The following is an 82,023-nucleotide window of genomic DNA, read 5'->3' as shown; positions in this document are numbered from 1 at the left end:
TGGCTAACACTTCCCCTTGCCGGGTGTGTAGAGGACTTTCACCTCCCAGTCACCAGCGTGGCCACCACAGCCAAGCTGGTTGCGCTTGCGCGCAACGCGCCATGCCTGGCGCACCAAAAAAAGGGCGCCTGGGGCGCCCTTTATAGAGGTAATGAAAAACTTAAAAACATGAACTCAATGTTGCAGGACCGGTTTCTGCGCCCCATTGATCGGAATGCGCTTGGCCTTTGCCTCTTCCGGCACAACCCGCAACAGGTCGATACTCAGCAAGCCATTACTCAGGTCGGCAGCCTTGATTTCAATATGGTCCGCCAAGCGGAACGACAATTTGAAGGCGCGCTGGGCAATGCCCTGGTGCAGATACGTGACGCTTTCAGCCTGGGTGTCGCGCTTGCCGCCACTGACGGTCAAGACGCCTTTCTCCACCTGCAACTCCAGATCGTCTTCGTGGAAACCGGCGGCCGCGATGACAATGCGGTATTGGTCTTCGCCATGTTTCTCGACGTTGTAGGGTGGGTAGCTGCTGCCCGGCTCATTGCGCAATGCGGTTTCAAACAGGTCGTTGAAACGATCGAAACCCACGGAAGAGCGGAACAGCGGCGCCAGGGAAAATGCGGTACTCATGGTCAAATCTCCTGAAATATCAGCAAGGTTCTTTATCTCCACGACCCGAATTCGGCATCGTGTAATCCCTAGATAAGGACCGCCACTTACATTTCAAGAGAGGCCGTAAGAAAATTTTCAAGCCCCTTGGGGGTGGGGCATACCGAGTAAACGGCTGACCTGCTGAAGGTCGGTTTCCCGGCGCAATGCGGTAAACAACTCCACCGCTTGCGGATAATTTCGCGTCAGCATGGCCAGCCACTGCTTCAGGCGGCCCGGTGCCTGGCGCTCAGTCAATTGCGCTACAGACTGCGTCCAGAACGCCTGGAGCATGGGCTGCATAGCCTCCCAGGTCATCTCTACCACGTCTTCGCCAACCCGCGCAGCAGCAATTTGCCGAGCCAGGTCGGGACGTGCGACCAGTCCGCGACCGAGCATGATGTCTTCGACACCGCTGATCTCCCGGCAACGGCGCCAGTCTTCGACGCTCCAGATATCGCCATTGGCAAATACCGGCACCTTGACCACGTCCTGCACACGCGGGATCCACTCCCAGTGCGCCGGCGGCTTGTAGCCATCAGCCTTGGTCCGCGCATGCACCACAATGTGCGCCGCACCGCCTTCGGCCAGGGCCGTGGCGCACACTAGCGCGCCGTCCGGGCTGTCGAAGCCCAGGCGCATCTTGGCGGTCACCGGGATATGCGCCGGCACGGCACGGCGTACGTGCTCGACGATCTGGTTGAGCAGTTCCGGCTCCTTGAGCAGCACCGCGCCCCCACGGGACTTGTTGACGGTCTTGGCCGGGCAGCCGAAGTTCAGGTCGATCACTTCAGAACCCAGTTCACAGGCCAGCGCGGCGTTTTCCGCCAGGCACACGGGGTCGGAACCCAGCAACTGCACGCGCAACGGCACGCCCGCAGCGGTCTTGGCGCCGTGCAGCAGTTCAGGGGCAAGCTTGTGGAAATAGGCCGGGGTCAGCAGGCGGTCGTTGACCCGGATAAATTCGGTCACGCACCAATCGATACCGCCGACCTGGGTCAGCACGTCCCGCAGGATGTTGTCGACCAACCCCTCCATGGGCGCCAAAGCAATTTGCATGGAAAACACTCAACAAAAATCGTGGCGCAGTTTACTGGGTTTCCCACAGTAACCGTTAACTCCCTTGTCAGATGTGCAGCGCCACGCCATAGCCCTCGATAAACTCCGCCGGCATGCGCTTGGGCTTGCCGCTGGAGAGTTCGATACAGACAAAGGTGGTTTGCGCACGCAACAAGGTGGTGCCATCACTGGGGCGCATCAGTTGGAAGCGCCGGGTCATTTTCAGGCGCTGGTCCCAATCGACAATCCAGGTCGCCAGTTGCAGCTCATCGCCTTCGTAGCCGGCGGCCAGGTAATCGATTTCATGACGCACCACCGCCATCGCCCGATCCAGGCGGCGGTATTCGGTGAGGTCCAGGCCCAGGCGCTGGGAGTGGCGCCAGGCGCAGCGCTCCAGCCAGGATACGTAGACGGCATTATTGGCATGCCCCAGGCCGTCGATGTCCTCAGGGGCCACCTGCAGATCGATGATAAACGGCTTTGCCAAGTCCCAGCCCATGCCCAGCTCCCGGTCGATGAATGTCGGCGGGGAGCAGTGTAACCCATCGTTGGGCTCAAGCGGTTTGCCGCGCCGGCTCACGACAGCCGGCCAGCAGCGCCAGCACGCCTTCGACCACTCGCGGGTCCGCCAGGACCCTCTGGTGCCCGCCCTGCTCCAGGCGCAACAGGCGGCTGTCGAACCAGGCCTCGTGGATCATCTGCGAGGCTTTGACCGGGACGAAGGTGTCGTCTTCGGCATGCACGATCAGCCCCGGGATATTCATTTGATAACGGGCCACATCCAGGTGCTTGAGCGGAATGCCGAGGGAGTACTCGACCTCCCGGATAAACGCCGCCCGCGCCCGCTCCGGCATGCCGACCACCCCGGCAAAGCCGCGCAATACATCGAGCAAGCGTGAAGGAGCAGCAATGCTCACCAACGCCTTGGTACGCAGGCCCAACTGGATAGCCAGCATCGCACTGGCGCCTCCCATGGAGTGGCCGACCACCGCGTGCAGCGGCGGCAACTCAGCGGCAGCCTCCAGCATCGCCCGGGCAAACAGCACCACATGGGCTTCACGGCCCGGCGAGCGACCATGGGCCGGGCCGTCGAGGGCAATCACCGAATAGCCGGCGCCCACCAAGGCGTCGATCAAGCTGGCGAACTGGGTCGGGCGCCCTTCCCAGCCGTGCATCATCAACACCGCCGGGCCCTGGCCCCAGCGCAGGGCCGAGAGGCCAAAACGCAAGGTGATGCGCTCGGCCTGCGCCAGCAGCGGCAACTCCCAATCACGGGGCGGCAGGTCCCGTGGCGTCATGAAGGCGCGACGCATCTGGTTGGCGATGGTCTGCGGCGCCAGCCTGCCCACGGTGCCGTTGACACGGCGAATCCAGCTCAAGGTGCTCATCCACTCACTCCCCAGGCTCACAAGCCTTGTTCAACGCACCGCCGACTTGGAGGCGCGCAATACACGGTCCGACAATTCTCCCGGCCCCAAGGCCCGGGCCAATGCCAGGCCGCCAATCATCAAGGCCATGTCGGCCAGGGCCTTGTCGGTGTCTTCCGGGCTGGCGGCCAGTTGTGCGGCCATCAGCTCGACATGCTGGTTCAGTACATTGCGAAACTCATCCGGCAGGCGGTTCATCTCGCCGACCGTGGCCGGGATCGGGCAGGCCTGGGCAGTAGAATCGCGGTGCTTGCGCGACAGGTAGAACGCCGCCGCCAGGGTTCGACGCTCTTCGCCTGTCAGGCTGGAGTCCATGTCGTCGATAGACGCCCGGCGCCGCGCCAATAGCCGCTCGAACGCCTCCAGCATCAAGGCGTCCTTGCTTTCAAAGTGGGCGTAGAACCCCCCCACGGTCAGCCCCGCCGCCCCCATGACGTCACCCACGCTCGGCTCGACCGGGCCATGCTGGATCAGCGCGGAGCTGGCGGCCTGCAGAATACGTTCACGGGTTTGCGCTTTTTTATCGCTCATGATGGCCTCCAAATATTACACTCGAAATATTATACGCATAATAATTTTTGGCAAGCGCTGAATTCGACCGCTGGTCAGAAGAAGTTTTTGGAAGAGGGAGGGAGAAAACCCAAACGCCAGACAAACAAAAGGGCCATTCAATAATTGAATGACCCTTAAAAATCCCGCAGAGCGGGTAATCGTGGCGTCCCCTAGGGGACTCGAACCCCTGTTACCGCCGTGAAAGGGCGGTGTCCTAGGCCACTAGACGAAGGGGACACAAACCTTCTATACACATGACCAGGCTGAGACTGATCGATTCAAGGACGGTGTGGCCAGAACCTTGAACCTGTAAATTGGTGGAGCTAAACGGGATCGAACCGTTGACCTCTTGCATGCCATGCAAGCGCTCTCCCAGCTGAGCTATAGCCCCGGATTTTTCGCCTCGCGGCGCAGCAGACCTTGCGAGCTGCTTGTTGAAACTGGCGTCCCCTAGGGGACTCGAACCCCTGTTACCGCCGTGAAAGGGCGGTGTCCTAGGCCACTAGACGAAGGGGACAAAACCTTCTGTACAACATGATCAAGCTGGGCCTGATCGATTCAAGGACGGTGTGGCCAGAACCTTGAACCTGTAAATTGGTGGAGCTAAACGGGATCGAACCGTTGACCTCTTGCATGCCATGCAAGCGCTCTCCCAGCTGAGCTATAGCCCCTCATCGGTGAGGACGGGGCGAATCTTAATGGCGCTTTGAAGGGCTGTCAAATTTATTTTCAACAATTTTCAAAATTTTTTGCCGGGATAACAATCACTTACCATCAAAACCCCGGAAAACCGGGGTTTTGACCTTGGCAACGCTTAACTAGGCGATAGCACCCAGCAGCTTTTCCCATTCCTTGTTTTCTTTCTTCGACACACCGCCCAGCAAATCAAGGGCTTGGCGCAGACGGAAACGGGTCAGGTCAGGGCCGAGGATTTCCATCGCATCGAGTACCGACACCGAACTGGCTTGCCCGGTAATGGCGGCAAACATCAGCGGCATCGCATCGCGCAGTTTCAACTCCAGGGACTCAACCACCGCCTGGATCGTCGCAGTGATGGCATCCTTCTCCCACTGGCGCAGGCTTTCGAGCTTCCACAGGATCAGCTGCATCAACTGGCGAACCTGATCGCCCGAGAGCTTCTTGGACTCGAACAGCTTAGGATCCGGGCTCACCCCACCGGCAAAGAAGAAGCTGGCCAGCGGCGCGACCTGGCTGAAGGTTTCCACCCTGCCCTGCACCAACGGGGCGATCTTCATCATGTACTCGGGGTTCAACGCCCACTGCTGCACGCGGCTGGCGAATTCTTCCACCGGCAGGTCCCGCAGCCATTGGCCATTGAGCCACGACAACTTCTCGATATCGAAGATCGGCCCGCCCAGGGAGACGCGGGACAAATCGAAGTGATCGACCATTTCCTGCAGCGAGAACTTCTCGCGCTCGTCCGGCATCGACCAGCCCATGCGGCCCAGGTAGTTGAGCATCGCCTCGGGCATAAAGCCCATGCGCTCGTAGAAGGTCACCGAGGTCGGGTTCTTGCGCTTGGACAGCTTGCTCTTGTCCGGGTTACGCAGCAGCGGCATGTAACACAGCTGCGGCTGTTCCCAGCCGAAGTATTCATAGAGCAGGATCAATTTAGGGGCCGACGGCAGCCATTCTTCGCCACGCAGCACATGGGTGATGCCCATCAGGTGGTCATCGACCACGTTGGCCAGGAAGTACGTCGGCAGGCCATCGGTCTTCATCAGCACTTGCATGTCCATGCGATCCCAGGGGATCTCCACGTCGCCACGCAGCATGTCGGGCACCACGCACACGCCTTCGCTCGGCACCTTCATGCGGATCACATGCGGCTCGCCGGCGGCCAGGCGCTGGGCCACTTCTTCTTTCGACAGCAGCAGCGCACGGCCATCGTAGCGCGGGGTTTCGCCACGGGCCTGTTGCTCGGCGCGCATCTGGTCCAGTTCCTCGCTGGTGCAGAAGCACGGGAAGGCGTGGCCCATATCGACCAGTTGCTGGGTGTACTGCTTGTAGATGTCGCTGCGCTCGCTCTGGCGATACGGGCCGTGCGGGCCACCGACATCCGGGCCTTCGGCCCAGGTAATGCCCAGCCAGCGCAGGGCATCGAAAATCTGCTGTTCCGACTCACGGGTCGAACGCACCTGGTCTGTGTCTTCGATCCGCAGGATGAATTCACCGCCGTGCTGCTTGGCAAAGCAGTAGTTGAACAAGGCGATGTAGGCAGTACCGACGTGGGGATCCCCAGTAGGCGATGGCGCGATGCGCGTGCGGACGGTGGTCATGGCGAGTCTCGAATGGGCAATAAAGCTGAAAATAAAACAAGGGGCGAATGGTAACAGCCCCAAGCCCCCCGGCTCCAGCATGGGCCGATCAATACCTGCGGCGCTCGCTCTTTGGACGCAGAGCGTCCTGGGCGGCGTTACCACGCAGAGCGTGGGAACGATCGCCCGGCCCGTAAAAATTCAGACCGTCAGCAACCGCTCACGCAACTTGCCAATCTCATCGCGCATCTGCGCCGCCGCTTCAAACTCCAGGTCCCGCGCCAGTTGGTACATCTTCTCTTCCAGTTGGCGGATACGCTTGGTGATTTCGCTGGGCGAGCGCAGTTCGTTTTCGTACTTGGCATTTTCCTCGGCGGCCTTGGCCATGCCTTTGCGCTTCTTACTGCGCGAACCGGGCACGGTGGCGCCTTCCATAATGTCGGCCACGTCCTTGAACACGCCCTTGGGGGTGATGCCATTGGCCAGGTTGAAGGCAATCTGCTTGTCGCGGCGGCGCTCGGTCTCGCCGATGGCCCGTTCCATGGAACCGGTGATGCGGTCGGCATACAGGATCGCGCGGCCATTGAGGTTACGTGCCGCCCGGCCGATGGTCTGGATCAAGGAGCGCTCGGAGCGCAGGAAACCTTCCTTGTCCGCGTCCAGGATCGCCACCAGCGACACCTCGGGCATGTCCAGGCCTTCGCGCAGCAGGTTGATGCCCACCAGCACATCGAACGTGCCCAAGCGCAGGTCGCGGATGATCTCCACGCGCTCCACGGTGTCGATGTCCGAGTGCAGGTAACGCACGCGCACGCCGTGGTCGGCCAGGTAGTCGGTGAGGTCTTCGGACATGCGCTTGGTCAGCGTGGTAACCAGCACCCGCTCTTCCAGGGCCACGCGCTTGGTGATTTCCGACAGCAGGTCATCGACCTGGGTCAGGGCCGGGCGGATCTCGATTTGCGGGTCGACCAGGCCGGTGGGGCGCACCAATTGCTCGATCACCCGGCCAGCATGCTCGGCCTCATAGTTGCCCGGCGTGGCGGACACAAAGATGGTCTGCGGGCTGATGCTTTCCCACTCGTCAAAACGCATCGGCCGGTTATCCAGCGCCGAGGGCAGGCGGAAGCCGTACTCCACCAGGGTTTCCTTGCGCGAGCGGTCGCCTTTATACATGGCGCCGACTTGCGGCACGCTGACGTGGGATTCGTCGATCACCAGCAATGCATCTGCCGGCAGGTAGTCGTAGAGGGTCGGCGGCGGCGCACCGGACTCACGGCCCGACAGGTAGCGCGAGTAGTTTTCGATGCCGTTGCAGTAGCCCAGCTCCAGGATCATCTCCAGGTCAAAACGCGTGCGCTGCTCCAGGCGCTGGGCTTCCACCAGCTTATTGTTGGCGCGCAGGTATTCGAGGCGCTCGGCCAGCTCGGCCTTGATCCCTTCCATGGCATCCAAAAGGGTTTCACGGGGCGTCACATAGTGGCTTTTGGGGTAGAAGGTAAAACGTGGCAGTTTGCGGATCACCTCGCCGGTCAACGGGTCGAAGGCCGACAGGCTCTCGACCTCATCGTCGAACAACTCGATACGGATCGCTTCCAGGTCCGACTCGGCCGGGTAGATATCAATCACATCGCCACGCACCCGGAAGGTGGCGCGGGCAAAGTCCATGTCATTGCGGGTGTATTGCAGGTCCGCCAGGCGCCGCAGCAAGGCGCGCTGGTCGAGTTTGTCGCCGCGATCGACGTGCAGCACCATCTTCAAATAGGTTTCCGGGCTGCCCAGGCCGTAGATGCACGAGACCGTGGTGACGATGATTGCGTCCTTGCGCTCCAGCAGCGCCTTGGTCGCCGACAGACGCATCTGCTCGATATGGTCGTTGATCGACGCATCCTTCTCGATAAAGGTATCGGAGGACGGCACATAAGCTTCCGGCTGGTAGTAGTCGTAGTAGGAAACGAAGTACTCCACCGCGTTGTTCGGGAAAAACGCCTTGAACTCACCGTACAACTGCGCAGCCAGGGTCTTGTTCGGCGCCAGCACCAGGGTCGGGCGATTCACCTGGGCGATGACGTTGGCAATGCTGAAGGTCTTGCCAGAGCCGGTCACCCCGAGCAATGTCTGGTGGGCCAGGCCGGCTTCGATGCCTTCGACCATCAGGCGGATGGCCTCGGGCTGGTCGCCGGCCGGTTCAAAGCGGGTGACTAGTTGGAAATCCGACATAACGTACCTCTTGAAGTCACCCCAGACTGTAAACCCGTCGGGGACGAAAAAGACCACGGCCCGCTCAATTCCAGAGCAGGCCGTAGGAAAAAACCATGATAACTGTAGAAGTGGAGACGAATGTGACGGGTTTCAAGGTAATCGCCCTACATGCCGCTGGCCGTCAATATTGCAATAAGACTAACGGTCGATAAATAAACCGAAAAACTTGGCCGAAAAGCCGTTTCGGCTGTCGCCGCGAGCGGTGTTGGCCTCTATACTAGCTCCCCGTTTGTGCACCGCTCTAGTGCATTCGGCTGGAGCGCGACACGTCCCTCCATTCCCCCATAGAGCTGCCGCAAAAATGAGCCTGTTCTCCGCTGTCGAAATGGCACCACGCGATCCTATCCTGGGCCTCAACGAAGCATTCAACGCCGATACCCGTACCACCAAGGTCAACCTTGGCGTAGGCGTTTACTGCAACGAGGAGGGGAAGATTCCACTCCTGCGTGCCGTTGCCGAAGCGGAAGCCATTCGCGTGGCGCAACACGCCGCCCGTGGCTACCTGCCGATCGATGGCATTGCCGCCTACGACCTGGCCGTACAGAAGCTGCTGTTTGGCGCCGAGTCGCCATTGCTGAGCGCTGGCCGCGTGATCACCGCCCAGGCTGTTGGCGGCACCGGCGCGCTGAAAATCGGTGCCGACTTCCTCAAGCAGTTGCTGCCCAATGCCGTGGTCGCCATCAGCGACCCGAGCTGGGAAAACCACCAGGCGCTGTTTGAAAAAGCCGGCTTCCCGGTGCAGACCTATCGTTACTACGATGCCGCCACCCACGATGTAAACCGCGCCGGCCTGCTGGAAGACCTCAACGCCCTGCCCGCCCAGTCCATCGTGGTGCTGCACGCCTGCTGCCACAACCCGACCGGCGTCGACCTGAGCCCGGCCGACTGGAAAGACGTACTGGAGGTGGTCAAGGCCAAGAACCTGGTGCCGTTCCTCGACATGGCCTACCAGGGCTTTGGCGACGGTATCGACGAAGATGCCGCCGCCGTGCGCCTGTTCGCCGAGTCGGGCCTGACCTTCTTTGTGTCCAGCTCGTTCTCCAAATCGTTCTCGCTGTACGGCGAGCGTGTGGGCGCCCTGTCGATCGTCAGCGAATCGAAAGAAGAAAGCGCGCGCATCCTGTCCCAGGTCAAGCGCGTGATCCGCACCAACTACTCCAACCCGCCGACCCATGGCGCAGCGATTGTCGCGGCGGTGCTCAACAGCCCGCAACTGCGCGCCCAGTGGGAAGCCGAACTGGCCGAAATGCGCCTGCGCATCCGCGGCATGCGCGAGCAGATGGTCAGCGAACTGGCCAAGGCCGCGCCAGGCCACGACTTCAGCTTCGTCGGTCGCCAGCGTGGGATGTTCTCCTACTCCGGCCTGACCGTAGAGCAGGTCACCCGCCTGCGCAACGAGTTCGGTATCTACGCCCTCGACACCGGCCGCATCTGCGTGGCGGCGTTGAACCAGGCGAACATCGGTGCCGTGACCAAGGCGATTGTGCAGGTGCTGTAAGCCTGAGCGCGGGGTACGAAGGGGGAAGCCAATGGCTTCCCCTTTCTATTTGCGGCGCCCACCCCCTAGACTGGACACCGATTGCCCCTTTGCTGTGAGAGCCCTATGAGAAACGACGACCTGGACCTGCGTGCCGACCGCGACGAACTGGACCACTTCACCCCGCGCACGCCCCCAGCCAAACGGCAAAAAAGCCTGGTGCTGCAAGTCGCCCTGGGCGTCTTCCTCGGTGGCCTGGCCCTGTGGCTGGTGCAGCTGGGCGCCACGGCGCTGATGGCGAAACTGGCGATGGGCACCCTGCAGTTTGGTGGCTAGCTTGCCGGCTCCTGCAGGGGAATGCGTTCCTCCAGCAGTTGCACAAAGCTGTCCAGACTCTGCGACACCGTACCCCGGCGCCAGATCAGCCAGGTGTTCAGCAAACGGAACTCATCTGCCAACGGCCACACACTCACCGTGGTAAACCCCGGCATGCTCTCCAGCATACTGCGTGGCATCAGCGCCAACCCTGCGCCGGCACTGACGCAGGCGAGCATGCCGTGGTACGACTCCATCTCGAAAATCTTCCCCGGCACCGCGTCGTCCTGGGAAAACCAGCGCTCAAAGTGGTGCCGATATGAGCAATTGGAACGAAAGGTATAGATGCTCGCCCCGTTCACATCCTGGCCACGGGTGATCGGCGCATGGTGCAGCGGTGCAATCACCACCATCTCTTCTTCAAACACCGCCACGCCTTCCAGGGTCGGATGCAAGACCGGGCCATCGACAAACGCCGCTGCCAGCCGGCCCGATAGCACGCCTTCGATCATGGTCCCCGAGGGCCCGGTGGTCAGGTCCAGTTCGACCTTGGCGTGTTTCTGGTTGTAGGCCGCCAGCAATGCCGGGATACGCACGGCGGCAGTGCTTTCCAGCGAGCCCAGGGCAAAAGGCCCCTGGGGCTCCTCCCCCGCCACGGTGGCGCGGGCCTCTTGCACCAGGTCGAGAATGCGCCGCGCATAGCCGAGGAAATTCCAGCCAGCAGGCGACAGGCGCAGTCGACTTTTCTCACGGATAAACAGTTCGACGCCCAAGTCCTGCTCCAACTGCTTGATGCGCGTGGTCAAGTTCGACGGCACCCGATGAATCAACTGCGCGGCGGCGCTGATGCTGCCTTGCTCGGCCACGGCCTTGAAAATTTCCAGTTGCACCAGATCCAAGTCATTCTCCAATCGTGAACGTATTACTTAATATTATTCAGTTCCCGGAAAAGGTACAGCGTCGTACGCTGGTATCCTTCCCAAATACTGCGCAGGACGGTGCCATGAACGCCATTACTCACCAGACCCATGCCTTGTCGATCAACCCCGCCACTGGCGAAACCGTCGGCCGCTACCCGTACCAATCCGCCGCGCAACTGGACGCCGCCCTCACCCGCGCCAGCACCGCCTTCCGCCACGGCCGCAACACGCCTGTGGCACAACGCGCGGCATTACTCCTGGCCCTGGCCGGCGCCCTGCGTGAACAGGCCGAAGCGATGGCGCAAATGATCACCCTGGAAATCGGCAAACCCATCGCCCAGGCCCGTGGCGAAATCGAGAAATGCGCCCTGCTGGCCGAATGGTACGCCGCCCACGGCCCGGCCATGCTCGCCCCGGAGCCGACCCTGGTGGACAACGGCAGCGCCCGGATCGAATACCGCCCACTGGGCCCGATCCTCGCCGTCATGCCGTGGAACTTCCCCGTATGGCAAGTGCTGCGCGGCGCCATACCGACCCTGCTCAGTGGCAACACCTACGTGCTCAAGCACGCACCCAACGTGATGGGCAGCGCCTACCTGATGCAACAGGCTTTCCACAAAGCCGGCTTTGCCGAAGGCCTGTTTGAAGTGATCAACGTCACCCCGGACGGCGTGTCCAAGGCCATCGCCGACCCACGCATCGCCGCCGTGACCCTGACCGGCAGCGTGCGCGCCGGCATCGCCATCGGCGCGCAAGCCGGCGCCGCGCTGAAAAAGTGTGTGTTGGAACTGGGCGGCTCCGACCCCTTTATTGTGCTCAACGACGCCGACCTCGACGCCGCCGTACAAGCCGCGGTGATCGGCCGCTTCCAGAACTGCGGCCAGGTCTGCGCCGCCGCCAAGCGCCTGATCATCGAGCAAGGCGTGGTCGAAGCCTTCACCGCCAAGTTCCTTGAAGCCAGCCGCCAACTGGTGATGGGCGACCCGACATCAAGCGACACCTATATCGGCCCCATGGCCCGCTTCGACCTGCGCGACGAGCTGCACGCACAAGTCCAGGCGACCCTGGCCGAAGGCGCCACCCTACTGCTGGGCGGCCATCCCGTCGAAGGACAGGGCAACTATTACGCGCCCACCGTCCTGGCCAATGTCACCGACCAGATGACCGCGTTCAAACAGGAACTGTTCGGCCCCGTGGCCTCGATCATCAGCGCCCGCGACGCCGAGCATGCCGTGGCCCTGGCCAACGACAGCGAGTTCGGCCTCACCGCCAGCATTTTCACCACTGACGCAGCCAAGGCACGGGAGATCGCCAACCAACTGGAAACCGGCGGGATCTTTATCAACGCCTATAGCGTGTCCGACCCTCGGGTAGCGTTTGGCGGGGTGAAAAAGAGTGGGTTTGGCCGCGAATTGTCACATTTCGGCGTGCGGGAATTCTGCAATGCGCAGACGGTATGGGTAGATCGGCGGTAGGCCGATCGTCAAGATTCCTCGTGGCCCGCTTGCGGGTTCGGGATATGATCAGGCCGTTATATGAACCGGACTCCCCTGAACCATGCCCGTTGACCTGCAAGCGCTTTATCCCAAACTGATCCACCTGATGCTGGATACGGTTTTCGTGGTCGACAGGGACAACCAGATTGCATTTGTCAGCGACGCCTGCGAGGCGCTGCTCGGCTACCGTGCCGACGAACTGACCGGGAACCTGATCACCGACTATATGCACCCCGAAGACCTGGCGGCCACCCGGGCCTCGATTATCCGGGTGATGAACGGCCAGCCCCACGTGGATTTTCGCAACCGCTATTTGCGCAAGGATGGCAGCGTCGTGCATATCCTGTGGGCGGCGTTCTGGTCTGCGGATGTGGGCGCCAGGATCGGCGTGGCGCGGGACATCACGGCCCTCACCCAGGCCGAGGAAGAACTGCGCTTCCTCGCCCATCACGACCCACTGACGGCCCTGACCAACCGCTCGCTGTTCAATGATCGCCTGGACTCGGCCTTGCGCAACGCACGCCGGCAAAAGAGCACGCTGGCCTTGCTGTTCCTGGATATCAATGACTTCAAGGGCATCAACGATGTGCACGGGCATGTCGCGGGCGACCGCGTGCTGTGCACCATTGCCCGACGCCTGGAAGCCTGCGTGCGCGGAACCGACACCGTGGCGCGGATGGGCGGGGATGAATTCACCGTGCTGTTGACGGACCTCCAGTCAGACGACACGGTGAGCGAAAAGGTGCAGCAGATTCTCGCCATCATGGCCGAGCCCCTGGGCCCCGAGTTTGGCCCGGTGAAAATGCCGTCGTGCAGTATCGGCGTGGCCCGGTACCCGGCCGACGGGGAAGATGCCGATACCCTGCTCAGCCATGCCGATGACGATATGTACCGGGTGAAGAAACTCCAGCGCGCGGCAGGGTGAAGAGGCCGCTACACCCCTCCCTCAAACAGCCACACAACCTTGCTCCGTTGCCTACGGTCACGTCAGAATCCGCCGGCTTGTGTGCTTGGGTAGACGTGCTTAAGGTTGCGCGGTCATCGACATTTAGGTGATCGGGTTTAGTAGCCTGAGGGGCGCCGGCCTTGGTTTGGATTCCCCCGGTCGACCAACCTGCGCGCAGCTGCACCCTTTTGTTTAGTAGCTCAAGGATGGCGGCCACCCTCAGGAATTCAAACATGTACAAGGTCAAACCAGGCTCAACCCTGTTCAGCGTCGCTCCCGACGCCAGCAACGAAACCCTGATCACCAACAGCTACGAGACCTTCACCTCAGTCAGCACCTTGCTGCTCGTCCTGTCCGACGACCTGAACGGCAAACACCGGGACATCGCCCTGGCTATCTACCAACTGAGCGAACTGGGCGTCCTGCTCACGGCCAAGCTCCTCGACCGCGAAACGCCCTGCCTCGGCTAGCCCTGCAACTCACCTGCCCGATGACTCGCCGCGTCGTCATACGCGACATACAACGACTCGGCGACCTGGCTTTTGATGGCTTTGCTGGCCTCCAGCCCCAACACAAACCCTTCGGCCTTGCCGCCAGCGCGGTTCAGGTCTTCAAGGGTGCTGGCGCCGGTGATCGCGTCCAGCAACTTGGCCGCGTGCGGGCCAACCCCCTTGGGCAGGCTGATCTGGTCGATGCTCATTGCGACACCTCGGACGAGGCTGGGGATGGGGTATTGCGGGTTAACAAGGTCATGTGCGGTACCTAAGAGAGCTTGGGGCCGATAGCGCGTGTAACCACTGCCGGGATGGCATGGTAGACCGGGATGGGTGAAAAGGGTTGATTTCGCCCCATAAACGATCAGGATCCCCTGCCATAGGATTGCTCACCTTGCATAGCATCGTCAGGTCAATGGAGCCTCGGTCGACATGGAAAACACGCTAAACAAACGAATCGTTGTCATTGGTGCCGGCATCGTGGGAGCGTCCCTGGCCTATCACCTGGCGGAGAAAGGCGCGAAGGTCAGCCTGGTCGAGGCTCAAGAGATAGCCTCTGGAGTGACCGCCACTTCATTCGCCTGGATCAACGCCAACCACCCAGGCCCCGACCCCATTGCACCATTACGCAGTGCGGCGATAACCGAATACCACCGACTCGAAACCCAGTTGCCTGGGCTGCAGATACGCTGGACGGGCGCCTTGTCTTACAGTGGGTTGTTACCGGCCCCGACAGGCCGGGTGTCACGCTCACAGATTCTTGACCTAGAACCCAACCTCAAGCACCCCCCTCAATATGCAACGTACGTGGCCGAAGAAGGCGCGCTGGACGCGGTGGCCGCCACCCATGTGTTGATCGCCGGCGCCCGGGCGCATGGGGCCACGGTGCTCACTCAGACCCCCGTACTCGGTTTTACAACCGAGGTTGGGCAGGTGACGGGAGTCAAGACCCCCAAGGGCATCATCAAGGCCGATCTCGTTGTACTGGCCGCCGGGACAGGCACCGTGAAACTGGCAGACATGCTGCAACTCTCCCTGCCCATAACCGCCTCTCCCTCCATCTTCATCCGCTACAAGCCACAACCCCAGCTTGTGCATACCCTTATCTCCAGCCCTGACATGGAAGTGCGCCAAAGCGCGGATGGCACGCTACTGGCGGCAGAGGATTACCTGGACGACGCCCTGGAAAACCAGCCAGGAGCGATAGCGCTGCGAACGGCCAAGGCCATCCACAATGAACTCAAGGGGGTGGTTGCGCTTGAGCCGCAATTGGCCTGTGTCGGGCTCAGGCCAATACCTGCCGATGGCATCCCCATCATTGGTTACCTGCCCAAGGTGCGGGGCGTTTATGTTTGCGCGATGCACCCCGGGGTCGCACTGGCTGCGGTCGTGGGCCGGCTGGCCAGTGAGGAGATGATTGACGGGAAGGAATCAGATGCGCTTGGGGCCTGTCGTCCAGATCGTTTTTTCCAAGAGTAGGAAATTCTGCGCCATCACCTAGGGCAAGGCAGCCCGCTTGAAAACCGGTTCGCTGTACAGGACTCGAACCCCATCCGGGCCGCTTTCAAGCAACCGGCGCTCGCTGTCGGCGACCAGGAGTTCAACGCTGTAACCGGCACCCGCCAGGCAGCGCGCAATTTCCTGCACGGCCTCATGCGCCCACGGGGTGGCGGATTCAAAATGCCCTAACAGCCTGTCGCTGCTATTAATCATGAGTCGGTATCTATTCATTGTGTTCTCTCAACATTATTCGGCGCGAAGGCGCATAGGGTGATACACGCTATACCGGACGGCAAGCCTCCAACCAGCGCGTGATTACCCGGCAAGCCGCGCTGGCCAGGTCGGGCTGCGTCGCATGCGCCTGGGCGCGCAGGGTGCGCGGATCGATGCCGGCTTGTTGCAGCTCGCTGGCGTGGCCCACCAGCCAGCTTTCTATCCGTGAAGGATCGGCCTCCAGATGAAACTGCAAGCCCAGCACGTGCTGGCCAAGGGCGAAGGCCTGGTTTTTACCGATGGCCGTGGAGGCCAGGTGGTCGGCACCACGGGGTATATCGAACTGATCGCCATGCCAGTGCAAGACAGCCACACGGTCCAGCGCAGCCAGGGGCGAGGCGTGTCCGGCGGCGGTCAGGGCAAGGGGGGCAAAACCGATTTCCTTTTGGCCCAGGGGGTAGACACTGGCACCCAGGACGCGGGCGATCAATTGGGCTCCCAGGCAGATGCCCAGTAGCGGTCGGTTGCTGGCCAGGCGTCGGCGCAGCAGCTCCTGTTCAATGGTTAAAAAGGGGTACAGCGCGTCATCGTAAGCGCCGATGGGGCCACCCAGAACCACCAGCAGCTCCGGGCTTTCCACATCCAGTTCAGCGAGGTTATCCAGGGTGGCATCGACATACTGCACCTGATAATCCAGTTCGTGCAGCAGCGGTTCCAGCGTCCCCAGGTCCTCAAAGTGCAGATGGCGAATGGCAAGGGCGGTTTTCATGGTGGGCCTCTCGATCAATCCAGTGATATGTAAAACACGGTTCAGACCGCGCAGTGACTTCCCGCCAGCTCGATACGGCCAAAACTGGCATGGGGCTCAAGCGCCGTGATCGCCAGCAGTTGGTCGAGACGTAGTTCGACCGGCTCGTCATCGCGGTGCAGCACCAAAAATTCTTCCTTGCTCGCCGCAGTCCGCGTCGTCAGCGCCCTGGCTGCGAAGGTACGCCCATCGACGGTTTCGATCAGCAGGCGGTAACGATACAGGCAAGCGATCTCCAGGTAGTCGTGCAAATCGCAGTGCAGGGGCTGATACGCGTTCATGGCGTGTCTCCTAGCAACCTTCCAGGGGAATGATGTAGTAGCCCTGCCCTGTGACGGCTGCAGCGATTTCGGGGTGGGCCGGCTCACTGTGGCAGAACTGGCACCGGCTCTGTTCGATATCGGCATCTTGCACGCCGCGCGTGGCCATCCAGTCGCGGGCGTACTGGGTCGCGCGGGCCTGATCGGTGCCTTCAATCAGCACATCGAAATGCAGGTAACGGCCCTCGCGGGTACGCACATGGGTGTCGAATACATTGACTCTCATCACTTTTCCTCCTTCAGGTAGCCCGCTACGCCTTACTTCAGGTCGTCGATGGACGCACCGAAATTCAGATGCAGCACTTGGTCATCGTGAACAAACGCGGGGACCGACTTGACCCCGGCCAGTTCGGCTTCAGCAATGCGCTGGGGTTGTTCGCCAAGGTGGACAACCTCGACCTTGAGAGCCGGATCCAGCAGGTTGAGCAGGGTCTGCTCGGCGGAAATACACACGGAGCAGCCGGCGTGGTAGAAGCGTGCGGTGGACATGTTGAGTCTCCTTCGTTGATTTGGTGTCGGATCGACACCTAGCGCCAGATTACCCTCGCCTCGCCATTTGTCAATATAGTATTTAATCGATACTATGTATCGACAGGAGTGACTTATGTCCGACACAACCCTTTTCGATCTGCTTGAAAGACTCGCCAGCCTCAGCCGCATCTGGTTCCGCCAGCATCCGCTGCTGGCCGAGTTGCAACCCATCCAGTTGAGTGCACTGATGTACCTGGCGCGCTGCAACCGCTACTCCAATACGCCGTTGGGCGTGACCGACTACCTGGGCCTGACCAAGGGCACGGTGTCGCAGTCGCTCAAGGCGCTGGAGGCCAAGGGGCTGATCGTCAAAACCCAGGATGCGCGCGACAAGCGCAGCGTGCATCTGCAGTTGACCGACACGGCGCGCAGCCTGCTGGACGCTTTGTTGCCGCCGGACTTCCTCGCCGCCGGTGAAGCGCGCATGGGCGCACGCGGCGCGCAACTGGAGGCGCTGTTGGGCGAGTTACTGCGTGAAGTGCAGCGCAGCGCGGATGTGCCCAGTTTCGGCCTGTGCCGCACCTGTCGCTTCCACCAGCAGGCCGGGGACCTGCCGTTCTGCGGCCTGACCCAGGAGCCTCTGGCGCCAAGCGACGCCGCGCTGATCTGTCGTGAACATCAAACCCCGGAGGTCCCTGCATGAGCTTGCCCACTATTCGCCTCGACACCCTGCTTACCGGTCCCGCACAGCCATTCACCCGCCCGGGCTCGCAGAGCGCCATCGACAAACAGCCGCGACACGGCCAACTCAAGCTCTCCACCCTCGGCCTCAGCGGCGACGAACAGGGTGACCTGCGTATCCATGGCGGGGTGGAAAAAGCCATTCACCACTACCCACTCGAACACTACGCCCTTTGGGTCGACGAGTTGGGCGCCCATCCATTGCTCGCGCAGCCAGGGGCGTTTGGCGAGAACTTCAGCACCACCGGCTGGAGCGAGCATGATGTCTGCCTGGGCGATCGTATCCAGGTCGGGACAGCACTGCTTGAGGTGTCCCAGGGGCGTATGCCGTGCTGGAAGCTCAGTGACCGCTTCGCCGTCCCCCAACTGGCCCTGCGCGTGCAGCAGTCGGGCCGCACGGGCTGGTACTACCGGGTGCTGGAGGAAGGCCTGGTGAGTGCGGGCGACAACCTGCAAATGGTCGAGCGGCCATTTGCCGACTGGTCACTGGCACGTTTGTCCGCCGTGCTGTTCGACAAACGGGTGGAGCCCGAACTGCTGCGCGAATGCCTGGCCCTGCCGTTGGTGCCCTCGTGGCGGCGTACGCTGGAGCGGCGGCTGGAGAAAGGCCTGATCGAGGACTGGGCGCCCCGCCTGCAGGGCTGAACCGCATAGGGCTCTGCTATAACTGGGGCTTGGAGGTTGACGACGTCGCGTCGCCGGGTGCTTCGCCAGCCAGCCGGCGCCTACAGAAGCATTCGACCAGGGTGTTGAACTGATATCATCCAGGCATTAACGCGCTGAGTAGAAAGCATGAACCGTCGTAAGAAACTCAATCAGATATTGAAAGCCAACGCCAAAAAGGCCAATGCCAAACTGGCCCCCAAAAGCAAAGACAAGTACATCAGCAAGGCCGACCGCTTGAAGCTGGAGAGCGACCCCGCCCAGGACACGCCGATTGCCCCTGACACGCCAAGCTGAATCAGGGCACTCTACGCCGGCGCAGCAGTCTGTTCCCAGACACCCCACTCTCGCCTGGCGGAACTTCCCATGATGATTGTTCACCCCCTCAACAACTCACGCTCGCAGCGCATTCTCTGGCTGCTCGAAGAACTCGGCCCGCCCCAGGCGCATGATTTTCAGTCCAGACGAAACCTGGCCGTGTTTCCGCTCAGTGCCCGGCTGCCTTCGCTCAACATGTCTGCGGCTTGATTCACCGCGCGGGCCCCGTCCAGCAGCCGCCCAGCCGCCTGGTCCACCTGCTGGATATTGCCGCTCACCTCATCCGCCGTCGCCGCCTGTTCCTCCACCGCCGCCGCGATTTGCGCCAGGGTATCCGTCACGTGCTGCACCGCGCTGGCAATTTCTCCCAGGCGGCTGCCCAGCCCCGTCACGGACTCTGCATCGCTCAGCGCCTGTTCACAGGCGGCGCCCATCAGGCTGACGGCCTGGCTCACGGTGCTGCGCAAGCTCTCCACGGTGCCGGCGATTTGTGCGGTGGACGCCTGGGTCCGTTGCGACAGGCTGCGCACTTCATCGGCGACAACGGCAAACCCTCGGCCTTGTTCGCCGGCACGGGCCGCTTCAATGGCGGCATTGAGCGCCAACAGGTTGGTCTGTTCGGCAATGTCGCGGATGGTGTCAACCACCGACTGGATTTGCTGGCCCTGCTCGCTGACCTGGCCCAAGGCATTGGCGGTCTCGGTCAGGCGCTGGTTGAGCTGTTGGATGCTGGCGGTCGTGCGCAGACTGTCGCGGCTGCTGTCCTCGGCGATAGAACGGGTCTGCTGAGCGCTGTCTGATGCTTGTTCGCAGCTTTTGGCCACGCCCAGGGAAGTGGCGGCCAGTTGGGTGGCCGCTGCGGCGATCTGGCTGATTTGGTGTTGCTGGTCTTCCACTTCGGTAAGGGTGCTGCCCGATTGTGTGTTAAGGGTTTGCACGGCAGCCCCCAGTTGCTGGGTTTCGTGGTTGACGCCCAGCAGGCTGGTGCGTAGCTGCCTTACCGCAACATTGAGCGCGGTGCTGATCGCCGCCAGTTCGTCGCGCCCGTGCACCGCCACCTCGACGCACAGGTTGCCATCGCGCAAGGACTCGGCCAGGGTGGTGATGCCACTGGCGCTACGGCGGATAGAAGCCTGCAGGCAGATAAACAGGTACAACGCCGCCAGGACCAGCAGGCTGAAGGTCACCCCCACAGGGATCACTTGCGCCAGTGCGCTGTCGCGGTAATCACTCAGGCGCGCATGCAGGGCGTTGAGCGACTGCTTGCGCAATGCGCTCAAGCTGCCCAGCATGTCGTCGACACTGCTGTCAAAAGCGCCGGTGTCGAGTGTGATCGTGTCCCCAGACACGCCGTCGTCCAGGGACTTGAGCTGGTTATCCAAGCGCTGCACGCTCTCGTCATATTGCGTGCTCCAGCTGGCCAGCCCAGGGTACGGGCGGGTTTTGAGCGAGGTCGCAGCCTTGATCAACGAGTCTCGCGCATCGCCTACACGCCCGCGCAGATCGCGCATCTGCAAGCGACCTTGCAAGGTGAACTGCCCGGCGGCGATGGACGACTGACCGATACTGGCCATGCGGCCGATACGCTCAATCAATTCGGGCAACTGCTGGGTGGAGATCTGCATCAGCAGGTAGGTTTCCAGCCAGGGGTCGAGGATCAGGCCGGTGTCCAGGGTGATCTGCTCGCGCAAGGCCTGCATCGCCGTCAACGCAGCGGTGAAGCGATCGTAACCGTCCGGCCACCAGCCCACAGTGCGCAGGGATGAGGTGTCCAGGCCCTTGACTGAGGCCTGCAATGTGTCGAAGCGCGCCTGGGTGTCGGCGCTGGCGTTGTGCTCCTTGAGCGTTGCGCCCAGGGTTTGCAGGTTTTGCACCATACCCGGGGTCAAGGCATCGACTGCGGCCATCGCCGCCTGCGCGGCGGGCGTGGGTTGCGGCTGGGTATCCAGCGCCTTCCAGCGTGCCGCCAGATTGCGCTGCGCGATCAGTTGAGCATCCAGGGCATCGAGCACCAGCAGTTGGTGCACACCGGATTGCTCACTGGCGATCACATCAAGCTGAGCACTGTAGTCCTGCTCGACCATCCACAGGCTGCCGGCCAAGGGCAGCATGATCAGGATCAGCAAGATCTGGAACTTGCGCGCAAAACCGAAACGCCCAAGCAGGCGGATACCTGGCGACAAAACACTGTGCATGTCCGATGACCCCTTCCTTGTGAATAACCGATGCTTTCAAGCCTTGAAATGGCATTGCAACACACATTATCGGCTGGCATGGCCCGGGCACATTCAGCCAGGCAACATGACTCTCTCCAAGGGTATACCAGATGGCACAAAACGCACGCCCAGTGAAGATCAAAGATCTACGCCAGTAACTCAGTGATCCAGTGCACCTCCTGCGCCAGCTCCTGCACCTTCTGTTCGGGCAGAGCTTGTCGCGCCCGGGCCAATTGATCCAGGGTGCGTTGCTTGTAGCGCAGCAGGCGTTGCCACTTGGCCAGGAACGCCGGGCTGCGGGCCTGCATCTGTAACGGGCCGAAATACAGTTGCTCGGCGCTGTAGCTCACCGGCCCGCTGCGCTCGGCAACGATAATTTCGTAATCGAAACGGTTTTCCCGCAGCAGTTCCTCGCAGAGGATGCGATAGCCGTTGTCCATCAGCCACAGGCGCAGCGGTTGTTCGCCGCCGTTGGGTTGCAGGATCAGGCGCTCCCGGCCGCTGAGGTACGCCTTGCCGCGTTCGAGGATGTCACGCAAGGTCTCGCCGCCCATGCCGCAGATGCTCACCGCGTCGATCCGGTCGGCCGGCTCGATGGCCGCCAGGCCGTTGGCCAGGCGCACCTGGATGTGCAATTGCTGGCCGTTGTCGCACACGGTGCGCTGGGCGGCTCGGAATGGCGTCAACGCCACCTCGCCGGCCACCGCCGCGACAATCGCGCCACGGTTCATCAGCGCCACCGGCAGGTAAGCGTGATCCGAGCCGATATCGGCCAGGCGCGCGCCGGCCGGCACCTGCGCTGCCACGCGTTCCAGGCGCACGGACAAGGTGTTTTGGTTCAACGGTTGTTCCTTTTCACGGCACTTTTGCCCTCAGTGCGGGCGCGCATGATGCGCGGTACGCCCGACAGGGTAAAGCGCCGCCGCTAAACCCAGCGCAGGTTAAGCACCACAAACCCCAGCAGCATCCAGACCACCAGCAGCAGATGGGTCAACTGCAGGCCCTCCTGGCGTATCCAGTAGCCAAACCACAGCCCTGCCAGCAGCATCAGCATGACGAACCCCAGGGCGGCACTCAAGGCGAGGTTCAACCAGGGCCGGGCCGCCTCCAGGCCAGTGCCCCATAGCAAGGCGTAGCAGCCAATCCACACCGTCAGCACCGCCCCCGCCTGCAGCAGGATAATCAGGGCCAACGCCAGGCGATGGAGGGTGGCCGACTGGACAGCGCGCACCAGCAACGGCGTGCCGATCGGCGGATGCTCACGCAGCGGCGCCATTGACATCGTGGCCCCCACCGCGCCTGCCGAGCCGGCAAACGCGTGCAGGTTGTTGATCAGGGCAAGGCTCAGCCACAGGCCGAAGCCCAGGATGAGCACCGTTTGGAAAATCAGCAGCGAGGTAGGGAGATCCATGGTTCAGTCCTTATTGAGTGGGCAAGTGCTTGGCGCTGAGCGCCACAGCCGTCGGCGCCCGCCAGGCGAGCGCCTTGTACAGGTCCACGGCATTGCCATAGGACGCGGCCTGCGCCTGGGCAATGGCCTGGCGCAGGCTGAGCAGCTCGCGCAGGTTTTGTTGCACCGATAAATAGCTGCCAGAGCCCGCGCCATAACGGCGCTGGGCGATATCCAGCGCCGCCTCGGCATGCCGCGCCGATTGCACCAGGCCGAGCAGATAGCGCTGATGCTCGGCCAGCTGGGTGATGGCGCCCTCCACTTCTTCCACAGCCACCAGCAGCACCTGTTCAAAATGCGCGGTCTCCCGCTGCGACAGCGCCTGGGCACCCCGCAGCCGCGCCCGCACCGTGCCCAGGTTGAGTGCCGGCCAGGTCAGGCCCGGAGTCAGCTCGAATGCCCGGGACGCACTGCCCAGGTCATCGTCGCGCAAGGCAAAGAAGCCGATAAACCCGCCCAGGTTGAAGCGTGGGTACAGGTCGGCGGTGGCCGCGCCCACATCCTCCACGCGCGCCGCCAGCCGCCGCTCGGCCTGCACCACATCCGGTCGATTGCGGATCAACTGGTCGACATCCCCCAACGGCAATTGCCGCGCCAGTGGCCCCGGCGCCAGGGCGTCGAGTTCGACGCCAACACTGCCCGGCCGCTGCCCCGACAACACCTGCAACCGGTACAGGCTGCGTTGCAGCTGGCTCTGCAGCGGCGCAATCGCCGCCTGGGCACGCAACGTATTGCCCCGGGCACTCTCCAGCTCTTCAGGCAAGCCGCTGCCGGCCTGGTATTGCGCGTCGGTCAGGCCCACGGTCTCTTGCCAACTGCGCACCGCGTCTTGCGCCAGCCGCAGTTGCTCGCGCTGCCCCTGCGCCGCGAAATAGGCGTGGGCCACTTGCGCGGCAATGCTCAGTTGCACCTGTTCGAGGTCGGCCTGGGAAGCCTCGGCACGGGATTGCGCGGCACGGTTCAAGTGGTCGAGACGGCCAAACAAGTCCAGCTCCCATTGCAAGTCCAGGCCGGCACGCCAGGACTCGGACAAGCTGCGGCTGGGCCGCGCGCCCGTCACCGCCTGTTGTTCCAGGCTGCGTTGGTACGCCACCGTACTGGTAACTATCGGCAAGCGCTGCAACGCTTGCTCGTCGACCGACGCACGGGCCAGCAGCAGGCTCGCACGCGCCTGGCGCACATCGTGGTTATGGGCCACGGCGGCGTCGATCAAGCGCGCCAACTGGGCGTCGTCGAAAAAGCTCCACCAGGCGGCTACCGGCTGCACGGCACGCCCGGCAAAAGCCTCGGCCTGCGGGCTGGCCAACTGAATCGGCGCGATCTCGGGCGCGTGGTAGTGCGGCCCCACTGAGCAGGCGCCCAGGCTCGCCAGCACGCCCATCAACAGCGGGTAAGGGATAAACGTCTTCATGGGCGCACCTCGACATGCCCTGGCACCAGGTTCTGCTCGGCCTCGGCCAATTGCTGCTGGCGCAGGCCCTGCACCCGATGGTCACGGGCCAGCCAGGCATAGACAGTGGGAAGGACAAACAGCGTAAACAGCGTGCCGACCAGCATCCCGCAGACGATTACCACGCCCAGGCCAAAGCGGCTCTTGGCCCCGGCACCGTCGGCGAACAGCAGCGGCAGCACGCCAAAGGTCATCGCCGCCGTGGTCATCAGCACCGGCCGCAGACGGATCTGCGCGGCGCGGATAATGGCGCTGACGCGATCAAGGTTCTCGCGCACCTGGATCTCATTGGCGAACTCCACCATCAAGATCCCGTGTTTGCTGATCAAGCCAATCAAGGTCACGAGCCCGATCTGCGTGTAGATATTCAGCGTGGCCCAGCCCAGCGCCAGGGGGATCAGCGCCCCGCAAATGGACAAGGGCACGGTGACCAGGATGATCAACGGATCGACCAGGCTCTCGTACTGCGCCGCGAGCACCAGATAGATCACCACCAGGGCGGCGAGAAACGCCAACACCAGGGCACTGCCCTCCTGCACGTATTGGCGTGACTCGGACTGCCAGTCATGGCTGAATCCCGGCGGCAGTTCGCCGGCCAGTTGCGCCAGCAGGGCCACCGCCTGCCCCTGGGACACACCCGGCGCCGGAATGGCCTGCAAGGTACTGGCGTTCTGCTGGTCGAACTGCAACAAGCGGTTCGGCGCCACCGTGATATCCAGGCGCACCAGCGCCGACAGCGGGATCAACTGGCCGCCCTCGGTACGCACATACTGGCGGGCCAGGGCCTGTGGGGTCAGGCGCTGTTCCTCGGTGCCTTGTGCAATCACATCATAAGAGCGCCCATACAGCGCAAAACGGTTGATGTACTGCTCGCCCACCAGCACCGCCAGGGAATCGCCGATATCGCGCATGCCAATCCCCAGGCTCGCCGCCTTGGCCCGATCGACGGTGACTTTGACCACCGGGTTGTTGTAGTCCAGGTCGCTGTCGACCACGGCAAACAGGCCGCTGTCACGGGCACGCTGCTTGAGGGTTTCCATGGTCTGGTACAGCACCGGGTAGTCCTGGGCGCTGCGCAACACCATCTGCACCGGTAGGCCACCGCTGGAGCCGGGCAACGCCGCCACCTGGAAGGCAAAAATGCTGCTGCCCTCGACCTCGCCCACGGCCTGCTGCAACTGCGCCTGGACCTGCTCGGCCGAGCGCTCACGGGCCTGCCAGGCGCTGAGGTTGATCCCGCCAAAGCTGGCCGCCGGCCCGTCGGTGCCATTGATGATCCAGGTGTCGGTGGTTTCCGGCAGGCTCTCCATGACCCGGTTGAGCTTGCCCGCAAAGCGTTCCGCGTAATCGAGGTTGGCGTATTGCGGTGACTTGATGGCGGTGAGTATCGCCGCCTGGTCCTCGGGCGGCGCCAGTTCGCGCTGCGGCAGGCTGTACAGCCACGGCAGGCTCAGGCACACCAGCACGGCAATACCGCCGCTGATCCAGCGCCGCGCCAGGGAGTGGCCCAACACCCGGCCATAAGCGGCGGCCAACCCGCCAAACACCTGTTCGGCCAACTTGGCCATGCGCCCTTCTTGTTGCCCCGGCTTGAGCAGCAGCGAGCTCATCACCGGCGACAGGGTCAAGGCGACTACGCCCGAGACAATCACCGCTCCCGCCAGGGTCAGGGCAAATTCGCGGAACAGCGTGCCGGTCAGCCCGCCGATCAGGCCGATGGGCGCATACACCGCCGCCAGCGTCAGGGTCATGGCAATCACCGGCCCGGCGATCTCGCGGGCGCCGACCAACGCGGCGGCCACCGGCGTCAGGCCTTCTTCGATATGCCGGTGGACGTTTTCCACCACCACAATCGCGTCGTCCACCACCAGGCCGATAGCCAACACCATCGCCAGCAGGGTCAGCAGGTTGAGGCTGAAACCAAAAAGCAGCATCAAGGCCGCCGCGCCGAGCATCGATAGCGGAATCGCCAGCACCGGAATCGCCACGCTGCGCAGCGAGCCCAGGCACAGCCAGATCACCAGCACCACAATCAGCATGGCCTCCAGCAAGGTGTGCATCACCTCTTCGATGGAGGCCTCGATAAACCGCGCCGTCTCATAGGCCAGGGCCACGTTGACCCCAGGCGGCAGGGTTTGCTGGATCTGCGGCAGCAGTTGGCGAATGCCATCGACGATCACCAGGGGATTGCCCGACGGCGTGGGGAACAGCCCCAGGTGCACAGCCGGGCGGCCATTCATGGTGGCGCTGGTCTGGGTCGCCGCCGCGCCCAGCTCCACGGTGCCCACATCGCGCAGGCGCACCAGGGCCGTGCCGTCGTTGCGGATCACCAGGTCACGGAAGGCCTCGACGCTGGTCAGGTCGGTGTCGATATGGATATCGGCCAGCACGAATTGGCCACGGATCTGCCCCGGCGTGGCCTGGTAGTTATTGCTGCGCACCGCTTGCGCCACGTCGGCGGCGGTCACCCCGCGCCCGGCCATGCGATCACTGTCCAGCCACAGGCGCATCGCCAGGTGCTGCCCGCCGAAGGTCTGCACCTTGGCCACCCCGTCGATCCCGGAAAACTGCGGCTCGACCACCCGCGACAGGTAGTCGCTGAGCTCGGGGATCGACAGCGTGTCACTGGCAAACCCCACGTAGGCCACGGCGGTGGAGTCGCCGGCCGACAGCTCGACCACCGGGTCGTAGGCATCATCGGGCAAGCGGTAACGCACCTGGTTGACCTTGGCCATGGTCTCGGCCAGCGCCTGGGTCGAGTCACGGTTGAGGGTCATGCGCAGGGTGATCACACTACGCCCCTGCACCGACGACGACGCCAGGTAGTCGATGCCCTCCACCGACGACACGGCCTGGGTGATCGGTTGGGTGACGAAGCCTTGCATCAATTCGGCCGAGGCGCCGGGGTACTCGGTGCTGACGGTGATGGTCGAGCTTTCCAGCAGCGGGTACTGGCGCACCGGCAACTGGCCGAGGGCAAACAGGCCGGCGAGGACGATCAGGCTGCTGACCACCAGGGCCAGCACCGGGCGCCGTACAAAACGGTCGGTGAAGCTCATGAGGCGGGTTTCCCTTCAACGTCCAGGGTGTTTTGCCCGGCGGCTTCGACGGGCATGCCGTCGCTGAGCTTGAGCTGCCCGGAGACCACCACCTGCTCGCCCAGCGCCAGGCCCGAGGTGATTTCCACCTGGCCCTGCCAGCGCTCCCCGGTCGTCACCTGGGCGCGGCGCACACTCAAGGCGCCGGCCGGATCGGCGCTGGCGATAAACACGGTCTGCCCGTAGGCGGTATAGGTGATGGCGGTTTCCGGCACCACCAGCACCGTGGGCGATTGCACCGCCGACAGGCGCACGCTGGCATACATGCCGGCCTGCAACTGCCCGCCCGGGTTGGCCAGGGTGGCTTGCACCCGCACCGAGCGCGACGGGCCGATCAGCGGGTCGATGGCGTTGATCTGCGCCGAGAACTGCCGGCCGGGCAAGGCATCCACCGTGAGCGCGGCAGCCTGGCCGATGCTCAAGCCTGGGGCCGACTGTTCACTCAAGGCGAAATTCACGTGCAGGCGCTGGGCATCCACCAGGCTGGCGATGGCTTCGCCGGTCTGCAGGTACTGGCCTTGATGCACACGACGGATACCCATCTGCCCGGCGAACGGTGCGCGGATGGCTTTTTGTGCAATCCGCGCATCAACCTGTTGCAGCTCGCCCTTGGCCATGTCCAGGGCGGCGGTGGCGTTGTCCAGTTGCTCCTGGGTCGCGACATTCACGGCCTCAAGCTTTTGAATACGCAGGAACAAGGTCTGCGCATTGCGCAGTTGGGCGTGCAGGCGCAAACGGTCGGCCTGTTCTGGGGCGTCATTGAGCTGCACCAGCAACTGCCCGGCCTTGACCGCCTGGCCGGACTCGAAGGCGATCCGCGTGATACGCCCTGCGGTTTCCGCCGCCACCTGCACCTGGTTGGCCGCCTCCAGCTCCCCTGCGGCAAAGGCCTGGCGGGGCGCCTCGCCCTGCCCGACCCTGGCCAGCGCCACCTTGGCCACTGGCCACGCCGCCGCTGCCTGGGTTGAGGGTTGATTGCCCAACCACATGATGACCAGGGCCAGCACACTGACCCCTGCCACGCCCCCGCCCACTCGCATCCTTCTGCCCATGCCCTGCTCCGCTCATCCGTAGTGTGTGCGCTGCCCCCCGATGGAAAGCGGTTGCAGCCAAGATCGGGCAGGACTATAAAACCTCAACTTAACTTGAGGGCAACACCCATGGCAGCAGAAAAGAACCCGGACGGTGTGCGCTCCCTCACCATCGGCGAGGTGGCCAGGCGCAGCGGCGTACCGATCTCCACCCTGCACTTCTATGAGTCCAAGGGCTTGATCGCCAGCACGCGCAACGCCGGCAACCAACGGCGCTTCCCGTCGCTGGTGCTGCGCAGCATCGCGATTATCAAGGTGGCGCAACGCACCGGCATCCCCCTGGAAGAGATCAAGCGCGCCATGGGCCGCTATCCGCCGAACAGCAAACTGACAGCCGCGCAATGGGGCGAGATGTCTTCGGCCTGGCGCGACAACCTCAACGAACGCATCCGCACCCTGGAAGCCCTGCGCGACAGCCTGGACAACTGCATTGGCTGCGGCTGCCTGTCGCTCAACGACTGCCCCTTGCGCAACCCGGGCGACAGCCTGGGCCAGGAAGGCCCGGGGCCGAGGATCCTCGAACGCGCCGCCAACGGATCGGAAATGCAAGCCTCCAAACCCTGAAAATCAAGGTGGGAGCTGTCGAGCCCCGGCGAGGCTGCGATGGCGGCGGCCTTGCTGGGAGGGATGTTGGCTGACCCGCCGCTATCGCAGGCAAGCCAGCTCCCACATTGGTTCTTCAGGGCATTGGGCAGCGTATGCATCCTGCGGTGGCGGCTGAAATGCAAGCCTCCAAACCCTGAAAATCAAGGTGGGAGCTGTCGAGCCCCGGCGAGGCTGCGATGGCGGCGGCCTTGCTGGGAGGGATGCTGGCTGACCCGCCGCTATCGCAGGCAAGCCAGCTCCCACATTGGTTCTTCAGGGCATTGGGCAGCGCATGCATCCTGCGGTGGCGGCTGAAATGCAATCCTCCAACCCCCGAAAATCAAGGTGGGAGCTGTCTCGCCCGGCGAGGCTGCGATGGCGGCGGCCTTGCTGGGAGGGATGTTGGCTGACCCGCCGCTATCGCAGGCAAGCCAGCTCCCACATTGGTTCTTCAGTGCATTGGGCACCGCATGCATCCTGCGGTGGCGGCTGAAATGCAATCCTCCAACCCCCGAAAATCAAGGTGGGAGCTGTCGAGCCCCGGCGAGGCTGCGATGGCGGCGGCATGGCTGGGAGGGATGCTGGCTGACCCGCCGCTATCGCAGGCAAGCCACACACATTTGATCTTCATTGCCTTGGCAGGTCGGTGTTGACTACGCCGATGACACTTTTGAAGTAAGCCCCCCCGGGCGCTTTCCCGATAATCGAGGGCTTACTGACGAAATGCCGAGGCCCCGCCATGACGCGCGCATCCACCGAACAGGTCCCGCCGCAAACCCTGAGAAAAGTCATTGTCGCCGCCGGTATCGGCAATTTTGTCGAGTGGTTCGACTTCGCTGTGTATGGCTTTCTCGCCACCACCATCGCCCAGCAGTTTTTCCCCAGTGGCGATGCCAGTGCGGCGTTGCTCAAGACCTTCGCGGTGTTTGCCGTGGCCTTTGCCTTTCGGCCCCTGGGCGGGATTTTCTTTGGCATGCTGGGCGATCGCATCGGCCGCAAACGCACCCTGGCGATGACGATTTTGCTGATGGCCGGGGCCACGACCCTGATCGGCCTGCTACCCACGTATGCGGCAATTGGCGTCACGGCGCCGATCCTGCTGTCGCTGATCCGCTGCGCCCAGGGCTTTTCCGCCGGCGGTGAATACGCCGGGGCCTGTGCCTACCTGATGGAGCACGCGCCCAGTGATAAACGGGCGTGGTACGGCAGCTTTATCCCGGTGTCGACCTTTGCTGCCTTCGCCTCGGCGGCGGTGGTGGCCTATGCGCTGGAGGCCTCGCTGTCGGCCGAGGCCATGGGCAGTTGGGGCTGGCGCCTGCCGTTCCTGATCGCCGCACCGCTGGGCCTGGTGGGCCTGTACCTGCGCTGGCGGCTGGATGAAACCCCGGCGTTCCAGGCGGTGAAACAGGAACACGCGGTGTCCCACTCGCCACTCAAGGAAACCCTGCGCAACCATGGCGCGGCGATCTGCTGCCTGGGCGCCTTTGTGTCGCTGACGGCGCTGTCGTTTTATATGTTCACCACCTACTTTGCCACGTACCTGCAAGTGGCCGGTGGCCTGAGCCGGGCGACGGCGTTGCTGGTGTCGCTGATTGCGCTGATCTTCGCCGCGGCGATCTGTCCGCTGGCCGGCTGGTATAGCGACCGCGTCGGGCGGCGTGTCACGGTGATGAGCGCTTGCGGGCTGTTGATGGCCGTGGTGTACCCGTCGTTCCTGATGGCCAGTTCCGGCTCGTTCGCGGCCTCCGTGGTCGGCGTGATGCTGCTGGCGGTGGGGGCGGTGTTGTGCGGCGTGGTCACGGCGGCGCTGCTCTCGGAAACCTTCCCGACCCGCACGCGCTATACCGCCTCGGCGATCACCTACAACATGGCCTACACGATCTTCGGCGGCACCGCGCCGCTGGTGGCGACGTGGTTGATCAGCACCACCGCCAGCAACCTGTCACCGGCGTTTTACCTGATGGCCGTAGCCCTGCTCGCACTGGCCGGTGGCCTGGCCTTGCCGGAGACCTCGCGCATTTCCCTGCACGACGCCTGACACCCGGCGAACCTTTCTTGCACAAACACCGTCCGAGCTAGGGCACTGATGTTTTTCGCCCGCTCGGAGGTTTGTGTTTGAAAGCTGCCATCGTCAAAAAATACCGCCTGATTATCAAGACCATGGGTTATGTCGGCTGGGCGCTGTTCTGGCTGTTGCTCTGGGATATTGCGGTCACCGTGGACTTCATGCTGTTCCTCAACGCCAAGATCAACCTGCCACTGATGCCCCTGACGCTGCTCGGTTCGGCACTGGTGGTGCTGATCAGTTTTCGTAACACCAGTGCCTACAACCGCTGGTGGGAAGCGCGCACGCTATGGGGCGCGATGGTCAATAATTCGCGCAGCTTTGCACGGCAGGTGCTGACATTGCTCGATGACCCCGACAGCGAAATCAACCCCATCAAATCCACCCTGCTGCGCCGCCACGTGGCCTATGTGAATTGCCTGGCGGCGCACCTGCGGGGTGAGCCGTGCCCGGAGGAAGTGCGGGCGTTCATTCCTGGGGATGAGTTTGCGCGCAACGGCGCCACCAACAATTTTGCCAACGACATCCTCACCGGCTCCGCCGCCCTGCTGGCCCGCGAGTACAAGGCCGGGCGCCTGGACAGCATTCGCCTGGCGCGCCTGGAATCAACCATGGTCGACCTGTCCAACAGCCAGGGCGGCATGGAACGCATCGCCAATACGCCACTGCCCTACCCGTATGTGTATTTTCCACGACTGTTTATTTCGCTGTTCTGCCTGATTGTACCAGTGGGGCTGGTGGAGTCCCTGGGCTGGTTCACCCCGCTGGCCTCGACGGTGGTGGGGTTTATGCTGCTGGCCATCGAACGCATCGGCACCGACCTGCAAAGCCCGTTCCGCTCCAGCGAACACCAGATCCAGACCGAAGCCATCTGCGAAACCATCGAGAAAAACCTGCAGTCGATGCAGCGTGATTCGTTGGGGGATGTTTGCAGGAGCCATTAAAAAGCCTGCATTCTTCCAGCGCCTCTATAATAAAGCGTCGCGTTAAACATTTTGTTTGGCGTGATGTTGCGCAACCACGCAGTATCAGGCCCGGGGGCTGCCTGGCGCCTGAGCTTTGAATAACCCATCGCAAGACTTAAAAAAATGATCAGACCCCTTGACCCCACAGACCTCGATTGCGTCCTGCAGATCTGGCTGGATGCCTCGCTCATCGCCCACGACTTTATCGACGCCGCCTTCTGGCAGTCGCAGGTCGAGAACATGCGCAACCTGTACATTCCTGCATCCCAGACCTTTGTTATCGAGCGTCAATCGAGGGTGGTGGGGTTTTACTCGCTGCTCGACCAGCAGATGGCCGCGCTGTTTGTTGCCCCCGACTGCCAGGGCCAGGGCCTCGGTAAACAGCTGCTGGCCCACGCCAGGAGGCAACGGCCCGTACTGACCCTGGCGGTTTATAAAAACAATAGCGCCAGTTACCAGTTCTACCTGTCACAAGGGTTTGTGGTCACCCATGAGGAGATCGATGAACACAGCGGCCAGGCGCAATACTCGATGAGCAGCGTCGCCAGCGCGCCTCAGTAATCCATCCTCACCTCAGCGGGCGCCTTGCCGGGGCCACACGCTAAACCCAAGGCTGATATTGCGCGGCGTTCCCCGCTAGTCGCGCGGCTTGCGCCCGTTCGGACAGCGGTATGCCAGGTGGCAGCAACGACAGCACATAAGCCATCCGCGACGCACTCCCCAGGTTCACGATCAATGTGAACGGCGAATCGGCAAATTCAAACACCAGGTTGAAGGTGCCATAAGCACTGCGCATATCCACTCGCGACACATCGCCCAACGGTCGTTGCTTCTGACGTAAAACCCGGTAAATCACCTGCTGCCCCTCAAGACGGAACACCGGGTTGAGGCTGTTGCTGGCCAAGGCCACCCAAGGCAGCCTGCGCAACCCGATAAAGGTGGCCAATACCGCAATCGCCTTGCCATCAAGGCCCGTGCCAGGGGCATAGGCGGGAGCGACCGACTTGGGTTTGCGCAGCTTCTTGAACAACCAGTACATGAACCAAAACGACAGGCCCTGGGCAATGACCACCATCGCGCCGAAGGCTAACTCCATCCAACTGATATCCATGTGCTTTCCTTGGCGGGTTGCCGGTGAGCGATCCAGCTTGGCAGGTAGCATCAGGCACTAAATTGCGCGCAAAAAAAAGCCTGCATCGCTGCAGGCTTTTTTCTATCTGGCTCCACGACCTGGACTCGAACCAGGGACCCAATGATTAACAGTCATTTGCTCTACCAACTGAGCTATCGCGGAATGCGGCGTATCTTACTGATTGAAAAGGACAAGTCAAATATTTAATGGGTTTTTACCTGCGACTTTTCAGGAGCCCTGAAAAATCCGGGGCGATTCAACTCTCAGCAGCCTTACTCAACCTACAAAAATGCAGGAACCGTCCGACTGGAACCTCAATGCGCTTAAGCCGACTATTCCACCGATAGCGCTCTCGCCGATCGAGTGCCCCCTCACAGTGACGGAGCCTACTGCCCGGTGGGGTTCTACGTCGCTTGCCTGCTGCTGGAGACACGATGAAAATATCGCTTGCCCTATATGACGCACTGACCTCCATCAGCGTGCCAAATAAAACAGCCAAAGCCGCCGTAAATGCTTGGGAGGACGATGTGAAACATTTCGCGTCAAAAGCCGACTTAGAACGCACCGAATCCCACCTCAAGGATTCGATCGCGGCATTACGCACCGACCTGAGCGCCCTGATCAAAGACCAAGGCGTTGCAATCAGAGAACAAGGTGTAGAATTCCGCGCGCTGATGGAAAGTCAGGCGAGCCAGTTTCAAGGGGCCATTTCAAAGCTGGAATCGGGCATGACCCTGCTGCGCTGGCAATTCTGGCTGTTGGTTATCTGCTTCGGGTTTCCTATCATCAAAAACCTTTACGAGATTTACGGGAGTGTCATTTCCTCCTGACTCATGGCTTTACCTTTCCAGCACTCGACACGGACTTTCTCGTGCAGCCTTATCGACAGGGAGTCGACCCGTGAAAAAACTGCATGACCATCCCTTTTTCAAGCCACGTCGCCCCACTGCACCGCTGACACCGGAAAAACCCAAGCTCTCCTCCGGCACTGTCCTCTCCCTGGCAGCCATGGTGATCTCCATCGCCGCCGCGTCGATTTCCTTCTGGCAACTGGACCTGATGCGCGAGCACAACCGGCTGTCCGTCAGGCCCTACCTGATGATCACACCGTATCTGGCGGGCGGAAAAAGCGGCCTGTACCTGTCCAATGAAGGGATTGGCCCGGGCATCATCACCGCGTTCAACATTCGCGTCGGCGACGAACAGTTCGATGGGCTGGGGGACAGTCGCTGGCCCGCCGTGCTGGAAAAGGCACGGTTGAATCCAGAATGCTTCGCCAAAGGTTGGCCCACCCAGGGCGCGGCCGTCAGCCCGGGTAATGACATCGTGATTCTGGAACCGACTAAAAGCACACAGTTCGGCCCCTTGTGCCTGCTGCAAATGAGTCTGTTCCTGCAAAGGAATGACGTCTTTGTAGAGATGCACTATGAATCACTCTACAAAGAGCCCTTCATCCTTTCCGCCCCCTTGGGCATCAATGAAGCCATGGATATGGGCGCGCTGGGCAAAATACTTCAGTAGTCAGCCAACGCGCGTCCATCACGGCAACTGCTCAATCACCCCACGACTCTTCAATTGCCCCAACTGCTCACCACTCAACCCCAACCGCCCCACCAACACTTCATCCGTATGCTGCCCCAACATCGGCGCCGGCCGTACGTACTCCACCGGAGTGCCAGACATCTTGATCGGGCTACCGACCATGGCGAAGTCGGGGTTTTGCGGATGGGGGATCTTCACCATCAGTCCACGGGCAATCACCTGCGGCTCTTCCAAAGATTGCGCGATATTGTTGATCGCGCCCACCGGGACTTTCGCGGCATGGATGCAACTGACCCACTCATCTGCCGTGCGGCCAAGGAAGTGCGCCGACAGCAACTCGACGATTTCGGCCCGATGGGCCACGCGGTCGGCATTGCGCCGAAAGCGTGGGTCATCCGGCAGGTGCGGCAGGCCAATGCTCTGGCATAAGGCGATGAATTGGCTGTCGTTGCCGCAGGCGATGATGAAGTCGCGGTCGGCGGCGCGAAACACCTGGTACGGCACGATATTGGCATGGGCATTGCCAAAGCGCTGGGGCACGTTGCCGGAGGCCAGGTAGTTCATGCTCTGGTTGGCCAGGGTCGCGACTTGCACATCCAGCAGGGCCATATCGATATGCTGGCCAACGCCGGTGCGTTCGCGGCTGAGCAGCGCGGCCTGGATCGCCACCGTGGAATACAGCCCGGTCATCAGGTCGGAAAAGGCCACGCCGACTTTTTGTGGACCGCCGCCCGGTAAGTCATCGCGTTCGCCGGTGATGCTCATCAGGCCGCCAATGCCCTGGATGATGAAGTCATAGCCAGGCTCTTCGGCACGCGGGCCGGTCTGACCAAAGCCGGTGATGGAGCAATACACCAGGCGCGGGTTGAGCGCGGCCAGGGTCGTGTAGTCCAGGCCGTAGCGCGCCAGGGAGCCGGCCTTGTAGTTCTCGATCAACACGTCGGAGCTGGCCGCCAGCGCCCGCACCAGTTCCTGGCCTTCGGCACTGGCCAGGTCGATGGCCACCGACAGCTTGCCACGGTTGGTGGACTGGTAATACGACGCCTGCCCGGACGCCTCGCCGGTGCCGGTCTTCATCCACGGCGGCCCCCAGCCACGGGTGTCGTCGCCACTGTGCGGGCGCTCGATCTTGATCACTTCCGCGCCCAGGTCGGCCAACACCTGGCCACACCAGGGACCGGCCAAGACCCGGCTCAAATCCAGTACACGCAAACCTGTTAATGCACCCATTGTTTTTATTCCTGAAGGTCTGTATCGCCGACTGTGGGCTATAGATAACCCTGCTACTTATTTTGCAGTGCGAAATTATATTCCGTATTTTCAAAAAATAATAAGTATCTACATTAAGAATGTAAACGCAAGAACGTATAGATCCAACAGAAATAAACATAAGCAATTGTTTATAAACGAATAAATATAAAGACACAGTAAAAATCCAAAAAATTCAATTGTTTCGCACAGCGGAATATGGTTTTGTTTTGTTGATTTTACAAAAGAAGGATGTCTACCATGCGCCGTCGAAGCCTGGACCCGAACACACCAGAGACACCAGCAGGCAGCACTGCCTTTGAACACCTGCTGGTAGATCCGATGAACACCGAAGAGGAGGAAGACAAGGACCGCCAGTTCATCACGTCACTGGCCCGTGGCCTGGAACTGCTGCGCTGCTTCACCCCCAGCGAAAGCGTGTTGAGTAACCAGGAACTGGCGCGCAAGACCGGCCTGCCCAAGCCGACGATTACCCGCATGACCCACACCCTGACCCGCTTGGGTTACCTCAAGCACATGCCGCAGTCGGGCCGATACCAGTTGGATGTGGGGGTGATGGCATTTGGTTACGCAATGCTTTCCAACCTGTCGGTGCGGGCCGTGGCCCACCCGCTGATGGAGACCATGGCCAAGTACGCCCAGGCCGCCGTCGCGATGGCCACCCGGGACCGCCTGGACATGGTGTACCTGGACGTGATCCAGGGCGAAGCGAACATGACCATGCGCCGCCAGGTCGGTACGCGCCTGCCGCTGCACTTGAGTTCGGCAGGCCGTGCCTGCCTGGCGGCGATGCCGGAGAACGAGCGCGAATTCATGCTTGAGCATATCCGCCAGCGGCATCTGGAGGATTGGCCGACGATTCGCAAAGGGCTGGAGCGTGCGTTCAGGGATTACACCGATTTCGGCTATTGCATGTCGATCGGTGAGTGGCACCGCGATGTCAACGCCATCGCCGTGCCCATGCTGCACACACAACATGGGCTGTTGACGTTCAACTGTGGCGGGCCGAGCTTTCACCTTTCCCGGGAAAAACTCGAAGACGACATAGGGCCGCGTCTCAAGCACATGGTCAACAACATCGAGGCCGCCGCCCGCTAGACAGATCGGTGCACGGCCCCGGCAGATCCAATACAACAGGCCCGCCGAACGGGCCGCCGAGGAATGTACATGATCCGAGACCCGCAAACGCTGCATCTGCTACTGGACTCCATCCACCAGTTCGTCAACGAAGTGCTGATCCCACGGGAAAACGAAGTCGCCGAGACCGATGAGATCCCTGCGGACATCGTCCGGCAATTCCAGGACATGGGCCTGTTCGGCCTGACCCTGCCCGAAGCCTATGGCGGCCTGGGCGTGACCATGGAAGAAGAAGTCAGCATTGCTTTCGAGCTGGGGCGCACCTCGCCGGCCTTCCGCTCCTACTTCGGCACCAACAATGGCATCGGTTCCATCGGCATCCTGCTGGACGGCACCGAGGCACAGAAACAGCATTACCTGCCCAAGCTGGCCAGCGGCGAGTTGCTCAGCTCGTTCTGCCTGACCGAACCGGACGCCGGCTCCGACGCTGCCTCGCTGAAGACCACCGCCCTGCGCGATGGCGAGCATTACCTGATCAATGGCACCAAGCGCTTTATCACCAATGCGCCCCATGCCGGGATTTTCACGGTGATGGCCCGTACCAACCCGGAGATCAAGGGCTCGGGCGGGATCAGCGCGTTTATCGTCGAGCGCAATACCCCGGGGGTGTCCCTGGGCAAGCGCGACCACAAGATGGGCCAGAAAGGCGCCCATACCAGCGATGTGATTTTCGACAATGTGCGGGTGCCCGCCGGGCAACTGATCGGCGGCGTCGAAGGCGTGGGGTTCAAGACCGCGATGAAGGTGCTCGACAAGGGCCGCCTGCATATCGCTGCGGTCAGCGTCGGCGCCGCCGAGCGCATGCTCGACGATGCCCTGCACTACGCCATCGACCGCAAGCAATTCGGCCAGCCGATTGCCGAGTTCCAACTGATCCAGGCCATGCTTGCCGACAGCAAGGCAGAGATCTATGCGGCCCGCTGCATGGTGCTGGACGCCGCGCGCAAGCGTGACGAGGGCCTGGACATCAGCACCGAAGCCTCCTGCGCGAAGATGTTCGCCACGGAGATGTGCGGCCGCGTGGCTGACCGTTGCGTACAGATTCATGGTGGCGCGGGGTATGTGAGCGAGTATGCGATCGAGCGGTTTTACCGCGATGTGCGGCTGTTCCGGCTGTATGAGGGCACGACCCAGATCCAGCAGTTGGTGATTGCGCGCAACATGATTCGCGAGGCCAGGCACTAAAACCCACACAACCCTATGTGGGAACCGGGCTTGTGTGGGCTTGCTCGCGCAGGCGGTGGGTCAGTTAATAAATAGTTGACTGACACTGCGCTATCGCGAGCAAGCCCGCTCCCACAAGTAGATCGGCTTTGTTCATACAACATCTGCAACACCCATAACCCATGCCCTACAACTACAACAAGGTATCGCTATGGAAGTCGCCACATCGGCGGGTGCGTTGTCGCCCGCAAAAAACAACCTGTGGATCATTGTCTTCATCTTCTGCTTCCTCGGTCTTTTGATCGACGGCGCCGACTTGATGCTCCTGTCCTACAGCCTCAGCAGCCTGAAAGCCGAGTTCGGCCTGACCAGTGTCGAAGCCGGCAGCCTGGGCAGTTTCACCCTGGCCGGGATGGCGGTCGGCGGGATTTACGGGGGCTGGGCCTGTGATCGCTTCGGCCGGGTCAAGACCGTGGTGTGGAGCATCGTGCTGTTCTCGGTGGGTACCGCGATCCTCGGCCTGACCCACAGCTACTGGCAGTTCGCAGCCACCCGCTTCTTCGCCTCCCTCGGGTTGGGCGCATTGTATGTTGCCTGCAACACCCTGATGGCCGAATACGTACCGACCCGCTACCGCACCACCGTGCTCGGCACCCTGCAGGCCGGCTGGTCGGTGGGGTATATCGTCGCCACCTTGCTGGCCGGCTGGATCCTGCCGGACCACGGCTGGCGCTGGCTGTTCTATGTGGCGATCATCCCGGTGATCCTCGCCGTGCTGATGCAGCGCCTGGTGCCGGAACCCCAGGCCTGGCTCAACGCCCAGGCCGAGCGTGCGCGGGAAAAGGCCGCAGGCATCCAGCGCGTCTCGGCAAAAAAACCCGATGGCATGTTCAAGCTGATTTTCAGCGACCCCAAGGCCAGCCGCATGTTCCTGTTCTGGGCACTGACTGCAGGCTTCCTGCAGTTTGGCTACTACGGGGTGAATAACTGGATGCCGTCCTACCTGGAAGGCGAACTGGGGATGAACTTCAAGTCGATGACCAGCTACATGGTCGGCACCTACGCGGCGATGATTTTCGGCAAGATCCTCGCCGGCCTGGCGGCCGATCGCCTGGGCCGGCGCGTGGTGTTTGCCTTCGGCGCCCTGGGCACGGCGGTGTTCCTGCCGGTGATCGTGCTGTACCAGAGCCCGGAGAATATCCTCTGGCTGCTGATTGCCTTCGGTTTTCTGTACGGCATTCCCTACGGCGTGAATGCGACCTACATGACCGAGAGTTTCGAGGCCAAATTCCGCGGTTCGGCAGTGGGCGGTGCCTACAACATCGGGCGTATTGGCGCGGCGGTCGCGCCGGCGGCCATTGGCTTCCTGGCGTCCCATGGTTCGATTGGCGTGGGCTTTATGGTGATGGGCGCGGCGTACTTTATCTGCGGGGTGATCCCGGCGCTGTTTATCCGCGACAAGCAGTTTGACCCGCAGAAACAATAAGCCAGGCCCGAGTGGCCCCGGATTGCCGGCGCCACTTGGGGCATTGCCGCTTCGTCAGGAAAACCTAGCCGTTTTGCCAGTTACTTAAACGTTTTGTTCAAACTATCGTGTACCCGACCAATTTTTGATGGCAGGGCCGGAAATGGAATTCATCGAACAAAGCCACCAGGGCTACGCAACCTTTCGCGACTACCAGACCTGGTATCGCGTGACCGGCAACCTCGACAGCGGCAAGACCCCATTGGTCATCCTCCATGGCGGCCCCGGCGCTACCCACGACTACCTGGACGCCTTCAAGGACGTGGCTGCCAGTGGGCATGCGGTGATTCACTACGATCAACTGGGCAATGGCCAGTCCACCCACCTGCCCCACCAGCCCGCCGATTTCTGGACGGTTGAGCTGTTTCTCGCAGAGCTGGACAACCTGCTCGACCATCTGCACATCAGCGGGCATTACGCGCTCCTCGGGCATGCCTGGGGCGGCAGGCTCGGCAGTGAACACGCGATTCGCCAGCCCCAGGGCCTGCGCGCATTGATCGCCGCCAACCTGGCGGCCGGCTTCGATGACCAACCCTTGTGCCGGATCAACCCGTGGCCCGAAGAAGTGGCACGTACCTTCGCCCAGATGGCGGCCGACCCTACGGTTTACAACGCCCTGCACGGCCCGATCAGCATTGGCCGGCTGACGCAGATCCAAGTGCCAACCCTGATAATTTCCGGGCGGCATGACCAGGCCACACCGCTGGAATTCAAGGCATTCCTCGATGAAATCGCCGATGTACGCGCAGCGCTGTTTGAAGACTCCAGCCATATGCCCCATGTGGAGGAGCGCCAGCCGTGCATGGGCACGGTGGTGAAGTTTTTGGATGAGGTGTGCTCACCAACGGTCTTCTAAACACCACCAATCAAATGTAGGAGCGGGCAAGCCCGCTCCTACATTCAGTTTTTTGTGGTGTTTTGGCTACACCTCACTGGTTTCAGCCCGCCCCGCCACCGCCGCTTTCGGCAGTGTTGCATCCACCAGCGGAATCTCCTTGCCCTCGGCATCAAACAATTTGCCCTTGCTGAAGTAATCCCCGTCCCGCAGTGCCGCCACATCCTGGAAGCACAGGCTGCGCTCGGTACCGGCGACGAACACCGACTGCTGGTCCGAGTTGCCGGCGGTGAAGTGGTTGAACGCCAGGTTCAGCAGGATCGCCATGATCGCCGAGGAGCTGATCCCCGAGTGGAAGATGGTGGCGAACCAGCTAGGGAACTGATCGTAGAAGCTCGGCGCGGCGATGGGGATCATGCCGAAGCCAATGGAGGTGGCGACAATGATCAGGTTCATGTTGTTGCGGTAATCGACCTTGGACAGCGTACGGATGCCACTGGCCGCCACGGTGCCGAACAACACGATCCCGGCGCCGCCCAGCACCGAGGTCGGTACAGCGGCAATCACCCGGCCCATAAAGGGCAACAGGCCAAGGATCACCAGGAACAGGCCGCCCGTGGCCACCACATAACGACTCTTGACCCCGGTCACCGCCACCAGGCCGACGTTCTGGGCGAAGGCGCTTTGGGTGAACGAGCCAAAGATCGGCGCGAACATGCTCGACAGCATGTCGGCACGCAGGCCATTGCCCAGACGCTTGGAGTCAACCTTGGTGTCGATGATCTCGCCCACCGCGAGGATATCCGCCGAGGTTTCCACCAGGGTCACCATGACCACGATGCACATGGACAGGATCGCCGCCACATGGAACGTCGGCATGCCGAAGTGGAACGGCGCGGGGAAGCCGATCATCGGGCCCTGGGTCACGGTGGAGAAGTCCGCCATGCCCAAAAACACGGCGATCAGCGTGCCAAACACCATGGCCAGCAGGATCGACAGGCGCGAGATAGTGGCGCTGCCCACCTTGCTCAGCAACAGCACCAACACCAGGGTGATGGCCGCCAGGCCGATGTTGGGCATGCTGCCAAAATCGGCAGCGCGGCTGTTACCGCCCATGGCCCAACGGGCCGCGACCGGCATCAGCGTCAGGCCGATGGTGGTAATCACGATCCCGGTCACCAGGGGCGGGAAGAACTTGGTAATTCGCGAGAAGATCGGGGTGATCAGCAACCCGATCAGCGACGCGGCCATCACCGCGCCCAGGATCGCCGGCACACCGCCTGCGCCATCGCTGCCGACAATCGCCACCATGGTCGCCACACCGGCAAACGACACGCCCTGCACCAAGGGCAACTGACAGCCAAAAAACGGCAGGCCCAGGGTTTGCAACAGCGTGGCCAGGCCACCGGCAAACAACGACGCGGCGATCAACAGGCCAATATCCGCGGGGGATAACCCGGCCGCCTGGCCGACAATCAACGGCACGGCCACGATGCCGCCGTACATGGTCAGTACATGCTGCAGGCCGTAAGCCATGTTGGCAGCGACGCCAAGATTCTCATCTTCTGGCCGTTGCGGTGACGCCTTCGGGATAGTCATGGTGAGAGGTGCTCTGTTTTTGTTGTGCGCTCACTGTATGCAATAGAAAGATTGGATGTCCATAGAGTTGTATACAATCATTTGCACAAGATACCCGGCATCGACGTTACAAAAATCCATTCAGCCGCCCAGCCCCGAGGCTTGAAGGCGTGCCCACAAGGATCTGAAAAAAATGCTCAACCGCACGCTGCGCATCCACTCTGCGGCCATTTGCTACTTCGATATGGTCCGGCGCTGCCATTCGATCCGCGAAGCTGCGCGCCGGCTGAACGTGGCGTCGTCGGCGGTGAACCGGCAGATTCTCAAACTCGAAGATGAAGTCGGCGCGGCCCTGTTCGAGCGCTTGCCCGGCGGGCTGCGCCTGACCGCTGCCGGGGAAATCCTCACCCGCCATGTAACCCTGGTGCTACAGGATGTGGAACGGGTACGCGGCGAACTGGAAGGCCTAAACCAGGTACAGACCGGGCATGTGGAAATTGCCACGGTGGAAGGCGCGACGGTGGAGTTGCTGCCCGCCGTGCTCAAGCGCATGCGCCAGCGCTATCCGGCGGTGACGATCGGGGTGACCGTGCAGGGTTCACAATCGATTCCAGCCGCGGTGATCAACGGCCAGGCGGACCTGGGGCTGGCCTTTGCCCTGCCGCGCAGTGCGGAAACCACACAATTGTGTGTCGGGCATTTCCGTCTGGGTGCGTTAGTGGCACCGGGGCATCCCCTGGCCTCCCATGCCAGCGTCAGCTACACCCTGTGCGCTGAACACGGGGTGATCCAGGCCAACAGCGAGCTGTCGATCCATCACCTGATCGCCCCACTGCACAAGCGCTCGCCGGCTGCGCACAAGCCGTTGCTGCAAAGCAACTCCATGGAACTGGCGCGGCAGTTGGCGCGCCAGCAGTTGGGGGTGGCGTTCCAGACGCGCATCGGCATCGAGGCCGACTTGGCCAGGGGTGAGTTGCTGCATATCCCCTTGAGTGACCAGGGCGGGATGTTCAGCGACCTGGGGCTGTATGCGCGCAAGGGTCGGGATTTGCCTACGGCGGTGGAGTCGATGGCCCACCTGATCAGCGAAGAAATCGCTTTGCGCGAGCGCGAAGAATCCCCCTGTACCCCACGTATTTCCTGACCTTCAGGCCAACTTCCGTGCTGCCGATTCGGCAGCAGCCCAGTCGATATTCTGTTCTTTGAGCAGCGCGGCGGTTGTGTCGATACTGCGCCCGGCGGCCCCTGCATGGCTGCCATGAGCCAAACGCCAAAGGAACTAAAACAATGAAAAAGGCACTGCACGGCGCAACCGTTTTACTCACACTCCTCGGCGGCGGGGAGGCTGTCGCGGTGGAATGGATGAACAACAGCGTAGGGTTTCGCTACGGGCAACAGTTCACCAATCCGAACAACCCCGACGACTTCAGCAAGCGCATCTACAGCTTCACCCACGCCAGCGGCTACCGGTACGGCAGCAACTTCCTCAACCTCGACGTCTTCCTGTCCGACAGCCACGACCCGCGCAAGGGCACCGATCACGGCGGCAGCGAGGTGTATGCGGTGTACCGGCACCAGCTGTATGCCTCACGGGTATTCGACAGGCCGCTGGGCACCGGGCTGATCAAGGATTACGCGCTGACCCTGGGCTTCGATGCCAACCGCAACAACAACCTGGCGTCGGCAAAAAAGCGCGCCCTGGTGCTCGGGCCGACCCTCAAGTTCAATACGGTCGGGGTGCTGGACCTGAGCCTGATGTACTACAAGGAAAACAACCATTCCGGCATCCCCGGCGCGAAGGATCCGAACCACACCTTCGACGACACCTACATGCTCAACCTGACCTGGATGCGCCCGTTCGAGCTCGGCAACCATGGCGCCAAGTTCCAGGGTTTTATCAACCATGTCGGTGACAAGGGCCATGACTACAACAGCCGCGACACCGCCGCAGAAACCCTGATGCGCACTGCGCTGATGGTTGCGGTACGGCCGGGCAAAAGCGTCAAGCCCAACCTGTACCTGGGGGTGGGCTACGAATACTGGCATAACAAGTTCGGTGTGGATGGCGGCCGTGGCAGCCGCACCTCGACGCCAACCGTGAATATGGAAGTGACGTTTTAAGCGGCCGCCAATTCCGACTCATCCGGCTTGGGCCGCGCCAGCCAATAGCCCAACATTGCCAGCGGCGCGGTCACCAGCATCACAATCACCGTGACCAGCAACGGCTGCTCCAGCAGCGACGACACCAACAGGCTGGCGACAAAGCACAAGCCCAGTTGCAGGGTGTTTTGCAGGGCGGCGGCCTTGCCGGAGTTTTCCGAAAACGGCATCAGCGCATTCGCCACCACAATCGGGTAGCTGGCGCCGTTGACCAGGGCCATCAGGCAGAACGGAATCAGCAAGGTGGTCAGCGTCGGCACCGTCAGGGTCGCCACCAGGTACAGCGCCACCATGCTGATGCAGTACGCCACCAGCAGCCAGGGCAACAGGAGTTTGCCCTGGAACCGTTGCAGCGCACTGCGGCAACTGTAGCCCCCCACCAGAAACGCCAGGGTCGGCAGCACATAACTCAGGCCAATATCATTGGGGCTGTAGCCCATGCCACCGAGAATAAACGGCGAGGCCGTGAGCCAGGCGAAGAAACTGGCGGAGCACGCAGCGAAGATCAGCACATTGCCGGTGAACACCCGCGACTTGAACAATTGCCCGTAGCCCAGCCGGGCCTTTTCACCGTCGGCGGCCAGGCGCTTGGGCATGGGTTTGAGAAACAGGGTCGGTAATAGCAGCAACAGCGAGACACCTAGCAATACGGCGAAGATCGCCTGCCAGCCCCAGTGATTCAGCACCACCGCGCCCAGCAGCGGCGCCAGCGCCGGTGACAGGGACATCAGCGGCATGATGCTGGCAAACACCCGGTGCGCCTTGTCCGCCGGGTACCGGTCAATCACCAGCGCCTGCCAACTGACAGCGGCACTGCACACCCCGATAGACTGTACAAAACGCAACGCCAGCAGTTGCGGCGCGGTCTCGACCCAGAACATTCCCAGGCAGCCGAGCACAAACAGGCTCAGGCCCGCCAGCAGGATCGGCTTGCGCCCCAGGCGGTCCGACAGCGGGCCCCAGAGCAGTTGCCCCACGGCAAACCCGGCGAGGAAGATGCTCAAACTGGCCCCCACCGCACCGGGGGAAATCTGCAGGTGTTCGCCCATGGCGCCGAACGCAGGCAGGTACATATCCATGGCCAGGTAGCCGAGCATGCTCAGCCCCGCCAGGTACCAGGTAAAACCAAAAGAGTTTTTCATTGAAGCCTTGTAAGTCCTGCCATCAAACAATTTGCTGACTGGCGCCTATTATGAAGCTGACAGTTACCCTGTGAAGCGATAATAATTGGAGACTATTATCAATATTTTTGAAGGCAACACCCATGTGGTCCGAATACTCCCTGGATGTGGTGGATGCCGTGGCCCGTCACGGCAGTTTCAGTGCAGCCGCCCAGGAACTGCACCGCGTGCCCTCGGCCATCAGCTACACCGTCCGGCAAATCGAAGAATGGTTGGCGGTGCCGTTGTTTGTCCGCCGCCACCGCGATGTGGAACTGACGCCTGCCGGGCGCCTGTTTATCGATGAAGCCCGGGGCGTGATGAAAACCATGCTCGGCACCCGCCGGCTGTGCCAGCAGGTAGCCAATGGCTGGAGCGGCCAGTTGAAAGTGGCGGTGGACTCCATCGTCAAGCAGCAGCGCTGCCGGCAACTGGTGCTGGACTTCTATCGCCACTTCCCCGACGTGGAGTTGTTGCTGGAGTACGAGGTGTACAACGGGGTGTGGGATGCCCTGGCGGACGAACGTACCGATATCGTGATCGGCGCCACCAGCGCGGTGCCGGTGGCCAGCCATTTCACGTTTCGCGACATGGGGCTGTTGAACTGGTCGGGCGTGGTCAGTGCCCGGCATCCCCTGGCGCAGGTAGCGGGCTTGATCAGTGACGAGCAACTGCGCCCGTTCGCGTCATTGTGCCTGACCGACACCTCGCGCAGCCTGCCCAAGCGCGACACCTGGACCCTGAATAACCAACGGCGGCTGGTCGTACCGAACTGGACCTCCGCCATTGACTGCCTGCGGGACGGCCTGTGTGTCGGCATGGTGCCTTCGCACCTGGCACAGCCGCTGATCGACAGCGGTGAGTTGGTGGTACTGCAACTGTCTCGCCCCTTCCCGGCCAGCCCATCCTGCATGGCCTGGGCGCAGAGCAAACTGTCGCCGGCCATGGCCTGGCTCCTGGACTACCTGGGGGACAGCCAGACGATGAACCAGGAATGGCTGAACGGGCCGGGGTCACAGTAGCCGAACGATGCCCCGCACAATCATCTCCACTTCCTTGCTGTCCAGGGTCAGGGGCGGCAGCAGGCGAATGACCTTGCCCCGCGTAACATTGAGCAACAAACCCTGCTCCCGTGCGGCCCGTTCCGCCAGGTCGCGCTGCGGCGTGGCCAGCTCAATGCCAATCATCAGGCCACGCCCGCGGATCGCCAGCACCTGCGGGTGCTCGCTCAACTCCACCCGCAGCCGCGCCAGCAGGCGCTCGCCCTGGCGTGCGGCGTTCTCCAGCAGGCCTTGTTCTTCAATGATGTCCAGCACCGTACAGCCCACACGGCACGCCAGCGGGTTACCGCCAAAGGTGCTGCCGTGGCTGCCGGGGGTGAACAGCTTGCCCACCGAGGCGCGGGCCAGGCAGGCGCCAATCGGAATACCGTTGCCCAGGCCCTTGGCCAGGGTCATGACGTCCGGGACGATTCCCTCCTGCTGGAAGGCAAACCAGGTGCCGGTCCGCCCGATGCCGGTCTGGATCTCATCGAGCATCAATAACCAACCGTGTTGGCTGCAGTGGGCACGCAAGGCTTTCAGATAACCCGGCGGCGCCAGTTGCACACCACTTTCGCCCTGGATCGGTTCCAGCAATATGGCCACGATCCGGGGCCCGAACTCACGGGTCACCGCGTCCAGTGCCGCCAGGTCGCCAAAGCCGACCTTGATGAAGTCCCCCGGCAAACGCTGGAACCCCAGGCGCACCGATGGCCCGTCACTGGCAGCCAGGGTGCCCAGGGTGCGGCCATGGAAGGCATTCTCCATGACCACCACCAGCGGCTGCTCGATGCCTTTTTTCCAGCCATGCAGGCGCGCCAGTTTCAACGCGGTTTCGTTGGCTTCGGCGCCGGAGTTGTTGAAGAACGCCTGGTCCAGGCCGCAGAGCTGGCTCAAGCGTTGGGCCAGGCGCTGCTGCCAGTCGATGCCGTACAAGTTGGAGGTATGCAACAGCAACCCGGCCTGCTCGCTGATCGCCGTCACCAGCCGTGGGTGGGAGTGACCGACATTGGTCACGGCAACCCCGGCCACGGCGTCGAGGTATTCACGGCCCTGCTGGTCCCACAGGCGGGTGCCAAGGCCACGGGTAAAGCTCAGGGCCAGGGGTTGATAGGTGGTCATCAGGCAAGCGGCGGTCATGGCATCGGGCTCCATCGGGGTCAGGGCCCTAGTATCGTTAGCCACTCAAGCTGGATAAACTGCGCAGATCTGCAATGACTTTTAATCAGGGCTTGATAATGGACCTGTTCCAGGCAATGACCGTCTACGTCAAGGTGGTGGAGACCGGCAGCATGACCGCAGCAGCCCAGGCCTGCGGCCTGTCGACCACCATGGTCGGCAACCACCTGCGGGCCCTGGAGCGGCGCCTCGGCGTCAGCTTGCTCAAGCGCACCACCCGCAAGCAAAGCCTGACCGAGTTCGGCGGCCTCTATTACCAGCGCTGCCTGGAAGTACTGGGCTTGGTGGCCAACTCCGAGCAACTGGCTGAACAGATCCACCGCGAGGCGCCACAAGGGCTACTGCGCATCACGGCCCCGCCCGCGTTCGGCGCCGAGCGCCTGGCACCGGCGCTCAGCGAATTCTCCCGGCGCTACCCGCAGATCCAGCTGTACGTGGTGCTGAGCAATCAAGCGATGGACCTGATCGACAGCGGCTTCGACGTGGCGCTCCGCCTCGGTGAGCTGCAACCTTCGAGCTTGATCGCCCGGCCCTTGCAGGACTACACCATGACCCTGTGCGCATCGCCGGATTACCTGGCCCGCCGGGGTACACCCCTGCACCCCATGGATTTGCAGAACCACGACTGCCTGGCATTCGCCTACCCCTCGACCGATGACTGGCGCAACGCCGACAAACTCTGGCGCCTGCAGGATGCCGAGGGTGAAATCGAAGTCGCCGTGTCCGGGCCCATGACCATCAACAGCTCCCAGGCCCTGCACCGTGCCGCCGTCGAAGGCATGGGCATCGTGATGCTGCCCGACGCCCTGGTCGGCACCGATCTGTTGGCGGGGCGCCTGGTGGCGCTCCTGCCAGGCTACCAGTCACCTTCGCGCCCGATGCACCTGCTATATGCGCAGGACCGCTATCGCCTGCCCAAGCTGCGGGCCTTCGTCGACTTCGCGCTCGAACAATGGGCGCGCTAGACACTCACCCCCAGGGCCTGGAGTTCACGGCGGGTCTGCTCGGGTGAGACGTGATGAATACCACGCCAGCCCAGGGCCGTGGCGGCCTTGGCGTTTTCGGCCACATCGTCGATAAACACCACTTCTTCGGGCTGGATATCCGGCAGCTGGGCGCGCACCTGGTCGAGGCTGGCGCGGTAGATCGCCGGGTCGGGCTTGATCAGCTTCACCTCGCCAGACACCACGATATTGCGAAAGTATTGGAGGAAGGGGTAGTTGGCACGGGCATAGGGGAAGGTTTCTGCGGACCAGTTGGTCAGGCCGAACAGCGGCACGTTGGCCTCATGCAAGTCTTCAAGAATCGCCACGCCGCCTGCGAGCGGGCCGCGCAGCATTTCATGCCAGCGCTCGTAGTAGGCCCGGATCAGGGCTTCATGTTGCGGGTGTGCGGCGATCAGGCTGTGGGTGGCTTCAGCCAGGGTGCGCCCAGCGTCCTGTTCGGTGTTCCAGGCCTGGGTGCAGATGTTGTCGAGGAACCACTGGCGTTCCTGGTCACCGGGAATCAGTTGGCGGTACAGATGGTGCGGGCTCCAATCAAACAGGACACCGCCGAAATCAAAAACTACTGCACGAATCGTCATGAAGATCCTCCGTTAGCCGAGTGTGGTCACTGGAACACCCAGCATGAAGCAAATGTGGGAGCTGTCGAGCCCCGGCGAGGCTGCGATAGCGACGGCACTGCAACATTATGTTGCCTGAACCACCACTATCGCAGCCTCGCCGGGGCTCGACAGCTCCCACAAGGGTTTCGTTTCGTTTGTTAGCGCTTAAGCCTGGACCAGGCCTTCGACCTTCACGGTCGGATTGACGTCAGCCTCGTAATCCACGCCAGCAATCTCGAAACCGAACAGGCGCAGGAACTCCGCCTTGTAGCCGGCAAAGTCGCTGATCTCGTTGACGTTGTCATCGGTGACCTGGTTCCACAATGCCGCCACGGCGTCCTGGACTTTTGGCTCCAGCTCAGCCAGGTCGGCGCGCAGGCGGCCATCGGCGTCGAGCTTCGGTTCGCTGCCGTACAGGCTGTCCTTGAACAGGCCGTAGACCTGCTCGATGCAACCTTCGTGGGTGCCCTGCTCTTTCATCACCTTGAACAGCAGCGACAGGTACAGCGGCATGATCGGGATTGCCGAGCTGGCCTGAGTGACCACGGCCTTGAGCACCGAGACCCGGGCATCGCCCTTGAGTGCCGCGAGGTTGTCGCGCAGGGTCAGGACTTTCTTGTCGAGGTCTTTCTTGGCCTCGCCGATGGAGCCGTTCCAGTAGATATCCTGGGTCAGTTTTTCGCCCAGGTAGGTGAAGGCGGTGGTCTTGGCGCCTTCGGCCAGCACGTCGGCATCACGCAGGGCGTCGATCCACAGCTGCCAGTCTTCGCCGCCCATCACTTTGACGGTGCCGTCGATTTCTTCCTGGGTGGCCGGTTCCAGGGTGGTATCCACGACCACACCCTTGTCGGTGTTGATCCCACGCAGGGTCACGGCCTTGCCGATCGGCTTGAGGGTGGAGTTGTGCACCACGCCCTGGGGGTCGGTACGGCGTGGCGCAGCCAGGCTGTAGACCACCAGGTCGATCTTGCCCAGGTCTTTCTTGATGGTTTCGATGGTCAGGCGCTTGATCTCGTCAGAGAACGCATCGCCATTGATGCTCTTGGCGTACAGGCCTTTTTGGGCGGCGAACTTGTGGAAGGCGGCGCTGTTGTACCAGCCGGCAGAGCTGAGCTTGCCTTCTTCGCCTTCTTTTTCAAAAAACACGCCAAGGGTGCCGGCGCCGCAACCAAAAGCGGCACTGATACGTGCAGCCAGGCCGTAACCGGTGGACGCACCGAGCACCAGGACTTTCTTCGGGCCGCCTTCGATGGCACCGTGTTCGGTCACGTAGTCGATCTGCTCTTTGACGTTTGCTTCGCAGCCAACAGGGTGGGCGGTCACACAGATAAAGCCACGAACCCGCGGTTTGATGATCATAAAATTTCTGCCTCTTCCAAGGTGCCGATGGCCAATGGTGGCCATTACGGCGTCAATCGTACTGGTCTATGACGTCCGAAAAACCGAAGCGTCACGATAGTCGCAATTCTTCTGTTCGCAAAATCCAATCCACACTGGCCAAAGGCGCTATATTTTTCCAACAAGGGCGCGAATTCAGCAAATTCTGCGGCATGATGAGCCAGGGCGGCGTTTGCGTCCTGCCTGTAGGGCGGGGAGAATGCCTGTCCTGTGCGACCGTATTCGGCGCTCGTCATCCTCATGCCACGGGCTGTTCATCGCCGGTGGCTGCGCTTTCAGGGAATAAGAATGCCTCAACGCCAAGTCATCAATGCCTCCGTCAGCCCCAAGGGCAGTCTCGAAACGCTGTCGCAACGTGAAGTCCAGCAACTGAGCGAAGCCGGTTCCGGCAGCATCTATACGCTGTTTCGCCAGTGCGCCCTGGCTATCCTCAACACCGGCGCCCATATCGATAACGCCAAGACCATCCTCGACGCCTACAAGGACTTCGAGGTGCGCATCCATCAACAGGATCGTGGCGTACGCCTGGAGCTGCTGAACGCGCCGGCTGATGCGTTCGTGGATGGCGAAATGATCGCCAGCACCCGGGAAATGCTGTTCAGCGCCCTGCGCGACATCGTCTACACCGAAAACGAGCTCGACAGCCAACGCATTGACCTGAGCACCTCCCAGGGCATCACCGACTACGTATTCCACCTGCTGCGCAACGCGCGTACGCTGCGCCCCGGTGTCGAGCCGAAGATCGTGGTGTGCTGGGGTGGACACTCGATCAATACCGAAGAATACAAATACACCAAGAAAGTCGGGCACGAACTGGGCCTGCGCAGCCTCGACGTGTGCACCGGTTGCGGCCCAGGCGTGATGAAAGGCCCGATGAAGGGCGCGACCATTTCCCACGCCAAGCAACGCATCACCGGCGGGCGCTACCTGGGCCTCACCGAGCCTGGCATCATCGCCGCCGAGGCGCCGAACCCGATTGTCAACGAACTGGTGATCCTGCCGGATATCGAAAAACGCCTGGAAGCCTTTGTGCGTGTCGGCCACGGCATCATCATCTTCCCCGGCGGCGCCGGTACGGCCGAAGAGTTCCTGTACCTGCTGGGTATCCTGATGCACCCGGACAACCGTGATGTGCCCTTCCCGGTCATCCTCACCGGGCCAAAACAGGCGGCACCGTACCTGCAACAGCTGCATGCGTTTGTCGGCGCGACCCTGGGTGAGGCGGCCCAGGCCCACTACCAGATCATCATCGACGACCCTGCCGAAGTTGCCCGGCAGATGACTGCGGGCCTGAAGGCCGTCAAACAGTTCCGCCGCGAGCGCAACGACGCCTTCCACTTCAACTGGCTGCTGAAGATCGACGAAGGCTTCCAGCGCCCATTCGACCCGACCCACGCCAACATGGCCAGCCTGCAACTAAGCCACAGCCTGCCGCCCCATGAACTGGCGGCCAACCTGCGCCGGGCGTTCTCGGGGATTGTGGCGGGTAACGTCAAGGACAAGGGCATCCGCCTGATCGAACAGAACGGCCCATACGAAATCCACGGCGACCCGACCATCATGAAGCCGCTGGATGAGCTGTTGAAGGCGTTTGTGGAGCAACACCGGATGAAACTGCCCGGTGGCGCGGCGTATGTGCCGTGCTATCGCGTGGTGCAATAAGGCAAATGGCCAGGTCATAGGTTGTATTGCTTTAGGGCTGTCTGAGGGGTGTCGAAGGCATAAAAGCGGACTAGGGTTTTATCTATTCCGACCACCGACACCTGCAGAAGAGCGACCTATGGACCAACGGATCTTGTCCTCCATTATTCCTTACCCTAAGGTAAGGAATATCCCGCTGGAGATCTTCATTATGGCCACCGCCACACTCACCTCAAAAGGGCAAATCACCATCCCCGTTCAAGTCCGGGCCGCATTGGGCCTGGACACCGGAGACCGGGTGGAATTTGTCGAAATGGACGATGGCAAGTTCGCCATCATCGCCGCCAACCACAGCGTCCAGGACCTCAAGGGGCTGATCCGCAAGCCCGCCACGGCCGTCAGCATTGAACAGATGAACCAGGCAATCGCCGTGCAAGGAGCCAAAGCGGGATGATTGGCCTGGATACCAATGTGCTGGTGCGCTATGTCACTCAGGACGACCCGGTTCAATCGGCCAAGGCCACGCACCTGATCGAATCCCTGACCGTTACTGCGCCGGGTTTCGTCAGCCTGGTCTCGGTGGTGGAGTTGGTCTGGGTGTTGCAGAGCTGCTACCCATGCACCAAGACGCAAGTGGTGGCGGTTCTGGAAACCCTGCTGCGCACCCGTGAACTGATCATCGAACAGGCCGAACTTATCTGGCAGGCCGTGCGCCGATTCACCACGACCAAGGCGGACTTTGCCGACTGCCTGATCGAGCGCTGTGCCCACGCTGCCGGGTGCGAATACACGGCCACCTTTGATAACGACGCCGCGAAAGCCACCGGCATGCGCCGCCTGGGCTGAACCCTGGCGTTGCTGCAATGGACCGGCTTTGATAAAACCTGTGTTCCACCGCCCCTTGAGAGACCGCCCAACGTGCGCACGCTTCTGCTCGCTGCCCTGCTCCTGACCCCCACCCTCGCCCTGGCAGAAACCATTGCCTGGCCGGACCTCCCCGAGACCTGCTTCGTCAGTGGACGGTCTGCGACCAACGACGATGTCGACAATGGCTGTGCGGCGTTTCTGATCAATGTGAAAGGCAAGGCGGCAGGTACGCCGATCAAGATGGATATTCCCCAATACGCCCTGCATGTCGAAGCAGGTACCGGCAAGGAGACGCCGGTGATCATCATCCAGGCGGAACAGAACGGTGATATCAAGGCTGTGGGGTACAAAGAACTGGGTACGGAGCAATTGGGCGCGGCGTTGCTCAAGGAAGTGCGGCTTTTGGGAACGAAAAAGCCGAGCTGAACACCACCCTCCAAGCAAGCGGCGTGGGCATAATGCTCACGACGCACACGCCATCGCCTGTCTTTTCAAACGGACTAGAATCAACCCGGCCACCACCACGGCAATGCCCACATACGTCGAGGTGTAAATCACATCGCCAAACATGATTGCCGCCCAGACCAACGTCACAGGGGGCTCCAGGTAAACCAGTGCCGCGACATGGGTCGCAGTCATGACCCGTAACAACATCCAGAGGCTCAAATACGCGATAAACGTAGAAAACACCGTCAGCCAAACGATCGAGACCAGTACGGCGCAGTCCTGGGGAACGCTTAACGTATCGGTGTAGAGCACCGCCGCAGTGAAGCCCATCAAGGTCATCAGCGACTGGATAAACAGCGACAGGCTCAAGCTACTGCGCTGGGTCTGCTTAAGTGCTGAGCGGCGCTCATACAATGTCGCCATCGTCAGCCCCAAGGCCGAGACAAGCGGCAGTAAATACATGACCAGCCCGACCTCGGCACCACTATTGCGGTACTGCCCCGCGATCACAATCGACACCCCGCAAAAGCCCACCAGCAAACCCAGCCATTGCCACGCTCCGCTGCGCTCTGTGGTACTGCCCGACGACAGTGCGGCCGTCATCAGTGGCTGAAGCGCCGCAATGATTGCCGCAATCCCCGGCGGCAACCCATTTTGGATGGCCACGTAGACACAACTCAAATAAAGAAACTGCGACAAAAAACCGATCACCGCGTGGTGGCGAATTTGCGCCCAGGAAACCTTCAGCAGCGCACTATTCAAAAACAGCCCCAGGCACACCGAGACCAGCAAAAAACGCCAGAACAGTAAGTTGAACGCGCCTGCATCCTGAGCCCCCATCTTCGCCCCAATAAAACCGGAGCTCCAAGACAAGACAAACACCATCTGCAAGAGCAGTAACTTCAGCGTTCCCAGGGTCGCGCGCTTGGGCAGCCTCATTATTGCCCCCTGGGCATCGCCAGTTCGGCAAAGGTAATAGGCGCAATGCCCAGTCGACGGTATTGCTCCTCGGCAGGCAATGCCAGGTTTCGCCTCAGCTGGAACCATGGCCTGATCGTCCTCAACACACCGTCATCGGATGCCAGGTGCCAGAACTTGTTCACATCGACCGAACTGTAGGGACAATGAAATGAAAGTACCAACGACATGCGCCGACCGGCCGTGACAGGGCGCACGCCATGAAACACACGGCTGCCGTAAAGGTAGACCGCATCGCCACTGGCCCGGACAACGCTGGTACATAGGTGCCCGTCCAGGTTATTCAGATCAAAGCGCTCGTTCTGCCCTTCAAAAAACACAAACTCTCCACCTTCATACTCACCAGGGTCCGATAGCAAGATATTCAATACGAAACTGGTACCGTCGGTATGCCACATGCCAATCTGGGCTTTATCTTCAGGCGTCTGGCGCGGGTAGAAATAGTTGACCTGTGAACGCGCCCGTAAAAATGGATGGGGCACCAAAGGCACGCCTGCAATATGCGACACCGCCAACAAAAAGGCGCGACTGCCCATCATTTCCCGAATAAGGGTCGAGGACTCAGTGGCAGCACGGGTGCGATTGGAAATAATCCAGTCGCTGGTGGTAGAGCCCGCCTCCAACTGATAACAGGCACGACGCAATTGCGTGACGCCCTCTTCGGTAAATAACCCCGCCACCTGTGCCACGGCGGTGAGTTGCTCAACCGAGGCGACGGCCAACGGCGAGTTCACATAACCCAGTTCGGCAAGGCTTCGGTGATAGCCAAGTGCCGGAACACTGTTGTGTAAGTAGCTATCACTCCAATGCTTCAAGGTATCGAGCAATGCCCCAGGATGTTTGCATCGCCCCGATGCCGGAGACAGCGATGCCTGCAACGCCAGTTTCAGCCGTCCTGCTCCCTGCGCAAATACCGGAAGGTCACCGTCTCGTCTCATGGCTATCCACCTCTGTTATCGGTCAGTGCAATCGTGGTCCGGGCAATATTCGGACAGTTGATACATGACACTGCCATCTCCGCTGCAATACTCACCAATCACTCGGCAACTGCCGTACTCCTGGCGTACCCGGATAAATTGCTCGCGGGTGTATTTCAGGCAGACATTCGTCAAGAGATAGCCATCATCATGACCGTCGTGGACAGGCAGCAACGTTGCGGCGACACGGTAGCGATCATCGTGGTGCTCGATCTCGGAGATGACGACCCGATGGTTATCCGTTTTCTCCAACCCCAGTTTCAAACCGATCAGGTCGGAGAACCGAATCATGCACTCGTGGCTATAAAACCGATGGATGTGGGCATCATCCTCAACCGTGGACAATTGCATTTCTGACAAGACATACGTTCGCCTGCCACCCACCCGGCGGATGATCTGGCCAACGGTATCGGGCAACTCATTGCCCTCCTGGAAGCCCAGCATTGTAATCAGCGTTATATCCTGGCCGCGTTCAAGCTGGTGCCGGCGCAAGTCCCGGAAATCGGTGGCCAGATAGGAGAACCCCTGGGGCGTGGCCAGCATCGGCTCAACCGCGCGGCGCATGATGCCCTGGGAAGCACAGTTGATATCAACCGCGGTGTAATACTCAGGTTCAGCGCCACACTCCAGCAAATACCCCATCAGGGCGGATGTTTTCACCGGCTCCGGACCCAACTCGACGTAATGCAAGCTGCCCTGCCCCAGCAGGTCAACCAGATCATTGGCGACCGATTGCAGCAGTTCGCCCAGGGAACCCGACCCACAAGGCGCAGCGCATATGCCTTCGGCGCTTATCCCCTGGTTATTCAGGGCGGTCATCAGCGCTAATATTTCTTCGCTGACCTGCTGCGAAAGCGCCGTCCGATGCTCAGACAGGGTCGAGTATTTCTCAGCGTTTTCAATGGTCCAGATTCGCCCTCCGAGGTCATGATTATTCTGCAAAGACGCTACAACCAGCGTGTTGATATCCATATACGCTCCAACTCTTTTTATTCGATAGACAGGCACGCTCCTGTTTGACCAAAAGACTAAAGTGAGGTCATGATTTTGTATATTTGAATAATCTGCACCACTAATCCTCAAAAGAGGAATCATGAACAAGCAATTGAACATCGACCTCCTACGCACCTTTCATGCGGTTGCCCGCTTTCGACGGTTCAACGAAGCAGCCAACCATGTGCATCGCAGTGCGTCGACCGTCACCACGCAAATCCACAAGCTGGAAAACCTGGTGGGCCAAAGGTTATTCAGCCGCAACAACCAGGGCGTCGAACTGACGATGTATGGCAAGAAATTGCTGAGTGAAACCACGGAGTTTCTGAAAAGTCATGACCGCTTGCTCGCCTCACTCAGCCCACAACGCATGCAGGGCAAAATTCGCCTGGGCTTGCCTGACTCATACGCCCCAGCATTTATGCGCGACTTCCTACCGCTGCTGATTGCAGACAATCCACTGCTTGAGTTGGAGGTGGAGGCCAGGTCCAGTGGTGAGCTGTTCACGATGTTCAGTCGCGAACAAATTGACCTGGCGCTGGTTGTCAGCTCGCAGCCGCTGGAACAGGGCGAGCGTCTCGGCACGATCCAGCCTGTCTGGGTCGTTGCCGAGAACTTCCAGAGACCCGAGCAGGCGCCACTGCCCATCGCCGTGCAACTGACCGGCTGCCCATACCGGGCATCGGCCTTGCGGGCCCTGAAAGAACATGGGGTTTATTACCGAGTCCTGCTGGAGAGTGCCAGCTCGACGGCGGTGGAGGCGGCCATCATGTGTGGATTGGCGGTCGGGATGATCGAGGAAGAGCGCATGGGCGCCGGGCTGACCAGGCTCATCCCCGGCATACAGTTACCTGGGCTGCCGCCGCATCAGCTTTATCTACTGTCTGATAGCGCTAATCACCTGGCACTTCACTTACATGAGCAGATCAAAAAAGGTTTCAGCATTTGACTCCTATGAGCAGATCGAAAAGCCATAAACCAAAAACCCGCTGACCGTTACCGGTTCAGCGGGTTTTATGGGGCAACTCAATCCTGTCTCAGGACCTTGCCAACCGCTTACAGCGCAATGTCAGCCGCCGGCTTGCTCGGCTCAGCCGCAGGCTTGGCAGCCTCGGTCGCTGCTGGTGCAGCCATTGGTGGAATGGCTGGCGGAGGCGTCAGTTGCAGAACCTTGGCGGTGTAGGCCCACTCTTGCGCAACCCGCTCAGGGTTGCCGTTCAGCTTGGTGCCATAGCTCGGCACGATCTGCTTGAGCTTTTCCTGCCAGGCCGGGGTAGCGACCTTGTCCTTGAACACTTTTTCCAGCACGGTCAGCATGATCGGCGCTGCGGTGGACGCACCTGGCGATGCACCCAACAGGCCGGCGATGGTGTTATCGGCGGAGCTGACCACTTCGGTGCCGAGCTTCAGGACGCCGCCCAGCTCTTCGTCACGCTTGATGATCTGCACACGCTGGCCGGCCTGCCACAGGCGCCAGTCTTCTTTCTTGGCGTTCGGGAAGTACTCTTGCAGCGCCTTGAAGCGGTCGTCATCCGACTGCATCAGTTGGCCGGCCAGGTACTCGACCAGTGGGTATTCACGAATACCGACTTTGGTCATTGGCCAGATGTTGTGGGTGGTGGTGCTGGTCAGCAGGTCCAGGTACGAGCCTTCTTTGAGGAACTTGGTGGAGAAGGTCGCGAATGGGCCAAACAGGATCACGCGCTTGCCATCCAGCACGCGGGTGTCCAGGTGCGGCACCGACATCGGTGGCGCGCCAACCGACGCCTTGCCGTAAGCCTTGGCCAGGTGTTGCTCGGCAATCGTTGGGTTCTCGGTCACCAAAAACGAACCACCCACCGGGAAGCCTGCGTATTCCTTGGCTTCAGGAATACCCGATTTTTGCAGCAGATGCAGAGCACCGCCGCCCGCGCCGATGAACACGAACTTGGCGTCGGTCTCGGTCTTGGTGCCGTCTTTCAGGTTTTTGTAGCTCACACGCCACGAACCGTCGGCGTTCTTGGTGATGTCCTGCACTTCGCTCGACAGTTTCAGGTCGAACTTGGGGGTGGTCTGCAGGTGAGCGACGAACTGGCGGGTAATCTCGCCGAAGTTCACGTCAGTGCCGAGCGGCGACCAGGTGGCGGCGATTTTCTGGTTCGGGTCACGCCCTTCCATCATCAGCGGCACCCACTTCTTGATCTGTACCGGATCTTCGGAGTATTCCATGCCAGCAAACAACGGGCTCGCCTGTAGTGCGTCGTAACGCTTCTTCAGGAACTTGATGTTGTCATCGCCCCACACAAAGCTCATGTGCGGAGTGGAGTTGATGAACGAGCGCGGGTTCTTCAGAACGCCTTGCTGAACCTGCCACGACCAGAACTGGCGGGAAATCTGGAACGCTTCGTTGATCTCGACCGCTTTCGGGATCTCAACGGTGCCTTCCTTGTTTTCCGGGGTGTAGTTCAGCTCAGCCAGGGCCGAGTGACCGGTACCGGCATTATTCCAACCGTTGGAGCTTTCTTCGGCGACGCCGTCCAGGCGCTCGACCATCTCCATCGACCAATCCGGCTGCAGCTCGTTGAGCCATACACCCAGGGTCGCACTCATGATGCCGCCGCCGATCAATAGCACATCGACTTTCTTTGCCTCTTCCGCCTGGACGGAAGTGATCCCTATGGACAAAGCCAGCCCCAACAGAGCAGTGTTCACTTTTTTAAACATCGTAGCACCTATGATAAAACGCCTTCCGCCCTACCATCCTCGACCTTCCGGCAACCGTGGTACGCCAAACATCAGGCAATGTCCGGCTGGTTCCCGTACTCGCAAGCACTGCAGGGTGGGCACACAAGGCCGACGTATCGACCTCACTTTTATGTCCCTTCTGCGCTGACTTTTTATCATTATTGGCTTCAGCTACCTCGGCGACAGCTCTCTGCCGGTACGCATTCGGGAGTGCGTACCAGAGAAAGGATAGACCAAGATGGCGCGCAGAATATCATGCTCCGGCGGGATCGGGCGTCTGTTCTGGACTTGACGGTCGTCTTCGCGGCAGGTTCAGCGCCACCTGAGGAATAGGGCATCCTGTGACCCGGCGTTTGTAGTCCCGGCAGGATGGAGAAAAATGCTGAAAATCAGAAAAGTCGATGGGAATCATCGAGTTTTTACGGTTTTCCGCCCTGCCCAATTGTCGATAATCGCGCCTACCCAAAAGACAGGCGCACATCCAGATGACAGAGACAAAAAGCTATACGGCCACAGCAAAATGGCTGCACTGGGGCATGGCACTCATCTGGATTGCCGCCTGGCTGGTGGGGCTCGTGGCCGTTCATTGGCGCGACGAATTCAACCCGCAGCATCAACTCACCTTTTTACACAAGGCGATGGCGAGCACGCTGATATTCCTCATCGTCCTGCGCATCGCCTGGCGCCTGACCCATGCGGCACCGGCGATGCCAGACACCATGACACCGCTGGTCAAGCGTGCAGCCTTCATTGGCCACCTGTTGCTATACATCGTGGCGCTGGTCGGGCTGCCGATATCCGGCTGGTACTGGAGCTCGGTGGCTGACAAGCCCATCCTGGTGGCCGGCTTATTCCTACTGCCGCCGCTGGTGGAACCAGATAAAAGCCTCTATGACCTGGCAAAGGCGATTCATACCTACAGCGCGTGGCTATGCGGAGCTCTTGTGGGCGGGCATATGGTGGTAGCGCTGAAACATCACTTTATTGATAAGGATAAGGTCCTGGCGGGGATGCTGCCGGGGCGAGTCGACTGATGTGGGAAGGCTCTCGGTACCTGGCCTCAACGAGGCCACTCCGTTCCTGATAAACTGACTGCCCTTCGCCTTCCCCATCCAGATACTTCAATGTCCCTACAAATTGCATCAATGCCACTCTCCCGTCGGTTTTCGGTTGCGCCGATGATGGATTGGACCGACCATCATTGCAGATACTTCCTACGCCTCCTCTCCAAACACGCCCTGCTCTACACCGAAATGGTCACCACCGGCGCCATCCTCCACGGTGACCATGACCGCTTTCTGCGCCACAACGAAGCCGAGCACCCACTGGCGCTGCAACTGGGCGGCAGTGTTCCCGCCGATTTGGCCGCTTGTGCCCGCATGGCTCAGGATGCAGGCTACGACGAAGTAAACCTGAACGTCGGCTGCCCCAGCGACCGGGTGCAGAACAATATGATCGGCGCGTGCCTGATGGGCCACCCCGCTCTGGTGGCGGACTGTGTGAAGGCGATGCGTGATGCGGTGTCGATTCCGGTGACGGTGAAGCACCGTATCGGGATCAATGGCCGGGACAGTTATGCCCAGCTGTGTGATTTTGTCGGGCAGGTGAAGGACGCGGGTTGCACCAGTTTTACCGTGCATGCGCGGATTGCGATTCTGGAAGGGTTGTCGCCCAAGGAGAATCGGGACATTCCGCCGTTGCGTTATGACGTGGCGGCGCAGTTGAAGCGGGATTTTGCCGAGCTGGAGATTATTCTCAATGGCGGGATCAAGACGCTGGAGCAATGCGACGAGCATTTGCAGGTGTTTGATGGGGTGATGCTGGGGCGTGAGGCTTATCACAATCCGTATTTGCTGGCAGCCGTGGATCAGCGGCTGTTTGGCAGTACGGCGCCGGTGATCAGTCGGGCCGAAGCGTTGGCGCAGCTGCGGCCGTATATCGCCGAGCATCTGGCCACGGGCGGGGCGATGCATCACATTACCCGGCATGTGCTGGGGTTGGGCACCGGGTTTCCAGGGGCGCGCAGGTTTCGGCAGTTGTTGTCGGTGGATATTCACAAGGCCAGCGATCCGTTGGCTTTGCTGGATCAGGCCGGGGCGTTGCTGGAGGGCCGTTGACGGAGCAGGCCAGTCGATTTATTGGGCGACGGGTCCATCGCTATCGCGGGCAAGCCCACCTTTTGATCGCGGCGCAGGTGGAACCTGATGGCGATTTTGCCCTCCTATCTAGCAGCACGGCCGATCATTCAAACGGCTGTTTTCAGGTTGTTGCCCTCGCAAACGATCGAACGCATTTGCGCCCTTGAGCGGCTAGCAACCCTCGGGTAATGTCATCAGACCCATAGGACAGAGCACGCCCATGACTTCCAAGTTGGAACAACTCAAGCAATTCACCACTGTAGTTGCCGACACCGGCGATTTTGAAGCTATCGCCCGCGTCAAGCCGCAGGATGCCACCACTAACCCTTCCCTTTTGCTCAAGGCTGCGTCCATTCCGGGCTATGCCAAGCTGCTGGATGCCTGCGTGCAGGATTGCAACGGTGATGTAGGCCTGGCCAGTGACCGTTTTGCGGTGGCTGTGGGCCAGGAGATCCTGAAAGTGGTGCCAGGGCGTATCTCCACCGAGGTGGATGCGCGCCTGTCGTTCGACACTGACGCGGTACTCAAGCGTGCGCATCGCCTGATCGACCTGTACGAAAAAGCAGGTATTGGCCGCGACCGCGTGCTGATCAAGATCGCGTCCACTTGGGAAGGCATTCGTGCCGCCGAGCAGCTGGAAAAGGAAGGCATCCAGACCAACCTGACCCTGCTGTTCTCCTTCGCCCAAGCCGTGGCCTGTGCGGAAGCCGGGGTGTTCCTGATTTCACCGTTTGTCGGTCGTATCTACGACTGGTACAAAAAGGCCAATGGCAACGATTACACCGGTGCCGATGATCCTGGCGTGCAGTCGGTGACGCGCATCTACAACTACTACAAGGCCAATGGCTACAAGACCGTGGTGATGGGCGCAAGCTTCCGTAACCTGAGCCAGATCGAGGAACTGGCCGGTTGCGACCGCCTGACCATCAGCCCGGACTTGTTGGAGAAGCTGGCGGCCGACAATGGCAAGCTGGAGCGCAAGCTGGCGCCAGGCCAGGCCGGTGAGGCCCGTGTACACATGACAGAAGCGCAGTTCCGCTGGGAGTCCAACGAGGACGCGATGGCCACTGAGAAGCTGGCGGAAGGCATTCGTCAGTTTGCCCGGGACCAGGAGAAGCTGGAGGCGTTGTTGAGCGCCAAGCTGTAAAAAGCGGGCGCGGTAAAAAGGGCGGTATCCGTTAGGATGCCGCCCTTTTTTGTACCCGTTCAATATGCGGTGGTTGAGCTGGCGCTATCGCAGGCAAGCCAGCTCCCACATTTTGACCCTGCTCCAACAGTGAAGTCAGTGCCGCTCGAGGGCGTTGACCAGATCGTGGAAGGCTTCGCGGTTAGATTCGTTCAACCCCATCAGGATCTTGTGCGCCTCCAGCACCTTGAGCCGCACCACTTCCTCGGATTGGTCCTGGGAAGGCAAGTCGGTCAGGCATTCCGGGCAGGGGATCGGGCGGTCAACAATGTTGAACACTTGATCGAACCCCATCGACTGTAGGAGCCGGGTGATGTCTTCGTGGGTGGTGACGACGGTCGGCAGCAGTCCGACCTTCTGCCGAGACAGAATGGACAACTTGGCCAACAGCCCAAGGGTGGTGCTATCGATGCTGCGGGTTTCGGTCAGATCGATCACGATCGCCGAGAAGTTCAAGGCTGTGAAAATCCGCTCAATCGTTGCATCCAGCGCCGAACACAAGGTCAGGCGCACTTCACCGACAAACTTCAGGACAAAGGTCCCTTCTTGCTCGGCGAATTGGATTCTTCCGGTACTCATCAAAGATTCCTGCTCAACACCAATAGGGCGATATCATCCGGCATCTCCCCTAGCGTGGCCAATCCAAAAACCTGCCGCAAGCCATCCAGGCTGCCGCCCGCCGACCTGACCCGTTGGGGCAAGGCGGCTTCTTTCTCTTTGAGTGTAGGCTCTGGAAGAAGGTCCAGGATGCCATCGGACATCAGCGTCAGGCTGAAGGCCGGCGGCAGCTCCAGAATGTGGTCTTCATAGGTGGCTTCATTGAACAAGCCAACCGGCAAACCACGCCCTTCCAGATAACGCACACTGTCTGGAGTGTATAAAACCGGCAATGGCAGGTGACCGCCAATGCTGTAAGTCAAAAGACCGGTTTCTTCATCAATCACGCCGCCCACCATCGTTACGTGCTTGCCCAGCTTGCAGCTGATCAGGCCCCGGTTGATGTGGCCCAGCACTTGCGAGGGAGTGAACTCCGGCAAGGTGCCATTGCGCTTGGATTCAAACAACAGCCGTGTGGTCATGAACTTCAACAACACGGTCACGAAGGCAGAGGATGCGCCATGTCCCGAGACATCGGCCAGGTAGAACGCGACGCGGCGCTCATCCACGCGGAAATAATCGACAAAATCACCCGACAGGTACAGCGACGGGATGATCTGGTGGGCGAACTGGAACTCGTCGATGCTCCAGGGGCTGACCGGCAGCATGTTCATCTGCACCTGGCGACCGGCGTTCTGGTCTTCCTGGAGCAGGTTGAGGCTGGCTTCGAGCTCCCGGTTGGCGGTTTCGAGCTTTTCGCGGTAGCGCTGGTTTTCCAGGAGCAGGCGGGCACGATCCAGCGCTCGGCGCACCGAGTGCTCCAGGACGGCCAGGTCTTCCAGGGGCTTGATCAGGTAGTCGGCGGCGCCCAGGCGCAAGGCTTCCACAGCGTCGTTCATCACCCCGGCACCAGACACGACAATGACCGGCGTCTGCGGGGCAAGCTCGGTCACCTGGCGGATCAGCTCAAGGCCGCCCATCTGGGGCATGCGCAGGTCGCAGATCACCAGGTCGGGCTGGTCGCGCTCGAACACCTGGAGACCCTGAAGACCATTGCCGGCCTGCAGGACGCTGAAGCCACTGTCTTCCAAATAGGCCGCGAGGCTCGCGCGCACTACTTCGTCGTCATCGATTATCAGCAGCGTGGCACTGGTTTTTTGCATGTGGGCAAACGGCGCCAGAATTAGGTTGGCGTAGGCAGTCAGGCAATGGCCCGGCTCGCACTACTGGATTCGCTTTCTAGCCTCTCTGTCCTACAAAACATAAGCGCTTGGCTCACGCACAAAGGTAAAGCAGAGGTGCCCTTCTAAGGCGCAGACGGTACTCCCATCCGCCAGGGGTTTCAAGCTCATGCCGATGGTCGCCGAGCGTCTTTACATCGCAAATCACCGGGAGTTATAAGAACAGGCAAAACCACAACGCAATGGAAGGATGAAACCTATGAGCGCAAACGAACGTGACTATGCGGAAAAGCGCGATTTCATCCGCATGCGGGTGGATGCCGACGTGTCATTGATCCATGCCGGGCAAGAGATTGCCGGGGTCTGCGTGGACCTCTCCAGCTCTGGAATGCAGGTTCAGGCGAAGCAGTCGTTCAATGTGGGCGACCAACTGAAGGTGCGTATCGACTCAGAGCACGCCGCGCTCAAAGGTCTGGAGGCGGATACTGAGGTGGTATGGGCCCGCAAGGAAGGCGACGACCAACACCTGGGCCTGAAAATCCTCAAGATGTACTGAAATCAATGCACACAAAAAAGGCGGCCCCGAAGGCCGCCTTTTTCATTCAAGGCTTAACCTTAAAAGTCATCCACGACATTGCCGTCCTTGACCTTGAACTCACGGTTCTGCAGGTAGGCATTGCGGATAAAGGTGTACTTGTCGCCGTTGATCAGCTTTTCAGCCGACAGCAGGCTGGCGCGGGTATCGACAATATCGAGACCAAAAGCGCTGTTGCGCGTAGGAATGTCGTTCATGTAGCGGTACGGTTCGGTGTAGCTGTCGACATACTTGGACGGCGCATCACGCAGGGTGCTTGGGCCCAGCAGTGGCAGCATCACGTAAGGACCGCTGCCCACGCCCCAGTAGCCGAGGGTCTGGCCGAAGTCTTCATCACTGCGTTGCAGCCCCATTTTGGTGCCGACGTCGATAAAGCCGAGCACGCCAAACGTGGTATTGACCAGTAAGCGCGCAGTATCGACACCGGCCTGGTGGGGCTTGAGTTGCAGCACGTTGTTGGCCAGGTTGCCCACATCGCCGATGTTGCGGAAGAAGTTGTGGATACCGTCTTCGACAAATTGCGGGGTGATGAACTGGTAGCCCTGGGCCAATGGCTTGAGTGCGTAGGTATCAACGGTGTCGTTGAAGGTGAAGATCGGGCGGTTGATGCTTTCCCATGGGTCTTCTTCCGCCGCCTGGGCAACGAAAGGCACCAGCAAGACACTGGCACACATGGATAGTTGAGCAAGACACTGGCTCCAGCGCATAGCTTGAACTCCTTGAATGGTCTGTCATGGGCGCTATGCCCTGAATAAGGCCGTATTATATGACGGAAGTGTAAGATTAGGCAGCTTGATGGAATTGTCATTCAAAAAATGCACAAAATTCCTACAGTCACAACCCGATGTCATCTGCTTGTCATGGGCGTCCGATAGCGTCACAGCTATTTTCAGGGACGTCCCATGCCCCATCCCCAGATCGTTGCAGATAACGCCCCGCCCTTGACCGCCGTACTCTTTGGCCTCAGTGGTTGCCTGGTGGACTTTGGTTCCATGGCCCACGCCAGCACCGTCCCCGCAGGCGAAACCCTGGCCACCCCCGGCGCCCTGCAAATTCTGCAATGGCTCCACGATCAAGGCACCCCCAGCGCCTGGCTGGATGAGTTGCCCACCCGCGTCACCACGCCGCTGGCCGCCGCCCTGCCGGAGTGGGTTCAAGGCACCCGCCCGGCCACCCTGCCCTGGCCCGCCCCCCATGCCTGCTGGCAAGCCTTGATGGACCTGAATATCCAGCGCCTGGATGGCTGCGTGCTGGTCAGTGGTGAACCCCGATTACTGCAATCCGGGCTCAACGCCGGGCTCTGGACGATTGGCCTGGCGTCCTGTGGCTCACTGTGCGGGCTCTCCCCTGCCCAATGGCAAGCGCTGAGCGAACAAGCGCGCGAACACAAGCGCGCCAAGGCCACCGTCACGCTATATGGGCTTGGCGTGCACTCGGTGATCGATCACCTGGGCGAACTGGGCACCTGCCTGGCGGACATCCGCCTGCGCCGGCTCAAAGGCGAAAAGCCCTGATCAAGATCATGCACAGTCGCTGCCAGTGGATTAATCTACAGGTCATCCCGTAGACCTTTCTCGGCGTGCCGTGGTCTATGCCAGTGCCTATCGATAAAAGGAAGAACGCCATGCCTGCCCGCGAAAAACTGCAAGAACAGGTTTCCATCCTGCGCGAGCAATTGAATCAGGACCCGCCTCTGTCGCTGGAAAAACGCGAAGCGCTGGAAGCGTTGATTGCCAAGTTTGAAGTGCAACTGGAACTGGAACCTGCCACTCAGAACCCCAGCCTTGCCGACGGTGTAAACCTGGCTGTAGAACGCTTCGAGCTGGAGCATCCGGGCATAGCCGGGACATTGCGCAATATTGTGGTGACTCTGGGCAATATCGGGATCTAATCCGAATCCAGGACCCAAAAATGTGGGAGCGGGCTTGCTCGCGATAGCGCAGTGTCAGTCACCGAAGATATTGACTGAACCACCGCCATCGCGAGCAAGCCCGCTCCCACATTTGTATCGTATGAAGGCTACTGGCGAGCCAGGCGCAGGTTCTGGAACTGCACAGCCTCAGTGCTGCGATACGGGTTGATATCCAACCCACCCCGTCGCACATACCGCGCATAAACCGTCAACTTCTCAGGCTTGAGCAACCGCTGCAGGTCGAGAAAGATCCGCTCCACGCACTGTTCATGAAAGTCCGAGTGCTGACGAAAGCTCACCAGGTAGGCCAACAGGCTCGCATGATCCAGGGCCGCGCCGCGGTACTCTACCGCCACGCTGCCCCAATCCGGCTGGCTGGTCACCGGGCAGTTGGATTTGAGCAGATGGCTGTGCACGCTCTCTTCCACCACGCGGGAATCATCGCAGCGCAGCAGTTCCGGGCGCGGGTGCTCGTAGTTGCTGACACTGATCTGCAGGTCATCAATGCACACGCCCGGCAGGCTGACCACACCTTCACCTTCCACCTCGGCCAGGCTGCGGATACGCACGCCCACTGGCTTGCCGGCCGCTGCGCTCAAGTCGGCACGCAAGGTGGCCTCAAGGCTTGGCCCATCGGCAAACGGCGTCTGGTTCAACGAATTGAGGTAGAGCTTGAAGGATTTCGACTCGATGATGTTCGGCGAGTCGGCCGGGATGCTGAACTCACCGATGGCCACCACCGGCTTGCCGGACGGCAGCAGCCAGGACAGTTCAAAGCAGTTCCAGAAATCCACGCCCTTGTAAGGCAGCGTCTCGGCGCTCAGGCCCAGTTCGGCCCATTTGGCGGCGCGAGGGATGGGGAACAGCAATGAAGGGGTGTAGGTGGATATGTATTCACTGGACTTGCCCAGCGGCGAATGTTCGGCTGCGGGATGCATGGCGGAAACCTGGCTAAATAAACCCCGTCAGTCTACCAGCCTTTGCTCCCGCCTTTGAGCCTGAGGTTTACGGGTTGACGTTCAGCTTGCCAACCATCCCCGCCTGGTAATGCCCGGGGAGGTTGCAAGCGAACTCCAGGGCTCCGGTCTTACTGAAGGTCCAGGTCAATTCGGCGGTCTTGCCCGGCTCCACCAGCATGCTGTTGGGATCGTCATGTTTCATGCCGCCCATGTCACCATGGCCCATCGCCGCGTGATCCATCTGGCCCATGCCGGTGGTGGTCAACATGCCGCTGGCCTGCATCTTGAGCATTTCCTTCTGGTGATCGGCATGCATGGCCGCGTCACCCAGGTTGAATTCATGCAGCAACTGGCCCTTGTTGACCAGTACAAAGCGCACCGTCTCACCGGCTTTTACATCCAGCGATGTAGGGGCAAAGGAAATATCCTGCAGCAGCACTTCTACAGTACGCGTGGCCTTGCTCGCCGGCGCAGCCTCGCCAAAGGCAAAAGTGTGCGCGCCGTCGGCCAGCGCCGGGGCGCTCAGCGCCATCAGGCAACCCACCCACCACCAGGTTTTACGCAATAACATGTTCATTCTCCAAAGGTACGGGATCCGCTTGTGGGACACTCTAATAATGTGCCGCTGCCAGCCAGCTGACTGCTAGATTACAACTTTGTCAGATTGTCCCGGCCCTCCAAGGCACACGGTATAAAGCCAACCGTCACCCGCTGCCATGAGCTTGCCTATGAAACTGCTGATCGTCGAAGACCAACCCAAAACCGGCCAATACCTGCGCCAGGGCCTGGCCGAAGCCGGCTTCAACACCGAACTGGTGGCCGACGGCACCACCGGTCAGCACCTGGCGCTGACGGGCGACTATGACCTGCTGATCCTGGATGTGATGCTCCCGGGCCGCACCGGCTGGCAGATCCTGCAGGCAGTGCGCAGTGCCGGCCTGGAAATCCCGGTGCTGTTCCTGACCGCGCGGGATGCGGTCGAGGATCGGGTCCACGGCCTGGAGCTGGGGGCCGACGACTACCTGGTCAAGCCCTTCGCGTTCTCCGAGCTGCTGGCCCGGGTGCGCAGCCTGCTGCGCCGGGGCAGCAGCATCCCCCAGGACACCAGCCTACACCTGGCCGACCTGCGCCTGGACCTGATCCGTCGCCGTGTCGAGCGCGGCAATCAACGTATCGACCTCACCGCCAAGGAGTTCGCCCTGCTGGAAATGCTCCTGCGCCGCCAGGGCGAAGTGCTGCCCAAGTCGCTGATTGCCTCCCAGGTCTGGGATATGAACTTCGACAGCGACACCAATATCATCGAAGTGGCCATTCGCCGCCTGCGCTTGAAGATCGATGATAGCTTTCCCAACAAGCTGATCCACACCGTGCGCGGCATGGGCTATGTGCTGGAGGAGCGGTTCAGTTGATCAAGCGCCTCTCCCTGGCCAGCCGCCTGGCCCTGTTGTTTGCCGGCTGCACCGCCGTGGTCTCGCTGCTGGCGGGTGTGTTGTTCAGCCAGGCCAGCGAGAAGCACTTCATCGAGCTGGACCAGCAATTGCTCGACAGCAAGCTGATGGCCCTGCGCAGTGCCCTGCAAGGCGCCGACACCCCCGCGTTGTTTGCCCAACGCCAAGCCGCGCTGGTGGGCGAACTGAGCCATCAACCCGACCTGTCGGTGCGCATCAACGCCGCCGACGGCCAGCGCTGGTTTGACAGCTCCCCGCGCATCCCCGCCAACCTGCCCACCGCGCCCGGCCTACATAGCCTGCAAAGCGACGGCACCCGCTATCGGACGTACAACGCACCATTGAACCCCACCCAGAGCGGCTCGGCGCAGTTGATCCTGATACTGGACATCACCCATCACCAACACTTCCTGCAAAGCATGCAACACCTGATCTGGCTGACGGTCGGCCTGTCCGCCCTGGCCACTGCGCTCCTGGGCGCCTGGGCCGCGCGCAGTGCCCTGCGCCCTCTCAGGCGGATGACCGAAGTGGCTGCCGGCATCCGTGCCCACTCCCTGACCCAGCGCCTGCCCCAGGAACAGATGCCCGCCGAACTGGAGGAACTGACCCTGGCCTTCAACGCCATGTTCAGCCGCCTGGACGATGCATTCCAACGGCTTTCGGCGTTCTCCGCCGATATTGCCCACGAACTGCGCACACCGTTATCCAACCTCCTGACCCAGACCCAGGTGATCCTCACCCAGCCCCGGCCGCTGGAGGATTACCGCGAAGCGCTGCACAGCAACCTGGAAGAGCTGCAATGGATGGCCCAACTGGTCAATGACATGCTGTACCTGGCCAAGGCCGACCACGGGCTGCTCAACCCCAGGCGCGAACCCCTGGCCCTGGCCGACGAGGTGGATGCCTTGCTGGAGTTCTTCGCGCCGTTGGCCGAGGACGCCCAGGTCAACCTGCTGCGCGACGGCCGCGCCAGGACCGCCGGCGACCGCAGCATGCTGCGCCGGGCGTTTTCCAACCTGCTGGACAATGCCGTGCGCTTTACGCCGCCTGGCGGTGAAGTGCGGGTGAGGATCAGCGAAAACGCCCAGGGCGTGAAACTGAGCGTGGAAAATACCGGGACCGGGATTCCCCAGGGGTTGCTGCCCAAGCTGTTTGACCGGTTCTACCGCGCGGACCCGGCACGCCATGAAGGCAGCAGTGAGCATGCAGGGCTGGGGCTGGCGATTACCCAGTCGATTGTGCAGGCGCACGGGGGGAGGATTTTCTGTGAGTCACAGCCGGGGTGGACGCGGTTTGTGATTGAGTTGCCAAAAGGGGTTTGAGGCACGCTGGGCGGGCCTCATCGCGGGCAAGCCCGCTCCCACAGGTTGATTTGCGAACACAGTCAAATGTGGGAGCTGGCTTGCCTGCGATAGCGATCTGAAGACCTACGAATATCTCAGGGCATGCGCCGGCTCGATCTTCGCCGCCCGATACGCCGGGTAGATCGTCGCCAAAAAGCTCAACACAAACCCTGCACTGCAAATCAGCAACACATCGCCACCTTGCAGCTCCGACGGCAGATTGCTGACAAAATACACGTCCGAACTGAAGATATGCTGCCCGGTCACCCGCTCCATCCAGCCCACCAGCGCGCTGACGTTCAGCGCGGCAATCACCCCCAGCACGCCGCCAATCAGGGTGCCGACGATACCGATCACCGTGCCCTGGACCATGAAGATCGCCATGATCTGCCGTGGCGTGGCGCCGATGGTGCGCAGGATCGCGATGTCCGCGCCCTTGTCGTTCACCACCATGATCAGCGTGGCGATGATATTGAAGGCCGCGACGGCGACAATCATCAGCAGCAACAGGCCGATCATGGTCTTTTCCATCTTCATCGCGCTGAACAGGCTGCCCTGGGTGTGAGTCCAGTCATCGGCCTTGTAGGCCGCGCCCAGGCTGGCGGCAATGTCCGCCGAAACCTTGGGCGCCGCATACAGGTCCTTGACCGCCAGGCGCACGCTTTGCACCTGGTTGGGCTGCCAACGCAGCATTTGCGCGGCATCGGCAACATGGATCAAGGCCATCGAGCCATCCAGCTCGGCACCGACCTTGAACACCCCCACCACGTTCAAACGCTGCATACGCGGGGTAATGCCGCCGGGAGCCGTGCTGATTTCCGGGACGATCAAGGTCAGCTTATCCCCCACATTCAGGCGGAAACGGCGCGCGGTGATTTCCCCGATCACCACGCCGAACTCACCCGGCTGCAGGTCTGCCAGGTTCCCCTGGACGATATGCTGGGTGACGATGGACACCTTGCCTTCCTGGGCCGGGTCGATCCCGCTGATCTGGATCGGCTGCATCGAGCCCTTATAGGACAGCATGCCCTCCATCTCGGTGAACGGCACGGCGGCGGTCACTTCGGGATTTTTCAGGGCGGCGGCGGCCACGGGCTGCCAGTCGCTGATCGGGTTGACGCCGACGATGGTGGCGTGCGGCACCATGCCCAGAATGCGTGAACTCATTTCCCGCTGGAAACCGTTCATCACCGACAACACCACGATCATCGCCAGCACGCCCAGGGCGAGGCCGATCATCGAGGTCATCGAGATAAACGAGACAAAACGGTTACGGCGCTTGGCGCGGGTATAGCGCGTGCCGATAAAAATCGATAACGGTCTGAACATTCGCTTGCACCGCCTGAAAAAATAGAAAACCCAGGCACAGGCGCCCGGGCTTGAAACAGGTCAGATGGCGACCAAATGACCTTCCTGCAGGTGCAACACGCGGTCCATTTGCCGGGCCATGCTCATGTCATGGGTCACCACCAGGAACGCAGTGCGCATCTGGGTGCTCAGCTCCAGCATCAAGTCCTTGATACCCTGGGCGGTATGGGAGTCGAGGTTGCCGGTCGGCTCGTCGAGCATCACCAGGCCCGGGTTGTTGACCAGGGCACGGGCAATCGCCACACGCTGGCGCTCGCCGCCGGACAGCTCTGCCGGCTTGTGCTCCAGGCGATGGCCAAGGCCGACACGCTCCAGCAGGGCAGTGGCACGCTGGCGCGCCTCTGGGATCGCGGTCTTGCCGATCAAGAGCGGCATACATACGTTTTCCAGGGCGGTGAACTCTGGCAGCAAGTGGTGGAACTGGTACACAAAGCCCAGGGAGCGATTACGCAACTGGCCACGAGCCTTCTCGTTCAAGGCCGAGAGTTCTTCACCGGCCAGCCACACGCTGCCGTGGGACGGCGTATCAAGGCCGCCCAACAGGTTGAGCAAGGTACTTTTGCCGGAGCCGGAACTGCCGACGATCGCCACGCGCTCGCCGGGATGCAGTTCCAGTTGCAGGTTGGACAGCACCACCACCGATTCCGGGCCTTCCTCGTAGGATTTGCCCAGGTTGCGGCAGCTCAGGATTGCTTTTTCACTCATGCCCGATTCACTCATAACGTAAAGCCTGCGCCGGCTGGGTACGTGCCGCGCGCCAGGCTGGATACAGGGTGGCAAGGAAACTCAGGACCAACGCGGCGCCGCCGACCATCAGCACATCCTGGCTCTGCACCTGGGATGGCAAATAGTCGATGAAGTAGACGTCGGCGTTGAGAAACTTGTGGCCGATCAGGGTTTCGACGCCGGCGATGGCAGCACTGACGTTCAGCGCGGCAAAAATCCCCACCGCCGTACCGATCAAGGTGCCGACCACGCCAATCACCGTGCCCTGGACCATGAAGATCGCCATGATCTGCCCCGGCGTGGCGCCCAGGGTGCGCAGAATGGCGATATCGCCCTTCTTGTCGTTCACCACCATCACCAGGGTGGAGATGATGTTGAACGCGGCCACCGCGACAATCAGCAGCAGCAGCAGGCCGATCATGGCCTTTTCCATGCGGATCGCCTGGTACAGGTTGCCGTGGGTCCGGGTCCAGTCGCGGGCGTAATACTCGCTTTCCCCCAACTGCTGGGCAATTTCCCAGGCGCCGCGCGGTGCGTCGAACAAGTCGTTGAACTTCAGGCGCAGGCCCTGTACCTGGTCCGGCTTCCAGCGATGCAGGCGGGCCAGGTCGGTGAGGTTGGTCAGGCCGAGGAAGCCGTCGATCTCGCCGGCGCCGACATGAAAGATGCCGACCACGGTAAAGCGCTTCATGCGCGGGAACATGCCGGCCGGGGTCACCGTGACCTCCGGGGCGACGAAGGTCAGCTTGTCGCCAATACCCACGCCCAGCTTGGCCGCCGCGCGGTCGCCGATCACGATGCCGAAGCTGCCAGGCGAAAGGGCATCGAGCTGGCCCTGCTGCATGAACTGATCAATGATCGAGACTTTGCGCTCCTGCGCCGGGTCGATGGCGTTGAGCAGGACTTTCTGCACCTTGCCATCATTGGTCAGCAGGCCCTGCATCTGGGTAAACGGCGCGACGGCCAGCACCTTGGGGTTCTGCTTGACCTTGTCGGCCAGGCTTTGCCAGTCACCCAGGGGCTCGCCGGACTCGATGGTCGCATGGGGCACCATGCCCAGCACGCGGGTGCGCATCTCATGATCGAAGCCATTCATCACCGATAGCACCACGATCATCACGACAACGCCCAGGGCGAGTCCGATCATGGAGGTCAGGGAAATGAACGACACAAAATGATTGCGACGCTTTGCACGGGTATAACGCGTGCCGATAAATACGAAGAGAGGTCTGAACATGTCGGGGCTTGTTCGGAGGAAAAGAAGACGTCCCGGTGGCGGGGTCTGGTAAGCAGCTTTACACTCAGACCATTACCGTTACCTGGGGTTCGCCATGACGACATTAGATGAAGAAGATCGCCGCGAATACTACCGTATCGACGACATGATCGCACTCCAAATCAAAAGCCTGTCTGCCCCGCAAGCGGCGAGCAAGGAAGTGTTGCTGGATGATTCCCCACTGTTCAACCTGCTCAGTGAACTGCACCTGAGTGAATTCGAGTCCCAGCACCTGCTGCGCCAGCTCGGCGAGCGCGACCGCACCCTCGTCGCCTTCCTCAAGGTGCAGAACAAACGCATGGATCTGCTCAGCCAGGTCATGGCGCAAAGCCTGCTGGGCGAGATCGGCGCGCCGCAGCCAGTGATCATCTCCGAAGGCGGTATCGACTTCCAGCACCCCACGGCGCTCACGCCCGGCAGCCACCTGGCGGTCAAGCTGGTGCTGCTGCCCCAGGCGCTGGGCCTGTTGCTGCGGGCCAAGGTCACCCATTGCGATCCGAAGGGCGATGGGTTTGACGTGGGCACCGAATTTGAATCCATGACTGACGCCCAGCGCCAGCTGCTAGCGCGCTATATTTTGCAAAAACAGGCCCAGGAACGGCGCCTGGCCCGGGAACAAAGCGACGGCCAAGACACCTGATTTGATATTTATCCCGCCATACACCTGGCGCAAAGGAGCATCTGTGACCCTGATTTATGGCCATCGCGGCGCTAAAGGCGAAGCACCGGAAAACACCCTGACCAGCTTCCAGCAATGCCTCAAGCACGGCGTGCGCCGTTGCGAGCTGGACTTGCACCTGTCCATGGACGGCGAGCTGATGGTGATCCACGACCCGACCTTGAAGCGCACCGCCGACCGGCGCGGCAAGGTGGTGGAATACGTCGCCGCCGACCTGGTGAAAATGGACGCGCGCAAGGGCGGCCCGGGCTGGGTCAGCCCCTGCCCGATCCCGCGCCTGGAAGAACTGTTTGAACACTGCGACTTTGACCACTGGCAACTGGAAGTCAAGAGCGCCTCGCGCACCCGCGCCGCGACCACCGTGCTGGCGATCCGCGAAATGGCCCAGCGCTTTGGCCTGCTGGACAAGGTCACCGTGACCTCAAGCTCGCGGGAAGTGTTGAAAGCCGCCCTGGAGCTGACGCCGGACCTGTCCCGTGGACTGGTGGCCGAATACGCCTGGCTCGACCCACTGAAGGTCGCGCAGAACTATGGCTGTGGGTATTTGGCGTTGAACTGGACGCTGTGCACCCCCGAGCGACTGGAAAAAGCCCAGCGCCAGGGCTTGCACGTGTCCGTGTGGACCGTCAACGAACCTGCGCTGATGCGCAGGCTCGCCGACTTCGGCGTAGATAGCCTGATTACAGACTTTCCCGGTTTGGCCACTGCCACTCTCGGGAATTACTGAAATCGGTCTCCCCGGCCGGCTCAGGCCACCGGCCGGAGCCGCTCAAAAAAGCCGGTTGAGGCCGTCGTAGGCCGCTACCCGATAGGCTTCGGCCATGGTCGGGTAGTTGAACGTGGTGTTCACAAAGTACTTGAGGGTATTTTGCTCACCCGGCTGGCTCATGATCGCCTGGCCGATATGCACGATCTCCGAGGCTTGGTAGCCGAAGCAATGCACGCCGAGCACTTCCAGGGTCTCGCGGTGGAACAGGATCTTCAGCATGCCTTGCGGCTCGCCGGCGATCTGCGCACGCGCCATGCTCTTGAAAAACGCCTTGCCCACTTCGTAAGGCACCTTGGCCTTGGTCAGCTCGTGCTCGTTCTTGCCGATGGAGCTGATCTCGGGAATGGTGTAGATCCCGGTCGGCACATCGTTGACGTAGCGCCAGCTGCCGTTGTCGACAATGCTGCCGGCGGCCGAACGGCCCTGGTCGTGGGCGGCACTGGCCAGGCTCGGCCAACCGATCACATCGCCAGCGCCATAGATATTGGTGACGCAGGTGCGGTAGTTTTCATCCACCTCGATCTGGCCACGGCTGTTGACCTTGACCCCAATGTTTTCCATGCCCAGCTTGTCGGTGTTGCCGGTACGGCCGTTGCACCAGAGCAAGGCGTCGGCCTTGATCTTCTTGCCGGACTTGAGATGCAGGATCACACCGTTGTCCAGGCCTTCAACGCGGTCGTACTCCTCGTTGTGGCGCACGGTGATGTTGTTGTTGCTGAAGTGGTAGCTCAACGCCTGGGAGATTTCCGAGTCGAGAAAGCTCAACAACTGGTCGCGGTTGTCCACCAGCTCCACCAACACGCCCAGGCCGCTGAAGATCGAGGCGTATTCACAGCCGATCACGCCGGCGCCATAGATGATCAGTTTGCGCGGGGTGTGGCCCAGGCTGAGGATGGTGTCGCTATCGTAGATACGCGGGTGGTGGAAATCGATATCGGCCGGGCGATACGGGCGCGAGCCGGTGGCAATGATGATGTGCTTGGCCACCAGTTTCTCGACCACGCCATTGGCGCAGACCACTTCGACGGTTTGCTCGTCGGCGAAGCTGCCGGTGCCAAAGAACAGGTCGACACGGTTACGGGCGTAGTAGCCGGTACGCGAGGCGACCTGCTTGGAAATGACTTTCTCGGCGCTTTTCAGCACATCCGGGAACGAGAACCAGCGCGGCTCACCAATGGCCCGGAACATCGGGTTGGTGTTGAACTGCATGATCTGGCGCACCGAGTGACGCAAGGCCTTGGACGGGATGGTGCCCAGGTGGGTGCAGTTACCGCCGACCTGACGACGGCTATCGACCATCGCCACCTTGCGTCCTGCTTTGGCGGCATTCATCGCCGCACCTTCTCCAGCTGGGCCAGAACCCAGTACCACCACGTCGTAGTTGTAGACAGCCATGCGTACTCCTCAGAACAGGCCAGGGCGCACGGTTGGGCGCCTGGCTAAATCATGCCGCGGCCAGCGGTCATGAAGGATCAAATAGGCTCAGGTGTGTGAGCCGGGGCACAGTCTATATAAGGCTCAACGCCGCGCACATTAACCCTTGGTCGCGTCGTAGGCCAGTTTTGCCTTTACTACACAGTATTGATCACGGCTTGAGCGCCGTCAGTTGTTCGAACGCTTTGTTGCTGCGTGTGACGAAAGCATCCCCCTCACGCATCACAAAAAATGCCGCGATCTGGTGTTTTTCTGCATAGTCCCAGCCCTCGTCGGGCCCCAGCACCAAGAGCAACGTCGACAAGCCATCGGCCATCAGCGCCGAAGGCTCCAGCACCGTGACCGATGCCAGGTGATGGGTAATCGGTGCGCCGGTCCGGGCATCGAGGGTGTGGGAATAGCGGCGACCATCCTGCTGGAAATAATTGCGATAGTCACCTGAAGTAGACACGCCAAAGCCGTCCACCGCGATAATCCGCTCGGCTACCTGCTGGTCATCCCGCGGTTCTTCCAGGGCCACACGCCAGGGCGTACCGTCAGGTTTGCGCCCGGCAGCCTTGAGCTCGCCGGTCACTTCGACCAGGTAGCGGTGGATGCCCGACTGCCCAAGCCGCTCGGCAATCCGGTCCACCGTGTAGCCGGCGGCAATACTGTTGAAGTCCACTTGCACCGCCGCATCCTTGCACAACTGGTGACCGTCGATACGCAAGTGCTGATGGCCGACGTGCTGGCGCGCCAGGGCCAGCGTCATGGGATCCGGGACTTTTACCTGCCGCGCCTGGGGGCCGAAGCCCCACAGGTTGAGCAGTGGCTCGACGGTCAGGTCAAAAGCCCCGCCACTGGCCTGGGACAATTGTTCGCCGGTGCGCACCAACTGCAGGATCGACTCGGGCATCGGCTGGCAGCTGTTGGCCGGCAAGTCATTGAAGCGCTCGATATCGGAATCGCTGCGATAGGTCGACATCTGCCGGTCGACCTCGGCAAGCAGGCTCTCGACCTGCGGCTGCACCTCACTGGCTGCCGGCGTGCCGGGGGTGCGGACATATTTGATTGAATAAGTGCTGCCCATGGTCGGGCCGCCAAAAGCCTCCAGGGGCTCATCGCCGCCGCAGCCCGTCAAGATCGCCAACACAACGCCCACCATCGCGCATCGCAAACCACCCATAAGCCACACCAACCTTATCAATGCTGAAAACTTAATGAAGCCGCACTCAAGCATATTTCCGGGGCAGGCCATTATGCGGCATGTCGTCGCCTGACGCGGGTTGGCTCATGACAAATAGCCAGCTTACTAACGGTTTTTGTTGCTCACCCACACGGATACACATATGGTTACAAAACTCTTCGGCGCCCGCTCGCGCCCAGACCTTGCAGCAAGGATGAACGACGACCAGGGATTTCCAACAAGATAGCCAGTTGAGTAAATGACATGGCCAGCACCACGGGCAAAGGCAAGGCGATCTTTCGCGTTGTCAGCGGTAACTTCCTCGAAATGTTCGACTTCATGGTCTACGGCTTCTACGCCACGGCCATTGCCAAGACCTTCTTCCCTGCCGACAGCGCCTTTGCGTCCCTGATGTTGTCCCTGGCCACCTTCGGTGCCGGGTTCCTGATGCGCCCGCTGGGGGCGATCTTCCTCGGCGCCTACATCGACCGCCATGGCCGTAAAAAAGGCCTGGTGATCACCCTGGCCATGATGGCCGCCGGGACCGTGCTGATCGCCTGCGTGCCCGGCTATGCCACCCTCGGGGTGGCCGCACCGCTGATCGTGCTGTTTGGCCGGTTGCTGCAAGGCTTCTCGGCGGGTGTCGAACTGGGCGGGGTCTCGGTATACCTGGCGGAAATCGCCACGCCGGGGCGCAAGGGCTTTTTCGTCAGCTGGCAGTCCGCCAGCCAACAAGCTGCGGTGGTGTTCGCCGGCCTGCTGGGTGTGGGCTTGAACCACTGGCTGAGCCCCGAGGAAATGGGCGAATGGGGCTGGCGCGTGCCGTTCCTGATCGGCTGCCTGATCGTGCCGGTGATCTTCGTGATTCGCCGCTCCCTGGAGGAAACCCCGGAATTCCAGGCGCGCAAGCATCGCCCTACCCTGCAGGAAATCATCCGCTCCATTGGCCAGAACTTTGGCATCGTCCTGGCGGGCATGGCGCTGGTGGTGATGACCACCGTGTCGTTCTACCTGATCACCGCCTATACCCCGACCTTCGGCAAAGCCGAGTTGCACCTGTCGGACCTGGATGCGCTGTTGGTCACCGTGTGCGTAGGTATTTCCAATTTTATCTGGCTGCCGGTGATGGGCGCGGTGTCCGACAAGATCGGCCGTAAACCCTTGCTGCTCGGTGCGACGATCCTGGCGATTCTCACGGCATACCCGGCGTTGTCGTGGCTGGTGGTCAATCCGAGTTTCAGCCACCTGCTGATCGTGCTGTTGTGGCTGTCCTTCCTGTATGGCTCGTATAACGGCGCCATGGTGGTAGCCCTGACCGAAATCATGCCGGTGGAAGTCCGCACCACCGGTTTCTCCCTGGCCTACAGCCTGGCGACCGCAACCTTTGGCGGCTTTACCCCGGCGGCCTGCACCTACCTGATCCATGTGCTGGATAACAAGGCCGCGCCGGGGATCTGGCTCAGTGGGGCGGCGGTGCTGGGGTTGATTGCGACCTTGGTGCTGTTCAAGGGTAATCGGCATGAACTGCGCACTGCACAGGCTTCGGTAGTCGGTGGAGCCTGATAGATCGCTATCGCGGCGATGCGGCAGCCCGACAAGCCCACTCCCACATTTGAATGTATTCGCAAATCAAACTGTGGGAGCGGGCTTGCCCGCGATGAGGCCTTCAAACCCAACACAAAATCCCCAGACACAAAAAAGCCCCGAACCAGTCGGGGCTTTTTCATCTACCGCTAATGCTTAGCGCGGAAACGCAGGCGGGTTGACCCCAGCCATGTCTTCCATCACGCGCACTACCTGGCAGCTGTAACCGAACTCGTTGTCGTACCAGACGTACAGTACAACGCGGTTATCCTGGGTGATGGTCGCTTCAGCATCGACCACACCGGCGTGGCGCGAGCCAACGAAGTCGGTGGACACCACTTCCTGGGAGTTGACGAAGTCGATTTGCTTATGCAGATCGGAGTGCAGCGCCATGTAGCGCAGGTACTCGTTCATCTCTTCACGGGTAGCGGCTTTCTCAAGGTTGAGGTTGAGAATGGCCATCGACACGTTCGGCGTGGGTACACGGATCGCGTTACCGGTCAGCTTGCCGGCCAGCTCAGGCAGGGCCTTGGCAGCAGCGGTGGCCGCACCGGTCTCGGTGATCACCATGTTCAGCGCGGCGCTACGGCCACGGCGATCGCCCTTGTGGAAGTTGTCGATCAGGTTCTGGTCGTTGGTGTACGAGTGAACGGTTTCGACGTGGCCGTTGATGATGCCGAACTTGTCATTCACCGCCTTGAGCACCGGCACGATAGCGTTGGTGGTGCAGGAAGCGGCAGACACGATCTTGTCGTCAGCGGTGATTTCGTTGTGGTTGATGCCGTGAACGATGTTCTTCAGCTTGCCTTTACCAGGCGCAGTCAACACCACGCGGTCGATCCCCGGGCAGGCCAGGTGCTGGCCCAGACCGTCGGCATCGCGCCAGACGCCGGTGTTGTCCACCAGCAAGGCGTTCTGGATGCCGTACTGGGTGTAATCCACCTCGGTCGGGTTCTTCGCGTAGATCACCTGGATCAGGTTACCGTTGGCGGTGATGGTGTTGTTTTCTTCGTCGATGGTGATGGTGCCATTGAACGAACCGTGTACCGAGTCGCGGCGCAAGAGGCTGGCGCGCTTGGTCAGGTCATTCTCGGCGCCTTTGCGCACGACAATAGCCCGCAGGCGCAGGCCGTCGCCACCGCCGGTCTTTTCGATCAGGATGCGTGCCAGCAGGCGGCCGATACGACCGAAGCCGTACAGCACCACGTCGGTGCCTTTGCGGGATGCGGCGTTTTGCTGGCCAACCACGTCGGCCAGTTCTTCACGCACGAACTGCTCGGCGCTGCGGCCATTGCCTTGGGCGCGGAACTTGAACGCCAACTTGCCCAGGTCTACCGAGGCCGCGCCGAGCTTGAGCTCGCTCATGGCTTTAAGCAGAGGGAATGTTTCGTGGACGGAGAGTTCGCTATCGTCGGCAGAACGATGGCGAGCAAAGCGATGAGCCTTGAGAATCGCGATGACTGATTGGTTGATCAGGCTGCGGCCATAGATCGAGCTCACCACATTGTTATTGCGGTACAGCTGACCGATAAGCGGGATCATCGCTTCTGCGAGTGCTTCACGGTCGATCCATTCACCAAGACACTGGTCGGGCTTCTGAGTCACGGGAACCTTCCACATGTAGGGGCTGAAAAAAGGGGCTACATTATGCCGCCCGGCCGCCCCCTGAGCAATGCGCGTCACGCAACAAAAGCCCTTGCACATAATTTTTGCCGCGGCGCAGCCCAGTAAATACGCGGCTTCCAGCGCACCCCTTGGGGAAAGGCCCTGGCGACTTATCCGTAACCCTCCGAAACATATGTACATTTTTGCACTACATACCGAGTCAAAACCGCGCATTGTTTGTCTTAGCCACTACATTTCCTACAAACCGTATTAGGCACAGTCAGCAACTGACAGGCGGCACTCCAGGCCGTTACAATTACCGACTTTGTCGCAACGCTGGAGCTCAACCTTCCGTGCCCGTCCTGCGTCTACCGCTACTCCCTGCCGAGGCAGGTAAACAGCATTGGGGCAACCTGCCCGGTGCCGCCCTGAGCCTGGCCATTGCCGAGGCTGCCAGTGCAGCCAAGCGCTTTACCCTGCTATTGACCGCCGACAGCCAAAGCGCCGAGCGGCTGGAGCAGGAGCTGAGCTTCTTCGCCCCCGATTTGCCGGTGCTGCATTTCCCGGACTGGGAAACCCTGCCCTACGACTTGTTCTCGCCGCACCAGGACATCATCTCCCAGCGCATCGCCAGCCTGTACCGCTTGCCGGAACTGGCCCACGGCGTGCTGGTGGTGCCGATCACCACGGCCCTGCACCGCCTGGCGCCGACCAAGTTCCTGCTGGGCAGCAGCCTGGTGCTGGATATCGGCCAGAAGCTCGACGTGGAGCAAATGCGCACGCGCCTGGAAGCCAGCGGCTACCGCTGCGTTGATACGGTGTACGAGCATGGTGAGTTCGCCGTGCGCGGCGCGCTGATCGACCTGTTCCCGATGGGCAGCAAACT

General features: G+C 61.1%; 82 protein-coding genes, 5 tRNA genes and 1 pseudogene (1 of these 88 only partly in view). 41 read left to right on the top strand and 47 right to left on the bottom strand.

Annotated features, from left to right (window positions below; translation table 11 throughout):
• Positions 1-174: 174 nt before the first annotated feature.
• From BLL38_RS03400 to uvrB, 11 genes are all read right to left on the bottom strand, one after another.
• On the bottom strand, positions 175-624 hold the full coding sequence (locus BLL38_RS03400) for an Hsp20 family protein (protein WP_076961349.1): 450 nt from the start codon (positions 622-624) through the stop codon (positions 175-177).
• A 117-nt stretch (positions 625-741) separates the two neighbouring features.
• Complete coding sequence (locus BLL38_RS03395; RefSeq protein WP_076961348.1) at positions 742-1,701, bottom strand: tRNA dihydrouridine synthase; 960 nt, start codon at positions 1,699-1,701, stop codon at positions 742-744.
• 67 nt (positions 1,702-1,768) lie between these two features.
• The gene (locus BLL38_RS03390) at positions 1,769-2,200 is read right to left on the bottom strand and encodes an acyl-CoA thioesterase (RefSeq protein WP_076961347.1); all 432 of its coding nucleotides are present in this window, start codon (positions 2,198-2,200) and stop codon (positions 1,769-1,771) included.
• Positions 2,201-2,255: 55 nt separating this feature from the next.
• The gene (locus BLL38_RS03385; RefSeq protein ID WP_076961346.1) at positions 2,256-3,089 is read right to left on the bottom strand and encodes an alpha/beta hydrolase; all 834 of its coding nucleotides are present in this window, start codon (positions 3,087-3,089) and stop codon (positions 2,256-2,258) included.
• A gap of 30 nt (positions 3,090-3,119) precedes the next feature.
• Complete coding sequence (locus BLL38_RS03380) at positions 3,120-3,659, bottom strand: TetR/AcrR family transcriptional regulator (RefSeq protein ID WP_076961345.1); 540 nt, start codon at positions 3,657-3,659, stop codon at positions 3,120-3,122.
• Positions 3,660-3,841: 182 nt separating this feature from the next.
• Positions 3,842-3,917: transfer RNA gene (locus BLL38_RS03375), tRNA-Glu, on the bottom strand.
• 78 nt (positions 3,918-3,995) lie between these two features.
• Positions 3,996-4,071, bottom strand: a tRNA-Ala gene (locus BLL38_RS03370).
• Between the two features lie 50 nt (positions 4,072-4,121).
• Positions 4,122-4,197, bottom strand: a tRNA-Glu gene (locus BLL38_RS03365).
• Positions 4,198-4,275: 78 nt separating this feature from the next.
• Positions 4,276-4,351 (bottom strand) — tRNA-Ala (locus tag BLL38_RS03360).
• A gap of 147 nt (positions 4,352-4,498) precedes the next feature.
• Positions 4,499-5,980, bottom strand: a complete 1,482-nt coding sequence (gltX, locus tag BLL38_RS03355) for a glutamate--tRNA ligase (RefSeq protein ID WP_076961357.1) — start codon at positions 5,978-5,980, stop codon at positions 4,499-4,501.
• Positions 5,981-6,160: 180 nt separating this feature from the next.
• Complete coding sequence (gene uvrB / locus BLL38_RS03350) at positions 6,161-8,176, bottom strand: excinuclease ABC subunit UvrB (protein ID WP_076961344.1); 2,016 nt, start codon at positions 8,174-8,176, stop codon at positions 6,161-6,163.
• A gap of 343 nt (positions 8,177-8,519) precedes the next feature.
• Here uvrB and BLL38_RS03345 point away from each other — a divergent pair, with 343 nt between their 5' ends.
• Both BLL38_RS03345 and BLL38_RS03340 read left to right on the top strand, forming a co-directional pair.
• The gene (locus BLL38_RS03345) at positions 8,520-9,716 is read left to right on the top strand and encodes an amino acid aminotransferase (protein WP_076961343.1); all 1,197 of its coding nucleotides are present in this window, start codon (positions 8,520-8,522) and stop codon (positions 9,714-9,716) included.
• 105 nt (positions 9,717-9,821) lie between these two features.
• Complete coding sequence (locus BLL38_RS03340) at positions 9,822-10,031, top strand: hypothetical protein (RefSeq protein WP_057438594.1); 210 nt, start codon at positions 9,822-9,824, stop codon at positions 10,029-10,031.
• Here BLL38_RS03340 and ptrR read toward each other — a convergent pair.
• Positions 10,028-10,909: a putrescine utilization regulator PtrR gene (ptrR, locus tag BLL38_RS03335; protein ID WP_076961342.1), complete on the bottom strand. Its 882-nt coding sequence runs from the start codon at positions 10,907-10,909 to the stop codon at positions 10,028-10,030. The genes BLL38_RS03340 and ptrR overlap by 4 nt on opposite strands.
• A 104-nt stretch (positions 10,910-11,013) precedes the next feature.
• Here ptrR and BLL38_RS03330 point away from each other — a divergent pair, with 104 nt between their 5' ends.
• From BLL38_RS03330 to BLL38_RS03320, 3 genes are all read left to right on the top strand, one after another.
• Complete coding sequence (locus tag BLL38_RS03330) at positions 11,014-12,405, top strand: aldehyde dehydrogenase family protein (RefSeq protein WP_076961341.1); 1,392 nt, start codon at positions 11,014-11,016, stop codon at positions 12,403-12,405.
• Positions 12,406-12,487: 82 nt separating this feature from the next.
• On the top strand, positions 12,488-13,351 hold the full coding sequence (locus tag BLL38_RS03325) for a sensor domain-containing diguanylate cyclase (protein ID WP_076961340.1): 864 nt from the start codon (positions 12,488-12,490) through the stop codon (positions 13,349-13,351).
• A 254-nt stretch (positions 13,352-13,605) separates the two neighbouring features.
• Positions 13,606-13,842, top strand: coding sequence for a DUF6124 family protein (locus BLL38_RS03320; RefSeq protein ID WP_076961339.1), 237 nt, complete (start codon positions 13,606-13,608; stop codon positions 13,840-13,842).
• Here BLL38_RS03320 and BLL38_RS03315 read toward each other — a convergent pair.
• On the bottom strand, positions 13,839-14,072 hold the full coding sequence (locus tag BLL38_RS03315; RefSeq protein WP_076961338.1) for a hypothetical protein: 234 nt from the start codon (positions 14,070-14,072) through the stop codon (positions 13,839-13,841). The genes BLL38_RS03320 and BLL38_RS03315 overlap by 4 nt on opposite strands.
• A 226-nt stretch (positions 14,073-14,298) precedes the next feature.
• On the opposite strand from BLL38_RS03315, the gene BLL38_RS03310 reads away from it, so the two are divergent.
• A complete protein-coding gene (locus BLL38_RS03310; RefSeq protein WP_076961337.1) occupies positions 14,299-15,345 on the top strand; it encodes an NAD(P)/FAD-dependent oxidoreductase in 1,047 nt (348 codons plus the stop codon).
• 18 nt (positions 15,346-15,363) lie between these two features.
• Here the strand turns inward: BLL38_RS03310 and BLL38_RS03305 are convergent, their stop codons facing one another.
• The 5 genes from BLL38_RS03305 to BLL38_RS03285 all read right to left on the bottom strand — a co-directional run bounded on the left by BLL38_RS03305 (position 15,364) and on the right by BLL38_RS03285 (position 17,196).
• Positions 15,364-15,579 carry a cytoplasmic protein gene (locus BLL38_RS03305; protein WP_232243855.1) on the bottom strand — a complete coding sequence of 72 codons (216 nt, stop codon included), beginning with the start codon at positions 15,577-15,579 and terminating at the stop codon, positions 15,364-15,366.
• 67 nt (positions 15,580-15,646) lie between these two features.
• The gene (locus BLL38_RS03300) at positions 15,647-16,348 is read right to left on the bottom strand and encodes a glutamine amidotransferase (RefSeq protein ID WP_076961335.1); all 702 of its coding nucleotides are present in this window, start codon (positions 16,346-16,348) and stop codon (positions 15,647-15,649) included.
• Positions 16,349-16,389: 41 nt separating this feature from the next.
• Positions 16,390-16,668: a Rho-binding antiterminator gene (locus BLL38_RS03295; RefSeq protein WP_076961334.1), complete on the bottom strand. Its 279-nt coding sequence runs from the start codon at positions 16,666-16,668 to the stop codon at positions 16,390-16,392.
• Positions 16,669-16,678: 10 nt separating this feature from the next.
• Positions 16,679-16,933, bottom strand: coding sequence for a DUF2024 family protein (locus BLL38_RS03290; protein WP_076961333.1), 255 nt, complete (start codon positions 16,931-16,933; stop codon positions 16,679-16,681).
• A 32-nt stretch (positions 16,934-16,965) separates the two neighbouring features.
• On the bottom strand, positions 16,966-17,196 hold the full coding sequence (locus BLL38_RS03285; protein WP_076961332.1) for a thioredoxin family protein: 231 nt from the start codon (positions 17,194-17,196) through the stop codon (positions 16,966-16,968).
• A 115-nt stretch (positions 17,197-17,311) separates the two neighbouring features.
• Between BLL38_RS03285 and BLL38_RS03280 the strand changes: the two genes are divergently transcribed.
• The 4 genes and pseudogenes from BLL38_RS03280 to BLL38_RS30285 all read left to right on the top strand — a co-directional run.
• On the top strand, positions 17,312-17,881 hold the full coding sequence (locus BLL38_RS03280) for a MarR family winged helix-turn-helix transcriptional regulator (RefSeq protein WP_076961331.1): 570 nt from the start codon (positions 17,312-17,314) through the stop codon (positions 17,879-17,881).
• Complete coding sequence (locus BLL38_RS03275) at positions 17,878-18,564, top strand: MOSC domain-containing protein (RefSeq protein WP_076961330.1); 687 nt, start codon at positions 17,878-17,880, stop codon at positions 18,562-18,564. The genes BLL38_RS03280 and BLL38_RS03275 overlap by 4 nt, the downstream gene beginning before the upstream one ends.
• A gap of 147 nt (positions 18,565-18,711) precedes the next feature.
• Positions 18,712-18,879 (top strand): DUF2986 domain-containing protein, encoded by a 168-nt coding sequence (locus BLL38_RS03270; RefSeq protein ID WP_076961329.1) that lies wholly within the window; start codon positions 18,712-18,714, stop codon positions 18,877-18,879.
• Between the two features lie 69 nt (positions 18,880-18,948).
• Positions 18,949-19,023: pseudogene (locus BLL38_RS30285) on the top strand (glutathione S-transferase); the annotation flags it as partial.
• 14 nt (positions 19,024-19,037) lie between these two features.
• On the opposite strand, the gene BLL38_RS03265 reads toward BLL38_RS30285, so the two are convergent.
• The 6 genes from BLL38_RS03265 to BLL38_RS03240 form a co-directional block, all read right to left on the bottom strand.
• Positions 19,038-21,095 carry a methyl-accepting chemotaxis protein gene (locus tag BLL38_RS03265; RefSeq protein WP_076961328.1) on the bottom strand — a complete coding sequence of 686 codons (2,058 nt, stop codon included), beginning with the start codon at positions 21,093-21,095 and terminating at the stop codon, positions 19,038-19,040.
• 167 nt (positions 21,096-21,262) lie between these two features.
• On the bottom strand, positions 21,263-21,958 hold the full coding sequence (locus BLL38_RS03260; RefSeq protein ID WP_076961327.1) for a tRNA (adenine(22)-N(1))-methyltransferase: 696 nt from the start codon (positions 21,956-21,958) through the stop codon (positions 21,263-21,265).
• Between the two features lie 83 nt (positions 21,959-22,041).
• Complete coding sequence (locus tag BLL38_RS03255; protein WP_076961326.1) at positions 22,042-22,527, bottom strand: DUF2165 family protein; 486 nt, start codon at positions 22,525-22,527, stop codon at positions 22,042-22,044.
• Between the two features lie 10 nt (positions 22,528-22,537).
• Positions 22,538-23,977: an efflux transporter outer membrane subunit gene (locus tag BLL38_RS03250; protein ID WP_076961325.1), complete on the bottom strand. Its 1,440-nt coding sequence runs from the start codon at positions 23,975-23,977 to the stop codon at positions 22,538-22,540.
• Complete coding sequence (locus BLL38_RS03245) at positions 23,974-27,075, bottom strand: MexW/MexI family multidrug efflux RND transporter permease subunit (protein ID WP_076961324.1); 3,102 nt, start codon at positions 27,073-27,075, stop codon at positions 23,974-23,976. The genes BLL38_RS03250 and BLL38_RS03245 overlap by 4 nt, the downstream gene beginning before the upstream one ends.
• Entirely contained in the window at positions 27,072-28,166 is a 1,095-nt protein-coding gene (locus BLL38_RS03240) for an efflux RND transporter periplasmic adaptor subunit (protein ID WP_076961323.1), read from the bottom strand. Before BLL38_RS03240 ends, BLL38_RS03245 begins: the two co-directional genes overlap by 4 nt.
• 108 nt (positions 28,167-28,274) lie before the next feature.
• Between BLL38_RS03240 and soxR the strand changes: the two genes are divergently transcribed.
• The 4 genes from soxR to BLL38_RS03220 all read left to right on the top strand — a co-directional run bounded on the left by soxR (position 28,275) and on the right by BLL38_RS03220 (position 32,381).
• Positions 28,275-28,769, top strand: a complete 495-nt coding sequence (gene soxR / locus BLL38_RS03235; RefSeq protein ID WP_076961322.1) for a redox-sensitive transcriptional activator SoxR — start codon at positions 28,275-28,277, stop codon at positions 28,767-28,769.
• 760 nt (positions 28,770-29,529) lie between these two features.
• Complete coding sequence (locus tag BLL38_RS03230) at positions 29,530-30,828, top strand: MFS transporter (protein WP_076961321.1); 1,299 nt, start codon at positions 29,530-29,532, stop codon at positions 30,826-30,828.
• A gap of 77 nt (positions 30,829-30,905) precedes the next feature.
• Entirely contained in the window at positions 30,906-31,799 is an 894-nt protein-coding gene (locus tag BLL38_RS03225; RefSeq protein ID WP_076961320.1) for a bestrophin family protein, read from the top strand.
• A 144-nt stretch (positions 31,800-31,943) separates the two neighbouring features.
• Positions 31,944-32,381, top strand: a complete 438-nt coding sequence (locus tag BLL38_RS03220) for an N-acetyltransferase (RefSeq protein WP_076961319.1) — start codon at positions 31,944-31,946, stop codon at positions 32,379-32,381.
• Between the two features lie 40 nt (positions 32,382-32,421).
• On the opposite strand, the gene BLL38_RS03215 is transcribed toward BLL38_RS03220, so the two are convergent.
• Positions 32,422-32,931 carry a hypothetical protein gene (locus tag BLL38_RS03215; protein WP_083743028.1) on the bottom strand — a complete coding sequence of 170 codons (510 nt, stop codon included), beginning with the start codon at positions 32,929-32,931 and terminating at the stop codon, positions 32,422-32,424.
• A 107-nt stretch (positions 32,932-33,038) separates the two neighbouring features.
• Positions 33,039-33,114, bottom strand: a tRNA-Asn gene (locus BLL38_RS03210).
• Between the two features lie 272 nt (positions 33,115-33,386).
• On the opposite strand from BLL38_RS03210, the gene BLL38_RS03205 reads away from it, so the two are divergent.
• Both BLL38_RS03205 and BLL38_RS03200 read left to right on the top strand, forming a co-directional pair.
• On the top strand, positions 33,387-33,782 hold the full coding sequence (locus BLL38_RS03205; protein WP_076961318.1) for a hypothetical protein: 396 nt from the start codon (positions 33,387-33,389) through the stop codon (positions 33,780-33,782).
• A 70-nt stretch (positions 33,783-33,852) separates the two neighbouring features.
• Positions 33,853-34,473 carry a hypothetical protein gene (locus BLL38_RS03200; RefSeq protein ID WP_076961317.1) on the top strand — a complete coding sequence of 207 codons (621 nt, stop codon included), beginning with the start codon at positions 33,853-33,855 and terminating at the stop codon, positions 34,471-34,473.
• 18 nt (positions 34,474-34,491) lie between these two features.
• Here the strand turns inward: BLL38_RS03200 and BLL38_RS03195 are convergent, their stop codons facing one another.
• Positions 34,492-35,724, bottom strand: coding sequence for a CaiB/BaiF CoA transferase family protein (locus BLL38_RS03195; RefSeq protein WP_076961316.1), 1,233 nt, complete (start codon positions 35,722-35,724; stop codon positions 34,492-34,494).
• A 279-nt stretch (positions 35,725-36,003) separates the two neighbouring features.
• On the opposite strand from BLL38_RS03195, the gene BLL38_RS03190 reads away from it, so the two are divergent.
• The 4 genes from BLL38_RS03190 to BLL38_RS03175 all read left to right on the top strand — a co-directional run bounded on the left by BLL38_RS03190 (position 36,004) and on the right by BLL38_RS03175 (position 40,445).
• On the top strand, positions 36,004-36,861 hold the full coding sequence (locus BLL38_RS03190; RefSeq protein ID WP_076961315.1) for an IclR family transcriptional regulator: 858 nt from the start codon (positions 36,004-36,006) through the stop codon (positions 36,859-36,861).
• A 69-nt stretch (positions 36,862-36,930) separates the two neighbouring features.
• On the top strand, positions 36,931-38,085 hold the full coding sequence (locus BLL38_RS03185; protein ID WP_076961314.1) for an acyl-CoA dehydrogenase family protein: 1,155 nt from the start codon (positions 36,931-36,933) through the stop codon (positions 38,083-38,085).
• Between the two features lie 190 nt (positions 38,086-38,275).
• A complete protein-coding gene (locus BLL38_RS03180) occupies positions 38,276-39,550 on the top strand; it encodes an MFS transporter (protein ID WP_076961313.1) in 1,275 nt (424 codons plus the stop codon).
• 142 nt (positions 39,551-39,692) lie between these two features.
• Positions 39,693-40,445: an alpha/beta fold hydrolase gene (locus BLL38_RS03175; RefSeq protein WP_076961312.1), complete on the top strand. Its 753-nt coding sequence runs from the start codon at positions 39,693-39,695 to the stop codon at positions 40,443-40,445.
• A gap of 66 nt (positions 40,446-40,511) precedes the next feature.
• Here the strand turns inward: BLL38_RS03175 and BLL38_RS03170 are convergent, their stop codons facing one another.
• Positions 40,512-42,023, bottom strand: coding sequence for a nucleobase:cation symporter-2 family protein (locus tag BLL38_RS03170; RefSeq protein ID WP_076961311.1), 1,512 nt, complete (start codon positions 42,021-42,023; stop codon positions 40,512-40,514).
• Between the two features lie 172 nt (positions 42,024-42,195).
• Between BLL38_RS03170 and BLL38_RS03165 the strand changes: the two genes are divergently transcribed.
• A complete protein-coding gene (locus BLL38_RS03165) occupies positions 42,196-43,146 on the top strand; it encodes a LysR family transcriptional regulator (protein ID WP_076961310.1) in 951 nt (316 codons plus the stop codon).
• 143 nt (positions 43,147-43,289) lie between these two features.
• Positions 43,290-44,123 carry a nucleoside-binding protein gene (locus BLL38_RS03160; protein ID WP_076961309.1) on the top strand — a complete coding sequence of 278 codons (834 nt, stop codon included), beginning with the start codon at positions 43,290-43,292 and terminating at the stop codon, positions 44,121-44,123.
• On the opposite strand, the gene punC is transcribed toward BLL38_RS03160, so the two are convergent.
• On the bottom strand, positions 44,120-45,304 hold the full coding sequence (gene punC / locus BLL38_RS03155; protein ID WP_076961308.1) for a purine nucleoside transporter PunC: 1,185 nt from the start codon (positions 45,302-45,304) through the stop codon (positions 44,120-44,122). The two genes, BLL38_RS03160 and punC, sit on opposite strands and share 4 nt — an antisense overlap.
• A 122-nt stretch (positions 45,305-45,426) precedes the next feature.
• Between punC and punR the strand changes: the two genes are divergently transcribed.
• Positions 45,427-46,344 carry a DNA-binding transcriptional activator PunR gene (gene punR / locus BLL38_RS03150; RefSeq protein WP_076961307.1) on the top strand — a complete coding sequence of 306 codons (918 nt, stop codon included), beginning with the start codon at positions 45,427-45,429 and terminating at the stop codon, positions 46,342-46,344.
• On the opposite strand, the gene BLL38_RS03145 is transcribed toward punR, so the two are convergent.
• Positions 46,336-47,502 carry an aspartate aminotransferase family protein gene (locus BLL38_RS03145; protein WP_076961306.1) on the bottom strand — a complete coding sequence of 389 codons (1,167 nt, stop codon included), beginning with the start codon at positions 47,500-47,502 and terminating at the stop codon, positions 46,336-46,338. The genes punR and BLL38_RS03145 overlap by 9 nt on opposite strands.
• Before the next feature lie 98 nt (positions 47,503-47,600).
• Here BLL38_RS03145 and BLL38_RS03140 point away from each other — a divergent pair, with 98 nt between their 5' ends.
• The gene (locus tag BLL38_RS03140) at positions 47,601-48,506 is read left to right on the top strand and encodes a LysR family transcriptional regulator (protein WP_076961305.1); all 906 of its coding nucleotides are present in this window, start codon (positions 47,601-47,603) and stop codon (positions 48,504-48,506) included.
• Here BLL38_RS03140 and BLL38_RS03135 read toward each other — a convergent pair.
• Both BLL38_RS03135 and fabV read right to left on the bottom strand, forming a co-directional pair.
• On the bottom strand, positions 48,503-49,126 hold the full coding sequence (locus BLL38_RS03135; protein WP_076961304.1) for an HAD family hydrolase: 624 nt from the start codon (positions 49,124-49,126) through the stop codon (positions 48,503-48,505). The two genes, BLL38_RS03140 and BLL38_RS03135, sit on opposite strands and share 4 nt — an antisense overlap.
• 186 nt (positions 49,127-49,312) lie before the next feature.
• Positions 49,313-50,506, bottom strand: a complete 1,194-nt coding sequence (gene fabV, locus BLL38_RS03130; RefSeq protein WP_076961303.1) for an enoyl-ACP reductase FabV — start codon at positions 50,504-50,506, stop codon at positions 49,313-49,315.
• A gap of 327 nt (positions 50,507-50,833) precedes the next feature.
• On the opposite strand from fabV, the gene ppnN reads away from it, so the two are divergent.
• The 4 genes from ppnN (at position 50,834) to BLL38_RS03110 (ending at position 53,479) form a co-directional block, all read left to right on the top strand.
• Positions 50,834-52,207 (top strand): nucleotide 5'-monophosphate nucleosidase PpnN, encoded by a 1,374-nt coding sequence (ppnN, locus tag BLL38_RS03125; protein WP_076961302.1) that lies wholly within the window; start codon positions 50,834-50,836, stop codon positions 52,205-52,207.
• Between the two features lie 118 nt (positions 52,208-52,325).
• Entirely contained in the window at positions 52,326-52,640 is a 315-nt protein-coding gene (locus tag BLL38_RS03120; RefSeq protein ID WP_167376348.1) for an AbrB/MazE/SpoVT family DNA-binding domain-containing protein, read from the top strand.
• Positions 52,637-53,032, top strand: a complete 396-nt coding sequence (locus tag BLL38_RS03115; protein WP_076961301.1) for a type II toxin-antitoxin system VapC family toxin — start codon at positions 52,637-52,639, stop codon at positions 53,030-53,032. The genes BLL38_RS03120 and BLL38_RS03115 overlap by 4 nt, the downstream gene beginning before the upstream one ends.
• 72 nt (positions 53,033-53,104) lie before the next feature.
• Positions 53,105-53,479 (top strand): hypothetical protein, encoded by a 375-nt coding sequence (locus BLL38_RS03110; protein WP_076961300.1) that lies wholly within the window; start codon positions 53,105-53,107, stop codon positions 53,477-53,479.
• Positions 53,480-53,515: 36 nt separating this feature from the next.
• Here the strand turns inward: BLL38_RS03110 and BLL38_RS03105 are convergent, their stop codons facing one another.
• Genes BLL38_RS03105 through BLL38_RS03095 form a run of 3 tightly spaced genes read right to left on the bottom strand, consistent with a single transcriptional unit; the run spans position 53,516 to position 56,427 of the window.
• Positions 53,516-54,439, bottom strand: a complete 924-nt coding sequence (locus BLL38_RS03105) for a DMT family transporter (RefSeq protein ID WP_076961299.1) — start codon at positions 54,437-54,439, stop codon at positions 53,516-53,518.
• The gene (locus BLL38_RS03100; RefSeq protein WP_076961298.1) at positions 54,439-55,416 is read right to left on the bottom strand and encodes a 2OG-Fe(II) oxygenase family protein; all 978 of its coding nucleotides are present in this window, start codon (positions 55,414-55,416) and stop codon (positions 54,439-54,441) included. Before BLL38_RS03100 ends, BLL38_RS03105 begins: the two co-directional genes overlap by 1 nt.
• Positions 55,417-55,431: 15 nt before the next feature.
• Positions 55,432-56,427 carry a hypothetical protein gene (locus tag BLL38_RS03095; protein WP_076961297.1) on the bottom strand — a complete coding sequence of 332 codons (996 nt, stop codon included), beginning with the start codon at positions 56,425-56,427 and terminating at the stop codon, positions 55,432-55,434.
• Positions 56,428-56,548: 121 nt separating this feature from the next.
• On the opposite strand from BLL38_RS03095, the gene BLL38_RS03090 reads away from it, so the two are divergent.
• Positions 56,549-57,397 (top strand): LysR family transcriptional regulator, encoded by an 849-nt coding sequence (locus tag BLL38_RS03090; RefSeq protein ID WP_076961296.1) that lies wholly within the window; start codon positions 56,549-56,551, stop codon positions 57,395-57,397.
• A 107-nt stretch (positions 57,398-57,504) separates the two neighbouring features.
• Here BLL38_RS03090 and mqo read toward each other — a convergent pair whose 3' ends face one another.
• The gene (gene mqo, locus BLL38_RS03085) at positions 57,505-59,151 is read right to left on the bottom strand and encodes a malate dehydrogenase (quinone) (protein ID WP_076961295.1); all 1,647 of its coding nucleotides are present in this window, start codon (positions 59,149-59,151) and stop codon (positions 57,505-57,507) included.
• A 506-nt stretch (positions 59,152-59,657) separates the two neighbouring features.
• Here mqo and BLL38_RS03080 point away from each other — a divergent pair.
• From BLL38_RS03080 to tal, 3 genes are all read left to right on the top strand, one after another.
• Entirely contained in the window at positions 59,658-60,206 is a 549-nt protein-coding gene (locus BLL38_RS03080; protein ID WP_076961294.1) for a cytochrome b, read from the top strand.
• A 90-nt stretch (positions 60,207-60,296) separates the two neighbouring features.
• The gene (dusA, locus tag BLL38_RS03075) at positions 60,297-61,289 is read left to right on the top strand and encodes a tRNA dihydrouridine(20/20a) synthase DusA (RefSeq protein WP_076961293.1); all 993 of its coding nucleotides are present in this window, start codon (positions 60,297-60,299) and stop codon (positions 61,287-61,289) included.
• A 241-nt stretch (positions 61,290-61,530) separates the two neighbouring features.
• The gene (gene tal / locus BLL38_RS03070) at positions 61,531-62,457 is read left to right on the top strand and encodes a transaldolase (protein ID WP_076961292.1); all 927 of its coding nucleotides are present in this window, start codon (positions 61,531-61,533) and stop codon (positions 62,455-62,457) included.
• Positions 62,458-62,592: 135 nt separating this feature from the next.
• On the opposite strand, the gene rssC is transcribed toward tal, so the two are convergent.
• Both rssC and rssB read right to left on the bottom strand, forming a co-directional pair.
• The gene (rssC, locus tag BLL38_RS03065; RefSeq protein ID WP_032863286.1) at positions 62,593-63,075 is read right to left on the bottom strand and encodes an anti-sigma factor antagonist RssC; all 483 of its coding nucleotides are present in this window, start codon (positions 63,073-63,075) and stop codon (positions 62,593-62,595) included.
• Positions 63,075-64,256: a two-component system response regulator RssB gene (gene rssB / locus BLL38_RS03060; protein WP_032863287.1), complete on the bottom strand. Its 1,182-nt coding sequence runs from the start codon at positions 64,254-64,256 to the stop codon at positions 63,075-63,077. Before rssB ends, rssC begins: the two co-directional genes overlap by 1 nt.
• Before the next feature lie 277 nt (positions 64,257-64,533).
• Between rssB and BLL38_RS03055 the strand changes: the two genes are divergently transcribed.
• Positions 64,534-64,830, top strand: a complete 297-nt coding sequence (locus BLL38_RS03055) for a PilZ domain-containing protein (RefSeq protein ID WP_076961291.1) — start codon at positions 64,534-64,536, stop codon at positions 64,828-64,830.
• Positions 64,831-64,889: 59 nt separating this feature from the next.
• Here the strand turns inward: BLL38_RS03055 and BLL38_RS03050 are convergent, their stop codons facing one another.
• Positions 64,890-65,576 carry an MlaA family lipoprotein gene (locus tag BLL38_RS03050; protein WP_076961290.1) on the bottom strand — a complete coding sequence of 229 codons (687 nt, stop codon included), beginning with the start codon at positions 65,574-65,576 and terminating at the stop codon, positions 64,890-64,892.
• 195 nt (positions 65,577-65,771) lie between these two features.
• On the opposite strand from BLL38_RS03050, the gene pcrP reads away from it, so the two are divergent.
• Positions 65,772-66,383: an HAD superfamily inactivated hydrolase PcrP gene (pcrP, locus tag BLL38_RS03045; protein WP_076961289.1), complete on the top strand. Its 612-nt coding sequence runs from the start codon at positions 65,772-65,774 to the stop codon at positions 66,381-66,383.
• Between the two features lie 110 nt (positions 66,384-66,493).
• Positions 66,494-66,760, top strand: a complete 267-nt coding sequence (locus BLL38_RS03040) for a DUF4404 family protein (protein WP_076961288.1) — start codon at positions 66,494-66,496, stop codon at positions 66,758-66,760.
• A 128-nt stretch (positions 66,761-66,888) separates the two neighbouring features.
• Here BLL38_RS03040 and queF read toward each other — a convergent pair whose 3' ends face one another.
• Both queF and copI read right to left on the bottom strand, forming a co-directional pair.
• Positions 66,889-67,719, bottom strand: a complete 831-nt coding sequence (gene queF, locus BLL38_RS03035; protein WP_076961287.1) for an NADPH-dependent 7-cyano-7-deazaguanine reductase QueF — start codon at positions 67,717-67,719, stop codon at positions 66,889-66,891.
• 67 nt (positions 67,720-67,786) lie between these two features.
• Complete coding sequence (gene copI / locus BLL38_RS03030) at positions 67,787-68,311, bottom strand: copper-resistant cuproprotein CopI (protein ID WP_076961286.1); 525 nt, start codon at positions 68,309-68,311, stop codon at positions 67,787-67,789.
• 157 nt (positions 68,312-68,468) lie between these two features.
• On the opposite strand from copI, the gene BLL38_RS03025 reads away from it, so the two are divergent.
• On the top strand, positions 68,469-69,149 hold the full coding sequence (locus BLL38_RS03025; RefSeq protein WP_076961285.1) for a heavy metal response regulator transcription factor: 681 nt from the start codon (positions 68,469-68,471) through the stop codon (positions 69,147-69,149).
• Complete coding sequence (locus BLL38_RS03020; RefSeq protein ID WP_076961284.1) at positions 69,146-70,510, top strand: heavy metal sensor histidine kinase; 1,365 nt, start codon at positions 69,146-69,148, stop codon at positions 70,508-70,510. The genes BLL38_RS03025 and BLL38_RS03020 overlap by 4 nt, the downstream gene beginning before the upstream one ends.
• 105 nt (positions 70,511-70,615) lie before the next feature.
• Here BLL38_RS03020 and BLL38_RS03015 read toward each other — a convergent pair whose 3' ends face one another.
• From BLL38_RS03015 to BLL38_RS03005, 3 genes are read right to left on the bottom strand one after another with little or no spacing between them, the layout of a single operon-like run.
• Positions 70,616-71,860, bottom strand: coding sequence for a lipoprotein-releasing ABC transporter permease subunit (locus BLL38_RS03015; protein ID WP_076961283.1), 1,245 nt, complete (start codon positions 71,858-71,860; stop codon positions 70,616-70,618).
• A gap of 60 nt (positions 71,861-71,920) precedes the next feature.
• Positions 71,921-72,604 (bottom strand): lipoprotein-releasing ABC transporter ATP-binding protein LolD, encoded by a 684-nt coding sequence (lolD, locus tag BLL38_RS03010; protein ID WP_162843709.1) that lies wholly within the window; start codon positions 72,602-72,604, stop codon positions 71,921-71,923.
• A 7-nt stretch (positions 72,605-72,611) separates the two neighbouring features.
• Entirely contained in the window at positions 72,612-73,862 is a 1,251-nt protein-coding gene (locus BLL38_RS03005) for a lipoprotein-releasing ABC transporter permease subunit (RefSeq protein ID WP_076961281.1), read from the bottom strand.
• 94 nt (positions 73,863-73,956) lie between these two features.
• Between BLL38_RS03005 and BLL38_RS03000 the strand changes: the two genes are divergently transcribed.
• Positions 73,957-74,541 (top strand): PilZ domain-containing protein, encoded by a 585-nt coding sequence (locus tag BLL38_RS03000; RefSeq protein ID WP_076961280.1) that lies wholly within the window; start codon positions 73,957-73,959, stop codon positions 74,539-74,541.
• Positions 74,542-74,584: 43 nt separating this feature from the next.
• Positions 74,585-75,307, top strand: a complete 723-nt coding sequence (locus BLL38_RS02995; protein WP_076961279.1) for a glycerophosphodiester phosphodiesterase — start codon at positions 74,585-74,587, stop codon at positions 75,305-75,307.
• A gap of 42 nt (positions 75,308-75,349) precedes the next feature.
• Here the strand turns inward: BLL38_RS02995 and sthA are convergent, their stop codons facing one another.
• A complete protein-coding gene (gene sthA, locus BLL38_RS02990; RefSeq protein WP_029300105.1) occupies positions 75,350-76,744 on the bottom strand; it encodes a Si-specific NAD(P)(+) transhydrogenase in 1,395 nt (464 codons plus the stop codon).
• A 190-nt stretch (positions 76,745-76,934) separates the two neighbouring features.
• Positions 76,935-77,948 (bottom strand): FAD:protein FMN transferase, encoded by a 1,014-nt coding sequence (locus BLL38_RS02985; protein WP_076961278.1) that lies wholly within the window; start codon positions 77,946-77,948, stop codon positions 76,935-76,937.
• 264 nt (positions 77,949-78,212) lie between these two features.
• On the opposite strand from BLL38_RS02985, the gene tcuC reads away from it, so the two are divergent.
• A complete protein-coding gene (gene tcuC / locus BLL38_RS02980) occupies positions 78,213-79,511 on the top strand; it encodes an MFS transporter (RefSeq protein WP_076961277.1) in 1,299 nt (432 codons plus the stop codon).
• Between the two features lie 177 nt (positions 79,512-79,688).
• Here the strand turns inward: tcuC and BLL38_RS02975 are convergent, their stop codons facing one another.
• On the bottom strand, positions 79,689-81,152 hold the full coding sequence (locus BLL38_RS02975) for a glyceraldehyde-3-phosphate dehydrogenase (protein ID WP_076961276.1): 1,464 nt from the start codon (positions 81,150-81,152) through the stop codon (positions 79,689-79,691).
• A gap of 338 nt (positions 81,153-81,490) precedes the next feature.
• Here BLL38_RS02975 and mfd point away from each other — a divergent pair, with 338 nt between their 5' ends.
• A protein-coding gene (gene mfd, locus BLL38_RS02970) for a transcription-repair coupling factor (protein WP_076961275.1) crosses the window boundary here: on the top strand, positions 81,491-82,023 show its start. Its footprint extends 2,917 nt past the window's final position; only the first 533 of its 3,450 coding nucleotides appear in the window; its start codon is at positions 81,491-81,493; the stop codon falls past the right edge of the window.

Source organism: Pseudomonas gessardii (genome assembly GCF_001983165.1).
Classification (GTDB): Bacteria; Pseudomonadota; Gammaproteobacteria; order Pseudomonadales; family Pseudomonadaceae; genus Aquipseudomonas; species Aquipseudomonas gessardii.
The sequence above is the reverse complement of the archived record's forward strand: the minus strand, read 5'-3'. Positions and strand labels throughout refer to the sequence as shown.

Coding starts and splice junctions, on each gene's coding strand:
- soxR (WP_076961322.1), top strand. CDS start 28,275: ATGGCAGCAGAAAAGAACCCGGACGGTGTGCGCTCCCTCACCATCGGC.
- BLL38_RS03095 (WP_076961297.1), bottom strand. CDS start 56,427: ATGGATATCAACACGCTGGTTGTAGCGTCTTTGCAGAATAATCATGAC.
- BLL38_RS03055 (WP_076961291.1), top strand. CDS start 64,534: ATGAGCGCAAACGAACGTGACTATGCGGAAAAGCGCGATTTCATCCGC.
- BLL38_RS03245 (WP_076961324.1), bottom strand. CDS start 27,075: ATGAGCTTCACCGACCGTTTTGTACGGCGCCCGGTGCTGGCCCTGGTG.
- BLL38_RS03170 (WP_076961311.1), bottom strand. CDS start 42,023: ATGACTATCCCGAAGGCGTCACCGCAACGGCCAGAAGATGAGAATCTT.
- BLL38_RS03275 (WP_076961330.1), top strand. CDS start 17,878: ATGAGCTTGCCCACTATTCGCCTCGACACCCTGCTTACCGGTCCCGCA.
- ppnN (WP_076961302.1), top strand. CDS start 50,834: ATGCCTCAACGCCAAGTCATCAATGCCTCCGTCAGCCCCAAGGGCAGT.
- BLL38_RS03140 (WP_076961305.1), top strand. CDS start 47,601: ATGGACCTGTTCCAGGCAATGACCGTCTACGTCAAGGTGGTGGAGACC.
- BLL38_RS03145 (WP_076961306.1), bottom strand. CDS start 47,502: ATGACCGCCGCTTGCCTGATGACCACCTATCAACCCCTGGCCCTGAGC.
- BLL38_RS03160 (WP_076961309.1), top strand. CDS start 43,290: ATGAAAAAGGCACTGCACGGCGCAACCGTTTTACTCACACTCCTCGGC.
- BLL38_RS03330 (WP_076961341.1), top strand. CDS start 11,014: ATGAACGCCATTACTCACCAGACCCATGCCTTGTCGATCAACCCCGCC.
- BLL38_RS03005 (WP_076961281.1), bottom strand. CDS start 73,862: ATGTTCAGACCTCTCTTCGTATTTATCGGCACGCGTTATACCCGTGCA.
- BLL38_RS03015 (WP_076961283.1), bottom strand. CDS start 71,860: ATGTTCAGACCGTTATCGATTTTTATCGGCACGCGCTATACCCGCGCC.
- rssC (WP_032863286.1), bottom strand. CDS start 63,075: ATGAGTACCGGAAGAATCCAATTCGCCGAGCAAGAAGGGACCTTTGTC.
- BLL38_RS03100 (WP_076961298.1), bottom strand. CDS start 55,416: ATGAGACGAGACGGTGACCTTCCGGTATTTGCGCAGGGAGCAGGACGG.
- BLL38_RS03090 (WP_076961296.1), top strand. CDS start 56,549: ATGAACAAGCAATTGAACATCGACCTCCTACGCACCTTTCATGCGGTT.
- BLL38_RS03310 (WP_076961337.1), top strand. CDS start 14,299: ATGGAAAACACGCTAAACAAACGAATCGTTGTCATTGGTGCCGGCATC.
- pcrP (WP_076961289.1), top strand. CDS start 65,772: ATGCCCCATCCCCAGATCGTTGCAGATAACGCCCCGCCCTTGACCGCC.
- BLL38_RS03120 (WP_167376348.1), top strand. CDS start 52,326: ATGGACCAACGGATCTTGTCCTCCATTATTCCTTACCCTAAGGTAAGG.
- BLL38_RS02975 (WP_076961276.1), bottom strand. CDS start 81,152: ATGTGGAAGGTTCCCGTGACTCAGAAGCCCGACCAGTGTCTTGGTGAA.
- BLL38_RS03185 (WP_076961314.1), top strand. CDS start 36,931: ATGATCCGAGACCCGCAAACGCTGCATCTGCTACTGGACTCCATCCAC.
- BLL38_RS03205 (WP_076961318.1), top strand. CDS start 33,387: ATGAAAATATCGCTTGCCCTATATGACGCACTGACCTCCATCAGCGTG.
- BLL38_RS03325 (WP_076961340.1), top strand. CDS start 12,488: ATGCCCGTTGACCTGCAAGCGCTTTATCCCAAACTGATCCACCTGATG.
- BLL38_RS03290 (WP_076961333.1), bottom strand. CDS start 16,933: ATGAGAGTCAATGTATTCGACACCCATGTGCGTACCCGCGAGGGCCGT.
- punR (WP_076961307.1), top strand. CDS start 45,427: ATGTGGTCCGAATACTCCCTGGATGTGGTGGATGCCGTGGCCCGTCAC.
- punC (WP_076961308.1), bottom strand. CDS start 45,304: ATGAAAAACTCTTTTGGTTTTACCTGGTACCTGGCGGGGCTGAGCATG.
- BLL38_RS03230 (WP_076961321.1), top strand. CDS start 29,530: ATGACGCGCGCATCCACCGAACAGGTCCCGCCGCAAACCCTGAGAAAA.
- fabV (WP_076961303.1), bottom strand. CDS start 50,506: ATGATCATCAAACCGCGGGTTCGTGGCTTTATCTGTGTGACCGCCCAC.
- BLL38_RS03135 (WP_076961304.1), bottom strand. CDS start 49,126: ATGACGATTCGTGCAGTAGTTTTTGATTTCGGCGGTGTCCTGTTTGAT.
- BLL38_RS03040 (WP_076961288.1), top strand. CDS start 66,494: ATGCCTGCCCGCGAAAAACTGCAAGAACAGGTTTCCATCCTGCGCGAG.
- BLL38_RS03345 (WP_076961343.1), top strand. CDS start 8,520: ATGAGCCTGTTCTCCGCTGTCGAAATGGCACCACGCGATCCTATCCTG.
- BLL38_RS03000 (WP_076961280.1), top strand. CDS start 73,957: ATGACGACATTAGATGAAGAAGATCGCCGCGAATACTACCGTATCGAC.
- lolD (WP_162843709.1), bottom strand. CDS start 72,604: ATGAGTGAAAAAGCAATCCTGAGCTGCCGCAACCTGGGCAAATCCTAC.
- BLL38_RS03305 (WP_232243855.1), bottom strand. CDS start 15,579: ATGATTAATAGCAGCGACAGGCTGTTAGGGCATTTTGAATCCGCCACC.
- tal (WP_076961292.1), top strand. CDS start 61,531: ATGACTTCCAAGTTGGAACAACTCAAGCAATTCACCACTGTAGTTGCC.
- BLL38_RS03190 (WP_076961315.1), top strand. CDS start 36,004: ATGCGCCGTCGAAGCCTGGACCCGAACACACCAGAGACACCAGCAGGC.
- copI (WP_076961286.1), bottom strand. CDS start 68,311: ATGTTATTGCGTAAAACCTGGTGGTGGGTGGGTTGCCTGATGGCGCTG.
- uvrB (WP_076961344.1), bottom strand. CDS start 8,176: ATGTCGGATTTCCAACTAGTCACCCGCTTTGAACCGGCCGGCGACCAG.
- BLL38_RS03285 (WP_076961332.1), bottom strand. CDS start 17,196: ATGTCCACCGCACGCTTCTACCACGCCGGCTGCTCCGTGTGTATTTCC.
- BLL38_RS03380 (WP_076961345.1), bottom strand. CDS start 3,659: ATGAGCGATAAAAAAGCGCAAACCCGTGAACGTATTCTGCAGGCCGCC.
- BLL38_RS03195 (WP_076961316.1), bottom strand. CDS start 35,724: ATGGGTGCATTAACAGGTTTGCGTGTACTGGATTTGAGCCGGGTCTTG.
- BLL38_RS03115 (WP_076961301.1), top strand. CDS start 52,637: ATGATTGGCCTGGATACCAATGTGCTGGTGCGCTATGTCACTCAGGAC.
- BLL38_RS03300 (WP_076961335.1), bottom strand. CDS start 16,348: ATGAAAACCGCCCTTGCCATTCGCCATCTGCACTTTGAGGACCTGGGG.
- BLL38_RS03295 (WP_076961334.1), bottom strand. CDS start 16,668: ATGAACGCGTATCAGCCCCTGCACTGCGATTTGCACGACTACCTGGAG.
- tcuC (WP_076961277.1), top strand. CDS start 78,213: ATGGCCAGCACCACGGGCAAAGGCAAGGCGATCTTTCGCGTTGTCAGC.
- BLL38_RS03255 (WP_076961326.1), bottom strand. CDS start 22,527: ATGGATCTCCCTACCTCGCTGCTGATTTTCCAAACGGTGCTCATCCTG.
- BLL38_RS03315 (WP_076961338.1), bottom strand. CDS start 14,072: ATGAGCATCGACCAGATCAGCCTGCCCAAGGGGGTTGGCCCGCACGCG.
- BLL38_RS03025 (WP_076961285.1), top strand. CDS start 68,469: ATGAAACTGCTGATCGTCGAAGACCAACCCAAAACCGGCCAATACCTG.
- rssB (WP_032863287.1), bottom strand. CDS start 64,256: ATGCAAAAAACCAGTGCCACGCTGCTGATAATCGATGACGACGAAGTA.
- BLL38_RS02985 (WP_076961278.1), bottom strand. CDS start 77,948: ATGGGTGGTTTGCGATGCGCGATGGTGGGCGTTGTGTTGGCGATCTTG.
- BLL38_RS03320 (WP_076961339.1), top strand. CDS start 13,606: ATGTACAAGGTCAAACCAGGCTCAACCCTGTTCAGCGTCGCTCCCGAC.
- BLL38_RS03280 (WP_076961331.1), top strand. CDS start 17,312: ATGTCCGACACAACCCTTTTCGATCTGCTTGAAAGACTCGCCAGCCTC.
- mqo (WP_076961295.1), bottom strand. CDS start 59,151: ATGTTTAAAAAAGTGAACACTGCTCTGTTGGGGCTGGCTTTGTCCATA.
- BLL38_RS03050 (WP_076961290.1), bottom strand. CDS start 65,576: ATGCGCTGGAGCCAGTGTCTTGCTCAACTATCCATGTGTGCCAGTGTC.
- BLL38_RS03175 (WP_076961312.1), top strand. CDS start 39,693: ATGGAATTCATCGAACAAAGCCACCAGGGCTACGCAACCTTTCGCGAC.
- BLL38_RS03165 (WP_076961310.1), top strand. CDS start 42,196: ATGCTCAACCGCACGCTGCGCATCCACTCTGCGGCCATTTGCTACTTC.
- BLL38_RS03080 (WP_076961294.1), top strand. CDS start 59,658: ATGACAGAGACAAAAAGCTATACGGCCACAGCAAAATGGCTGCACTGG.
- BLL38_RS03215 (WP_083743028.1), bottom strand. CDS start 32,931: ATGGATATCAGTTGGATGGAGTTAGCCTTCGGCGCGATGGTGGTCATT.
- dusA (WP_076961293.1), top strand. CDS start 60,297: ATGTCCCTACAAATTGCATCAATGCCACTCTCCCGTCGGTTTTCGGTT.
- sthA (WP_029300105.1), bottom strand. CDS start 76,744: ATGGCTGTCTACAACTACGACGTGGTGGTACTGGGTTCTGGCCCAGCT.
- BLL38_RS03105 (WP_076961299.1), bottom strand. CDS start 54,439: ATGAGGCTGCCCAAGCGCGCGACCCTGGGAACGCTGAAGTTACTGCTC.
- BLL38_RS03250 (WP_076961325.1), bottom strand. CDS start 23,977: ATGAAGACGTTTATCCCTTACCCGCTGTTGATGGGCGTGCTGGCGAGC.
- BLL38_RS03390 (WP_076961347.1), bottom strand. CDS start 2,200: ATGGGCTGGGACTTGGCAAAGCCGTTTATCATCGATCTGCAGGTGGCC.
- gltX (WP_076961357.1), bottom strand. CDS start 5,980: ATGACCACCGTCCGCACGCGCATCGCGCCATCGCCTACTGGGGATCCC.
- BLL38_RS03385 (WP_076961346.1), bottom strand. CDS start 3,089: ATGAGCACCTTGAGCTGGATTCGCCGTGTCAACGGCACCGTGGGCAGG.
- BLL38_RS03395 (WP_076961348.1), bottom strand. CDS start 1,701: ATGCAAATTGCTTTGGCGCCCATGGAGGGGTTGGTCGACAACATCCTG.
- BLL38_RS03400 (WP_076961349.1), bottom strand. CDS start 624: ATGAGTACCGCATTTTCCCTGGCGCCGCTGTTCCGCTCTTCCGTGGGT.
- BLL38_RS03270 (WP_076961329.1), top strand. CDS start 18,712: ATGAACCGTCGTAAGAAACTCAATCAGATATTGAAAGCCAACGCCAAA.
- BLL38_RS03240 (WP_076961323.1), bottom strand. CDS start 28,166: ATGGGCAGAAGGATGCGAGTGGGCGGGGGCGTGGCAGGGGTCAGTGTG.
- queF (WP_076961287.1), bottom strand. CDS start 67,719: ATGCATCCCGCAGCCGAACATTCGCCGCTGGGCAAGTCCAGTGAATAC.
- BLL38_RS03265 (WP_076961328.1), bottom strand. CDS start 21,095: ATGCACAGTGTTTTGTCGCCAGGTATCCGCCTGCTTGGGCGTTTCGGT.
- BLL38_RS03340 (WP_057438594.1), top strand. CDS start 9,822: ATGAGAAACGACGACCTGGACCTGCGTGCCGACCGCGACGAACTGGAC.
- BLL38_RS03220 (WP_076961319.1), top strand. CDS start 31,944: ATGATCAGACCCCTTGACCCCACAGACCTCGATTGCGTCCTGCAGATC.
- BLL38_RS03180 (WP_076961313.1), top strand. CDS start 38,276: ATGGAAGTCGCCACATCGGCGGGTGCGTTGTCGCCCGCAAAAAACAAC.